Here is an 83012-nt window from a genome sequence, read left to right as displayed (position 1 = left end):
ATAGGCCACACTTGAGTCTTCAAATGAAAACGCCTAACTTTATTCATGAAAAAACCTGTGAAGAAAACTCCACAGGTCTATCTAAATTTTTTATTTAAAAACTGTCAACCTATTTTAGGACGACACACCTTTCTTAAGGGAAAGCTTTATTTTTACTTCAAATAAAACGAATATGACTAGCATTGATTGGAAAACAGCTAAAGAATATCAGGATATCACTTATAAAAAATTCAACGGAGTAGCGAGGATCGCTTTTAACAGGCCCGAGGTGCGAAACGCGTTCAGGCCTAGAACAACTTCAGAATTGTATGATGCTTTTTATGACGCGAATGAAGATACCACCATTGGCGTAGTTTTACTTTCTGCAGAAGGACCTTCTCCTAAAGATGGGGTTTACAGTTTTTGCAGTGGAGGAGATCAAAAGGCTCGAGGGCACCAGGGATATGTGGGTGAAGATGGCATGCATCGACTAAATATTCTGGAAGTCCAGCGATTGATAAGATTTATGCCGAAAGCAGTCATTGCTGTTGTTCCCGGTTGGGCAGTAGGTGGCGGTCACAGCCTTCATGTAGTTTGTGATCTTACTTTGGCCAGTAAAGAGCACGCTATTTTTAAACAGACCGATGCCGATGTTACCAGTTTTGACGGAGGATATGGATCTGCGTACCTGGCGAAAATGGTAGGACAAAAAAGAGCACGCGAAATCTTCTTTTTAGGCAGGAATTATTCGGCCCAGGAAGCTTTTGAAATGGGAATGGTCAATGCTGTTATTCCCCATGAAGAATTGGAAGATACAGCTTACGAATGGGCGCAGGAAATCCTCGCTAAATCTCCAACTTCTATCAAAATGCTCAAATTTGCCATGAACCTTACTGATGACGGAATGGTTGGACAACAAGTGTTTGCAGGTGAAGCGACCCGACTGGCTTATATGACTGATGAAGCAAAAGAAGGACGCAATGCCTTTTTGGAGAAAAGAAAACCAAATTTTGAGAAGAAATGGATCCCATAGCAGCCGAGAATTTTAAAAATTTCCAATTAGACGTAGCTGCTCTCCCCAATTACGAAGCTGTTCAGTTAGAGCCTATCTCAAGGAAGTACCTCATAAAATTACAGGTTGGAACAGGTGTCTCGCTGCTTTTTCTCGTTGTGGGTTTCGCAGTAGGATATTATTTCGTGCCAGAGGAGTTCAAGAATTATCTGATAGGTGCCATTGTTCTAATGCTCGCTCTTTTTCTGTGGACCTTTTTCAATAATATCATGTATGTGAAAAGGAGTGGCTATGCTTTAAGAGAACAGGATATAATTTTCAAAAGAGGTTTTTTATTTGAAAAGACCACTGTTGTTCCTTTTAATCGAATACAGCATGTTTCCGTGGAAAGATCTTTTTTAGATAAGGTCCTCAATATTGCCACGCTCAAAATATTTACAGCTGGTGGTTCAGGCAGTGATATCAATATTCCAGGTATAAAACCAGGTATTGCTGGTACCCTGAAGGAAGAAATATCAGAAAGGATTTTCAGACATGCCTAATTATGATTTCTCTCAACCTCAAAGGCAGTCTGGTGTTGGGCTTATTCTCATTTTTGCCACTTCTCTTTACCACATCGCCCGAAACCTGTGGGTGCTGATATTCTATTTTTTCGTTGGAAAATTCAGTACAGAAACTGTGATGTGGGCAGCGGCAGGATTACTACTGGTCATTATGCTGAGTCTTGGATATAGTATTCTGTATTTTCTGAAATTCAAATTTCATATTGATCAGAAGAACGAAGAGTTTGTGCTTCAAAAAGGTGTTTTTTCAACCGATGTTATTAATATTCCCTTTAAAAAGATTCAGCAGGTAAATTTTAAACGGAACATTCTTCAAAGGGTAATAGGCGTTTACAGCGTGGTCGTAGAAACGGCGGGCAGCCAGGATAAGGAGGTGGAAATTAAAGCGCTTTCCAGGGACAAGGCTAATGAACTTGCAGGCAAGCTCATGGCTCATGCAGAGTATCAAAATTCCGAATTAGAAGACGAAGAACCGGTTACAGATGCCACGGCAAATGATTCAGTTAAAAAGGAACTGCCGGACTGGGAACACAAGGTGAGTCTGCTCACCTTAATTAAATTAGGTTCAACCTCAAATTATCTGCGTGGCGTTGGGATCATTATTGCTTTCTACTTTACATTAAAAGAGCAGTTCATGTTCAACGAAGAACTTTCTGCTCAACTCCAGGAACCACAGGCTTATTTCGCACAAGGAAAATTTGTGCTAATTATGCTCCTGTTAGTCGTAGGAATGTTGTTAACAGTAGGTGAGACGGTAATGAAATATTTCGGGTTGCACCTGCAGAAGTACAGAGATAACCTCCAGGTGGAAATGGGGCTTCGCAATAATACCAGGGTAAACCTGAGGGCAAGTAGAATTCAATTGTTACAGGTGCTTTCTAATCCTATTCAGAAAAGATTGAATTTATTCCAGGTTAAGATCTCGCTGGCCAGCAGTGAAGACGATCTTGAAAAAAATCAGATCAAGATCGTGGGATTACCAGAGGCTGTTGTGGGCCAGGTCAAGGAATACTTTTACCGGGAGCCCATTGTAGAAGAATTAAGTTTTGTTCCCAGCAAATACCTGCTTTTTAGGAAAGTATTTCGGTCAATGATGCCGTTGTTGATCATAGCTGCGCTGCTACCTTTCTTTCCAGCTCTTTTATTCTTAAACTGGATGCTTTTGCTTGCAGGTGCATATGTACTTCTTGTGAACATTTACAATTACCTGGATTATAAAAATCTTAAGCTTGGAGTGTCTAAAAACTTCCTGGTCCGATATTCTGGAGTCTGGATTCATAAAGAAGAGTATCTTGAAATGTTTCGACTGCAGGCGATTTCTGTCTCACAGCCTCTATGGTATAAAAGGCGCGGACTTTTGAACATTACTTTTCATTCTGCAGGAGGCGATATTTCCTTTAAATTGATAAAAAAATCCGAAGCAACTCCATTATTGAACTTTTTGACCTATAAAATTGAAAGTTCAGAAAAAGCCTGGATGTAAAATTTTTAGAAAATATTTCTGAAGTCTGAAAGAACACCTTTCTAAGAGGTGCCAAAAATGACAAAATCGCATCATTTTATCTTTATAACATGTTGAAAATTAATAATTTAAAACTCTGTTCTTTTCCAAAGGTTTAGAGTAAATTAGAGTAAACCTTATGCTTATGGAAAAGTTTTACTCAATTTTATTGCTGCCTCTTTCGTTCCTGTTGCTGTCATCATGCAGTGTAGATGCTATGCAGGATAAATTAATGTTGGAAGGAGAGCATGGCTTTGACTTCAGGGAAAGCAGGGCTGCCTGGAAGGAACTGAAAAGACAGAATGGAGATTCTTACCTGTACTCCATTTTAGAACAATCGTGGACTGGTGTAGGCAGTGAAACTACGATCGAGGTAGAGAAGGGGAAAGTAAAGCGCCGGTATTTCATCGCCTTCGTAATTTCAGAGGTAGATGGATCAAAGGAAATTACAGATCGCTATGAAGAAACTACTAAAAAGGAGATTGGAAAACATAGTCTTGGGGCTCCTCCTTACACCATAGATGACCTGTACCATACCTGTATTTCAAAATATCTTACAGTTGATCACGACGCAAATGAGGTATTTTTCGAAACTACAGAGGAAGGCCTTATGATCTTGTGTGGATTTGTACCAATTGGATGCCAGGATGACTGCTACAGAGGGATAAGGATCTCTCATTTTGAATGGAAATAGAAAAAGCCACGGCTTTCACATTGTCTGCCGTGGCTTTTATTATTAATACATTTTAAAATTTTACCTGAGATTTGGATATTGAGCAGGATTTGCTTCATTCATGATCTCATATACCTTTTCAAAAATGTCTTCTACAGAAGGTTTTGAGAAGTAATCTCCGTCTGTTCCATATGCAGGACGGTGATCCTTAGCTGTCAAGGTTTGTGGCTTACTATCAAGATATTTCCAGGCGTCCTGTTCCTCCATGACCTTCTGCATGATATAAGCAGAAGCGCCTCCTGGTACATCTTCATCAATTACCAGCAGCCTGTTTGTTTTTTCAACGCTCTTAACAATGTCCTGGTTCAAATCAAACGGTAAAAGAGACTGCACATCAATAACTTCAGCGCTAATTCCTACTTCTTCAAGTTCACGGGCCGCTTGTTCTACCAGGCGCAGGGTGGAACCGTAAGATACCAGGGTAATATCATTTCCCTCTTTCATCATTTCAACAACGCCAAGAGCAGTTTTAAAATCTCCCAGGTTGTTAGGCATTTTTTCTTTTAATCGATAGCCATTAAGAGATTCAATGACCAATGCGGGTTCATCACTTTCAAGAAGTGTATTGTAAAAACCTGCAGCTTTTGTCATATTTCTCGGAACCAGCACATGGATACCGCGAATTAAATTAAGGATACCTCCCATAGGAGAACCACTGTGCCAAATACCTTCGAGTCTATGACCGCGGGTTCTAATGATGAGCGGAGCCTTTTGCTTTCCACGGGTTCTGTACTGCAGCGTGGCAAGGTCATCACTCATAATTTGTAAAGCATAAAGCAAATAATCGAGATACTGAATTTCGGCAATAGGCTTTAGACCTCTCATGGCCATTCCAATACCTTGGCCCAGAATTGTAGCCTCCCGTATGCCGGTATCGGCAATTCTAAGTTCGCCATATTTTTCCTGAAGGCCTTCCAATCCTTGATTCACATCACCAATCTCTCCTGTATCCTCTCCAAAAATGAGAGTTTCAGGATACTTTTCGAAGATCTTATCAAAGTTGTCCCTTAAGATCAACCTTGCATCTACTTCCTCAGCGTTATCATCAAATGATGGAGCAACAGCTTCGATCTTTAAAGCATTGTATTCAGAAGAACTGTATAAATGACTACTGTATTGTGGTCTAACTTCTTCTGTATATTTTTCAATAAAAGCAATAAGTTCCTTTTTTGCAGGAGAATCTTCACCAATCATGAATCTTAATGCTTTTCTTGAAGCCACAAGAATATCGCGCTTAAGAGGTTCTTTATTTTCTTCCAGGTCCTTTTTTAGCTGAAGGATAAAACTCTTGTTCTGGCTGCTATCTGCTGCCTTCTGAAGTAATGGCAATACATCTTTCGTTTTATCTTTTACAGGGGCTACATGTGCTTCCCATGCAGCTTTTTTCCCGTTTCTAACCTGCTTCTTTATTTCTTTTTCTATCTCCTGAAGTTCCTCATCTGTAGCGATATTGGTAGCGATCATCCACTCCCTAAGCTTTACATTACAGTCGTGTTCTCTTTCCCACTGTAATCTTTCTTCGCTCTTATAGCGCTCATGAGAACCTGAGGTGGAATGGCCTTGCGGCTGCGTTAACTGCTGCACATGGATCAAGACAGGAACGTGTTCTTCCCTCGCTATCCTGCTGGCATTTTCATAAGTTTCAATAAGAGCTGGATAATCCCATCCATTTACAGTAAAGATCTCATATCCGTTCTTTTCTCCTTCATCTCTTCTGAAACCCTTTAATACTTCAGAAATATTTTCTTTTGTTGTTTGATGTCTTGCATGTACCGAAATTCCGTATTCATCATCCCACACATTCATGACCATTGGCACCTGAAGCACTCCGGCTGCATTTATGGTTTCCCAGAATAATCCTTCACTGGTACTGGCATTTCCAATAGTTCCCCAGGCAATTTCATTTCCATTTTGAGAAAATTTTTCGGCATCTATTCCTTCAACATTCCTATAGATCTTGGACGCCTGGGCAAGTCCTAAAAGTCTTGGCATTTGTCCTGCAGTTGGAGAAATATCTGCACTGGAATTCTTTTGCTGAGTAAGGTTTTTCCACGTGCCGTCCTCGTTCAAGCTGTGCGTGGCAAAATGCCCCCCCATTTGCCGGCCGGCAGAACTTGGTTCCTGTTCAATGTCTGTAGTTGCGTAGAGACCAGCAAAGAACTGCTGAATATTCAAGGCTCCTATAGCCATCATAAAAGTCTGATCTCTGTAATAACCGGACCTGAAATCACCATTCTCAAAGACCTTAGCCCAGGCCAGCTGCGGCACTTCCTTACCATCTCCAAATATTCCAAACTTGGCTTTCCCGGTAAGGACTTCTCTTCTACCTAAAAGACTGCATTCCCGGCTTGTTACGGCCAGCTTGTAATCGCTTAGGACCTGTGCCTTAAAATCTTCAAAGGAAATTGCACTTTTTGAGGAAGTTTCACTCTGCATAATATGGATTTAAGTTTACCACAAATGTAAAGAAAACTAAGGTTAATTACAATTCAAAAAATATCCGAAAAACTTAATTTTTAACAATACATGTTGCTTCTAATTGTGAAATCATCAAGCAAAAGCTGATAAAGAGAGATTCCGTAAAAAATTCCTAATTTCTTAAAACCAGTTTCTTGTAAAAAGACCCGCTAGTGTTTGAAGATCAAGGGTTGCAATAAAGCGAATTTTCTGGTCGTAGTTACCTCCTTCGAATTCCCAGCCATCGCTGGAATGTACAGGGAGAAATATTTCGAAATAATTCTGAACCAGACTAAGCCGAATTCCTGAGTCATATAGAAATTCTGCAGGTTCGAACCTGTTCTTTACCAGCCCAACATCGCTATAGGCATAGATCCATTTCCACAAGGTTACACTTCCGTTTACTGTAGTGATCCATTGATTGGCGAATTCGGGCTCTAGCATAGATTTGAATCCGCCCTCAGCCAGGATGATCTGTTGGCTGAAGACACCGCTGGTCTCACTTCTTCCGTAGTAATTATAGTCAAAAAGATAATCGGTCGGTCTATCAAGTGCAAAGCTGAAATAATCAGAATTAGGCATGTCATTATAAAGAAAAGCCCCTCCAAAAAAGCGAAAGCTGAGCTGCCTGTCATTCTTCAAAAGTCTTCTGTAATCTATGGTCAAGGATGATTTACTGAACTTTTCTGCAACCTGAAAATCCAGTCCGCCAGAGAGATGTGTGACAAGACCCGGGTTACTGTATGCATAATTCACATTGAATACGCTGTAATTCGGAACCTCGAGCGGCTGTTCAGGGTGCTGATCCCTGAAGACATTCACATTTCTTATAAGAATTCGTTCTTTCCGAGCATTACGCATATAAGAATTACGAAAATTCATGGACAGATAGGGTGTTAGCCTTTGATACATAAGATCAAAGCCGTAGGAAAATCTACTTCCGCTAATTCCGTAATTAAGTGCATACAAGTTGTCATCGTCAAAGAAAATTTGATGTGAAACTCCCGCACTTCCAACAAGGGTTTTACTTTTTGATGCGTAAAATGGAGAAATATTGTACTGGAAATTTCGATCCAAAACAGTTTTATTATACAGCTTTAAACCCAGAGCCAGACCGTCATACAGGTTGTATTGAAACTCGGGCATAAAAAATACCTGGTTATACCTGGGATCTTCAATATCCTTGAACAACCTGAATTGTAAAGGTTTATCAATGATCCCATTTACGGTTTTGTAGTTATTTCGCCTATTGATCTCGGGCACGAGTCCTTCGTGATTAAGCGCTATTTTATTTACTCCTGCAGCCGGGATATTTACGGTCTTGAGATTTTCTATGTGCTCCACCCAGGTGCTGAAAATCACTTCATTATCGTTGAGACCATAAACCTGAATAGGAACAGCTACTCCAGTTTTATTTCTAATGGTTACACTTATAGAATCTCCTTCTTTTGAAAGCGATTTGACCTTGAAATCGATCTTCTCATTGGTATCAACAAAGTCATCAAAGAACCAGGATATGTCCTTTCCTGCATTGGTTATAAGTAAATCCTTAAAATCTCCACCATCCACTGGCTTAAGCTGATACTTGTTATAAAATTCCTTGATGCTGTAGGACACTGTATTATCCTGAAGAAAATTGTCAAGATATTTTAGACCTACGCCAGCTTTAAAGGGATTGGAAATATTTTTGTTGAATTTAATGAGGGAATCCTGTGGCGTGTTTAGTGGCTGGTCAAGGTGTTTTCTTGCTGTAAACAGGTACATTAAACCATACTGGTCATTAAACTTGAGATTGGAAGCGTGGAACCATCTTACTCCAATAACATCACTAAGGCTTCCTAAAAGCTTGAGATCGGGATAGAATTCATCAATGTATTCCATCATCATATAATGTTGAATGGCATCGAGAATCCACTTGTCCTCCCGGGGATTGAGCATGAGCGTGTTTTCCAGGTAATTCTCTGAGAGGGTCTTTAATTGTTTAAGATCATAAGAAAATCCTTCGGGGAAAGGCCTTAAGAATTTTGGGAGCTGGTTTAGGCCATATACAGGATTTGAGGCATAGTCCTGCTGCGTGGAAAGCAGCTTATTATGTGGATAGTTGCCAAGATTGCTATTGAGAAAGGAAATGATCCTGTCAATGAAAAAGGATTTCATGACAGGATTGATACCATCATCAGAGATATTAGTGAGAACATGAAGGCTATCCACCTCCATCTCATCAAAAATTATTTCCCGTGTGAGGTGAATTTCTGTATTTATTTGATCATTACCAGTAAGAAAGACAGTTTTCTTTATTCCCTCTGGTTCGATTCTTTCAGTTTCATAGGCAGAAATAGCCGCCAAATTTACCGGAATTGTTAGCGCAATATCCAGGTTCATTTTAGGCAGATACAGGTCATTCATATTTTTATGACTATACACCTTCCAGCCATCCTGGTAGACGCCCGGGGCAATGAACCAGTACCTTAACTGGTAACTTCCTTTATTTTGAAAACCATAGCGGGTAAATTCATCACTTGGAACTTTGACGCTGTAGTTAAGGCGAAGTAAATACTTTTCCCTGGGAGCAATGGGTGCTGCAGGAGTAATTTTTAAAAGGTCTGGATTTCCTTCCGGGCGTTCCCATGAAACATCCTCAAAAGATGCACCTGTAATTGAATTGATCGTAGTACCTCCCCGTTTCTCCTGGCGAGCAAAATGGAACCTCCTGTCGTAATCTTCAAAAAATCTTCGTGCCAACGGAGTCCTGGTATCAGAAAAGGCGTTCATCCAGTCGCTCAGGTAGATCTCTTTAAGAGTATCCGGGCTCAAGTTTCTGTACTCTATGGTTTGCTGAATGTATAAGGATTTGATGGAATCATTCAATTCTGCTTTGACAAATACATTATGCTGCCCAAAAACAGTGGAGCAAAGTAGTGTCAAAAAGGGGAAAATAAAGAGGTTCTTATTCAAATGTATTGGAGGAAATAAAAAGATTATGATTTGAAATTCTCTGCAAGATATTATTTCAGCTTATAATATGCCCTTTCTTAATATTTATTTAGTAAGTAATAACGCTTTTGCCGTTTAGGAACTACGATATAAAAGAACAACAGCCCTTAGAAAAGAGCTGTTGAAAAATAAATGGCGACTCCTAATTAGAAATTCGGACTTAAATTGTACTCCTCATAAAACTTATCCAGAATTTCAATAACCTCATCTGCAGTATCAACCACTTGTAAAATATCGATATCTCCAACACTAATATTTTGAAAACTGTCTAAAAGGGTGGTTCTTACCCAATCAATTAATCCACTCCAGAAGTCTCTTCCAACCAGAATAATAGGGAACTTATCAATTTTGTTCGTCTGAATCAAGGTGATAGCTTCGAAAAGTTCGTCCAGTGTACCAAAGCCACCAGGCATTACAACAAATCCCTGTGAATATTTCACGAACATTACCTTTCGAACAAAGAAATAATCAAAGTTGATGTTTTTGTCATTGTCAATATATGGATTGTCATGTTGTTCGAAAGGCAGGTGAATATTTAATCCAACCGAAGTCCCACCTGCAAGATGAGCTCCTTTGTTACCGGCCTCCATAACTCCTGGGCCACCTCCTGTAATGATCCCGTAACCATGATCTACTATTTTTTTAGCAACCTCTTCGGTAAGCTTGTAATACTTGTGATCGGGTTTTGTACGTGCCGATCCGAATATCGAAACGCAAGGCCCTATTTGACTTAGTTTTTCATATCCATTGACAAATTCTCCCATAATCTTAAAAATAGCCCACGAATCATTTGTCTTAATTTCATTCCAACTTTTATTTCTCGTCTCTGTTCTCATAAATTGTAATACTGTGGTTAATTTAGTTCTTTTTGTAAAAAATGAGCGGTATAGCTCTTTTTGTCTTTGGCAACTTCTTCGGGAGTGCCGGTCGCTACTACCTCACCGCCATTCTGTCCGCCTTCGTAACCAATGTCAATAATATAATCGGCCATTTTGATGACGTCCAGGTTATGTTCTATAATAAGTACTGTGTTCCCTTTATTAGCCAGCTTGTTCAAAACTTCCATCAATACCCTAATATCTTCAAAGTGAAGGCCTGTAGTTGGTTCATCAAGAATATAAAAAGTATTTCCTGTATCTCTTTTTGAAAGCTCTGTTGCCAGTTTGATCCTCTGGGCTTCCCCTCCAGATAAAGTCGTGCTCTGTTGCCCCAAAGTAATGTAACCTAAGCCAACATCCTGAATTGTCTTTAACTTTCGATAAATCTTCGGTATGTTTTCAAAGAAGACAACCGATTCATTAATCGTCATTTCCAAGACATCTGAAATCGATTTTCCCTTATATCTTATCTCCAGGGTTTCTCTGTTGAATCTTTTTCCCTGGCAGGTCTCACATTCTACATAAACATCGGGAAGAAAGCTCATCTCGATCACTCTTAGTCCCCCACCTTTACAGGTTTCACATCTTCCTCCTTTTACATTAAAACTAAATCTGCCGGGTTTGTACCCGCGAATCATGGCTTCGGGTGTTTTTGCAAAAAGGTTCCTTACTTCAGAAAAGACTCCTGTATATGTTGCTGGGTTTGACCTTGGAGTTCTTCCAATTGGGGTTTGATTGATATCAATGACTTTATCGATATGTTTTAGGCCTTTTATGCTCTTATAGGGTTTGGGTGTTTTTACCCCATTAAAATAATGAGCGTTCATAATAGGGTAGAGGGTCTCATTAATGAGTGTAGATTTTCCACTCCCAGAGACACCTGTTACCGCAATCATTTTTCCGAGAGGAAAGCTCACAGTGACATTTTTGAGGTTATTCCCGGTAGCACCGGTAAGGGTGATCTTTTTTCCATTTCCCTTGCGACGCTTCTCCGGTACCTCGATCTTCATACTGCCATTAAGATAATTGGCTGTAATGGTATTGTGTTTTTTTATTTCGGCAGGTGATCCCTGGCTAATTATTTCTCCTCCATGTCTTCCTGCTTCGGGACCTATGTCAATTACATGATCGGCCCTTTCAATCATATCTTTATCGTGTTCGACAACAATTACCGAATTTCCCAGATCTCTTAAAGCCACCAAAGAATTGATCAATTTTTCGTTGTCTCGCTGATGAAGACCAATGCTGGGTTCATCTAGGATATACAACACACCCACGAGTTGGGACCCTATTTGAGTAGCTAGTCGAATACGCTGCGCCTCTCCTCCCGAAAGGGTTTTAGATCCTCGGTTAAGGGATAAATAATTTAATCCCACATCTACAAGAAACTGCAGGCGCACCTTTATCTCTTTAATGACTTCGGAAGCTATTTTTTGTTGTTTTTCTGAAAGCTGACTTTCAAGGGCCTCGAACCAGTTAGAGAGATCAACAATATCTTTTTGAGCCAGTTGAGCTATGTTCTTACCTTGTACCTTAAAATAAAGTGACTCCTTTCTTAGGCGACTGCCCTCACATTCGGGACAGGTAATTTTGTCCATATATTCTTTAGCCCATCGTCGCAGAGCAGTAGATTCATTTTTATTATAGGTTTCCTCGATAAAGGTTGCGACCCCTTCAAAATCGATCTTGTACTCTCTGTTAATTCCTAAGGTCTTGGATTCTTTACTGAATTTTTCCTTACCTCCGTAAAATATCATTTTGAGAGCCTCTTCGGAAATTTTTTCAACAGGATCTGACAAGCTGAAATCGTAGCGTTGAGCGATCAACTCCAGCTGACCGAAGATCCAGTTCTTCTTTTGCGGGCCATGAGGAGCAAGGGCACCGTTTTTAATACTTTTTGAAGGGTCTGGTATGATCTTCTTCTCATTTACTTTATGGAGGGTTCCAATTCCGTTACACACTGGGCAGGCGCCCTTAGGTGAATTAAAGGAGAAATTATTGGGCTCCGGGTTGGGATAGGAAATCCCGGTGGAAGGGCACATTAAGTTTCTGCTGAAATATTTCAGATCTCCGGAATCCTGATCAAGGATCAACAATACATTGTCTCCATGATACATTGCGGTTTTAATACTTTCAGAAAGCCTTTTTTCAATAGTCTCTTCAGAAGAGATCTTTAACCTGTCAACTACAATTTCAATGTCATGGACCTTATACCTGTCGAGTTTCATGCCCTTAACGATGTCTCGTACTTCTCCATCTACCCGCACCTTTACAAAACCCTGCTTCGCAATTTGTTCGAACAGCTCTCTGTAATGCCCTTTTCGGGACCTTATTACGGGAGCTAAAATATTCACCTTTTTATTTTCAAAATTTTCGAGGATCAAATCCTTTATTTGTTCGTCCCCATAGCTTACCATTTTTTCTCCTGTGTTAAAGCTGTAGGCATCACTGGCCCTTGCAAATAACAACCTAAGGAAATCATAGATCTCTGTAATTGTCCCTACAGTACTACGAGGGCTTTTGCTAGTGGTCTTTTGTTCAATGGCAATAACAGGGGAGAGGCCATCTATTTTATCAACATCGGGTCGTTCCAGGCCTCCCAGAAACTGCCTGGCATAGGCAGAAAAAGTCTCAATATATCGTCGCTGGCCTTCAGCATAAATTGTATCAAAGGCCAACGAGGATTTGCCGGAACCGGATAATCCCGTAATGACAACCAGTTTCTCTCTGGGAATTTTGACATCAATGTTCTTGAGGTTATGAACTCTAGCTCCTAATATGTCGATATGTTCTTCTATAGCTGCCATAAAAATTTTGCAAGGGGGCAAAGGTACTGAATGAACCTCAATTACGAAAGAAGGAGCTGTTTCACACAGAAGTTCAGATTCACCCTACAAGTGCTAAAATTTTTCTGTCAAAAGTTTTCATAATTGTCCCATTGAAGGATTAAAATTTGGTTAATTCTACTCAATTATGTAGGAATTTATGCTTTTTAACTTATTAAAAGTCAGAAGAGTAGCACAAAAGATTAGCAATACTTTTAAAGTAGGTTATATATCTTTACTCGTGAAATCAAGGAGTTCCAGTCCATTCCGACAGAAAGGAAATGAGGAATTTTATTCGATGAAATTGTAAGAATATGGAAAAGAAACTACTACTGCTAATTTCAAAAAATCAGGATTTCGCCTCGGGCATTGAAACTGCCGGAAGAAGAGAATTTCAAACTACTACGGTTAAAAACATCCACGCCGGCTATCCTTTGGCTCTAAACATTTTACCAGACGTCATACTTATTGATTATGCTTCTCTGGGCCTGGAGAGCCTTAAAAATCTTCAGATATTTAAATCTACACATTTTTTAAATAAAAGTCTGCTCTTTTTATTCGGAGATCAGGAGAACAGGAAAACCCTGGACAAGAATTTTCGTGATCAGGTAGATGGGATTATCTATGATAAAGGTTCCTTTGGCTGTATTGTTTCAGAAATAGAAGATAAAATAAAGAGGAACAATTGTCTGACCAATTATTGGAAGGACTCCTTTATGGGCTTATTCAACCTACTGAATCACCCTGTTATTCTTCTTCAGGATGAGAAGATAGTTGCCATGAATGATTCTTTTAAAAATGATTTTTTCATTACTGGCAGACAGAAAATAAAGCTTACCGATTTTGTGGTGGAGAAAAACAAGATGAAGGTAAAGGAAACCCTTAAGAAATTTGTGAAAGGTAAACACATGAAGGCTACCACCAAGACTTCATTAATAATGAATGAAAAAATTCGCGAAGCGCGTATCACTTTTTCCAAGTTAGATAAAGCACTTTGTGGTCAATTGATCATGATGATAAATTTTACAGGGAATGACTTTCCTCTTAATAATGAGATCGGATCAAATTCAAAGGAAATAGAAAATTATTTCTCAAATAATCATATTTCAGAAGTTGCAACCTTTACCAAGAGAGAAAAGGAGATCATTTCGCTTTTGTGTAAAGGCTATAAAACCAAAGAGATTTCAGAAGCTCTGTGTATTTCATCTAAAACGATTGAAAAACACAGAGCTAATATTATAAAGAGGACTCATTCGGGAACTATTTTAGAAAGTATCGTTTATGCAATGAACCATAATCTCATAGATATATAAAACTAAAAGTAGGGATTCCCCCCATTGCGGGAGGTTAGGATTAATCCTACATTAGAATGCCCTCCTTAAAGTATAATCACAAGTCATTAAAAACCAGTAAAGTGGATGCGAAAAATTATTAACCATTCTATATAATATTTATTAACCATTCTAAATTTTATTAATCAAAAACCTTTAACTATGAAAAACTTCAAAAACTATTTAGCGTGCCTGTCGATGTTCGCGCTAATTTTTACATCCTGTAGTAAGGATGAATCTGGGGTGGATCCCACCACAGAGAAAGCTACCCTTTCTTTTGGGGCTATTGTTGCCGACCTGGCAAATAATTCGAACAAGCAATCTGATGTAGGGGATCTTCCAGCTTGTTCTGAGGCAGCACCTTCTTATGTTGAGATCGTCTTAATGCAAGGTGACGAGTATGTTGTAGGAGAAGTAGAGCCATATCGTGTAGATTTAGTAGCAGGACAGGTTTTCACTGAAGAAGATGCAGCATTGGAGCTCGAACCAGGACAATACACTCTGGAGCATTTCGCCGTATATGACGCAGCAGGAAATCTTACCTGGATTGCACCTAAAGGTGGTGTTTTAGCCGAGTTTGTTGATTCTCCACTGCCTTTAACAATTGATTTAGGAGCCGGAGTTAAAAAATATGTTGACGTTTCGGTACTGTGCTATGATGACAGAGATGTTAACCAGTACGGTTACCTCTTCTTCGAATTTGATACCACGAGAGCTTTTGAGTTCTGTTTCTTCGCGAATTATTGCCCACCAAGCGGCAGACACTTTCCTGCAAGATTCTCTGTTGAATTCTCTATTGATGGTACAGTTATTTACGAAGCGGAGGAAAACATCAATAACGTAGGAGTCAACAATTTTGGTGATAATTTCGCAGATCCTATATGTTTCGCCTTACCAGATCTTGCACAATACGGTGATGATGAGGAGTATCTGGATTACACCATCACCTTACTTGATTGGGAAGGTGTATATGATGGCCCTGGAACAGTGATCACAGGAAGTTTGAGCAGAAACGAAGTTGAAGCCAACTTTGATGGTCCTAATAATGTAAATTACGAGCACATAAGATTTGGATGTACAACAACACCTCCTCCTAGTGGAGATTGCCCAGCTGGACAGGATCCTGATGGTGATGGTATTTGTAATCCTAATGATGATTGTCCTACAGTTCATACTGATGATGATGATGATGGAGATTGTATCCCAAACAACGATGATCCATGTCCTTATGATCCTGCAAATGAGTGTGATGATAATGGAGTAGGAGAAGGATGTGAAACAGCCTATATGTTTGGAGATGTAGAATTAAATTCTCTTGACTATCCAGGAAATAACTGGGGATGGGGTCTTGTAATTGACGCAGACGATATTGCAGCTGATGAAGACGGAGTTTGGAGAATTCCTTTCTACGCAGGCGCTGGTAAAAATGACATCTCAAAAGGTTGGGAAGCAGGTCATGTTATTATCACCCTTGATGGAAATTCTCTTGATGTCGATTTCGATCTTAACGATGGAGTGACCATGAATGACACCCATATCTGGGTTGGTTCAGACTGGCCAGAAAGTCGTGCACCAGGACAATTTGATCTTGGAGAAGATTCCTTCACTGTAGGATCTGCACCTCACTATATCATTGTACATGCAGAAGTGTGTGGTGATGAGGAAGACTAACAAATAATTCTAAAACCGTCCCGGGAAACCGGGGCGGTATAATACAACGCCCTCTACTGCGGCTTACAGAATTGTATTTATTAACCATTCTAAATATTAATTAAAACCAAAACGTTATGAAAAAAATTTCAAACTACTTATGTTTCATTGCGCTTTTCGCAATGGTCTTTACTTCGTGTAGTAAGGAAGAAGAGAATGTTACAGCAAATGATCCCGACAAGGCTACCTTATCTTTTGGAGCTATATTAAAGGATCTCGCTAACCAATCTAACAAACAATCTTCAACAGATGATCTACCAGCCTGTACAGAAGGTGCAGTTGCAGCTTATGTAGAAATCGCTTTGTATGAAGACGGCCAACCAGTAGTTGGTAGTACCAGTACTCCATTTAGAGTAGATCTAGTAGGAGGACAAGTATTTACTGAAGAAGTTCCGGAGTTAGAGCTAGAACCAGGAACTTATTCCCTAGAACATTTTATGGTTTATGATACCAATGGCAATTTACTTTGGGTTGCTCCACGAGGCGGTGTATTAGCCGAATTTGTTGCAAATCCACTTCCATTGAACATTGACCTTGGAGCGGGTGTCAAGAAATATGTAGACGTATCAGTGATCTGTTATGATGACAGAGATGTGAGAGAATATGGATATCTATTCTTCGATATCGACACCAATGAGGCAATTGAATTCTGTATTTTCGGAAACTATTGTCCTCCTTCAGGAAGACACTATCCAGCAGAGTATAGTGTAAGTGTTTGGTCTGGTACCAGTGCTTCTGGAACAGCACTTTACACCAACGTTTCTAATGAAACCGGTTACTATGACAATGGAGACTTCTATGCAGAACCATTGTGTTTCGCACTTCCTGATACAGATGGACTTGATGAGTACTATTTTGAGATTACTCTTAGATCTTCTGATGAATACGGTACAGTTACCGAAAGAGTAGTGAGAAGAGGAACAATTAACGATGACATTGTAAGAGCATTTTTTGATGGAGATGATAACCTAGATTACTATCACTTTAGAGAAGGTGAAGGTTGTGGCGATGATTCAACACCGATTTTTGAAGATCCAGAGTCTGACTCTGTTTTTTACAAAACTTGTGCTTATCCAATGAATGGAAGTAATTCTGTAGCCTTGACTTACCTGGAAGTTAATGGTGATGTACTAAAAGCTACAGTACTTGCGGCTGGTGTAACGCCAAACAGAACTCATCCTCAGCACTTGCATGGATTTGATGATGGTACTAATTCCCAGTGTCCTCCAATGAGTGCAGATACTAATTCTGATGGTTTTATAAGTCTGGAAGAGGGAGCTCCTTACTATGGCGGTGTTCAACTTTCACTTAACTATGAAGATGAGACATTCCCTGTTGCAGATGCCAATGGAATTTACACTTATCAAAGAACTTTTGACTTAAGTGAGATGGATCTACCTTCTTGGGAAGATATGGCTGTAGTAGTTCATGGACGTATGGTGAATGGAACCTATCAGGCTACACTTCCTGTGGCTTGTGGACAGGTTTCTAACCTACCGTAAATAATTAATAAGTAAAAAAGAGGCCGGGTCAAACCGGTCTCTTTAAAATAAATTTAACCATTCTATTTATTAACCAAACCCTGATTTATTATGAAACGAACTAAATTTTACCTGAGCTTTTTGGCGATGTTCGCCCTGCTTTTTACCTCATGTAGTAAAGACGACAATTCGTCTTTAGCATCAGATTCAGATCTGGCTACACTTTCTTTTGGTGCCATTGTTGAAGACCTGGCGAGTAAATCTACAGCTAAACAATCAGATGTTGGTGATATGCCTGTTTGTACAGATGATGTCGCTGCATATGTAGAAATTGTACTAATGGAAGGTACCAATGCTGTAGTAGGAACTACAGCAGATCCTTATAGAGTTGATCTAGTAGCGGGACAAGTTTTTACGCAGGAGGATGCTGCACTTGAACTTGAACCTGGTACTTATTCACTGGATCATTTCTCAGTTTATAACGCCGAGGGAGATCTTCTTTGGCTTGCTCCTAAAGGTGGGGTGTTAGCAGAATTTGTAGATAACCCACTACCCTTAACCATAAACCTAGGTGCAGGAGTTAAAAAGTACGTAGATGTTTCGGTAATTTGTTATGATGATCGTAATGTGAATCAATACGGTTACCAATTCTTTGAGTTAGACATCAATGAGGCTTTTGAATTCTGCTTCTTTGCGAACTACTGTTCACCAGATGGGCGTCACTATCCAGCAAGATATTCTGTAGATATTTCTATAGACGGTACTTCCCTTTATAGTGGAGTCATGAATAATGTAGGAAGAGATGAAAACGGGGATCTTTTTGCTGATCCATTATGTTTTGCACTTCCTAATCTTTCTGAATATGGTGATAATGAAGAGTACATTGATTATACAGTGACTTTACTTGACTGGACTGGAGAAGCAGATGCTTATGGCGATGTTGATCCAATAGTTATCTCTGGAAGTTTAAGTAGAGCAGAAGTTATGGCCAACTTTGATGGAGCCGACAATGTAGAATATGAACATTTGAGATTCGGATGTGAATAAAAAAATAGAGGAAGCTGTGAAAGCAGCTTCCTCTTTATATTTCTAATTAACCATTCTAAATTATTAATCAAAACTGTTAACTATGAAAAAAATTAAAATTTACTTGAGTTTTATAGCAGTGTTTGCACTGCTCTTTACCTCTTGTAGTAAAGAAGAAAATTCAGCAATGAATGATTCTGAAAAAGCGACCTTATCATTTGGGGCCATTGTTCAGGATCTTGCGGGGAAATCTACCGACAAGCAATCGGATGTAGGAGATTTACCTGCCTGTACTGATGACACACCGGCATATGTCGAAATAGTTCTTAACCAGGGAGGAAATGCAGTCGTTGGATCTTTAGCAGATCCATATCGTGTTGACCTTGTAGCAGGACAGATCTTCACAGAAGAAGATGCCGCACTAGAACTTGAGCCAGGAAATTATAGTCTGGAGCATTTTTCTGTATACAATGCAGAAGGAGATTTGATCTGGCTTGCGCCTAAAGGAGGAGTTTTAGCACAATTTGTTGATAGTCCGCTTCCTTTAAGCATAGACCTTGGAGCTGGAGTAAAGAAATATGTGGACGTTTCCGTTATCTGTTATGATGACCGTGACGTGAACCAATATGGTTATCTATTCTTTGAACTTGATACCAATGAAGCATTCGAGTTCTGTTTCTTTGCGAATTATTGTACTCCAGAAGGAAGACACTATCCAGCAAGATATTCTGTAGACATTTCTATTGATGGCACCTCTCTTTATAGTGGTGTAATAAATAACACAGGAAGAAATGATGACGGAGATTTATTTGCAGATGCAGTATGTTTCGCACTTCCTAATTTGGACGCATATGACGATGATGAGGAGTATATTGACTATACACTTACCCTACTTGACTGGACAACAGAAGATGATGCTTATGGCGATGTAGAACCTATGGTGATCTCTGGAAGTTTAAGTAGAGCAGAAATTATGGCCAACTTTGCTGGTGCCGATGAGGTGGAGTACGAACACGTGAGATTTGGATGTGGAGATGACGGAGGTGAGACTCCTGTAGACTCAGATAATGATGGTGTCATTGACGAAAATGATAAATGTCCTAATACACCAGCTGGTACAGAAGTTTATACTACTGGAGAACAGGCTGGATGTGAAAAGCAAGTAACTGAAACAGATTCTGATGGTGATGGTGTAATAGACAGTGAAGATAATTGTCCTAATACTCCTAATGGTGCCACAGTAGATATTAATGGTTGTCCTATGGACTCAGATGGTGATGGAGTATGGAATGGTATCGACCAATGTTCAGGTACAGAGAGTGGTGTTGAAGTAGATGCAGTAGGATGTCCTGTAGTTGTTGATGAATGTGCAATTGAAGATGCAGACTCAGCATGTACAACTGGATATTTGGAAGGAGAAAGTGGATGGGTTTTAATTGAAGAACCAGAGGATTTTGCAGGAGCATATTTCTTACTAGAAAGCACAAGCTCTACAGATCCGCTATCGACTATCACCGTAAGTTTGTCTGCTGGAATACCACACTTTATCATTAATTCTACTACAGAATTTGCAATTCAGGATTATATCATTGAGGTATCTCAAAGTGGAGATGGTTCCACTTCTGTAGTGTGTGTAGCTGAAAACAACATCACTGCGAGCACAGGGGATACACCAGATGTAGAGCTAGATTTAGCTTCTGGAATTACTTATCCTTTCTATGCTCGAGTTCAGGCGAATGTTTGTCCTGAAGAATAGAAATATCATTTAGAGGTGTATTAGCACCTAATCTTTTCTTAAAACCGTTCAAATCAAATTTGAACGGTTTTTTTAATTTCCTATTCTACCATGCTGTTGGTGGTAAATTCGAACTGGTTACTTAGTAAAAAGATTTTAAAATGTGGAAGGCGCCGTAGCAATTCAAGTCTGTACCTTTCATCTATTAGACTTCAGCTTTAAAAAGGGTTCTCTCTTACTCTTATTCTATCCCTTTTCCACCTTCAATCTCTTCTGACACCTCAAGATCTTTTAAGAAAAAGACGAAATCTTTCCTACAGGGAAGTTGAGATACTGCTACTGATCATAAAAATAGAATATCGATGAATGGCATAAAAAAAGGATGAAAGACTGCCATTTTTTAAAAGTTTTTAAATTTTTTATTCTTCGATTTCAGGCGCTGTTCCTTTAATAAAATAAGGAGGTCGAGTTACTAATCGTAAGAATTTTCTTCCATAAATTATTAATAACCAGTATGTTAAAGTTTTCAAAATGACTACTAAAATAATATTAATTTATATTTTTACAGCACACAATTATTTCTAAAGAAAAAATGTTTCACTTAAAATACTTTAAATACGAACCAGATAGTGCCCTAAATGAAATCCGTATAAACTTCCACCATGTTAATCTTTTATTAAAATCTACTTTGGCACAGTTATTACAAAGAAATGAGCAGCAAAGAGGAATTAAGATTTCCTTTTGTTTTTAAAAGCTTTTATTTAACGAAAAACTGATAGTCATCGAAACTTTAAGAAATACAAATAGTACAGTAAATCCCAAGTTTACAATGTTCGAAAAAACAAAAAGCCTACTTATGAGAAACTTTAAATTCACTTATTTACTACCAGCGCTAGCGTTTCTGGCCTCTTGTAGTAAAGATAACCCCAACGAATTAGAAGAAATTAATACTGATTCTGCCATTGAAGCGGTTGCAAATGAAGAAATGGTTGAATTAGCCAGACCTGAATCTGGTCCTGTAACCACTGTTTATTATGCTGGACAGGAATTTCCAGTAGAGGAATTTAATGGAGATTACGTGTACCAAGGAGATATTTTATTTCCTCGAGACCTGGTTAGTCAAAGTGAGGTCCAGTTGGTCTATGAAAAAAATGAAGTTCCACAAAACAAAAGTGTTGGAAGAACCTCTGGACTGTGGCCTAACAACACTGTCTATTACTCAATTGAAAGTGGTTTAGACAATAAAGCCAGAGTTTATGACGCTATTAAGCACTGGGAATCAAATACCAACATCAAATTTGTAGAGAGAACCAGTCAATCGAATTATGTTTATTTTGTGAGCGGTTCTGGCTGTTCTTCTTATGTTGGAATGATTGGAGGAAGACAGAATATTACTCTTTCTAGTAGCTGTTCTACAGGGAATACTATTCATGAAATAGGGCACGCTGTAGGCCTTTGGCACGAACAGAGTAGGGTAGATCGTGAAAACTTTCTTACTATAAACTATTCTAATATACAGAGTGGAAGAGAGCATAATTTTCACACCTATGCTCAACAAGGAATGGATGGTAAAGAATATACGTCTTCTTTAGATTTTGGATCTATCATGATGTACGGTTCCTATTCATTTTCCAGCAATGGGAAACCAACTTTGGTAAAAAAAGATGGAAGCACGTTTAACGTACAGCGATCTTCTCTTTCTACTGGAGATAAAACTGGAATAAATAATATGTATCCTTATTCTTCTGGAGGTGAGAGCACGACTACAACTCCTGTATATACTAATGGCGAAACTTACACTGTGAGCGGCTTAATTGTCTTAAGAAGATTTGACCGCTGGTACTATTACCATTCACGTTATGGATGGAAAGAAGTACGGTTATCTTCTTCAGGTCACTGGTACTATGCGTAATAATGAAAATCTAATTATAAAAAAAAACCGGCTTTCGTGCCGGTTTTTTTATGCTTAATAACCAACAGCGGTGTCGTCTCCTCTTGGATCTGCACCTCCTTCCAACCAGCCATTTTCCATCTTCAGGATCGCATCTACTTTTCCAAGAATGCGTGAGTTCCTTTCATTCACCTCATATCCTTTGATTCTTAGCTCCTTTATAATGAGCGGATCAAAAGCATTAGGTTCAAACACGATTTCATCTGGCAGCCACTGGTGGTGAAAACGAGGGGCTTCAACGGCCTCCTGCATGGTCATATCAAATTCGGCCACATTTATAATTGTTTGCAAAACCGACGTAATAATAGTTGATCCCCCGGGTGAGCCCAGGGCCATATATAATTCACCGTCTCTTTCCACAATGGTTGGTGTCATAGAGCTTAGCATCCTTTTCTCAGGTGCTATGGCATTTGCTTCAGCCCCAATCAACCCAAACATATTAGGAGTACCGGGTTTTGCGCTAAAATCATCCATTTCATTATTTAAAAAGAATCCTAGTTCCTCTATGTAAAGCTTTGAACCATAAGCACCATTAAGAGTAGTGGTTACGGCCACTGCATTTCCAAAACGATCTACAATAGAATAATGCGTGGTTTCATCGTGCTCAAATCCTTCGATTTTACCTGGTGAAATCTCCTTTGATGGTGTAGCCTTTCCAAAATCAAAATCCTTCATACGAGTGTGTAAATATTCCACACTTGTGAGTTGGGATGTGGGGATTTCCACAAAATCTGGATCACCGAGAAATTTACTCCTGTCTGCATATGCTCTTTTCTCTGCTTCGGTCACAACCTGAATTGTAGGAACTGAATTATGTCCTAATTCCTTTAACGCAAAAGGCTCTATCATCTTCATTATTTGTGCTAATACAATTCCCCCGCTAGAAGGCGGTCCCATAGAGATTATTTCTAAATCTCTATACTTGAAAATTATGGGAGATCTCCATCTAGCTTCATAAGCAGAAAGATCATCTTTGTTGATCAATCCTCCTTTTTTTAGTACAAAATCAGATAAAACATCTGAAGTTTTGCCAAAATAAAACTCTTTTATTCCATTTTTGGCAAGCCTTCTCAAAGTTCTGGCAAGTGGCGGATTTTTAATGGTATCACCTGCTGAATATTCTTTAGAAAATAAGATCTCCTTTCCATTGACCTCTATCATTTCAGAGCGATGGGTACGTAAAGCATTTGCTTGCTTTTCCGTAACTACAAATCCATTTTCGGCTAATGATATAACCGGTGCTAAGATCACTTCCACAGGTAATTTCCCGAATTTGTCATGGGCTTTAAAAATCCCGGCAACAGTCCCCGGAACTCCAACTGCCAAACTACCTTTTTGACTTCTTTCAGGAACTGCCTTTCCCTGCTCATCCAAAAACATGTTCTTAGATGCCCCCATTGGCGCCTTTTCTCTGTAATCTAGTGTGCCTGTTTCACCATTTTCCAGGCGATAGACCATAAATCCTCCGCCTCCTAAATTACCTGCGTAAGGATAACAAACAGCTAATGCCATTTCTGTCGCCATCATAGCGTCAAAAGCATTACCGCCTTTCTTGAGAATCTCAATACCAATTATAGAAGCTTCCTGCCTGGCAGAAACAACCATCGCATTTTCAGAAATCACTCCTCTTGAAGAGCTCCTGGAAACTTCTGGTGCTGTTTTACAAGAAGATATAATGAGTAATAGAAATAAATAGTAAACGGTTTTCATTCTTTTATTTGTAAGATTTGGTTGGCTGAAAATTTTTGGAGCTGTGGGAAGAAAATATCGAAATCATTTTTAAAGTCATCATATTGATGTTCTAAGTCATAAATCGCTCGATCCATTTGAACCACATTTTTGGTTCTTTGATTCATTTGATAAAGTATTCTATGAATGCCTTCCATGGAAGCATAACTTAACAACCAGTTATCTGCAATCATGTATGGAAGAAACTGCTGAATGCTATCTGGGAGCAGATCGAAATTTCTTTGAAGGAGCTTATAAAAATCGGCTACGAATTTTTCTAAGGGCACCTGTGAGAATTTTGCCCATTGAGAAGCTAAAAAATGATCATAGTAAATATCGACAATCACTCCGCTGTAATGATGGTAGTTTTTATGAAGCTTCGCCGTACTCTTCTTCACTATGGGATGAGTGTCTGTAAAATGGTCTATTCTTCTATGCAGAAGAATTCCATGTTGAACCCCAGGTGGATATTTGAGGTATTTTTTTCCCTTAATGGAATCTGCTATAAAATTTCCGAGGATGAGCTCCTCATTCTTTCCGGAAAGATATATATGCGCAAGAAAATTCATTCAGGCTAATATAATCATTAGGAGTGTTTAATTTTTGTTAAGGTTTGTTCCTGCTTCAGAAGGGCTGTATCTTTGTCTCCGTTCATTTTCCCAGCTCAAAAAAAATCTTAAATTTTTATGGGGTTCGAAAAATGACATTTTAGACTAACATTTTTAAATCACTTATGACACTAATAAAATCAATATCCGGGATCCGGGGAACAATAGGAGGGAAGCCTTTAGATAATCTCACTCCTATAGATGCAGTAAAATTTGCCGCTTCTTATGGCACCTGGCTTAAGAATAGTAAAAAAGGTAAGAAACTCAAAGTTGTAGTGGGACGAGATGCAAGAATCTCTGGCCCTATGATTCAACAGCTTGTAATGAACACCTTAATAGGTCTTGGGATTGATGTTATCGATCTTGATCTTTCTACAACTCCAACAGTAGAAGTGGCAGTACCAATGGAAGAGGCCGACGGCGGAATAATTCTTACAGCCAGCCACAATCCTAAACAATGGAATGCTCTAAAATTATTAAATGAAAAGGGAGAATTCTTAAGTGGCGAAGATGGTTCAGAAATATTAGAGATTGCCGAAAATGCAGACTTTACTTTTGCCGATGTAGATGACCTGGGAACTGTGCAAAGCGTTGATCATTATATTGATACACATATAGAAGAAGTGTTGCGGCTATCTTTGGTAGATGCCCGCAAGATCGCTGAGGCAAAATTTACTGTTGCTGTAGATGGAGTCAATTCTACCGGTGGTATTGCAGTGCCAAAGCTTTTGCGTAGACTTGGAGTTGAAGTGGTAGAATTATACTGTGAACCCACGGGACATTTTCCTCATAATCCAGAACCTTTAAAGGAACATCTTCATGAAATATGTGAATTGGTAAAGAATGAAGGAGCCGATCTTGGAATAGTAGTAGATCCAGATGTGGACCGACTTGCTTTTATTAGTGAAGATGGAGAGATGTTTGGGGAAGAATATACGCTCGTCGCATGTGCAGATTATGTCTTAAGCAAAACATCGGGCAACACGGTTAGTAATCTTTCTTCCTCCCGGGCCTTAAAAGATATTACGGAGAAGCATGGTGGCAAATATGAAGCAAGTGCTGTAGGAGAAGTGAATGTCGTAGAATTGATGAAAAGAAATTCGGCAGTTATTGGAGGAGAAGGGAATGGAGGGATCATTTATCCTGAGCTTCACTACGGAAGAGACAGCCTGGTAGGAATTGCTCTGTTTTTGACATTTTTGGCAGAGAAACAAATGAAGATGTCAGAATTAAGAAAGACCTATCCTTCCTATTTTATGAGTAAAAATAAAATTGAACTTACTCCTGAACTTGACGTGGATGAAATTTTAAGAAGTGTGAAGGAGAAGTTTTCAAAAGAAGAAGTTTCTACAATAGACGGAGTTAAAATTGATTTTCCAGAATACTGGGTACATTTGAGAAAATCAAATACAGAACCGATCATTAGGATCTATACCGAAGCAAAAAGCCAGGAGAAAGCTGATAAGGTTGCCGAAGAAATGATAACGGAAATCAAAGAAATTGCTAATCTCTCCTAATCACAACGGCATTTTCCGGAATTGAAATATCTTTATGTTTCCAACGCTTGTGAGTCCATAGGTAATATTGGGGTGCTTTGATGATCTGTTGCTCTAATTCCTCAAAGTACTCACGAATGATCCTATAAGGAGGTTCATTGGCAGGATCATAAGATAATGTTTTAAAAGAGGCTTGGTAGTAGCCTCTTTTTGTTTTCTCTACGTGCAGATAGACCACGGCCATATCTAAAGTTCTGGATAAATTCTCAATTCCCGTAAATACCGGCACGGTAATGCCCATAAAGTCGATCCATGCTTTAGTACGATTAAGCTTGGGAGATTGGTCGGCGATCATCGCGTAGACTCCTTTTATACCTGCCCTTTCATTTGCTGAAATAGTTTTTGTTGCTTCGGTTGTAGGAATTAGGACTCCGTCGTAACGTCCCCTGATGTCTTTTGCTAACTTGTCAAAAAAGGGATTTTTGATCTTCTTGTAAATTCCGAAGCCTCTGTAATCCAGGTTATAAAGCTGAAGTGCATTCATCCATTCATAACTTGCATAATGCCCACAGGAGAGGAGGATGCTCTTATCCATATCTCGTATCTTCTGTATCTCCTCAATATTTGTAAAGGTGAATCTTTTCTTCAGCTCTTCATTGGAGATAGAGATGCTTTTGATCATTTCCAGAAACATATCTACCATATGCTGGTAAAATGCTTTTCTAATTATCGCGATTTCCGCATCAGATTTTTCCGGAAATACCAGCTTTAAATTTTCCCAGACTATTTTTTTGCGGTATCCCGAAATGTGATAAACAACAAAAAACACTACATCTGAAAACAGATAGAATAACCTGAAGGGTAATAAGGAAATGAGCCGTAAAATTGGGTAAACCAGCAAGAATGCTAAACGCTGCATGTAAAAGTGATTTCGGCAAATATATGGTATATTTGGCACTAAATTTTTAGCGTCTATGGGAGATTTGAACCTCGTTACAATGATCATAATTGCTGCAAATGTTATTTTTTCCTTGAAAGGATTTAATGACCGAGGCTTTTTTGAAAGGTATAAATTCAATACTGCAGCAGTTAGAAGAGGAGAGAAGGTCAGAATATTTTCTTCGGGATTTCTGCACGTTGACATGGGGCACCTTTTTCTTAATATGCTTACTCTTTATTTCTTTGCAGATGTTGTTATTGCTTCCTTAGGCAGTATTGCATTTCTTCTAATCTATGTAGTAAGTCTTTTGTTAGGAAACCTTCTTTCCTATTATTTTCATAAAGAGGAATTTGAATACAGTGCCGTAGGAGCAAGTGGTGCCGTTTCGGGAATAATATATTCTGCTATCCTGCTTTATCCCGATATGAGTTTGTATTTATTTTTCATTCCCATTCCTATTCCTGCTTATATTTTCGGAATTGGATATCTCCTTTACTCTATATACGGAATGAAAAACAGAATTGGAAACATTGGGCATGATGCTCACTTTGGAGGAGCTGTTGGTGGATATATCATTACTTTACTTCTTGTGCCCCAAATTTTCGTGACGAGTCTTTTCATGGTGATCCTGTTAGCTATTCCCATAGTTCTACTTTTTTTCCTACAAAAAACGGGAAGAATCTGACACTGGCACTGAAATTGAAAAGCCATTATACAAACAAACTCAATATGAAAAATATCATCTTACTTTTTTGTTTTCTAACTGGTAGCATTTTATATGGTCAAAATGATCCAAAGCCAACAATAGCTGTAATGGGTACTGGAACAGTGAATGTTGTTCCAGACAGAGTCGTGATCAATTCGCGGATAGAACATACTGGAAATTCTGCAGCAGAGGTAAAAAAACAAAATGACCAGGTTGTCAATGATGTAATTAAATATTTGAAATCACAAGGTGTGGAAGCAAAAGATATTCAAACAGAATACATCCGTCTCAATAAGGAAGTAGATTACAATACTAAAGAGATTTATTACTCGGCAAACCAGGCAATATCAATTCAATTAAAGGACCTTAGGAAGTATGAGACCGTCATGAGTGGTTTACTTAAAACCGGGCTTAATAGAATTGACGGGGTGGAATTTAAAACCTCTCAAAAAGAACAGCTCCAGGCAGAAGCAAGGCAAAAGGCTGTTTTAAATGCAAAAGCTAAAGCCGAGGAATATGCAGAAGCATTAGGTCAGGAGTTAGGAAAGGCCATTAGCATGGAAGAAGTGCAGACAGATCATTTTCAACCTGTATACAGAATGGAAATGAAAGCCGACAGCAGTTCAGGCCAGCAGACAATTGCTCCCGGTGAAATGGAAGTGACAGTGAAAGTGAATATCTCTTTCCTGCTTTTATAAGGAACTATATAATATGCTGAAAAAATAAATGGGAGCTCTACGAGCTCCCATTTTGCTTTTTTTTGGTACTCGATCGTCTTATTTCAAAAGCTCGCCCACCTTTTCTCCCAGCGCTGGACCTCTAAGATCTTTGGCTACAATAGTTCCATTTTCATCGAGCAGAAAGGCAGCAGGGATAGCACGAACTCCATATTCCGTCGCAATAGGATCCTGCCAGAACATGAGGTTTGAAACGTGATTCCATTGTTCGAGATTGTCATCTTGTATGGCCTGTAGCCAGCGATCTTTCTGGTCTGGCCTATCGAGCGAAACCTGAATAATGTTGAACCCCTGGTCATGATATTTCTTATACACCTCCACGATGTTTGGGTTCTCGACACGGCAAGGGCGACACCATGAAGCCCAGAAATCAACAAGAGTAACCTTTCCCAAAGCATCTTTTAGAGCAAGTTGCTCGCCGGTTGGAGTAGGTGCGGTAAATTCAGGTGCTTTACTACCAACTGCAGTTTTACTCATTCTATCCAAATTTGCTTTTAGATCCTGGGCAAGAGATGATTGTTTCACGCTCTCATCCAGGGATTCAAAAAGGGCATTAAGTTCAGAGGCTGAGAAAGCCTGGCTATTCATCATATCCTGTATGATCATAATAGAAACAATAGATCCAGGATTATCCCTCACAATTTGAGATTTAGTGGCTTTGTCTTCATTGGCCAATTGTTGCTGAGTTTCCTGAAGTGTCTTAAGACTTACAGTATCTTGAGAATTGTATGCTGTTCTCATAGCGTTATTTGCGGCCGTCATTCGTTCGTTTGTATGACGAATCTCTTTGAGATAAGAACTCAGAACAGCATTATCTTTCCCACCCGAAATTTTTGATACATAAATGCTGTCAGGATAGATCTCAAAAGAAATGGGAACATTATCTGCGATATATATGAGGTTTCCTCTGGTTCCTTCTACATTAAGGAAACTGATTGTAGGTTGGTCTTTTTTAGGTAAATCCAGGCTAAATTTTCCTTCAGACACTATTGCAGTATCAATAGGCACCGCCTGGGTGTTAGTGTCATTAAATTCAGAAATAAATATTTTAGTTCCATCCTCTACATTTTGAATGGTTCCACTGATAGAATATCCTTGCTCCTTGTCTTCTCCGCAGGAAATAAGGGTAAGGACTAAAAAAAGTATAAATAAATTACGCATAGTTTTTTCATTTTGAACAAAAATAAACAACGGCTCCAATCTTTGAGGGTTTAATAGATAAAATATTGTTAATATCAGGTAGCGGATTTATCAGGGGGTTAAATTGATTATTTTTAAAGTATGAAGGAACAAAAGGATTTCCCCCTCGATATTAGAATAAGCTTTCACAAGATTATAGAGCAGTATCGAAAACAATTAGAAACGGAGAACAGTGAGATTTCCAGAAACTATATTGAAAGAATGCTGGACTACATTTCTAGATTTCCGGCGTTAACTAATGGTATTGAGAATATCGAAGATCTTGTAAAGCTGAAAGATCCTATTCGGATCCTTATGAAGGACCTCTTTCCTGAAATTCTTTCGGATACACAGATCAAAGCCATCTCTGTACCGTTTCATAATATAGTATTCAATTCTACTAAGAAATTCCGTGAGATCCTGAAGTGTGCAGGGGAAGATTTTTCTCTATCCATGAGAAACCTGAATGAAGATCTTGATTACATATATGGCTGCATTCTCATTCTTAACTCTTACTACCATTATGAAATTGATTTCTCAAGGCCCCTTTATTATGACATACCCGACGACAAGGGTATCCTAAGACATTATCGTATTGATCTTAATTCCGATTTTCTTGAAGTTGAACCGGGAGTTGGCCACAAAGCAATTACAGATGAAGATGTTGATCAACTAATTCAAAACATTGAAGATGTTGACTTATGGAAGAAAAAATTCCCTCCAAAAAGTTGGGTTTTCAGAGGGTTCACTATAATTTCTCTTACCGATGTTACTGTAGATGACGCAATATCAGATCTCAAAACAACTTTACTTCAAAGAAATGCTTCAGGAAAGGAAGAAATTGAAAGATTTGAGGAGATCTTTAAATCAATTTATAAAGTTCCAGATGTAAAGGTTGGTTTTTCAATGTACAACGAGCAGGAATCAACTTTTGAGAGAATGCTTAGTAACCGTGCACCAAGTTATTTACTTCGGAATAATAAGGAACTTGACTGCCGAGCTGCACTCGATGAAACGGCCTTTCAAAAGCTCGTAAATGATCACCACTACTTTAGTATTCCTGATGTGGAGCGCTTCGCTGAGCAATCTGCCACTAATCACCTGGCAGCATCATTAAAAGCTGCTAATGCTAAAAGTGCAATTATTGCACCTATAGCCAAGAATGGAAATTTGCTTGGCCTTCTGGAACTGGTTGCATTTAATAAAAATGAATTGAATAGTGTAAATGCCACGAAACTTGAAGATATTCTTCCATATATAGTAACAGCTGTAGAGAGAAGTAAATCTGAATTTGAGAACAGAGTCAAGGCTGTAATCCAGGGAGAATGTACCTCCATTCATCCAAGTGTGCTATGGATCTTTGAGAAGGAAGCCAGAAGATTTATAAGAGACCTGGATGAAGATGGTCTGGCTTCTTTCAAGGACATTACTTTTGAAGATGTTTATCCTCTTTTTGGAGAAATAGATATAGTAGCATCTTCTGAAGCCAGAAATGAAGCAATTCAAAAGGACCTTCTTGATCAACTGGATTTTATTGAGAAAATAGTCTGCGAAGCAGAGGAGATCGAGCACCTGGATATTTATGAACAGGTGAAATTCAGGATCAAAGAATTTCAGGAAGAGTTTTCGGAGAGTTTAAATGCTTCCAGTGAACAGAAGATTTACAATCTCCTCCAGAGGGAAATAGCACCGGTAATGGCTCATATTGAAAAACAGACGCCCTCACTGAAAAATAAGCTGAAGGAGTATCAGAAACAGATCAACTCAGAAACCGGAATTATCTACAATCATCGTAAAAACTACGATGAAGCTGTCCAGCAGATCAACCGGACCATGGCTCGCTATATTGACAGGAAGCAGGTTGAAGCACAAAAGATCTATCCTCATTATTTTGAAAGGTATAAAACCGATGGCGTAGAACATAACATTTATATTGGTGCCTCCCTTACTAATAATAAGGTGAAACCTTTTGATGAAGTTTACCTTTTTAATTTGAGGTTATGGCAGCTTAGTACCATGTGTGAAATGGAGAATCGCTTTTACCAGATCCAGGAAAATATGCCTTTAAAGCTGGAAGCAGCTTCTTTGATATTGGTGTACAATACCACCCTTTCTATAAGATACAGAATGGATGAAAAGAAATTTGATGTTGATGGAACTTATAATGCCAGGTACGAGATCATTAAGAAAAGAATAGACAAGGCGAGTGTAAAAGGATCTGAAGAAAGAATTACCCAAAAAGGTAAAATAGCCATTGTTTATTCCAACCGGAGCGATGAGCGAGAGTACCTCAGATATATTAAATACTTGCAGTCTAAAAATTACCTGGGTACTAAAGTCGAAATGCTGGAGCTCGAGGACGTGCAGGGTGTGATTGGTTTAAAAGCTATACGCGTTGATGTGTTGTACCACCTGGAAGGAGAAAACAACAACGATCAGGTTTTTACTTATGATGATCTAGAAAATGTACTAAACAAGGTAGTAAGTGACAATAAAGCTCAGGACAGTGAGGATGATGCCCACCATAAAGATCGTATAAGTAATTCGGAGTAAATAATATTTTCGATTCAGAACCACGCCCAGCATGTAAAGATCTTTCATTAAGGATTCATAAACATCTGTTTGATTGTTCAGGATCTCGTGCATTGCCCATTCAAACTGTTCATAGGGCATACGATGAAAATTTCCAAAGAATAGTACGTTCACGTCACCATTTTTCACTTGCTCCCTTGTAAATTCTCCCGAAGTTACATTAGGTCTGGTAGACATAATTGCACCAATAATTGATGCTACGCTAAAGAGCATAAGTATAAAAGTAGGAATCATAACCGTAGTTCCGGCGTTTGAAGGTGCTGTGAGATCTGGAATGAGATTGGCAATTGCAAGGGAAATAATAATAGCGTTGACAGAAAGGAGGATGTTAGCTTTTGTGTCGGCTATATCGCTTAATTTCAAATGATTTCTCATGGTAACCCGGAACAGAGTTTGGATGCCACGATCTGGGCTCTTGTCCTTATACTTCACCTTTAGGCGAGCCTTTTCTTCCTCTTTGGCTAATTTCTTTTTGGCTTTTCTTTCTTTTTCCAGTAGCTCAAAAAGATTTTTATCCTTTTGCTCCTTCCAGTTCTTTCTTGCATAAGGAGTATAATACTGATGAACTTCTGTAAAGAGTTCAATATTTTGCTCTATCCACTCGCGATGACTAAAGTTCTTGATCTTTTGTAGTTTCAGTTCCTGACGCAAAAATTCGCTTGTCTCTTCAAAATAATCTTTCGCCAAATGAGAGGTGTCAGCATCTTTAAGGATCATCTCAAGTTCATCCTGAGGATTTGCCTCCATCTTGGAAGCCTTGATGATACGCGTTACATTTTCTATGAGTTCCTTGTCGGCTTTATTTTCTGTAAGCCACTTTTCAGCTATTTGAACGCTTTTCTCCTCATGCCCCGTGTAAGCCTCCGTATAACCTGTATCATGAAGCCAGGCAGCGAGCAGGAGTGCCTCCTCCTGTTTAACAGGAATTTCAGACTTTTCAATTAATTCTTTACTACTTTTAACTACTCTCTGAGTATGCTTAAAATTATGGTAAATGAAGGTATTTGGAAGTTTTTCGCTGAATAAATCCTGTACAAATTTTTCGGCTTTCTCAATAAGAGGTGTCATTCAATTGGAGTTAGGTTCAAACCAAATTACAAAAAAATCCCCCCAATAATTTTGTATGAAAAAAAATAACATATTTCTAACACTACTAGTGTTTATAGTCATTGCGGGATGTTCCCCTCATCTAAATAAACTTTACTACGCAAAAGACGAACCTACTAAGGATTTTGGCTACCCTGAGGATAAGCCTGTTGAGAAATCCTTTTATCTTTTAGGCGATGGCGGCTATTCCCCACCAGGAGGTTCTTCTGAGGCGCTACTTGCTTTTAAGACCTATATAGATTCTGTAAAACAGATTGGAAATTATACTATCTTTTTGGGAGACAACGTCTATCCAGCTGGCCTTGTTGCCGAAGATCATCCAGAAAGAGAATTAATGGAGTACCGCCTGGATGCACAAATCGATGCAGTAGAGAATTATGACGGAAATTTGTTTTTTATTCCCGGGAATCACGATTGGTACAATCAGGGATTAACTGGTTTAAAGAGACAGGTGGATTATTTACAAGAAAAATTGGAAAGAGACGACGTTTACTATCCAGAACCTGGATGTGGATTTGCCTCTATTGAGATAACTGATAATATTCAGGTCATCGTCGCAGAATCCCAATGGTTTCTGGAAGACTGGAATAAACACCCAAAAATTAATGATGACTGCCCCGATATCAAGACTAGAGAAGCATTTTTTCAGGAGATAGACAGTGAATTAAAAAAGAATCAGACAAAGACAGTAGTGTTTGTTATACATCATCCCCTTTATACCAATGGTTTGCACGGAGGGAAGTTTAGTATCAACAATCATCTTTATCCTACTCAAAGAAAGCTTCCCCTTCCTATTTTAGGCACCCTTGTTAATTTCATGAGAACTACGGGTGGCGTCACTAGTACTGATATTCAGAATGAACGGTACAAAGGGATGAGAAAACGAATTGAAACTATTGCCAAAAGATGGGGGAATGTAGTTTTTGTATCTGGTCACGATCATTCCCTTCAGTATATTGAACATGATGAGATCAAACAAGTAGTATCTGGCTCTGCTTCAAAAGCTTCTTATGTCGGGCTAAGAAATGACGGGCTGTTTGCATATTCTGGCCAAGGGTTTGCTGCACTTGATGTGTTTGAGGATGGTTCTTCCTGGATAAGCTTTTACGGGAGTCAGGAAAATAAACCAACTTTGCTTTACCAAAAGGAAGTTATTCCTGCGCCTACTCCTTTTAACACAGATACCTTAGCAACTAACTTTCCCAATACTATTCTCGCCTCGGTTTACGAACCTCGAGATACTACGGTTTCAGAAGTATATGAAAGTATTTGGGGTGACAGGTATAGAGATCTATATGGAACTAGAGTTGAAGCACCTGTTGCTGTCCTAGATACTTTATATGGCGGACTTCAAGTAGAAAGAGCTGGAGGCGGACATCAAACCCGCTCCTTAAGGTTGAAGGACAAAGAAGGACGAGACTATAACATGAGAGCCTTGGAAAAAAGTGCTGTGCAGTTCCTTCAAACAGTTGCATATAAAGACACTCCGGTCGAAACGAAATTTGAAAATACATTGGCCGAAGATGTTATTAAAGATTTTTATACCTCGGCCCATCCATACGCATTTCTGGCAATTCCGACTTTGTCGAAGGCGGCCGGACTGTATCATACGAATCCGCAGTTGTTTTACGTTCCGAAACAAAAGGCACTAGGTGACTATAATAGTGAATACGGGGACGAACTTTATATGATCGTAGAACGGCCGGAAGAAGGCTGGAAAGGCTACGAACCTTTTGGCGGTCCAGATCACGATATACAAAGTACCTCAGGAGTGTTCGAACGCCTGCGACGTGATGAAAAATATAATGTGGATGAGTCGCTATATATCCGTGCCAGGATCTTTGACATGCTGGTAGGAGATTGGGATCGCCACGAAGATCAATGGCGCTGGGCAGAATTTGAGGATGTAGAAGGGAATCATTTGTTCAGGCCCATTCCAAGAGACCGGGACCAGGTATTTTCAAATTTTGACGGAGCATTTTTTAATACCCTTCGTGGTTTGACAGGTTTTGCCAATCAATTTGCTGTTTATGATGAGAATATAAAGGATATAGAATGGTTCAATTCGGCTGCTGTTGGTTTGGACCGAAGCCTTATTCAGAATGTGGACAGAGATGAATGGCTGAAGCAGGCAAATATTCTTCAGAATGAAATAACAGATGAAGTAATTGAAGCGGCCTTTGAAAAACTTCCGAAGGAAACACGAGGCGAATCAACTGAAAATATAATAAAGAACCTTAAAGCGCGTCGTAATAATCTTATTGACATTACTGAAAGGTACTATAACTATTTCGCGAAGATCGCCATTATTTCAGCAACAGATAAGGACGATCATATAGAAATCGAACGTCTTCCTGCAGGTGAGACCAGAGTAAGTATTTTTAGAATTAAGGATGGAGAGAAAGCTGAAGTGGTGAGCGATAGAACCTATAAACCGCAATACACTCAGGAATTATGGGTTTACGGATTAGATGATGATGATATTTTTGAGGTCTTCGGAACAAATACAGCTCCCATTAAGGTGCGCATTATTGGGGGACAAAACAACGACATCTACAGGATCAAAAAGGGCAAAAACGTAAAGGTTTATGACCACGAGACTTTGCCGAATACGGTAGTGGAAAGGGGAGGAGCAGATTTCAATTTCACGGATAATTATGAGGTAAATGTTTTTGACAAGGATCGCAGAATCTACACTACGAGCTCGGTACTACCTGCAATAGGATATAATCCCGACGATGGTTTTCAAATTGGGATAAGTGCTAATTACACAAAATTTGGCTTCCGCAGGAATCCTTTTACAGCACAACACAGATTTAGAGGGGGCTATTATTTTGCAACACAAAGTTTTGATTTAAGATATCAAGGAGAATTTGCTCATTTCTTTGGAGAATATAATTTTTTACTGGGAGCTCATTTTACGAACCCCAGTTATACCAGGAATTTCTTCGGAATGGGTAACGATACACCAGATTTTGAAGAAGAGTTTGGAAAGGATTATAATCGGGTACGAATAAGTCGAATTGGAGCTGAAGCCGGAATTGCAAAGCAAACCCCATTTGGCAGGTACTACCAGCTGAAAACTACTTTTGAAGGAGTTCAGATTGAGCAAAATCCTGAACGATTTATTTCAGAATACTTTCCTGAAAGTGCCGATTTCTATGAGAGGCAATATTTTGCCGGCATTGAAGGACTTTTCAGATATGAAAGTTATGACAATGTCTTAAACCCTACCAATGGAATGAGATTTGAACTTAATGTAGGAGGTAAATTAAACACTTCAGAAACTGAAAATATTTATGGATACCTCAATCCATACCTTGGTTTTTATAGAGCGGTAAGCCGAAACAGAAAAATCGTGGTGCATTCCAGAGTAAATGGGCAAATGAATTTTGGAGATGATTTCGAATTTTATCAGGCTGCAACACTTGGAGGTGCAGAGCATCTTAGAGGATATAGAGAAGAAAGATTTTCTGGAGAAAGTGCCTTTGTTTGGGGAACCGATCTAAGGTATAGTTTTAATGAATTTAAGACCTCCTTTGTGCCTTTACAGATAGGGGTTTTTGGCGGCTATGACGTTGGAAGGGTTTGGCTGGATGGAGAGGACAGCAATGTGTGGCATGACAGTTATGGACTGGGCTTTTGGATCACAGGAGCAGATGCCATTTCAGGGAGATTCAATCTCTTTACAGGAGGAGAAAAACCGAGGTTTAGCTTTAGTATAGGAATGAACTTTTAAAAGAAAAATTATTATTGGTAGAGCGAATGCTTACGACCTGGAGAGATTTTCGCAACACCGACTTTTTTGGCTTTTAGAACACCATGCTGTTCAATTTTTTAGCAAGCATGAGACGTATCTTAAAGCAAGGAACTGAATTGAATTTTAATTTATCTGCAAGCCTAACCTTCTTCCTAAATTCTATGTTCTGAAGTTCACTGTAGAAGGATAGATAAGAGAACAAGAGTGGAGACACTGCGGATAATTAAATGGTTTACCAATTTCATGGGAAGAACTCCATTCCGCTAAAAATTTCATTATAATTTAAGAGAGCGGTGGGCCACATAATTAGTATGAATTCGGAATGATCGATTTTTAGATTGTTTCAATCATAATTCATTTATCTCAACTTGTGTATCAATTACAGCGGAAGATAATATCATATTTCCTAAAATCAAATTGCAGCCGCAATTAAACATTCTGGACTTCAGTTCAGATCAGTTTTGGAAAAAAATAAAAAAGGCTGCCCTTTCAGACAGCCTTAGGTACTCCCATCATTCAGGATCTACTTTTTAACTAATCGTTTTATTACTTTTCCTTTAGGTGTCGTGATTTCCATTAGATACATGGCAGTATTTAAATCTGTGAGATCTAAATTTTTCCAATTTTCTAGTCTTGTAAATTTTCTTATTACATTTCCTTGAAGATCCAATACTCGCACAGATAAAATATCCTCAGTGCTTGAAAGATTTACCACTCCATTTCCTGGATTTGGGTACATGTTAACCTCATCTTGATTTGAATTAGGAGTGGTTACAGTAATGTAAATATAGGCAGAATCGTCCGGACAGGTCTGATTTGAACTTGTTACAGTATATTTATACTGACCTCCTGCATCTACAGCCGGATTGAAAATCGTATTGCCACTTTGCAATGGAGGATGGACGCTGCCACCACTATCTGGAGCTCCAAGTATTGAAGATTTCATGAAGTCAACAATATCAAACGCGTCATCAGAACTTTTAACCGAAATAAAAGTTGTGGCTCCAGCGTTTGGTGAAGTTAATAGATCTACTGTTACAGCCACTCTATTTGCACAGGTGTTTGCACCATCTCCGGCATAATAGGTTATTCCATCCACCAGAAACTCTTCCCAAGACAATGGTTGGTCAGCATCAGCTGTTGGATACCATGCCAGATCATTAGACTCTGCAGAAAGATGTTTTATCGCCGGCCTGTAATAATTATTCCCGGTGCCCTCGGACTCACAGAAGCTTTGTAAGGTCTCAGCTACTGTCGGACAGTTTTCAGGATCCTGTTGGTTCAGGACCACTGTTATTATCGCGGTATCCTCACAACTTCCTGAAGTCACGGTGTACTCATAATTGCCCAAAGTATCAACCTGTGGGTTAAACACATTTGTTCCGCTGGCAAAGGTTGGATTCCATTTTCCGTTAGTGGCTACGCCTTCTCCTAAATGTTCTCCCAGATCTGCAGGAGATTGGGAATTTAGAGCAATAGTCCTGTCTGCTCCCGCATTAGGAGTGGGATTTACAGTAATATAAACTACTGCTTCGTCATCGGGACAAGAATTGTTTAGACTATTTACATGATACCTGTAGGTGCCTGAAACGTCCAAAGAAGGATCAAATACAGAAGTGCCGCTGGTAAATTGAGGTACAAAATATCCTCCTTCATCGGGTGCGCCAAGAATGGAAGGTTTCATTAAAGTCAGGACATCAACCGGCTCATCAGCACGACAAAATTTAAGAAAGGTTGTAGCTCCAGCGTTCGGTGAGCTTAAAAGCTTGACTGTTACAGGCACTCTATTTGCACACGTGTTTGAAGCATCGCCTGCATAATAGGTCCTTCCGTCCACTAGGAACTCATCCCATGATAATGCTTCTTCAGAATCAGCTGTGGCATACCATGCAAGATCATCAGACTCTGCAACCAAATGTTTGATGGCTGGCCTGTAGTAATTATTACCAGTGCCCTGAGATTCACAGAAAGTCTGAATGCTTTGGAATACTGTCGGACAATTCTCAGGATCTTGCTGATTCAGCACCACAGTTATAATGGTGGTATCCTCGCAAGCTCCTGAATTAACAGTGTACTCATAAGCACCCAAGGCATCAACCTGCGGGTCAAAAACATTTGTTCCGCTGGCAAAGGATGGATTCCATTTTCCGTTAGTGGCTACGCCTTCTCCTAAATGTTCTCCCAGATCTGCAGGAGATTTGGAATTTAGAGCAATAGTTCTGTCTGCTCCCGCATTAGGAGTGGGATTCACGGTGATGTATATCACCGCTTTGTCATCAGGGCAAACATCATTATTGCTTTTCACATGATATTCATAACTACCAGATGCATCTACAGAAGGATCAAATTCAGTAGTACCGCTGACAAATTGAGGTATAAAGTATCCTCCTGCATCGGGTGCGCCAAGAATGGAAGGTCTAATTAATGTCAGCACATCTACCGGCTCATCAGTATTACAGAATATAATAAAAGTTGTTGCTCCTGCGTTTGGAGCGTCAAAAATTTTCACAACAACCTCAATGCGTTGATTACATTCGGCATTCCCTGCGAAGTAGCTCGCACCGTCGCTTAGCAGATGGTCTTCAGGGAGAGGATCATTCGATTCAGCTGTTTCATACCAATGGATTCCGCCCCCGGTATCCGTTGCCACTAAATCGAGAACCATAGGGAGGTGGTAATTATTCCCGGTTCCTTCAGAAGCACATAGCTCCTGAGTCTCATTTTCTACAATGGGACATTTGGAATTGTTTTCCTGACTGTAAAGCTGGAAAAAGCCCATTGTAAGTACAAATAGTAAAATTTTTTTCATAGTAGAATGGTTTTTAAATACTCATTAAAAATAAATATTCTACCCGTGGAAAATTCTTACTAATGTCTTAAAGGATAATATAATAGGGGAAAACCCTACCAAAAAAATAGTTAAATCAATGGCTGGAAATTTCGTCAATACCTTACTAACTTCTTTTAAGTTACTCTTTGAACCTTTTTCAAGGGCAAAAGGTCAACAGGATAAAAAACTATCCTCAACTACTGCATCTAAATTAGATCATTTATACATGAGAAGAATGAGAGGAATGAGAGGAGTCTTTATTAAAACTGTGGGATAAGTAGCTAATTCTGTTATGCTGAAAATGCTTCAGCATTAAATAAAAATAATTATAAGAATGGTCTCAGTATTCCTGTATATAGTGTAGATTGTTTCAGCATCTCTTAAAGGAAAGGGAGACGAATGGCTCACAAAAATCTATCACTCTTATAATTCGTTCTCTCCTGAAATAGGCTTCTGAATATTAAGACTATTATTGAATTCGAGCGTACGTATTGGGAATGGAATGTTGATGTTGTTTTGGTCATACACCTTTTTCATCGCGATAATCGCTGCACTCCGAGCAAGAAGAATATCTCTGTTTGAGGTAACTTCTGTCCAGAATCTTACTACGAAATTTATAGAGCTATCTCCAAATTCATTATACATAAATTCTACCTCTTCATTCCCTTTTTGGGGGTATAGTTCAGAAACGGTTTGAATTGTTATTCGTTTCACCATTTCAAGATCTGAATTATAAGCTACACCACAATTGACCATCACCCTGGATCTCGACGTCCGTGAAAAGTTTTTAAAGGGCGCATCAATAACCTGGGAATTCGGTATGACTACATAATTATTATCTGCTTCTCTTATGACAATACTTCGTAAATTGATCTCTATAACTCTGCCGGCATAGCCATTGTTTTCTATCCAATCTCCAATTTGGATCTCAGGGAGAAAACTTAGAAGAATACCTGAAAATGTATTATTTAGAGTACCCTGTAATGCTAATCCTATCGCAAGACCAACTACCCCTGCACCTGCCAGGACTGAGGTTAATACCTTGTCTAGATTAAGAAGGCCAAGGGCAACAAAAAAACCTATGGCCACTATGACCACTTTTATGATTTTAATGGTGATCTCCCGAATGGAATCCTGCCTTACTTTAAATCTTAATACTTTGTGTAGGATTTTTCCAAAGTACTTAGCCCCCAGTACAAAAAGAGAGAAAACCAGAATGGCCAAAAGAAAATTAGGCAAACTTAGGATCAAAGAATCCATCCATTCGCCTAATTTATCCCAGATCCCTTCAATGGAATCATCAAAATTAAATCCTTCGCCCATTTAAATTAAACCGGCTTATGTTGTTCAGAAGTTTTCATTTTCCAGGCATCAAGCATCCAGCTTGTTTTTTCGAGTTCTCTAATATATGCACCTATCAAATCTATTGTTCCTTCGTCTCCCCCTTTTTCTGCCACTTCAACTACTTTGCGCATTTGCTTAAGAATAGTACCGTGATCGTCTAAAAGATTGGCTATCATTTTAGAATCGGATAGGTCAGACTTCGATTCCTTCAAATTGGATTTTTCCAGATAATCACTCAGGTTACTAGTCGGCTGATAGCGTAGAGTCAAAATTCTTTCTGCAATTTCATCGATTTTTATCTTCGCATCATCATACAATTCTTCGAATTTTTCATGAAGATCAAAAAAGTTTTTTCCGATCACATTCCAGTGATAATTTCTTAATTTCTGATAGTAAAGGTGGTAATCTGCAAGGAGAATGTTTAACTCCTGAACTGTATTTGATGTTTTCTTTTCTTCAAGTCCTAAGTAGCTCATAATTTATTTTTCTGGGTTAATTTTTATTGGATTTTTTTAATCGGATATAGGACGATTCTTTTTAAGGTCGAGCTTTTTCATCAGTTCATCGGAAATCTGTCCTGAAGAATAATTGAAGCCATCGATCAAAACTCCTTTCTTGCCTCTGGAGGTTGTAACTGCATAAATCGTAGCTTCATCACCAGGGTTGGAAGGTCCTTCAAAGCGATATACTTCATCCACAATAAAATCCTGTGCAAGAAATTCTTCTCTTTCTGAAGGTGATTTTATTTTTTCATCCAGGAGATTGAAATCTTCTTCATAACCGTATTCGAGGCGAAGCATGTTCAATGTCTGGGAAACGGTACCTTTTGGTTTCATTTCTTCTAATTTATTATTTAGGCTTAATTTACGGCTGTACCCTGGCGTTTGCAAATAGCTGCTTATCTTTAGTAATACTTTAACTCTGTCTATTCTTGTCCTTATCATTATAAGAGAAGATTCCTAAAGGTAGGGCTAAAATAAAAAAGTAATACCAGCCTGTGACGAAACCTATGATGGTTACTATGGCAGCAAGAATATAGAACCATGTTTTCTTGTTGTTTCTCATTTTTTTCTTTTATAAAATGTGGAACTGCTCATTTAATATCGCTCAATTTAAGAGTGTCTTTCTTACATTTGTAGCTCACCCTTTATAAGTTGCGAATGAAAAGCAGAATTACCCTGAAGGAGTTGGCCAAATTATTAAACGTTTCTGTCTCTACAGTTTCAAAAGCTTTGAATGACAGTCCGGAAATTAGCCCTAAGACCATAGAACGAGTTAAGGAACTAGCTGCTCTTCACAAATACCGACCAAACCCTACTGCTGTTAATCTTAAAAGTAGTAAAAGTGGAACTATTGGAGTGATCATACCTAATATAGCAAATTCTTTCTTTGCTAAAGTTCTTTCGGGAATGGAGGAAAAAGCACAAAAAGAAGGTTTACAGGTCATTACTTATATTTCGAACGAATATATTGAAAAGGAGAGGCATATATCAGAGCTCCTTACCTCTGGATATGTGGATGGAGTGTTGATTGCTATAGCGGAAGAAACGCAACGAAAAAAAGAATTTGAACATATAGAGAATATTATTGATTTTGATATTCCAGTGGTATTGTATGACCGCATTGGTTTTGAAATGCCCGTCGATAAAGTGGGTATAGATGACCATAGAGTATTCTATGAAGCCACTAAAGATCTTCAGAATAAAGGAGTGAATAAAATAGGAATAGCGACCTCCATTCATCACATGGGAGTAGGCAAATCGCGTATTAATGGATATAAGGAAGCATTAAGAAAGAATGATACTTTTTACATAGCCAATTCAGCCAAGATGGAAAGCCTGACAGAAAAGACGTTGAAGATGTTGTTGGAGGATAAAGTTGAAGCTGTTCTTTGTAGTGATTTTGATAGTACAATGTTGACCTATCGCCTGGCTTATGAGCATGGATTACGAATCCCTGAAGATCTAAAGATCATAGGTTTTATTCGAGGAGGTCTGGCAAAATATCTTACCCCTTCTGTGAGTTATGTGGATCAATCACCTCACAAGATTGGTGAAAAGGCAATGGAGGTGCTCATTAATAGAATAAACAAAAAGGACGCTACGCCAAAAACAAAGTATATTATTGAGACGAACGTAGTACATCTTGAATCCACCAGGTTTGATTAACTTCGGGTTCTTTAAGAGGAAATTAGGAATTACCATTCTTGAAAATTTTATCTTTGGCGGGTATTTTAAAATTCAACCCAAATTATAATTAATGAACAGCAAACAATTTGAATTGCTGGGTTCTTCAACAGTATTAGTAACCGGGGGTGCCGGGTTTATTGGATCCAATCTTTGTGAGACACTTCTCGAGCTTAATACTGAAGTCATATGCCTTGATAATTTCGCGACAGGAAAAAGAGAAAATCTATCTGCAATCTACGATCATCCAAAGTTTACTTTAATAGAAGGAGACATTAGAGATCTTGATGATTGTAAAAAAGCAGTTGCCGGGGTGGACTATGTTTTGCACCAGGCAGCTTTAGGATCGGTTCCACGATCTATTAATGATCCTATTACCAGTAATGATGTCAATATTTCTGGATTCCTGAACATGTTGGTTGCTTCAAGGGATGCTGGTGTAAAAAGATTTGTTTATGCGGCAAGTTCCTCCACTTATGGAGATTCTGAAGCCTTGCCAAAAGTGGAAGATAAGATTGGCAAACCTTTATCTCCTTATGCCATTACGAAATATGTAAATGAGCTCTACGCCGATATTTTCCATACTACTTACGGTTTAGATACGATTGGCCTTCGGTATTTTAATGTCTTCGGAAGAAAACAGGATCCGCATGGAGCATATGCTGCCGTAATTCCAAAGTTCGTGATTCAATTCATGAAACATGAAAGCCCTGTAATCAATGGGGACGGTACCTATTCCAGGGATTTTACTTATATAGATAATGTGATCCAGATGAACCTTTTGGCATTAACAACCGGGAATCAGGAAGCGCTGAATCAAGTATATAATACTGCAGTTGGGGATAGGACAAATCTTAGAGAACTAACGCAACTTCTGAAGAAATATCTTTCAGAATATGACCCTGAAATAGCTAAAGTAGAAGTAAAGCACGGACCCAATAGAGCAGGTGACATTCCTCACTCGTTGGCATCTGTAGATAAAGCCAAAGAATTATTAGGTTATGAGCCTCAATACAAGATCGAAGCAGGACTAAAAGAAGCTGTGGAGTGGTATTGGGAAAACTTAGGACGAGAAGACTAGGGGGAAGAGGAGATTTGGAGACTGGGAGAGTTGGAGAAAGTCGGTTTGGAGAAGGAAAGACAAGGAGATAGTGAGTTGTGGAAAAATGGAGAAAATAAAAACACATAAAGATCTTAGAGTTTACCAGCTTTCGTTTGAAGCAGGAATGGAAGTATTTGTGATGTCGAAAAAATTTCCGAAAGAAGAAAAATATTCTCTCATCGATCAGATAAGAAGGTCCTCAAGATCTGTATCTGGAAACCTCGGAGAAGCATGGCGGAAACGCAGGTATGAAAGAGCTTTTGTAGCAAAATTATCAGATTGTGAAGGTGAAGCCGCAGAAACTCAGGTATGGCTTGATTATGCTTTGGCCTGTAATTATATTAATGAAGAAGAACATGCTGCTATTTTCGCAAAATATAACAGCATCATTGGCATGATAGTCACAATGATTATTAATCCGGATAAATGGACACTTTGATAGGTGGGGACTAGTTTTTAGGAGATTGAGCGACTGGGAAAAAAGAAGAGCCAATTTCCGAGTCCCCAAATCCCCATTAGAACAATTAATAATAGCAGAACAAAAAATCTAAATATCATAGAATGAATCTTTCAAATACAAATAAAAACTCCCCAAGTCCCCAGGTCCCCACGTCCTTCGCTCCTAAAATAGCAGTTGTAGGCTTGGGCTATGTTGGGCTGCCTCTAGCAAGATTATTTGCAACTAAATATCCTGTAGTAGGATTTGATATCAATAAGAGGAGAGTTGAAGAATTAAGACAGGGCAAGGACACTACTCTGGAGGTGGAAAATAATGTTCTGCAAGAGGTTCTTGTGAATTCACCTTCCAATGATAATGGATTATATTGTACAGCCGAGCTTCAAGACATCCAAGAGAGCAATTACTACGTAATTACAGTACCTACTCCGGTAGATAAAAATAATCGTCCAGACCTTACACCCCTTTACAAGAGTAGCGAATCTGTCGGGAAGGTGCTGAAGAAAGGAGATATAGTGATCTATGAATCCACTGTGTTCCCCGGGGCAACAGAAGATGAATGTGTGCCGGTACTGGAGAAAACGAGCGGGTTAAAATTCAATGAAGATTTCTTTGTAGGCTATTCTCCGGAAAGAATAAATCCGGGGGACAAGGAGCATACGGTTGAAAAGATCTTAAAGGTCACTGCAGGCTCTACTCCCGAAGTAGGAAAGAAAGTAGACGAGCTGTATGCATCAGTAATTACTGCAGGAACGCACCTGGCGCCCACGATTAAAGTTGCAGAAGCAGCAAAAGTAATTGAGAATTCTCAGCGTGATATTAACATTGCATTTGTCAATGAACTGGCAAAAATCTTCAATATGATGGACATCGATACACAGGATGTATTGGAAGCCGCCGGTACCAAATGGAATTTCCTTCCATTCAAGCCGGGACTCGTGGGTGGGCATTGCATTGGAGTAGATCCTTATTATCTCGCTCAGAAGGCACAGGAAATCGGCTATCATCCTGAGATCATTCTCGCCGGGAGAAGAATGAATGATTCTATGGGACAATATGTGGCTTCAGAAGTAGTGAAGTTGATGCTCCAGAATGACCATAAGGTCAAAGGAGCCAATATTCTTGTACTGGGAATTACCTTCAAGGAAAATTGTCCTGATGTTAGAAACACTAAGGTTGTTGATGTCATTAAGAACCTGAAGGAATATGGAACTAATGTTACCATTTATGATCCATTAGCCGATCCTGAAGAAGTTAAGCATGAATACGGACTAACCACCACCCGGGAATTGCCTGAAGGAAAATTTGAGGCTGTAGTTTTGACTGTTGCACATAAAGAATTCCTGGACCTTGATCTGGATCAGTTGAAAAATGGCAAAACGGTTGTTTATGATGTTAAAGGAGTGCTGGGGGAAAGGTGTGATAAAAAACTTTAATTAGTTATAAGTGATTAGTGATTAGTTAATTGGTAATGAAAATATTCGAAATAAGCTTTTGACCAAAATTATATTTGAATAGCAAATCAAAAATCCGCGGAATCTGCTAAAATCCGTGTAATTAAAATAAAAATGGAAATAAGAAACATCTGCTGCATCGGCGCAGGCTATGTAGGAGGACCTACCATGGCGGTTATAGCACAGAAATGTCCGAAAGTAAAAGTTACGGTTGTAGATATTAATGAAAAGAGGATTAAGCAATGGAACAATCCCGATGTGGAGAAGATCCCGATATATGAACCCGGACTGTCAGAAATAGTGAAGGAGGCCAGAGGCCGAAATCTCTTTTTTTCAACTGATGTTGACAAGGCTATTGATGAGGCAGATATGATCTTCATTTCGGTAAATACTCCTACGAAAACCTACGGAATTGGAAAGGGAATGGCAGCCGATCTTAAATGGATAGAGTTATGTGCCCGTCAAATTGCTGAAGTCTCTAAAACAGACAAGATCGTAATAGAAAAATCTACTTTGCCAGTACGTACAGCTGCAGCTTTAAGGGATATTCTGGATAGTACCGGGAATGGTGTGAAATACCAGATCCTATCTAATCCCGAGTTTTTAGCAGAGGGTACGGCAGTAGAAGATCTGAGGAATCCAGATCGTGTCCTCATTGGTGGTAACATCGACACAGAAGAAGGCAGAGAAGCTATGGAAGCCCTTGTTAACATTTATGCTTCATGGGTGCCAAGAGAGAAGATCTTAACGACCAATGTGTGGTCATCAGAGCTTTCAAAATTAACAGCTAATGCTTTTCTTGCTCAAAGAGTATCCTCAATTAACGCAATGTCTGAGCTCTGTGAAAAGACCGGAGCAGATATCAATGAAGTTTCTAAAGCCATAGGAATGGATAGCAGGATAGGTCCGAAATTCCTGAAGGCATCTGTCGGTTTTGGAGGCTCCTGTTTCCAAAAAGATATTTTGAACCTGGTATATATTGCTCGTACTTTTAATTTAAAAGAGGTGGCTGATTACTGGGAGCAGGTGATTCTGATGAATGATCATCAGAAAAGGCGTTTTGCAGCCAACATGGTCCAAACCATGTATAACACAGTGGCCGGAAAAAAAATTGCCATTTTAGGATGGGCGTTTAAAAAGGACACAAACGACACCCGGGAGTCTGCAGCAATTTATGTGGCAGATTACCTTCTCAATGAACAGGCTGAGATCGTTGTATATGATCCAAAAGTGACTGAAGAACAGGTTTATTCAGATCTTGATTACCTTGGAAGCAGGAGCGGGGATGCAAACAGACAGGCAGTCACAGTAGTAGACTCTCCATATGAAGCATGTGAAGATGCACATGCCATCGCAGTCCTTACAGAATGGGATGAATTTAAAGAGCTGGACTGGCAAAAGCTATATGATCAGATGTTGAAGCCGGCATTCCTTTTTGACGGCAGAAGGCTTTTGGAGCCAAAGACCAAAAAAGATATTGGTTTTGAATTCTATGCGATAGGGAATTAAATTTTGGATTTCACGGAATTATTGGGATTGCGCAGATTATTGTGTATTTCACTGAATTTAGAAAAGGAATAATTGTACTTGCATTTGGAGGGATAATTTTTTTTAGCTTTGGAGAATGAAAAATCATTTTTTTTTGCATTATAGAATGTTTTTTTAATGCTAATCCTTTTTAACCCAATTCATAACTATCCGTGTAATTTGCTTTCATTCGTGTAATTCGCAATTATCCATAATATTGGCTGAACTACAATTTATACCGGGATTTGATTAGGAATTCAAAAAAAAAGACAGCAATTTTCATTATGCCACGCTCCAGCAGTGCATGGGAGGGTGCTGAGGCCCTATGGATCACCGCGGCTGGATGGGCTGTGGCTGCAGAGCAAATTCTGGGAAAAGCAGTTGTGGTCACATCAGATAAAATTTCGAAGCCCAAAGAAGTTTATAATTTTCCTTTAATCAGGGAGAAAAACAGGAGAAAGGCGAGGGTGTGGGAGCAGTTTATCCCTGTTTTTTTCAAGATTTTTTACCATGATCTCTTAACTTGGAAAAAGAATAGGAACTGGGGGATTATCGAAAAATTAGAAGTCGAAAGGGAAGATGTGAAACTTGTCTGGGAAAAGCATGATCTATACAAAGGCCCGGGCAGGAAATTAGCCGATGAGTTAGGTGTTCCCCTGATAAGTTATGTTCATGCTCCCGTAGTATGGGAAGCTTCCCGGTGGGGGGTTAAAAGATTTTTTTGGGGAAGATTTCTGGAGAACCTCGAAGCTAAAAATTTACGAAAAGCAGATATTGTTGCAGTAGTTTCAGAAGAGGTCAGAAATAAGGTTTTAAAAATGGGAGTTCCGGCAAATAAAATTATAATTTCTCCCATGGCAGTAGATATCAGTCTTTTTTCTAAAGGTTATTCGGAGCATATACTGGATGAATTAAAACTTGAAGATAAATTTGTAATTGGGTGGACAGGTAGTTTTAGAAATTTTCACGGCCTTGATCATGTCATTAAAGCATTTAAAAAAGTTGTTACAGAGCATTCCCATGCCAGGCTTATGCTAATAGGAGATGGTGCTGAAAGACTAAGGTCCGAAGATCTTGTTGATGCTTTAAACATCAGAGACAAGGTGATCTTCACCGGGAGAAAGAAATTCAGGGACATTCCATGTCTTATTTCGCTGTTCGATATGGCAATTGTAAGTGCCCGGAGTGCAGAGGAATTCCATTACTCACCGTTAAAATTACGGGAATACATGGCTGCAGGAAAACCCGTCCTTGCTCCCAAAGCCGGGGAAATAACATCTACTTTTAAGGAGGGAGAAAGCATTAAATTATTTGATGCCGGTGATATAAATAGTATTAGACAGGGAATTACTTTTTTTCTTGAAGATCCTGAATCGCGCAAAAGAATTGCCTGCAATGGATATAATTTTATTAAGATTGCCGGTACCTGGGAAATAGAAGTTAAAAAAGCACTTAAAAAAATAGGAGAATTAAATTCGTCTGTTTCTTGAATTAGCTGTAGAACTATTAGTCAGCCGAATCAAAATTTAATAACTGAATTTATTGATAGGAACGGATTAGGTAACTAGAAGGTTTTTTTCTTGCAATAAAAAAACAAAAACATCTTTTTTTGTAATTCCAATTTTCCCCCTTTTAAATCTCGGTGTATATTTGGCCCCTGATGAAGGAACATTTAAGAACAGCAATAGAGGCTGCACTTGCAGCCGGGAAAGAGATAATGAAGGTTTATCTGGAAGAGGATTTTCAGGTGGAAATGAAGTCTGATGCATCTCCTTTGACCGTAGCTGACAAAAGAGCGAATGACCTCATCAATTTCTATTTACAACCTACAGATATCCCGATGATAAGTGAAGAAAATGAAGAGCTTTCCTATGAGGTAAGAAAGCAGTGGAAGGATTGCTGGATTGTGGATCCTCTTGATGGTACGAAGGAATTTATTAATCGCAATGGAGAATTTACAGTCAATATCGCTTTAGTTTCTGAAGGAATCCCACAATTAGGAGTAATTTTCGCCCCGGCCCTCGATTTGCTTTACTTTACCTTGGTTGTAGAAAAAAAAGCTTATAAAATTAGTATCCCTTCCGGCGTAGTAGATATTGATCATATTTTGATGTCTTCAAAAGAAATCCGGCCGGTAAGAAGTCCAGAGCTAATAAAGGTGGTCGGTAGCCGTTCTCATATGAATGAGGAAACCCAACGATTTATAGATGAACTGAAAAAGACAAAGCAGGAAGTTCAGGTAGTTTCGAAAGGAAGCTCACTAAAATTTTGTTTGTTGGCAGAGGGGGAAGCCCATTATTATCCCAGGTTCGGTCCCACTATGGAGTGGGATACTGCGGCGGGACAGGCCATTTGTGAGGCGGTAGGTTATTCCTGCAAGTTTAGCCATACCGGTAAGAGCATAAATTACAACAGGGAAAACCTAAGAAACGATAACTTTGTAGTTTCTTATGAAAGATAGCTCCTATAAAAGACATATTGCCAAGACCGTTACCTGGAGGATGGTAGGGACTTTGGATACAATTCTTCTGACCTGGCTGATTTCCGGTAATCCCGTTACGGGATTAAAAATAGGGTTTGCAGAGTTCATTACAAAAATGATCCTTTATTATTTTCATGAGAGATTATGGTTTAAGGGGGAACTTAAGATTACGGCCGGCAAGTGGTCCAGTAGAAAAAGGCATATTGCTAAAACAATTTCCTGGAGAGTAGTAGGTACCGTCGATACAATGCTGCTGGCATGGATCATTACAGGAAGTCCTTTAACCGGAGTAAAAATTGGATTGGCAGAGGTTATTACCAAAATGATTCTGTACTACCTACACGAACGTACCTGGTATAGAGTTGACTACGGTCTGCCGGGAAGGAGACGCAAAGCCGAAGAAGTGGTGGAAGTGAAGGAACAGGTGAAAGGGTGACAAGGAGACTGGGAGACTGGGGGACTTGGAGACGGGGAGACTGGGGGACTGGGAGACTGGGGGACGTGGAGAAAAGTATTCAGTGGTCAACACAAAAACTCAAAGCACCAAATTCCAAATCCCAAAAAGAGACATGAAAATTTTAATAATTAAAACTGAACAAATATCAATTTTTCGATTTTTCCTATCTCGAATTAACGATTCTCGATTCTCGATTCTCGATTCTCGATTCCCGATTCCCGAATTAACGATTTAACGCATTAACCAGTTAACCAATTAACCAATCCCCAATTGACGAATTAACGAATCCCGAATTAACGAAAAACAATGGCCAACATCATAAAACACAAATACCACATAACTCGTCAAGACCGAAACCGGCAGAACAAACATGGTTCGTTGGTTCTCTGGTTTACCGGCCTCTCAGGATCAGGGAAGTCTACTATTGCAAGTAAGCTGGAAGAATGGCTGTTTAAGCAGGGAATACGGGTTTATGCTCTGGATGGAGATAATATTCGCAGCGGACTTAATAAAGGACTAAGCTTTACCAGGGAAGATCGCTTAGAGAATAACCGCAGGATTGCTGAAGTCGCAAAATTATTCATGGACGCAGGAATGGTAACTATCACGGCCTTTATTTCCCCTTTAAAAGAAGACCGGGAGCAGGCAAGGGAAATTATTGGGAAGAACAATTTTCTGGAAATTTATGTGAACACTCCTCTTGAGATCTGTGAAGAAAGAGATGTAAAGGGTTTTTATGAAAAAGCACGGGCAGGTGAGATTGAAAACTTCACAGGAATAAGTGCTCCCTATGAAGCTCCGGAATCTCCCGATTTTGAGATCAGGACGGAAGAAGAATCTGTAGAGGAATCCGTGGAGAGGCTGGTAAAATTTCTCGAACAAAAAATGAAATTATAATGAGTAAATATTTCCTGAATTACCTTGATGAACTGGAATCGGAAGCCATATTTATCCTGAGAGAAGTCTGGGCTCAGTTTGAAAACCCCGTGATCCTGTTTTCAGGCGGGAAGGATTCAATTCTCGTGACGCACCTCGCCAAAAAAGCCTTTTATCCCGCTAAAATTCCCTTTGCTTTACTACACGTAGACACCGGTCATAATTTTCCTGAAACCATTCAGTTCAGAGATGATCTTGTAAAGGAGCTGGGGGTGAATCTTATAGTTGGTTCTGTCCAGGAGTCGATCAATAATGGGCGAGTAGCTGAAGAAAAAGGAAAAAATGCCACCCGGAATGCCTTACAGATTACCACACTTTTGGATACTATTGAGGAACACAGGATAGACTGCGCTATTGGTGGGGGTAGAAGAGACGAAGAAAAAGCAAGAGCAAAAGAACGTTTCTTTTCTCACCGTAATGATTTCGGAGAATGGGATCCAAAAAATCAGCGACCGGAGTTATGGAACCTGCTAAACGGAAAACATTTTGAAGGAGAACATTTTCGTGCTTTTCCTATAAGCAACTGGACGGAAATGGATGTATGGAATTATATTAGGAGAGAAAACATTGAGATACCTTCTCTGTACATTGCACATGAAAGAGAGGTAGTTTGGAGAAACAATTCCTGGATTCCTGTTTCTGAATTCCTGAAGCTAGAGGAAGGAGAAAGAACTCAAAATAAGAAGATACGCTTCCGCACCCTGGGAGACATCACTATCACCGGGGGAATAGAATCTGAAGCAGACACCCTTGAGAAGATAGTGCAGGAGGTCTCTGCTATGAGAAAAACAGAGAGAGGGGATAGATCAGATGATAAAAGGAGTGAGACAGCGATGGAGGATCGTAAAAAACAAGGCTACTTTTAAACGCGAAGTGTCGCGAATTAATACGAATTAAAGCGAATTGGTACGAATTGGATGGAGGAAAAAATCTTATATAAAGAAGAAAGCTATAAGATCATAGGTGTATGTATGAAAGTGCACCGTGGACTCGGACCCGGATTCCTTGAATCGGTTTATGAAGAAGCTCTTGAGCAAGAATTTAAAAGTGCAGAAATTCCTTTTGAACGGCAGGTTAAGTTGAACATTTTTTATGAAGAAAAGAAGTTGAAAAAATATTTCATTGCTGATTTTGTTTGCTATAATAAAATTGTTGTCGAAATAAAGTCAGTTAAACATGTGCCTGTTGCCTTCTATTCTCAATTAAATAATTATTTGGCAGCTACCAGGAAAGAGCTGGGTATTCTTGTGAATTTCGGTACTACCTCCTTAACTTATAAAAGAATTATCAATACAACCCATTCGCGATAATTCGTTTAGAAATTCGCTATAATTAATGACATAATGCAAATAGAAAACAATCAGTTACTTAGATTTACTACTGCAGGTTCGGTGGATGATGGGAAAAGCACGTTAATCGGTCGCCTGCTATACGACTCCAAATCCATCTTTGAAGACCAGCTGGAATCTGTGAGTGCTACGAGTGCGAAAAAGGGGCATAAGGGAGTGGATCTGGCGCTGTTCACTGATGGTTTAAGAGATGAAAGGGAGCAGGGGATTACTATAGATGTAGCTTACAGGTATTTTACGACTCCAAAAAGGAAATTCATTATTGCCGACACACCCGGACATATTCAATATACCCGGAATATGATCACAGGTGCATCCACGGCTAATGCTGCAGTGATATTGATTGATGCCCGACACGGAGTGATCGAGCAGACGAAAAGACATTCTTTTATAGCTTCTTTACTGAACATCCCACATCTTATTGTTTGTATTAATAAAATGGACCTTGTTGAATATTCCGAAGAAAGGTTTAATCAGATCATTGGACAATTTGAAGAATTTTCTTCAAAACTGCTAATGAAGGATGTACGTTTCATCCCGATCAGCGCTTTGGATGGAGATAATGTGGTGAACAGATCAGAGAATATGGTCTGGTATCAGGGAGGAACTTTATTGAACATCCTGGAAACCCTGCACATTAGCAGTGATATCAATAAAATAGACGCCCGCTTCCCGGTCCAGACTGTTCTGAGACCTCAAAGTGAAGAACATCGGGATTACAGGGGATATGCAGGTAGAGTAGCGAGCGGAATTTACAGAGTAGGAGATGAAGTGGCAGTATTGCCTTCTGGTTTTACATCAAAGATTAGATCCATAAATTCAGGTGAAACAGAAGTTGAGGAAGCCTACGCTCCTATGTCAATCGCTATGACGCTGGAAGATGATATTGATGTGAGCAGGGGTGACATGATTGTAAGATTAAATAATCAACCTGAGGCCTCTCAGGAATTCGATGTTATGCTTTGCTGGTTAGGTGACGCCGCCGCCAGGCCACGGGTAAAATATACTCTCAAGCATACAAGTAATGAACAAAGGGCAATGATCAAAGAAGTAATCTATAAGGTGGATATAAATTCTTATGACCGCTTAACCGAAGACAAAGAACTGAACATGAATGATATAGCAAGAGTGAAAATAAGATGTACGAGACCTCTAATGCTCGATTCTTATAGAGATAACCGTAATACAGGTAGCATCATTTTAATAGAAGAAAATACCAACGCAACCGTTGCGGCCGGGATGGTTGTTTAATTACATAATTAAAAGAATATGTTTTTTAATAGAAGTAATAAAAAAATTAAATCCAATTACTTATTTGTTATTGGATCTGGTAGGTCTGGAACTCATTTCATAGGTAGAGCTATTGGGAAGCACCCTCAGGTAGAGCTTTTTCTTGAAGAAACAGAAAATTTTAGACTAGTAAAAGAAGTGGCTATTCTAGAAAAAGGTGAAAAGTACCAATCTAGATTAGTAAAAAGATATAAGAAACTTCAAAAAATTTCTAAACAACCTTGGATTTTAGAAAAATCACATCCCAATATATGGCTGACGGAAGGCCTGCTGTCAAATTTCCCTGATTCTTATTTTATTGGCATGCAAAGAGATTTATATCAGATCGTTAGTAGTATGTTAAATCATGACAGAAAAAAAAATGTCAGAACTTGGTTTGATATACTTCCCACCAATAAATGTTCGAGATTCCTCGGGATAAATGACTATAATATTTCATATTATAAGGATTTACCGATTGAAGCTAAGTGTGTAATCAGGTGGCTTTCACATACTTTTGAACTAGAGCGTTTAAAAAAAGAATATCCAGATAAAGTCTTTATTTTTGATTATTCTATCTTCTGTGAAAATTTTGAAAGTGAATTATTTAAAATTGAACAGTTAACTGCATTAAACTTAAAAGAATACGCAGAGCGACCGAAATCGGAAAGTTTGCAGAAATTTAAGAACTTAACAAATGAGCAAATAAAAATAATTGATGAAACTTTTCAGAAGGAAAAAATTTTTTTTGAAAAAATCTATAAAGAAAAGAACAATTAATGGAGGAACATATGTTCTTATTTAATAGTTAAAAGATGATTATTGACTGAGTTATAGAAACCTTCAAAAAATAGAAGAGAAGAATTCTGTAACTTTTTTTTTTGCTTTAAGAGATTTTCCAGAATTTTAAATTTTTCATCAGAGGTTGTTGAGGCCTTGAAAATCGATTCTTTATCATTTATCGAATTATATTAAACGCAATTAAATTTATTTTTCATTTGTAAAGAAATTTATCTCTTCCTTTTATTCAACATATTTTATATAGTCATGTCTATTATCAGGATTATACTATGTAATTAATTACACAGTTCTTTATGATAAATTAACTGGTACTTCAATAAGAAAGTTTAATTTTGCATCTGTTAAGGTCACTATCGAAAGCAGTTTTGCTATAAAATAGTGACGAGCAGACCCTGAATCAATAATGTATGAAATTACTTTCCGAAACAATAAAGAATCACCTGTGCTGAAAAGGAACTTTGGTAGAGGCAGCCAGAAAACAGAACGTTACTCTGGAACATAGTTGTTTGCGTGGTCGGTGCTCAACTTGTAAGGTCCATGTTATAGCCGGGGAATCTTCTCCCCGTGTGGTCGAAGTGGCAGTTAATCTTCTTGATCTCGACAAAGATTATATCCTTTCTTGTGTAAGAGTTCCTGAATCTGACATGGTTTTGGATGCGGAGGATCTTGGTGCCTGTCCCATTCCTTTAAAGAGAACTTTTTCTGCGGAAATTAATTCCGTAATAAATTATAATGAAGATCTTGTGAAGATTGAACTTCGCCTGCCGCCAACTCAGAAATTCATATACTTAAGTGGACAATAACTGGATGTAATAAGAGGAGGTATTCAAAGAAGTTATTCAATCCCTGACATAGAGAATGCAATCTTTTTTAACAACCTATAGTGCAGGATTCTGGAAGGATAAGAAAGTTTTTATTACGGGTCATACTGGGATCAAAGGAAGTTGATTAAGCCTTTGGTTGCAGTTAATGGAGAGTTTCGTAAAATGTTATGCTTTAGAAACTCCTACCACTCCGTCCTTGTTTGAAGTGGCAATTGTCGGCGCAGGAATGGAGAGTGAAATAGGAGATATAAAAAACTTGGATGCCATTAAAAAAGTATGAATGCATTTATTCCGGATATTCTTATTCATATGGCTGTCCAGCCCCTTGTACGATTCTCCTATAGTAACCATGGCGAAACCTATTCCACGAATGTTATGGGTACTGTACACGTGCTTGAGTCCGCAAGAAATTGTAAAAACCTAAAGGCAGTTGTGTCTGTTACAAATAAGTGTTACGAAAATAAAGAATGGCTTTGGGGATATCGTTAAATTGAAGCTATGGGAGGTCATGATCCTTATAGCAATAGCAAGGATGTGCAGAACTGGTAAGTTCTGCTTACCGAAACTCCTTTTTTTTGAGGAAAATGCAGCCAATTTGGCTACTGCACGGTCCGAAACGTAATAGCCGGGGGAGAGATCATGAAGGTTCATCTGGAAGAGGTTTTTCAGGTAGAAGTAAAGTCGGATGCATCTCCTTTGACTATAGTGGATCCTAGGGTAGATGAGGTTACCCTCCTGCCCTGAATTTTCCCCTCCAGGATAAAATCTTTTAATTCAGGTGAAACTGAAGTTGAAGAAGCCTACACTCCCATGTCTGTTGCAATGAGTTTGGAAGATGATATGGACGTTAGTATGGGAGATATGATAGTAAAAGTGAACAATCAGCCGGAGGCCACACAGGAATTTGATGTAATGTTATGTTGGTTAAATGACGATCCTGCAAAACCCAGAGCTAAATACACTCTTATGCATACCACCAATGAACAAAGAGCTTTAATAAAAGAAGTGGTATATAAAATAGATATCAATAGTTATGACAGGATAACCAATGACAAAACATTGTCTCGAAATGATATTGCACGGGTGAAATTGAGGTGTACAAGACCAATATTGTCAGATTCCTATAGAGAGAACAGAAATACTGGTAGTATTATTTTGATTGACGAATCCACTAATGAAACTGTTGCAGCAGGGATGATTGTCTAAAATATAATCCGCGGAATTCGTTTCAATCCGCGCAATCCGTTTTTTAATTTTCACAGTTCTTTAAGGAAAACCTCAAAGGGAATAAAAAGGTAAGCCTTATATTTGCACGCTGCAGGTTATGTACACAAGCCGAAATATTATCTAAGGGAACTATTAAAATTTTATGAAAGGAATAATTTTAGCAGGGGGTGCAGGAACTCGTCTTTACCCGATAACAATTGCAGTTAGTAAGCAACTTTTACCGGTGTATGACAAGCCAATGATTTATTATCCTTTATCTGTTTTAATGTTGGCAGGAATTAAGGAAATTCTTTTTATTACTACTCCCGAGGACCAATTTTCTTTTCAAAAACTATTGGGGGATGGATCATCATTGGGATGTAAATTTGAATACGCTGTACAGGAAGAGCCGAATGGACTGGCTGAAGCCTTCATAATTGGGGAAGATTTTATTGGAGGAAGTAAAGTTGCTCTGATCCTGGGAGATAATATTTTCTACGGTAATGGCTTGGGTGCTTTATTAAGAAGTAAAATAAATGTTGAAGGAGCATCAATCTTTGCTTATCCGGTGAAAGATCCCAATCGATACGGAGTTGTTGAATTTAATGATAATCAAAAAGTCATCAGTCTGGAGGAAAAACCGGAAGTTCCAAAATCCCAGTTTGCTGTACCTGGATTATATTTTTATGACAACGATGTGGTTAATTTTGCCAAACAGGTAAAACCTTCCAGCCGTGGAGAAAAAGAAATTACAAGTATTAATGAAATGTATTTGAAGGAGGGAAAACTGGAAGTGGGAGTTATGACCAGAGGGATGAGTTGGTTTGATACAGGTACAGTTGAATCTCTTGACGATGCCACTGAATTCATTAGGGTACTCCAGAACAGACAAAGTACTATGATAGGTTGTATTGAGGAGGTGGCGTATCAAAGAGGATTTATTGAAAAAATCACATTAAAAGAACTTTCTGAACGTTATGGAAAATCGAAGTACGGAAAGTATCTCACTGAACTTGCTAGCTCCTTGTAATGTCTTTAAGAAAACTAGCCACTAAGGGATTAGTTTGGACCTTTGCGCAACAGTTCGGAAATCAATTCATTGCTTTCATTGTTTCCCTGGTACTGGCAAGAATACTTTTGCCGGCGGAATTTGGACTTATTGGTATGATATCAATTTTCATTGCTATTGGAAACACATTATTAAATGCGGGAATGACCCAGTCTCTCATCCGAACTGAAAAACCCGATCAGGAGGATTTCTCAACAGTATTTTATTTTAATTTGGGTGCAAGTATTATACTTTACTTTCTTCTTTATTTATCAGCACCTTTAATTTCAAATTTTTACGATCGGGAGGTGCTTACCTCTATCATTCGGGTTTACAGTCTTACTTTTATAATAAGTGCATTTTCAGCAGTGCAATTGGCGCGTTTAACGAAAATAATGGATTTTAAGACCCAAACTCTTATAGCTATTCCTTCCACTATTATTGGTGGAATATTAGGAGTAAGCCTGGCGTATTCCGGGTTTGGTGTATGGAGTCTGGTTTGGAGCAGTCTTGCAACAGCTACAATAAGTTCGGTACAGATATGGATATATTCTAAGTGGTTACCAGACCTATCTTTTAATATTCAAAAATTTAAAGAACATTTCCATTTTGGTTATAAACTAACTTTATCGGGTTTACTTAATAAAATATTTGATAATAGTTATCTGTTAATTATTGGTAAGTTTTTCTCCCCAGCGCAGGTCGGGTATTATACCAGGGCTGAAACTATGAAACAACTTCCCGTTACTAATATTTCAAATACTTTGAATAAAGTGACTTATCCTTTATTTGCTTCTATTCAGGGTGATGATATGCGACTGAAAAGAGTGTATAGCCAATTGATGCAAATGGTTGTTTTTGTAATTGCTCCCATTCTAATATTCATTGCTGTTTTAGCTGAACCGGTCTTCAGGTTTTTATTTACTGAAAAATGGTTGCCAGCTGTGCCGTATTTTCAGATATTATGCTTTACCGGAATTTTGTATCCCGTGCACGCTTATAACCTGAATATCCTTAAAGTGAAGGGGAGAAGTGATCTCTTTCTCCAGCTTGAGGTTATAAAAAAAATAATTATAGCTATTACAATAGCAATAGCGCTCCAGTTCGGTATATTAGTTTTATTATATGGTCAGGTTTTGACATCTGTTCTGGCCTTTTTTATAAACACCCATTATACCGGAAAATTTCTGAATTATTCAGGTTGGGAGCAAACAAAAGACATTTTGCCAATATTACTACTTACAGCAGTAACAGCAACAATTATACTTGTGTTGGATTATTATTTTTTAGAAAAATATCTGGATATAATCAGGATTTTGGCTGGTGGAACCACGGGTGTTCTTCTGTACTTAATGGCTTCTTATTTTTTAAAATTTGAAAGCTTAAATGAAATCACAAAACTTCTAAAAAAATGATTCCAGTAACAAAAGCTTTTTTTCCACCTATTGATAACTATCATCATCAAACACGGCGTATTTGGAAAAACCAATGGCTTACCAACCGGGGAGAACTTGTAAAGGAGCTTGAAAAAAATCTCGAGCAATACCTGGATCTGGAAAGTATTGTTCTGACCACTAATGGTACGCTGCCAATCCAAATAGCTCTAAAGGTTTTAGCTCAGGGAGGAGAGGTAATTACGACACCTTTCAGTTATGTGGCAACAACTTCTGCTATTGTATGGGAGAATTGTAAGCCTGTTTTTGTAGATATCCACCCTAAGTATCTAACAATTGATGAAAATAGAATAGAAGAGGCAATAACGGAAAAAACTACTGCTATTCTTGCGACTCATGTGTTTGGTAATCCCTGTAATGTGGAAGCAATTGAGCGTATTGCTCAAAAACATGGCTTAAAGGTAATATATGATGGAGCTCACGCATTTGGTGTCTTTTATAACGGTAAAAGTCTTTTAGGTTATGGAGATGTCTCTACATGTAGTTTTCACGCGACCAAACTCTTTCATACCGGTGAAGGGGGAGCCATTATTAGCAAAAACAAAGAATTAGCCCATAAGTTATTTTACAGCCATAACTTTGGTCACAATGGTCCAACAGATTTTTATGGGGTTGGCATTAATGCTAAAATGAGTGAACTTCAAGCTGCTATGGGTCTATGTGTCTTACCTTTTATGGAGAAGATACTGGAATCGAGAAAAAAGACTGTAGGAGTGTATAACAATAATTTGGACTTTAATCAATTAAGCAAGCTGGAAATTAGACCCGGAACAAAATGGAACTTTAGTTATTATCCAATAATATTCAGAAATGAAGAAGTACTTGAAGCTACTCTTGAAGCTTTAAATCTAAAGGATATTTTTCCCAGAAGGTATTTTTTTCCATCTCTGGATACATTGAATTATGTTGAAAGTGATCCAATGAGTGTTTCCCGGGAAATAGCAAAAAATGTTTTGTGTCTGCCTCTTTTCTACAATATTGAAGAAAATAAAGTAAAAGAAATTTGTGAGATAATTAATTACACAAATTTAAATTTTAAATAAATGAATGATGTATGGCCTTTTTATCCAAAAAAGAAATTGAAAAACTTGGTTTTAAATCAATCGGAGAAAATGTTCTTGTTTCCGATAAATGCTCTGTTTACAATGCAAGTGAAATAAGTTTAGGATCAAATGTCCGAATCGATGATTTCTGTATTTTATCTGCAGGAACGGGAGGGATTTATATTGGAAATAATGTTCATATAGCATGTTATGTCTCTTTGATAGGAAAGGAGCGAATTGAAATATGCGATTTCGCAGGCATTAGCTCCAAATGTGCAATTTATTCCAGCTCTGATGATTATTCAGGAAATTATTTAACGGGTCCTTCGGTACCTGATAAATTTAGGAATGTAGACAGTCGTGAGGTGGTTTTAAAAGAGCATTCACTGCTCGGGGCAATGTGTGTAGTCCTTCCAGGGGTTATAATAGGTAAGGGGACGGCGGTTGGAGCTTTTTCATTAGTAAATAGAAGTCTTCCCACTCATTCCATAGCTTCAGGGATACCGGCCAAAGTGGTTAAAAAAAGGGAGTCAAAATTATATGATTTAGAAATCGAATACAAAAAAACAGTATAATACCCCTATATGGCTGAAGAACCTGAAAATCAACCTAAAGTTAGTGTTGTAATGATTACCTACGGGCATGAACTTTTTATAAGGGATGCCGTTAATGGTGTATTAGAGCAGCAATGTGAGTTTGAATTAGAATTCATTATTGCAAACGATTGTTCCCCAGACGCAACCGATTCCATAATAAAAACGATCATTCAAGAGAACAGAAATCATCCAATCCAATTTAAATATATCCGGCATTCGGAGAATATAGGGGCCATGCAGAATTTCGTCCATGCTTTAAGGATGGCCAGGGGTGAATATGTTGCCTTGTGTGAAGGTGATGATTTTTGGGCAGATCCACATAAACTTCAAAGGCAAGTTAATTTTTTAGATGAGAATCAGAAATATGTAGTTACATATCACGATGCCACTATAGTAGATGAATTAGGGGTGGTTATTCAACAAAAGAAAATGCCCGAGCTCTACAGAAGAGATATGTCTCAAACTGAATTAAAGCAAGGTGCACCTCTTTTAACCTTGACATTGTGCTTTCGTAATTGCATTCAGGACGAGCTTCCTTATGTACCTATGGTAACAAATGGTGATAAATTACTCATAAGTCTTTTAGGACATTTTGGCCAGGGAAAATTTTTAGAAAATATAGGTGATGCAGTATATCGGGTTCATTCAGGGGGAATTTGGAGTAAAACTGTTCGTCAGAAAAAACTGGAAGAAAAATCCAGGACATTAGAGAAGATGAGCAAGTTTTATGACTTAAAAGGTGATTCGACCTTGGCCGAATTCTATAGAAGAGATTTTCAAAATCATTTAAAAATGTTGGGAGTATTATATTTTAAAAAAGGCAGTGTTTCAAAGGCTACGAATATTTTATTGAAGTACTCAAGTAGTTTGATAAAAGCTTAAATCTCCTATTTATATGAAAATCATAAAAATACTTATTAAAAAACACTTTGAAAGTTTTGCATATTTCTATTCTTACTTAGAGTATAGAATATTCGTTGTGGTGGTATTTAGTCTATTAATTGGAATTTTGGACGGGTTAGGTCTTACCATGTTTTTACCACTGTTACAGATGATAAATGATTCAACGGAGATTGATCCTGAAAGTTTAGGGAGGCTAGGTTTTTTGGTAGATTTTATTGAAGGAATAGGTCTTAATTTGACCATTTTTTCAGTTTTACTATTTATGGCATTTTTCTTTTTAGTTAAAGGAGTTATTCAATATATCGGAGGAGTTTATAAAGTAAATGTACAACAGGGATTCATTAAAAAATTAAGAATTAAGAATATACGGGGATTAAATCGATTAGCATACAAATATTTTGTAACCTCCGATATTGGAAGAATTCAAAATACTTTAACAGGTGAAGTCAATAAAGTTTCTCTGGCCTTTATAAATTATTTTACGGCTTTTCAATATGGCATTCTTGTTTTTGTTTATATGGCATTTGCGTTCACTATTGATTCCCAATTTGCAATATTAGTGTCAATAGGAGGAGTATTAACAAATTTTCTTTACAAATCCTTATATAAAAATACGAAATCATTTTCTCGTACCCTCACTGGTGAAAATAGTATATTCCAAAGTTTAATAATACAAAACGTTTCAAATTATAAATATCTTAAAGCTACAGGATATTTAAATAAATATGAAAAAAAACTTAACAAATCAGCTGAAAAAATTGAAATAAGTAATAAAAAGATAGGTAAACTGGAAGCTTTACTTGAAGCAGGAAGAGAACCAATACTTATAATTGTAGTAATTACTGTTATTTTTATTCAAACCATCTACTTTAATTCAGATTTAGGACCCATCTTAATAAGTTTAATTTTCTTTTATAGGGCCTTGGGTTATTTAATGCAGATGCAAGTTAGGTGGAATAAATTTTTAGCTGTTTCCGGTTCTTTGGAGAATATGGCTCTGTTTGGAGAGGAATTAGAATCCAATAAGGAGGTTAAAGGTCCTAAAATTTTCGATGAATCCATAAAAAGAATGGAATTATCAAAAGTTAACTTTTTTTATAATAATACCCACATTTTGAAAAATATTTCTCTGGATATTGTTAGAAATGAAACTGTTGCTTTTGTGGGAGAAAGCGGGAGTGGAAAAACGACAATTGTGAATATATTATCAGGCTTACTCCCTATAGACAGCGGTAATTATAAATTAAATGGTAAAAATATTGAAACACTTAATCTTAATAATTTACAGACTAAGTTTGGTTATATCACTCAGGATGCCGTAATCTTTAATGATACCATCTACAATAATGTTAGTTTTTGGAGTGAAAATACTCCTAATAATAGGGAAAAATTTTGGAAGGCTTTAAAACAAGCCTCAATTTATGATTTTGTTAATGAACTGCCTGAAAAAGAAAATACTATATTAGGAAATAATGGTGTGAATTTAAGTGGGGGGCAAAAACAACGTATTTCAATTGCTAGGGAATTATATAAAGACATTGAAGTTTTAATTTTAGATGAGGCTACATCCGCACTTGATTCCGAAACAGAAAGAAACATTAAAGACAACATCGATAATTTAAAAGGCAAATACACAATGTTGATAGTCGCTCATCGAATTTCGACTATTAAGAATGCCGATAAGATAATAATTATGGATAATGGACAGATAAGTAATATCAATAGTTTCAATGAATTGATTAATGATTCCTCTTATTTTAGAAACCTAGTTAAACTGCAAGATATTTAATATGTTTTAATTGTTTTAATGCAAAGTTTTAATGTTAAACCCCCCAATATTTTAAAAGTAAAATTTTAAAAATATTAAATATAATAAAAGTAACGTAAATCTCTTATTGAATATGATACAAAACCGGATTAAAAACAAAATTAAGTCATTGATCCCATATGACGAGAGGATTAAATTTCGAGATCTTTCTAAAAAAAGAGTCAATACTAGATTTGCAAAGAGTAAAATTTTAAATTTTTATAGCTCAAATAATAATATTGGAAACTATACACCTGTTCTGGGAATCCAAAAACTCCTTAATCAAGAATATGATGTTTGGTGTGCTCACCAACAGGTTGATTGGGATTTTGTTAATACAAATTATGAAAAAGTAATTATTGGCGGGGCAGGATTATTTCATTTAAGTTTTGAAAATTTTTGGAAAGATTTTACACGAGAATGTAAGATTCCTGCAATTGTGTGGGGTGTGGGAGGAATTTTTCCTAAGGATCGGAGCCTAAAAGCAAGTGTAAATAATAAAGTATTAAAGACTGCACTGAGAAAATGTGATTTAATTAATTTAAGAGATGACTTATCTGCAGATTATGTCGACTTACCCAATATTCATATTTCCCAATGTCCTACAATTAGTTATGTAGATGGTGTACAAAATAATCGCCAAAAACCTAAAGGTGTTCTTTATAGCTCGCATGAAGAATTGTTAAATCAAAAAGAAAAAAATATAGTTAATAAATTTTTGGTGGATAATGTAGATTTTATGTTTACGGATAATATTCAGTATCAATTTTGTGGAATGAATCGGATATTAGATAAATACTTAAAATCAAAACTAATTGTAACTACTAGATTACATGGGGCTATTATTGCTTATGGATTAGGTATTCCTTATTTGGCAATAAGTTTTGATGAAAAGGTAGATGAATTTTATCGTTTGTATGGAAATGGGTTTTTGGTAAAAAGTCTTGAGGATCTTAATAATGCAGATGTAGAATATATCTTAAATAATGCTCAGGATCAAATTCCTGACTTGACATTAGTTCATGAGTTCAGTAACGAAGTTTTAATATGGACGCGAGATAACTAATTCAATACGTGGAGTAAAATCGGAATTTTTTTGAATGATAATTAAACCATACTGCTTCCCTTTCCCAAATTGTCAAGAATTGACCTACGATAAATTCAAAATGTTTTAAATGTTATGAATCATAAATTAAATATTTTATTTATTGTTTCAAGCTTTCCAACGATTTCTGAAACCTTTATAATAAATCAAATAATTTTCTTAATTGATTCTGGTCATACAATTAGGATTTTATCTTTGAAAAAAAATAATATAGATTCACATCCTAAAATTTTAGAATATAAGCTAATGGAAAAAACGGAATTTATTAATGTTTTTCCGTTTAAGAAAAGACTAATGCACTTTTTATGTCTTTTTTTTAAAGCTAATCTCAAAACCAAATTATTATATCTTCAAACATTAAAAATTAACAGATATAAAAAGCAGGCATTAAATTTAAGGATTTTTCACAAAATGTTAGCAGTATCAAAATTTAAGCTGGAATTTGATATTATTCACGCACATTATGGTTTTAATTCTGAAATTTATTTTGAATTAAAAGATTTTCCTTGGTTACGAAACTCTAAACTTTTAACAACTTTCCATGGTCATGATATGAAAACTTCTTTTTTAAAAAAGAACAAAATTCGTTATAAGCGGTTGTTTGATGAAAACATAATGATTACTACCAATAATGAATATGGAATTTCTCTTTTACAAAAAATACGAAGAGATTATAAAAATATACAGCTTCTTCCGGTTTCTCTAGATACCAATTATTTCCATCCTTCTTCAGGAGCCAAATTAAATCAACAGAATACTGTGATTCTGTTTTGTGGCAGATTCATACCAGTTAAAGCTCCTACGGCAGTTATCGAAATCGCTAATATTCTGGTTAATTATGAGAAAATTCTGAATATAACCTTTGTTTTAATCGGCAGTGGTCCAGAAGAACCAAAAGTTCGAGAACTGATTAAAGCCTATCAATTGGAATCTTATATAAAATTAAAAGGATCATTAAATCAAGATGATGTAATTTCGGAAATGCGTAATGCAAAAATTTTTGTTTTACCCGGAATTACTGATGAGAAAGGGAGAGCAGAAACTCAGGGATTAGTCATTCAGGAAGCCCAAGCTATAGGATTACCAGTGATTGTAAGTAATGCCGGTGGGATGAGATATGGACTCATTGATTTAGAAACCGGCTTCATTCTGCCCGAAGGTGATATTGATGCTTTTGCTCGAATAATAAAAAAATTAATTGATGATCCAGCACTTGCTTTGCAACTCGGAAAAAAAGGAAGAAACTATGTAGTGAAAAATTTTGATTCAAAAGTTTTAGGCTTTCGATTATTAAAAATTTACAATGAATTATTATCTAAATGATTTCCATTATAACACCAACACATAACCGAGCTGCTCTTCTCTCAAGAATGATTAACAGCGTTCTAAAACAAAGTTTCAGAAATTGGGAACTGGTTATAATGGACGACGGCTCCACAGATGACACACAAGCTGTTGTAAATGATTTTAAAGACTCCAGGATAAAGTATTATTTCACCAAGAACTCTGGTGCTGCCGATAAACGAAATAGAGGAAGTGAAGTCGCTGCCGGAGATTATGTTATTTTTTTAGACAGTGATGATGAAGTAAAGGAGCAATGGCTGGAAAAATTGAGTGAAGAGGTACAGGGAAAAGGTAGTGATCTGGTATGTTGCGGATATGAAAAATTTGATCATAACGGGAAAAGTATAGGAGTGGATCTTCCCAAGGATCTGGGAGCAATGTTCGATAATGTCACAGCAAGCTTCCTGGCGGGTTCGATCTTAATTAAAAAAGAAATTTTCGAAAAGTGTGGGGGGTATGATCAGGAATTAGCCTCCGGTCATCATACAGACCTGCTTCTACGCCTACTGCAAAATCCAGAGAAACCAAAAATTTCTAATATATTTTTGCCTTTGGTTAAAATTCATTTGCATGATGGAGCGCGTATTCGTCATAACCAGGAGGCAATTTATCAGGGTAGTAAGAGGTTCTTTCTAAAGCATACAGAGCTTTTAAAGGGGAATAGTAAAAATCATTTCGATTATCTGTCAGTAGCAGGAGTTTCTGCAGTGCGCACAAAAAGATATAAAAAAGCATCTTCACTTTTTTTTAAAGCACTACAAATAAGACCTAATAGTCTTAAGGCTTATATGAGGTTAATTATATCACTAATGCCCAAATTGAGAGACAAATTTTGGAAAAAATAATTAGAAAAAAAGGCTATGTTAAAGATTTGACAAACCGGATCTATTTTTAATAAAATGAATAAAAAAATGACAGTTTTGTTTCTTATTGATGGATTAGGATTGGGTGGTGCTGAAACCAGTATAACTGAAATTACGAGTCGGTTTTCTAAAGTAAAACCTGTAATAATTCATCTTCATGATATTATTGATCATAAACCCTATTTAGTACAAAATGGTATTCAGGTTTATTCTTTAAATATTAGAGACAAGAAAGATATAAAGGGGACGTTGGATAAGATTAGGCCAATCGTTGTGGAAGTTCAGCCCAGCATTATCCACTCTACTCTTCACTGGTCTGACCATCTTGCACGGTTATTAAAAAAAGAGTTTAATAATATCAAATTGATAAACAGTTTTGTTAGTAATACTTATGGAAAAGACAGGTATAGAAGGATGTCTTTTTTAAGGCGGCTAAAGCTAAAGTGGGTAGAATTAAAAGATAAAAATTCTGCTCCCATTGTGGATCTCTTCATATCAAATTCGAAGAGTATAAAAAAGGACAATATTAAGGCACTCGGAATTCCTGAAGAGAAAGTAGTTGTTATTCCTAGAGGACGAAACACTGTTCTTTATGATATTCCGGAAAAAGAATCGGAGGATTTTAAACGGGAAATGGGCGTGCAAGGAAAAGATATTATCCTTAATGTCGGCCGCCTGATAAAAACAAAAGCACAGCTGGATCTCATTAGAGGTTTTTCAAAGGTGGCTCCTCAATATCCAGATACAGTTTTGTGGTTAGTAGGAGAGGGGGATTGCCAGGAACTCCTTGAGGAGGAGATTAAAAATTTGAAAATCACAGATAGAGTCTTACTTTTGGGACAACGGACTGATATACCATTATTACTTTCAGTTGCAAAAATATTTGTTTTCCCTTCTCATCTTGAAGGCATGCCTGGGGCATTAATAGAGGCAATGATGGCGGGAAAATTAATAATTTCTTCAGATATTCCTGAAAACAGGGAATGTTTGCCTTCAGACTGTGGACTATTTTATAAAACCGGAAATACCGGTGGGTTGGCGAATCAAATGGTTTCTGCTCTGGATAATTTTGAGAGATTACAGGATAAAGCTGAAAGAGCCCGTGATTTTGCGACCCAGAATTACGATCTTTCGAAAATATCATCTTTACACGAAAGCGTTTATTTTGATTTAATAAAAGACAATAATTCAATAATTAAAGAATTAATATAATTAATTCATAAACATAGGTTGCTAATGAAACAGATTGTAAGAAATGTAAAGATAATTGGGACAGGATCGTATGTTCCTGAAAAAATTTACACAAATGAATACCTTGAAACTCTTGTGCCTACTTCTTCCAAATGGATTGAAGAAACCCTGGGAATAAAAGAAAGAAGAATAGCTCATAATAAAGAAGTTACCAGCGATTTGGCATATGAAGCAGGAAAAAGAGCTATAGAAAATGCCGGTCTCGACAAGGATCATATCGATCTTATTATAGTAGCCACATCAACACCGGATAGACTAGCCCCTTCTACGGCCTGTATTGTTCAAGATAAACTTCAAGCCTATAATGCCGTGGCGTTTGATCTTGCTGCTGTTTGCAGCGGATTTTTGTTTGGAATGTCTGTCGCATCTCAATATGTCGCCAGTGGTGTTTATGATAATGTGCTGGTAATAGGTGCAGATACATTCTCTAAAATTGTGGATTGGAAACGCAGGGATGCTGTCTTTTTTGGGGACGGCGCCGGGGCAGCTGTTATCTCTCATTCCAATGTGAATGGAGGTTTTCTGGCCAGCCGTTTGTATTCAGATGGAAGAGGGAAAGAACACTTTACTATACCCGGAGGAGGATCTGAATTTCCTGCGAGTAATGAGACAATTAAAGAAGGACTTCATTACTTTAGAATGAATGGAAAAGAAGTTTATAATACAGGAACTGTGGTTTTACCTAAGGCTATAAATCAGGTCTTAGAGGATACAGGCCTGAGTATTGAAGATATTGATCTTATGATCCCACACCAACCGAGCATAAAGATCCTGGAAAAGACAGCAGAAGTAATAGGCCTACCCTTTGAAAAAGTGATGACCAATATGGATAGATATGCGAACACATCAGGCGGGACCATACCTATTCTTCTTGATGAAGTAAATCGCGCAGGTAAAATAAAAGAAGGAGATTTAATCTTATTTGCAGCCGTAGGAAGTGGTTGGACATATGGAGCATCTCTTATAAAATGGGCATAATTCACTAACTGATAAAAACTTTTTATGATTATTATTACTGGAGCCTCACGAGGCATTGGAAAATTTCTTTTTGATTCTTATCACACAGAGGAAAAAGTGATTGGTACATATCTAAATTCTGAACCATCTGAGAATGCAGAAAAATACATTAAATTGGATGTAGGGGATTTTGAACAAATAGAAAAATTTATGGATGAAAACTCCGGAGATCTCAATGATATAACTCTTATAAATTGTGCGGGTATTTCTTACAATTCCTTTGCTCATAAAAGCGATCCTGCGAAATGGCAAAAGGTAATTGAAACGAATCTTTTTGGGACTTATAATTTCATTAGAGCATTACTGCCTGTTATGAGGCAACAAAAATTTGGCCGAATTATTAATTTTTCTTCTGTTGTTGCAGTAAAACCTACTCCCGGGGTGAGTGCATATTCAGCATCTAAGTCTGCTCTTTGGGGGCTTTCAAAATCGATTGCTATAGAAAATGCAGCCTTAAATGTGACTATAAATAATGTGAATCTGGGATATTCAGAATTGGGTATGATCAAAACGGTGCCCGAAGAATTTAAAAATCAAATACTTGCGCAAATTCCTGCAGGCAAACTTTGTGAGCCAGTAGATATTTTGAACACTGTTCAATTCTTAAGGTCAACGAGTTACTTGACAGGATCTTCTATTGATTTAAGTGGGGGATTAGTTTAGACGAAACCCATTAAAATCCCCTCAAACATGATATCTATTGTTATTCCAACATATAATCGGGCAAATTTTATAGCCCGTTGTATTAATAGTGTATTAAAACAAACTTTTGAAAAGTGGGAGCTATTAATAATAGATGATGGTTCCACTGATAACACTCAGGATATTGTAACTGAATATTTAGGAGATATTAGAATAAGATATTTTAAAAAACAAAAAAGGGGAGCTACTCATTCGCGGAATGTAGGAGTAGAAAAATCGACGGGAGAGTATATTACATTTTTAGACAGCGATGATGAAGCAGAACCGGAGTGGCTTGAATCGTTTATTGGGTTAATTACTCAGGGAGCTGAAGTTATGTGTTGTGGATTCCAGTATTATAATTACAAGGGTGAGCCGCAGAAGGAGCATCTACCTTACGAAATGGGAGAATTGTATTATAACAGGACCGGGAGATTTACTAATGGTGGTGTTTTCCTCATGAAAAAATACCTATTTGAACAAATTGGAGGGTATGACGAAGAGGTACGGGCGGGTCAACATTCGGAAATGGCGATTAGGCTCTTGGAATTACTGGAAAATAAGAAAATTAAGATCTATAATTTAAGTGTTCCTTTGATAAAAGTCCATGTTCATCAAGATGCTAAAATCAGGACTGATGATGAAGCTTTACTTAGCGGAGCTGTATATGTTTTAAATAAACACAAAACTGTTTTTAAGAAGCATAAGACGGTTTATGCCAACTATTTGGGAGTGGCAGCTGTTAGTGCAGCCAGACTTGGAAAAACAGCAAAAGCCAAAAGATTGTTTTTTAAAGCCTGGTTATTAAACCCTGGAAATGTCAAAATGTTAGGCCGTTACTTCATTTCTTTATCTCCTATGAAAAATAAATTATGGAGAAAAAATAGTGTTCAAGATTAAATCTTTATGACTGTTGTATGCGCAGTGTTTATTACAAAATACTAAGTTTTTTTGTTTTTATTCCGAATTTTTTCTTCCGGAGAAAATTAAGGGTTCTGGCTTATCATGATGTGGTAGATCCTGTCCGGTTTGAAGCACAACTTCGTTATTTAAAGAAAAAATATAATATTATTTCCATACATCAGGTAATCGACCATCTCACCACAAAAGTTCCTTTACCCAATTCTTCCTTATTACTCACTTTTGATGACGGAGATATTAGTGTGCTTGAAAATGGATTTCCCTTGTTAAAAAAACATGATTGTCCTGCCGTACTTTTTGTTATAACCGGCCTTATTAATACCAATGAGAATTTTTGGTGGAACCTGGTTATACATCAGAGATCTCAGGAAGGAAAGTCCCTTTCTGAAGTTAAAGATGAGCTTAATTACCTTAAAATAATAGAGAACAAGGATAGACTAAAAGCTCTAGAGGATTTTACAAGAGTTTCCCGTCTTCAGTTAACTACTTTTGATCTTCAAAATTTGAGAGATAATGGAATTTTTATTGGCAATCACTCCCATAGTCATCCTATGTTTGACAGGTGTACAGCTGATGAATTAAGACACGAATTGGAAAAGACAAAAAGTTTTTTTGAGGGGGAGGGATTTACAGGTTATGAAATTTTTGCATATCCCAATGGAAACTATGATAAGACTGCCGAAAAGATCCTGATTGAAAAAGGAATAAAACTCGCCTTTTTATTTGATCATAAACTGAATTCTAAAGATATGGATCCTCTTCGAATTTCGAGAATAAGAACAAATGCAGACATGGAGGTGGATGAATTAAAAGCGAAGGCCTCCGGGCTTCATTCTTTTCTATACAGAAAGAAAAAGGCTAATGACAAACATTGGTAACAAAACTTCAGAGGAAATAAAATAAAATTTCATGGAAAAAAAAGCAGAAGTAGAGTTCAGAGAAATTAATTACGAACGTGATAGGGAACAGGTTGTAAAATTGATTCAGGAGAATTTGCGTCCTGAATTTACTCTGGACACACTTAAATGGAAGCATGAACAAAACTACTTTGGCACCTCCGTTTCAACGGTCGCTGTTGATGGAGATAAAGTTGTTGCCGTAGTTTTCGCCACGCGATATGATTTTGTAAATTCAAAAGGAGAAAGAATAAAGGGGATGAGAACCTTTGATGGTTGTACAGATAACGCGTACAGAGGAAAAGGAATTTTTAAAAAGCTAATGCAGTTTTGCATTGGAAAATATGAAGGGGGCTATGACTTTTTTCTTGCCAATCCTAATGAAGCCAGTTTTAAGGAGCATCTGAAGATAGGATATGTTGAACCAAAAAATTCAAATTATTACTATTGGGGTATTCTTATGCCTTCAGGAGGGGACAAAAATGTTCTTTCTGATGTAAAGGAAAAAAACTCTGTCGATGAAGAAGTGCCACTCTCACAGGGTGAATATTACCATGTTGGCAATACCCTCTCTTTTGTAAAATGGAGATATCAGGATAAGAGATATAGAATAAAACAATATGACAAAAATGGCTCCTCTAATATAATTGTGTACCGACATGAAAAATTAAAAGGAGTAAATTCTCTAGTGTTGTGTGACTTCCTGGGAGATCCTTTTTTAATTCAGGAGGTAATGTCTTCGGTATGCAAGGCGGAAAAAAACTTTTTCGTCTACTTCCTGGAAAACCTTGTAACACAGAACCTGAAGTTTTTATTAAAACTGAAACACCGAAAAGCTCTTATCGTATTAAAAGAGAATAATTTTTCAGCACCCGATAATCTCGTGATTTCATTAGGGGACTTAGAAGGAATATTGTAAGATGAAAATTCTCCAGGTAATCCAGAGAGTTCAAAACCGTGGGGCAGAAACTTTTGCTTCTCAACTTTCTAATCATTTGATAGAATATGGGCATGAGGTAAGGATGTTGGCTCTTTTTCCCGGTGATGCAATTCTTTCTTTTAAAGGAGAAATTAAGGTTTTAGGTGCCTCTTCACGAATAAGGTTTATAGACATCCAGGCCTGGAAAGAAATAAGTGAAATCGTCAATTCCTTTAATCCGGATATTATTCAGGCTAACGCAGGAGATACCTTAAAATATCTCATTCTTTCTAAAAAGATCTTTGGTTGGAAAGGAATAATAGTTTCTAGAAATGCGAGCCAGATTGGGAAATATTTAAAAGGTATGTTTCAGAAGAAATTCAATGGATTTCTTTATAGAAACGTAGATGCTGTGGCTTCGGTTTCCCGGGCTTCCCAACAAGACATACTTTATAATTTTCCGTTTCTTGAAAGAACAGAGCTGGAAGTGATCCCTATTGGTCTCGAGAAAAAGGAGTTATCTGATGTTAGCTTAGAGTCCGGGAAAACAAAAAATATTATACATGTAGGAGGTTTCACTTTTGAAAAAAATCACCAGGGAGTTCTAAATATCTTCTGTAGGCTACTGGAAAAAAATTCTAATGTTCATCTTCATCTAATAGGAGATGGACCTTTAAAAAATACGATTATTCAAAAAGTGCATGAGAATGGCTTGACCTCTAAAATCACTTTTTATGGGTTTATTTCAAATCCTCTACCATTGATAAAGGCAGCTGATGTTCTCATTTTACCAAGTATAATAGAAGGACTTCCGGGTGTTATTTTAGAGGCAATGTTTATGGAAACCCCCGTAGTTGCTTATGATGTAGGAGGAATATCCGAAATTCTCAACGACGGGAACGGATATTTAATTGATCCAGGAAATGAAAAGGAATTCGTTAAGGCAGTTGATCAAAGCTTAAGATCACCTGATCACCTAATGATAAAAAATGCAAAAGAAATGGTCAATAGAGACTATATGAATAAAAAAATTGCCCGGGATTTTCTCAGTTTTTATGAAAAAATCTTGGGAGCAAAGAATTGTGACAAATGAAGAAAATAAAGGTTCTTAATATAATCAAATCTTTAGGAAGAGGCGGGGCAGAAATGTTGCTTCCGGAGACATTGAAGCTTCATGATCAAAATAAGTTAGAATTCCACTATATCTACTTTCTTCCCTGGAAAGACCAAATGGTGAGTGCAATATTAGAAAGTGGAGGTAGAGTCAGTTGTTTCGGGTCTAATAATAATATTAAGATCATTTCCAGGTATAATGCAGTAATTCATTACTGCAAGGAAAAGGAAATAGATGTAATTCATTGTCACCTTCCCTGGGCGGGATTTCTTGGCAGAGTGATTTTTCGCCTTACAAAGATCCCTGTGGTCTATTCCGAACATAATTTACAGGAAAGATATCATCCCATTACGAAAATTATAAACAAGCTCACCTTCAATTCTCAAAGTCTTGGTCTGGGTGTGTCCGGGGACGTGACAACCTCTATAAAAAACAATATTCGACCCAGTATTCCTGTTGAAACCCTTTTGAATGGTGTTAATACCTCTTCATTTCAAAGAGCGGAAGATTCAAATATCCGACGCGAACTTGGTATTCCTGATAATGCAACAGTCATTGGAAATGTTGCTGTCTTCAGATTTCAGAAACGACTGGTTGAATGGGTGAAGGTCTTTAAGGAAATTGAAAGTCAAAAGGAAAATGTTTATGGAATAATTGTAGGCGCGGGACCGTTAGAAGGAGAAATAAAAACAGAACTGAAGAAATTAGGTTTAAGTAAGAGAGTCTTCTTTCCGGGACTCAAAACCGATGTGAAACCATACTTTTCGGCCATGGATATCTTCATGATGAGTTCTTCTTTTGAGGGTCTCCCCATTGCTCTTTTGGAAGCTATGAGCATGGAATGTGCTGTAGTCTCTACAGATGCAGGAGGAATAAAGGAGGTGATAAGAAATGAAATAGATGGTTTGACCTGTAAAGTAGAAGAATGGGAAAAACTTTCAGACCTTTGTCAAACCTTAATAGATGATCCTGAAAAGCTGGGCAAATACCAAAAAGCCGCCAGGGAGAGGGTAGTCAACAATTTTAGCCTTAAGAGAATGGTTGACGAGTTGGAAGGTATATATAGGGATCTTGTGACAACATAATCAAGAAAAGAAGATTTTGGAAAACAAGAATTGAGGACCGGGGGACAAGAAGACTTGAAGAGGTGGGGACTGTGAAAATTGTAATCAGTGTTCAGGAAGTTGGAAGAGACTTATAAATTATGAATTATATTTTGGTGTAGCTTCACAAAATCCGTGAAATCCGCCAAAATCAGTAAAATCCGGATAAATAAATGAAGATAAGAGAAGCCACTCATCATGATATTCCTCAAATCCTGAAGGTTTTAAAAGCCAGCTTGGGTGAAATTTCTTCTAAAAAAACTGAAGAGGTTTGGCGTTATAAACATATTGATAATCCTTTTGGAGAATCATTGGTGCTGGTAGCTGAAGAGGAAGGAGAAATCGCAGGAGTAAGGGCTTTTATGCGATGGAAATGGCAAAAAGGAAATGAGATCTATTCCGCTTTCCGGGCGGTAGATACAGCTACCCATCCTAAACATCAAGGTAAAGGAATATTTAAGAAACTAACTTTAAAGGCTTTGGAGCTCGGGAAAGAACGGGGTGATCATTTCGTTTTTAATACCCCTAATTCACAAAGCCTACCGGGATATCTTAAAATGGGCTGGCAAAAGGTTGGAAAAATCCAGGTACAGCTTATTCCTACCGGTTTTATTCACTGGAAATTTAAACATGATTCTTTTGTATATTCCACTGAAGATCGTGCCGATGCTAAGGAGCTGAAGACCTTCATGGAAAAAATACAGAATAAATACATAGAAGACGGTCGGCTGTTTACTCCGAAGACCGCTGAGTTTTTATCCTGGAGATATGAAAATAATCCTATGCAGAGATACGAGGTGTACAAAGATTCTCAGGTATATATGGCGGGTTATAAAAAAAAACATAAGTATTTCTATGAATTAAGAATTGTGGAGTGCCTTTCAGCCTCTCCTACTGGTCTGAGGATGATGCAATTACAATTGAAGGCCTGGATAAAAAAATTCGGTGTTCAATTTGTGTCTTTTGGAAAAGAGAGGTGTGGGAACCGCAACTTAAAATTGTCAGGAAATTTTGGTCCTGTTTTGACCATTAGAGATATTGAATTGAGAGACAAACCTTTCAGTTATCTATTGGACCTTGATAAATGGAACTATTCGTTAGGTGATCTTGAATTGTTTTAACTATGATAGGGGCAATTCTTCTAATTATTTTTTTAGCCTTAGTTAACCAGGGTTTATTTAATTTCTTTGAAAAAAAACATCCTTTTTTTTCCCGGAAGTTAATGAATCGACTCTATTTGTATCATCTTCTTATTGGGGTAGTGTATTATACTTACGCCCAATTTAATCCTTCTGATTCTATAGCCTATTTTAACCGACCTCAAGCAGAGTCTCTTAGCTGGGGAGATTTTTTCGGTACCAGTACAACATTTATTGATTTTATTTCCTATCCTTTTATCAACGGACTTGGATTTACCTATGAAATGATGATGGCTCTTTATATGTGGATTGGATTCTTAGGATTTCTATTTGCCTATTTATTTTTTAGAGAGAATATTCCTGTCAAAATCAAGGTATTTAAAAAGATAGATTTTTTGATCTTGATCTTGTTTCTTCCAAACATGCATTACTGGACATCATCTTTGGGGAAAGGGGCACCTATTTTCCTTGGATTGATGATGTTCGCTTATGCTCTAAAAGACCCTAAAAATCGTTTCATTTTAATGGTTTTAAGCTCTTCACTTATATATTTTATTCGGCCTCACATGTTCCTTTTTGTTGCAGTAGGAACAGTTCTTGGTTATATGAGTGGTCAGGAAAAAGTTTCCCTGGGCAAAAAAATTCTGATTTATGTCGGTTTAGTTGGTGGATTAGTTGTAATTCAGGATCAAATATTAGCTGTGGCAGGATTAGAAGATTCTGAAAATCTGGCAGCAGATTTCCAGGATTTTTCAGAAAACCGGGCGGCAGAACTTGGCAAATCAGGATCTGGTGTGGATATGTCCTCATACAGCTTACCATTCAAGCTTTTTACCTTCTGGTTCCGTCCCTTATTTATTGATGCTCCAGGAATTATGGGATTAATAGTATCAATTGAAAATCTCATATATCTATTACTTTTTGGGAAAATTCTTCAGAAAAGCTTTTTGAAATTTATTAGAAGGGCACCTATTGCCGTAAAGATGAGTCTTGTTGTGTTCTTAAGTGCTTCTTTTGCCATGACTTTTGTAATGTCTAACTTGGGTATTATTATCAGGCAAAAATCAATGGTAATGTATTTTATTTTCTTTGTGATCTATTATTTTTTAGCCCAGAAGAAGTATAATAAAATATTAAAGCTTCGAAAATTAAGATCCAGGAGAATTAAGCAGATGGAAGTTGTTTAGGACTTGGGGACTAGGAGACTGTGAAACTGGGAGACGAGGAGACTTCAATATTGGGGGAAGAGGAGAAGAATGTCAGAATCCGACATTCAAATAAACGGTTTAACGAATTAACGAATCTCGAATTAACGAATCTCGAATTAACGATAACATGAATAATAACGGAGCTTTAGTAATATCTCTTGATTTTGAATTATTGTGGGGAATCTTTGATAAGGTTAAACCGGAAGAGAAAATGCGTTATTTTAAGAGTACCAGACTAGTCATTCCGCAGATTCTGGAGATCTTTAAAAATTATGAAATCTCCTGTACCTGGGCAGTAGTTGGTATGTTATTTAATAAGGACTGGGCTGAGTGGGAAAATAATAAACCTAAAATTCTACCTGACTATACTGACCGGAAACTATCAGCCTATGATTTCGGAGAGAGCTTCAGGAAATCAGACAATTCAGAGATGATGTGTTTTGCACCTGAACTGATAAGGAAAATTGCAGCAACACCTTTTCAGGAGATTGGAACACACACCTACAGTCATTACTATTGCTTAGAAAAAGGTCAAACACTTGGAGCTTTTAGAGATGACCTGGAAACATCTGTTTCCCTGGCTAAACATTTTAATATTGATTTGAAGTCACTCGTCTTTCCCCGAAATCAGTTCAATGAAGAATATTTACAGGTCTGCCGGGAGTTAGGAATCCTTAACGTACGGTCCAATCCGAAGAACTGGTACTGGAAAGATACTACCAATAACTCGCTAAAAAATAAAATATTCAGGACTGGTGACGCTTATATCGGACCCAAGAATAAAGCATATAAACATTCAGATTTAGTTAAAGACAAAAATGAACTAATGGCACAGAAAGCCAGTAGGTTGTTCCGGCCTTATTCCCCACATAGAGTATTGAATAATTTAAAGGTGATTAGAATAAAAGATGAGATGTCAGAAGCTGCGAAGAACAACAAAATTTACCATTTATGGTGGCATCCACATAATTTCGGTAATTTTCCTGAGGAAAGTTTGAGTGATTTAATAGAAATTATGGAGCATTTTAAATTCTGTCAGAAAAAATATGACTTTAGATCCGAACATATGATGAACGTATATTCCTCTTATACATGATCAAACCTCCAGCATCAACATATATAATTGGGGAAATCGGTCAGAATCATAATGGCTCTGTGGAGATTGCTAAACAGATCATTGATTTGGCTGCAAGTCCCGTGCGAGAACAATTATTTGAGTTGTCACTAAAAGGTATGGACGCCGTAAAACTGACAAAAAGGGATCTAAAGCATGAACTTTCTGCGGCCGAAATGCGGCGTTCGTATAATTCTGAAAATTCCTTCGGCAAAACTTACGGAGAACATCGCAAAGCTCTTGAATTAGATGAAGAGCAGCATTTCGAGCTATATAAATATGCCAAAGAAAAAGAACTTGATTTTGTTGAAACCCTTTGCGCTCCCTCCTGTCTCTCGCTGCTAAAATATTTCGAACCGGACCGGCTAAAGGTGGCTTCCAGAGACTTGACGAATTTACCCTTGTTAGAAGCGATGGCAGAGACTAAAATCCCAATGATCATCTCAACGGGTATGTCGGGAAAAAAGGAACTGGAAAGAGCACTGGAGGTAATATCCGGGAAGCATTCCAAAATTTCTATTCTTCACTGCGTCTCTGAATATCCTACACATCCCCGGCATGTAAATCTAAACACACTTGATTATTTGCTAAAAAACTATAAAGAATATATTATTGGTTACTCTGATCACACAATAGGGATCTCTGTTCCGGTTGCCGCAGTGGCTAAAGGAGCTCAGATCATAGAAAAACATATTACCATAGATAGATGCCTCAAAGGAACCGATCAGAAAGGTTCTTTGGGTAAAGATGGCGTGCGGAGAATGGTAAGGGATATTCGACTTATGGAGATGTCTTTAGGTACAGAAGATATCTTTGTTCAACCGGCAGTAAAGGATGTAAAGCAGAAATTGGAGCGCTCTCTGGCCAGTAAAAAACATCTTGCCTCCGGTCACAAAATCTCTGAATCTGATCTTCATTTGCTTTCTCCTGGTATAGGATTTCGTTGGACGGAAAGAGAAAAAATAGTGGGAAAGATTTTAAAGAAGGATATCGGGAAGGATGAAATTATTACTGAGGATTACTTAATTTAGTTCTCGGTTGTCGGTTGTCGGTTGTCGGTTGTCGGTTGTCGGTTGTCAGTTGTCAGTTGTCGGTTGTCAGTTGTCGGTTGTCGGTTGTCAGTTGTCGGTTGTTGCTCCCCGAATTAACGAATCAGCGAATCTTTACCCGCCGAAGCTTTACTCGTCGACCGAAGCCAGCAGCGAAGGTAGAGCGAAGGAGGACCAAATTAACCAATCCCCAATTAACCATTTAACCAATTAACCAACAATGAAATACAAACTTATAGTTTCCGACATTGACGGCGTCTGGACAGATGGTTCCTTCTACTATTCTGCTGAAGGGGATGTGATGAGAAGATTCACCACCAAAGACAGCTATGGCGTAAGTTTAGCTAGGTTGGCGGGAATTCCACTTATGATCCTGTCTTCTGAAGAAAATGAGATGGTGAGAAAGAGGTTGAATAAATTAGGAGTGGAGCATGTTAGCCTCGGAGTGCGGAATAAATTAGAAGCTATTAGGTCTATGTGCAAAGAATGGAAAATTTCCTTGTCAGAAGTAGTCTTTCTGGGAGATGACATGAATGATTTCCACTTGTTAGGAAAAGTCGGTTTGTTTGCCTGTCCGGCTGATGCCTATCCGAGAATAAAGGAAAATGCAGGATTAGTGCTGGAAAAGAAAGGGGGAGAGGGAGCTTTTCGGGAATTTGTTGAAAAGCTTCTTGATCAGGAGAATAAGCTGCAGGAAACCTATGAGAAATATGTCAGGGAATGTCTGGAAAAACAGGAATAATTATCCAGGCCCGGATGTCCAGTTCCCGGTTACCGGGTAAATCCCTCATGAAGATCGGGGGACATCCTCTTATTTGGTATGTGGTAAGGAGAGCCGAATTATTAGATTTACCGGTGGTCGTTTGCACCAGCACAGATCCTACAGATGATCCACTTTGTAATTTTTTAGAGCAGGAAGAGATAGATTTCTTCAGGGGAGATCTTCATAATGTTCTGGAAAGATATATAAATACTGCTGAGAAATTTGGGTTTGAAAATATTATTCGTGTAACGGGAGATAATCCTCTGTTTGATTATGAATTTTTACAGGGAAATCTGGATCTTTTTGATCGCTACTCCTATGTGGATGGAATTTATGAGAATGGACTAATAAAGGGCGCTGGTTTCGAATTTGTAAAACTGGAGGAGTTGAAAAAAATCCAGTGCCCTGATAAAGAACAGGCAGAACATGTTACTCTTTCCTTACGGCAATCTCACCATGAAAATTCCTTATTCACCCGGCTACAACCCCGGCTGCATGATAAATTCAGAGACAAAATAGTTCTGACCTGTGATTATCCTCAAGATCTTATGCTGCTGAAGGAGATATTTTCTTTTTTCCATTACCGGACGAACATTCGAATGCAGGAAGTAATCAGGTTTTTTTGTAAAGACCCTGAATCTTTTAAAAAAAATACAGAATTTCTGCAATAGCGGATGTCCTGCAATATAATTGAAATAATCCATATATTTATTAGACCCGCTAAATCATAAGTCTGAATTTTCTATATCATGGTTAATTAAGAATTCTCTTGACCGCTTTTAAATATTTAACTAAGGTGGATATTGCTATATTTGTTCCTGAGCAAAAAATAGAACTAATTTGCATTTAAAAACCCCTTTTAGATTTTTTAATTACTTCTATAAATATCTGGGATATAGGATACCGGTTTTTTTTAGTTTGAGTTTTTTAGTAGGTCTTTTAGACGGAATAGGTCTTGCTCTTTTTATCCCATTGTTAAAGTTGGTTTCTGAAGAAAATAACACCGCATCTAAAGGGGGATTTATTACAGATGTCGTAGTAGATTTTTTAAATGTTAATCCCACCCTGCTAAATATTCTGATTCTAATCTTATTTTTTTTCAGCTTAAAAGGCCTGGTCAAATTTTTTGAAGGCTACTTAAGGGTGGTGTATCAGCAATATTTCATGCGCCAGATAAGAATGTCTAATATTGATCTTTTAAACGAACTGGATTTTAAGGAATTTGCTAAAACAGATGCGGGGAAGATCCAAAATACCTTTTCTGGGGAGGTCAATAGAGTAAATACTGCTTTTAGATTTTATTTTAAATCCTTTCAATATGGAACTTTGGTACTGGTCTATGTGATCATTGCATTTTTGGCCGATCCGGTTTTTTCTCTTATTGTGATTCTCGGGGGATTATCTACAATTCTTCTGTTCAAAAGTCTTTATATAAGAACTAAATATTTTTCGAAAAAATTCACCGGGCGTTCCCATCTTTATGAGGGCTTGCTTATGCAAAAGATATATTTTTTTAAATATCTCAAAACGACAGGTCTGAATATCTTTTTTGGTAAAAAACTAAAAAAGAATATCATGGAGATGGAAAAAGATCAACTGCGGATAGGTATTGTAGATTCTCTTTTAAATGCCTTGAGAGAACCTCTGGTTATTGTGGTTGTTTTATTCGCGATTTACCTGCAGGTGAACTTTTTTGGACAAGATCTTACTCTAATTCTGTTGAGTCTGGTTTTATTGTATAGAGCTCTAAGCTTCTTTATGGGAATGCAGGAACAATGGAATATGTTTTTGGGTTATTCCGGTTCGCTTTACAATATGGAGGAGTTTACCGAAGAATTGCAGAGGGCAAAGGAGCAGTTTGAAGGAAAACCGTTTTTGGGTTTTAAGAACGCTCTGGAATTGAAGAGAGTAAATTTCAGTTATGGAAAGACAGAGGTCCTGAGAAATATAAATTTGAAAATTCAGAGGAATGAAACCGTAGCTTTTATTGGAGAGAGTGGGTCCGGTAAAACTACCTTAATGAATATTATTTCAGGATTATTAATTCCTTCCGGAGGAATTTATACAATTGACGGTACTGCCATTACAACATTAGATTTATATTCTTTCAGAAAAAAAATCGGATATATTCCGCAGGATCCTCCTGTCTTCAGTGACAGCATTTTCAATAACGTTACCTTCTGGAAAGACAAAACTGAAGAAAATATCGAAAGATTTCAAACAGCACTCAAACAGGCAGCCTTAAAAGAATTTGTTGATGGTTTGCCTGAAAAGGAGGAGACTTATCTGGGTAATACCGGTATCTCACTGAGTGGGGGCCAAAAACAAAGGATAAGTATTGCGAGGGAACTATTTAAGGAAATAGATATATTATTAATGGATGAGGCAACTTCAGCATTGGACAGTGAAACGGAAAATATT

General features: G+C 37.8%; 70 protein-coding genes and 1 pseudogene (1 of these 71 only partly in view). 56 read left to right on the top strand and 15 right to left on the bottom strand.

Translation table 11 applies throughout. From position 1 onward, the window contains the following. The first annotated feature begins 172 nt into the window (after positions 1 to 172). The 4 genes from HC175_RS11260 (at position 173) to HC175_RS11245 (ending at position 3749) form a co-directional block, all read left to right on the top strand. Positions 173 to 1012, top strand: coding sequence for a 1,4-dihydroxy-2-naphthoyl-CoA synthase (locus HC175_RS11260; protein WP_168138587.1), 840 nt, complete (start codon positions 173 to 175; stop codon positions 1010 to 1012). Continuing rightward, positions 1000 to 1533, top strand: coding sequence for a PH domain-containing protein (locus HC175_RS11255; RefSeq protein WP_168138586.1), 534 nt, complete (start codon positions 1000 to 1002; stop codon positions 1531 to 1533). The genes HC175_RS11260 and HC175_RS11255 overlap by 13 nt, the downstream gene beginning before the upstream one ends. Beyond that, the gene (locus HC175_RS11250; RefSeq protein ID WP_168138585.1) at positions 1526 to 3037 is read left to right on the top strand and encodes a PH domain-containing protein; all 1512 of its coding nucleotides are present in this window, start codon (positions 1526 to 1528) and stop codon (positions 3035 to 3037) included. Before HC175_RS11255 ends, HC175_RS11250 begins: the two co-directional genes overlap by 8 nt. A 163-nt stretch (positions 3038 to 3200) precedes the next feature. After that, complete coding sequence (locus HC175_RS11245; protein WP_168138584.1) at positions 3201 to 3749, top strand: hypothetical protein; 549 nt, start codon at positions 3201 to 3203, stop codon at positions 3747 to 3749. A gap of 60 nt (positions 3750 to 3809) precedes the next feature. Here the strand turns inward: HC175_RS11245 and HC175_RS11240 are convergent, their stop codons facing one another. From HC175_RS11240 to uvrA, 4 genes are all read right to left on the bottom strand, one after another. After that, positions 3810 to 6224, bottom strand: a complete 2415-nt coding sequence (locus tag HC175_RS11240; protein ID WP_168138583.1) for an alpha-ketoacid dehydrogenase subunit alpha/beta — start codon at positions 6222 to 6224, stop codon at positions 3810 to 3812. Between the two features lie 162 nt (positions 6225 to 6386). After that, positions 6387 to 9113, bottom strand: coding sequence for a gluzincin family metallopeptidase (locus HC175_RS11235; RefSeq protein ID WP_235942597.1), 2727 nt, complete (start codon positions 9111 to 9113; stop codon positions 6387 to 6389). A gap of 272 nt (positions 9114 to 9385) precedes the next feature. Further along, on the bottom strand, positions 9386 to 10075 hold the full coding sequence (locus HC175_RS11230; RefSeq protein WP_168138581.1) for an LOG family protein: 690 nt from the start codon (positions 10073 to 10075) through the stop codon (positions 9386 to 9388). Between the two features lie 17 nt (positions 10076 to 10092). Beyond that, positions 10093 to 12924, bottom strand: coding sequence for an excinuclease ABC subunit UvrA (uvrA, locus tag HC175_RS11225; RefSeq protein ID WP_168138580.1), 2832 nt, complete (start codon positions 12922 to 12924; stop codon positions 10093 to 10095). Between the two features lie 332 nt (positions 12925 to 13256). On the opposite strand from uvrA, the gene HC175_RS11220 reads away from it, so the two are divergent. From HC175_RS11220 to HC175_RS11195, 6 genes are all read left to right on the top strand, one after another. Then, the gene (locus HC175_RS11220; RefSeq protein ID WP_168138579.1) at positions 13257 to 14255 is read left to right on the top strand and encodes a response regulator transcription factor; all 999 of its coding nucleotides are present in this window, start codon (positions 13257 to 13259) and stop codon (positions 14253 to 14255) included. Between the two features lie 180 nt (positions 14256 to 14435). After that, positions 14436 to 15944: a hypothetical protein gene (locus HC175_RS11215; protein ID WP_168138578.1), complete on the top strand. Its 1509-nt coding sequence runs from the start codon at positions 14436 to 14438 to the stop codon at positions 15942 to 15944. 116 nt (positions 15945 to 16060) lie between these two features. Then, positions 16061 to 17485 (top strand): hypothetical protein, encoded by a 1425-nt coding sequence (locus HC175_RS11210; protein ID WP_168138577.1) that lies wholly within the window; start codon positions 16061 to 16063, stop codon positions 17483 to 17485. Positions 17486 to 17575: 90 nt separating this feature from the next. Beyond that, positions 17576 to 18511 (top strand): hypothetical protein, encoded by a 936-nt coding sequence (locus HC175_RS11205; RefSeq protein ID WP_168138576.1) that lies wholly within the window; start codon positions 17576 to 17578, stop codon positions 18509 to 18511. 82 nt (positions 18512 to 18593) lie between these two features. Beyond that, the gene (locus HC175_RS24220; RefSeq protein ID WP_235942596.1) at positions 18594 to 20246 is read left to right on the top strand and encodes a thrombospondin type 3 repeat-containing protein; all 1653 of its coding nucleotides are present in this window, start codon (positions 18594 to 18596) and stop codon (positions 20244 to 20246) included. A gap of 835 nt (positions 20247 to 21081) precedes the next feature. Further along, on the top strand, positions 21082 to 22137 hold the full coding sequence (locus HC175_RS11195) for a M12 family metallopeptidase (RefSeq protein WP_168138575.1): 1056 nt from the start codon (positions 21082 to 21084) through the stop codon (positions 22135 to 22137). A gap of 54 nt (positions 22138 to 22191) precedes the next feature. Here HC175_RS11195 and ggt read toward each other — a convergent pair whose 3' ends face one another. Together ggt and HC175_RS11185 are read right to left on the bottom strand one after the other, a co-directional pair. Continuing rightward, on the bottom strand, positions 22192 to 23886 hold the full coding sequence (gene ggt / locus HC175_RS11190; RefSeq protein ID WP_168138574.1) for a gamma-glutamyltransferase: 1695 nt from the start codon (positions 23884 to 23886) through the stop codon (positions 22192 to 22194). Then, positions 23883 to 24473 (bottom strand): acyl carrier protein phosphodiesterase, encoded by a 591-nt coding sequence (locus tag HC175_RS11185; RefSeq protein WP_168138573.1) that lies wholly within the window; start codon positions 24471 to 24473, stop codon positions 23883 to 23885. The genes ggt and HC175_RS11185 overlap by 4 nt, the downstream gene beginning before the upstream one ends. Before the next feature lie 164 nt (positions 24474 to 24637). On the opposite strand from HC175_RS11185, the gene glmM reads away from it, so the two are divergent. Further along, positions 24638 to 26029: a phosphoglucosamine mutase gene (gene glmM / locus HC175_RS11180; RefSeq protein ID WP_168138572.1), complete on the top strand. Its 1392-nt coding sequence runs from the start codon at positions 24638 to 24640 to the stop codon at positions 26027 to 26029. Here the strand turns inward: glmM and HC175_RS11175 are convergent. Continuing rightward, the gene (locus tag HC175_RS11175; protein ID WP_168138571.1) at positions 26016 to 26927 is read right to left on the bottom strand and encodes a lysophospholipid acyltransferase family protein; all 912 of its coding nucleotides are present in this window, start codon (positions 26925 to 26927) and stop codon (positions 26016 to 26018) included. The two genes, glmM and HC175_RS11175, sit on opposite strands and share 14 nt — an antisense overlap. 55 nt (positions 26928 to 26982) lie before the next feature. Here HC175_RS11175 and HC175_RS11170 point away from each other — a divergent pair, with 55 nt between their 5' ends. Then, positions 26983 to 27633, top strand: coding sequence for a rhomboid family intramembrane serine protease (locus HC175_RS11170; RefSeq protein WP_168138570.1), 651 nt, complete (start codon positions 26983 to 26985; stop codon positions 27631 to 27633). A 44-nt stretch (positions 27634 to 27677) separates the two neighbouring features. Next, entirely contained in the window at positions 27678 to 28352 is a 675-nt protein-coding gene (locus HC175_RS11165) for an SIMPL domain-containing protein (protein ID WP_168138569.1), read from the top strand. Between the two features lie 78 nt (positions 28353 to 28430). On the opposite strand, the gene HC175_RS11160 is transcribed toward HC175_RS11165, so the two are convergent. Continuing rightward, on the bottom strand, positions 28431 to 29552 hold the full coding sequence (locus HC175_RS11160) for a TlpA disulfide reductase family protein (protein WP_168138568.1): 1122 nt from the start codon (positions 29550 to 29552) through the stop codon (positions 28431 to 28433). 120 nt (positions 29553 to 29672) lie between these two features. On the opposite strand from HC175_RS11160, the gene HC175_RS11155 reads away from it, so the two are divergent. Beyond that, positions 29673 to 32123, top strand: coding sequence for a GAF domain-containing protein (locus HC175_RS11155; RefSeq protein WP_235942595.1), 2451 nt, complete (start codon positions 29673 to 29675; stop codon positions 32121 to 32123). Here HC175_RS11155 and HC175_RS11150 read toward each other — a convergent pair. Further along, on the bottom strand, positions 32040 to 33230 hold the full coding sequence (locus HC175_RS11150; protein ID WP_168138567.1) for a Pycsar system effector family protein: 1191 nt from the start codon (positions 33228 to 33230) through the stop codon (positions 32040 to 32042). The genes HC175_RS11155 and HC175_RS11150 overlap by 84 nt on opposite strands. Before the next feature lie 55 nt (positions 33231 to 33285). Between HC175_RS11150 and HC175_RS11145 the strand changes: the two genes are divergently transcribed. Beyond that, complete coding sequence (locus HC175_RS11145; protein ID WP_168138566.1) at positions 33286 to 37008, top strand: metallophosphoesterase; 3723 nt, start codon at positions 33286 to 33288, stop codon at positions 37006 to 37008. Positions 37009 to 37552: 544 nt separating this feature from the next. On the opposite strand, the gene HC175_RS11140 is transcribed toward HC175_RS11145, so the two are convergent. Continuing rightward, positions 37553 to 39838: a T9SS type A sorting domain-containing protein gene (locus HC175_RS11140; RefSeq protein WP_168138565.1), complete on the bottom strand. Its 2286-nt coding sequence runs from the start codon at positions 39836 to 39838 to the stop codon at positions 37553 to 37555. A gap of 118 nt (positions 39839 to 39956) precedes the next feature. On the opposite strand from HC175_RS11140, the gene HC175_RS11135 reads away from it, so the two are divergent. Beyond that, positions 39957 to 40136, top strand: a complete 180-nt coding sequence (locus tag HC175_RS11135; protein ID WP_168138564.1) for a hypothetical protein — start codon at positions 39957 to 39959, stop codon at positions 40134 to 40136. A gap of 146 nt (positions 40137 to 40282) precedes the next feature. Here the strand turns inward: HC175_RS11135 and HC175_RS11130 are convergent, their stop codons facing one another. From HC175_RS11130 to HC175_RS11115, 4 genes are all read right to left on the bottom strand, one after another. Continuing rightward, the gene (locus HC175_RS11130) at positions 40283 to 41182 is read right to left on the bottom strand and encodes a mechanosensitive ion channel family protein (RefSeq protein WP_168138563.1); all 900 of its coding nucleotides are present in this window, start codon (positions 41180 to 41182) and stop codon (positions 40283 to 40285) included. 5 nt (positions 41183 to 41187) lie between these two features. After that, the gene (locus tag HC175_RS11125) at positions 41188 to 41679 is read right to left on the bottom strand and encodes a Dps family protein (protein WP_168138562.1); all 492 of its coding nucleotides are present in this window, start codon (positions 41677 to 41679) and stop codon (positions 41188 to 41190) included. A gap of 36 nt (positions 41680 to 41715) precedes the next feature. After that, positions 41716 to 42039 carry a phosphoribosylpyrophosphate synthetase gene (locus tag HC175_RS11120; protein WP_168138561.1) on the bottom strand — a complete coding sequence of 108 codons (324 nt, stop codon included), beginning with the start codon at positions 42037 to 42039 and terminating at the stop codon, positions 41716 to 41718. 79 nt (positions 42040 to 42118) lie between these two features. Continuing rightward, positions 42119 to 42268 (bottom strand): hypothetical protein, encoded by a 150-nt coding sequence (locus tag HC175_RS11115; protein ID WP_168138560.1) that lies wholly within the window; start codon positions 42266 to 42268, stop codon positions 42119 to 42121. A gap of 89 nt (positions 42269 to 42357) precedes the next feature. On the opposite strand from HC175_RS11115, the gene HC175_RS11110 reads away from it, so the two are divergent. From HC175_RS11110 to HC175_RS11045, 14 genes are all read left to right on the top strand, one after another. Beyond that, positions 42358 to 43371, top strand: a complete 1014-nt coding sequence (locus tag HC175_RS11110; RefSeq protein WP_262887228.1) for a LacI family DNA-binding transcriptional regulator — start codon at positions 42358 to 42360, stop codon at positions 43369 to 43371. 91 nt (positions 43372 to 43462) lie between these two features. Further along, entirely contained in the window at positions 43463 to 44470 is a 1008-nt protein-coding gene (locus tag HC175_RS11105; RefSeq protein WP_168138558.1) for an SDR family oxidoreductase, read from the top strand. 85 nt (positions 44471 to 44555) lie between these two features. Beyond that, positions 44556 to 44930 carry a four helix bundle protein gene (locus HC175_RS11100; RefSeq protein ID WP_168138557.1) on the top strand — a complete coding sequence of 125 codons (375 nt, stop codon included), beginning with the start codon at positions 44556 to 44558 and terminating at the stop codon, positions 44928 to 44930. A 122-nt stretch (positions 44931 to 45052) separates the two neighbouring features. After that, positions 45053 to 46384, top strand: coding sequence for a nucleotide sugar dehydrogenase (locus HC175_RS11095; protein WP_168138556.1), 1332 nt, complete (start codon positions 45053 to 45055; stop codon positions 46382 to 46384). A 132-nt stretch (positions 46385 to 46516) separates the two neighbouring features. After that, positions 46517 to 47911, top strand: coding sequence for a UDP-glucose 6-dehydrogenase (locus HC175_RS11090; RefSeq protein WP_168138555.1), 1395 nt, complete (start codon positions 46517 to 46519; stop codon positions 47909 to 47911). A gap of 302 nt (positions 47912 to 48213) precedes the next feature. Next, on the top strand, positions 48214 to 49419 hold the full coding sequence (locus HC175_RS11085; RefSeq protein ID WP_168138554.1) for a glycosyltransferase: 1206 nt from the start codon (positions 48214 to 48216) through the stop codon (positions 49417 to 49419). A 170-nt stretch (positions 49420 to 49589) separates the two neighbouring features. Next, a complete protein-coding gene (gene cysQ / locus HC175_RS11080; protein WP_168138553.1) occupies positions 49590 to 50390 on the top strand; it encodes a 3'(2'),5'-bisphosphate nucleotidase CysQ in 801 nt (266 codons plus the stop codon). Beyond that, positions 50380 to 50847 (top strand): DUF2061 domain-containing protein, encoded by a 468-nt coding sequence (locus tag HC175_RS11075; protein WP_168138552.1) that lies wholly within the window; start codon positions 50380 to 50382, stop codon positions 50845 to 50847. Before cysQ ends, HC175_RS11075 begins: the two co-directional genes overlap by 11 nt. Before the next feature lie 327 nt (positions 50848 to 51174). After that, entirely contained in the window at positions 51175 to 51765 is a 591-nt protein-coding gene (gene cysC / locus HC175_RS11070) for an adenylyl-sulfate kinase (protein WP_168138551.1), read from the top strand. Then, positions 51765 to 52670, top strand: a complete 906-nt coding sequence (cysD, locus tag HC175_RS11065; protein ID WP_168138550.1) for a sulfate adenylyltransferase subunit CysD — start codon at positions 51765 to 51767, stop codon at positions 52668 to 52670. The genes cysC and cysD overlap by 1 nt, the downstream gene beginning before the upstream one ends. 51 nt (positions 52671 to 52721) lie before the next feature. Next, entirely contained in the window at positions 52722 to 53114 is a 393-nt protein-coding gene (locus HC175_RS11060) for a GxxExxY protein (RefSeq protein ID WP_168138549.1), read from the top strand. Positions 53115 to 53147: 33 nt separating this feature from the next. Continuing rightward, positions 53148 to 54404: a sulfate adenylyltransferase subunit 1 gene (locus HC175_RS11055; protein ID WP_168138548.1), complete on the top strand. Its 1257-nt coding sequence runs from the start codon at positions 53148 to 53150 to the stop codon at positions 54402 to 54404. 18 nt (positions 54405 to 54422) lie between these two features. Next, positions 54423 to 55202 (top strand): sulfotransferase, encoded by a 780-nt coding sequence (locus HC175_RS11050; RefSeq protein WP_168138547.1) that lies wholly within the window; start codon positions 54423 to 54425, stop codon positions 55200 to 55202. 479 nt (positions 55203 to 55681) lie between these two features. Then, positions 55682 to 56026, top strand: coding sequence for a 2Fe-2S iron-sulfur cluster-binding protein (locus HC175_RS11045; RefSeq protein ID WP_168138546.1), 345 nt, complete (start codon positions 55682 to 55684; stop codon positions 56024 to 56026). A 186-nt stretch (positions 56027 to 56212) separates the two neighbouring features. Here the strand turns inward: HC175_RS11045 and HC175_RS24215 are convergent, their stop codons facing one another. Next, on the bottom strand, positions 56213 to 56437 hold the full coding sequence (locus tag HC175_RS24215; RefSeq protein ID WP_235942601.1) for a hypothetical protein: 225 nt from the start codon (positions 56435 to 56437) through the stop codon (positions 56213 to 56215). On the opposite strand from HC175_RS24215, the gene HC175_RS24210 reads away from it, so the two are divergent. From HC175_RS24210 to HC175_RS10915, 26 genes and pseudogenes are all read left to right on the top strand, one after another. Beyond that, complete coding sequence (locus tag HC175_RS24210) at positions 56357 to 56536, top strand: hypothetical protein (protein WP_235942594.1); 180 nt, start codon at positions 56357 to 56359, stop codon at positions 56534 to 56536. The genes HC175_RS24215 and HC175_RS24210 overlap by 81 nt on opposite strands. 231 nt (positions 56537 to 56767) lie before the next feature. Continuing rightward, positions 56768 to 57253, top strand: a pseudogene (locus HC175_RS11035) (elongation factor 1-alpha C-terminal domain-related protein); the annotation flags it as partial. Positions 57254 to 57416: 163 nt separating this feature from the next. Then, on the top strand, positions 57417 to 58283 hold the full coding sequence (gene rfbA / locus HC175_RS11030; protein ID WP_168138545.1) for a glucose-1-phosphate thymidylyltransferase RfbA: 867 nt from the start codon (positions 57417 to 57419) through the stop codon (positions 58281 to 58283). Beyond that, complete coding sequence (locus HC175_RS11025) at positions 58283 to 59716, top strand: lipopolysaccharide biosynthesis protein (protein ID WP_168138544.1); 1434 nt, start codon at positions 58283 to 58285, stop codon at positions 59714 to 59716. The genes rfbA and HC175_RS11025 overlap by 1 nt, the downstream gene beginning before the upstream one ends. Further along, positions 59713 to 60798 (top strand): DegT/DnrJ/EryC1/StrS family aminotransferase, encoded by a 1086-nt coding sequence (locus tag HC175_RS11020; RefSeq protein ID WP_168138543.1) that lies wholly within the window; start codon positions 59713 to 59715, stop codon positions 60796 to 60798. Before HC175_RS11025 ends, HC175_RS11020 begins: the two co-directional genes overlap by 4 nt. Before the next feature lie 11 nt (positions 60799 to 60809). Beyond that, positions 60810 to 61373 (top strand): acyltransferase, encoded by a 564-nt coding sequence (locus HC175_RS11015; RefSeq protein WP_168138542.1) that lies wholly within the window; start codon positions 60810 to 60812, stop codon positions 61371 to 61373. A gap of 9 nt (positions 61374 to 61382) precedes the next feature. Further along, positions 61383 to 62276, top strand: coding sequence for a glycosyltransferase (locus HC175_RS11010; protein WP_168138541.1), 894 nt, complete (start codon positions 61383 to 61385; stop codon positions 62274 to 62276). Between the two features lie 13 nt (positions 62277 to 62289). Then, complete coding sequence (locus tag HC175_RS11005) at positions 62290 to 64086, top strand: ABC transporter ATP-binding protein (protein WP_168138540.1); 1797 nt, start codon at positions 62290 to 62292, stop codon at positions 64084 to 64086. A gap of 148 nt (positions 64087 to 64234) precedes the next feature. After that, entirely contained in the window at positions 64235 to 65170 is a 936-nt protein-coding gene (locus tag HC175_RS11000) for a polysaccharide pyruvyl transferase family protein (protein ID WP_168138539.1), read from the top strand. Positions 65171 to 65284: 114 nt separating this feature from the next. After that, complete coding sequence (locus HC175_RS10995; protein WP_168138538.1) at positions 65285 to 66532, top strand: glycosyltransferase; 1248 nt, start codon at positions 65285 to 65287, stop codon at positions 66530 to 66532. Further along, positions 66529 to 67398, top strand: a complete 870-nt coding sequence (locus HC175_RS10990; protein WP_168138537.1) for a glycosyltransferase family 2 protein — start codon at positions 66529 to 66531, stop codon at positions 67396 to 67398. Before HC175_RS10995 ends, HC175_RS10990 begins: the two co-directional genes overlap by 4 nt. A gap of 54 nt (positions 67399 to 67452) precedes the next feature. Next, positions 67453 to 68628, top strand: a complete 1176-nt coding sequence (locus HC175_RS10985) for a glycosyltransferase (protein ID WP_168138536.1) — start codon at positions 67453 to 67455, stop codon at positions 68626 to 68628. A 24-nt stretch (positions 68629 to 68652) separates the two neighbouring features. Further along, the gene (locus tag HC175_RS10980) at positions 68653 to 69645 is read left to right on the top strand and encodes a 3-oxoacyl-ACP synthase III family protein (RefSeq protein ID WP_168138535.1); all 993 of its coding nucleotides are present in this window, start codon (positions 68653 to 68655) and stop codon (positions 69643 to 69645) included. 24 nt (positions 69646 to 69669) lie between these two features. Further along, complete coding sequence (locus tag HC175_RS10975) at positions 69670 to 70347, top strand: SDR family NAD(P)-dependent oxidoreductase (RefSeq protein ID WP_168138534.1); 678 nt, start codon at positions 69670 to 69672, stop codon at positions 70345 to 70347. A gap of 27 nt (positions 70348 to 70374) precedes the next feature. Next, positions 70375 to 71265 carry a glycosyltransferase family 2 protein gene (locus HC175_RS10970; protein WP_168138533.1) on the top strand — a complete coding sequence of 297 codons (891 nt, stop codon included), beginning with the start codon at positions 70375 to 70377 and terminating at the stop codon, positions 71263 to 71265. Positions 71266 to 71375: 110 nt separating this feature from the next. Beyond that, positions 71376 to 72164 (top strand): polysaccharide deacetylase family protein, encoded by a 789-nt coding sequence (locus HC175_RS10965; protein ID WP_168138532.1) that lies wholly within the window; start codon positions 71376 to 71378, stop codon positions 72162 to 72164. Between the two features lie 31 nt (positions 72165 to 72195). Further along, entirely contained in the window at positions 72196 to 73101 is a 906-nt protein-coding gene (locus tag HC175_RS10960; protein ID WP_168138531.1) for a GNAT family N-acetyltransferase, read from the top strand. Position 73102: 1 nt separating this feature from the next. Then, positions 73103 to 74194: a glycosyltransferase gene (locus tag HC175_RS10955; RefSeq protein ID WP_168138530.1), complete on the top strand. Its 1092-nt coding sequence runs from the start codon at positions 73103 to 73105 to the stop codon at positions 74192 to 74194. After that, complete coding sequence (locus HC175_RS10950; protein WP_168138529.1) at positions 74191 to 75300, top strand: glycosyltransferase; 1110 nt, start codon at positions 74191 to 74193, stop codon at positions 75298 to 75300. Before HC175_RS10955 ends, HC175_RS10950 begins: the two co-directional genes overlap by 4 nt. Before the next feature lie 191 nt (positions 75301 to 75491). Next, a complete protein-coding gene (locus tag HC175_RS10945; protein ID WP_168138528.1) occupies positions 75492 to 76439 on the top strand; it encodes a GNAT family N-acetyltransferase in 948 nt (315 codons plus the stop codon). A 2-nt stretch (positions 76440 to 76441) separates the two neighbouring features. Then, entirely contained in the window at positions 76442 to 77644 is a 1203-nt protein-coding gene (locus HC175_RS10940; RefSeq protein ID WP_168138527.1) for a hypothetical protein, read from the top strand. A gap of 148 nt (positions 77645 to 77792) precedes the next feature. Continuing rightward, positions 77793 to 78761, top strand: a complete 969-nt coding sequence (locus HC175_RS10935) for a polysaccharide deacetylase family protein (protein WP_168138526.1) — start codon at positions 77793 to 77795, stop codon at positions 78759 to 78761. Further along, positions 78758 to 79810 carry an N-acetylneuraminate synthase family protein gene (locus tag HC175_RS10930; RefSeq protein WP_168138525.1) on the top strand — a complete coding sequence of 351 codons (1053 nt, stop codon included), beginning with the start codon at positions 78758 to 78760 and terminating at the stop codon, positions 79808 to 79810. The genes HC175_RS10935 and HC175_RS10930 overlap by 4 nt, the downstream gene beginning before the upstream one ends. A gap of 238 nt (positions 79811 to 80048) precedes the next feature. After that, entirely contained in the window at positions 80049 to 80570 is a 522-nt protein-coding gene (locus tag HC175_RS10925; protein ID WP_209309969.1) for a KdsC family phosphatase, read from the top strand. Further along, the gene (locus tag HC175_RS10920; RefSeq protein WP_168138524.1) at positions 80549 to 81262 is read left to right on the top strand and encodes a cytidylyltransferase domain-containing protein; all 714 of its coding nucleotides are present in this window, start codon (positions 80549 to 80551) and stop codon (positions 81260 to 81262) included. Before HC175_RS10925 ends, HC175_RS10920 begins: the two co-directional genes overlap by 22 nt. 247 nt (positions 81263 to 81509) lie before the next feature. Beyond that, positions 81510 to 83012: the 5' portion of an ABC transporter ATP-binding protein gene (locus HC175_RS10915; protein ID WP_235942591.1), read on the top strand. Its footprint extends 192 nt past the window's final position; 1503 of the gene's 1695 nt are visible here — the first part of the coding sequence; the start codon lies at positions 81510 to 81512; the stop codon falls past the right edge of the window.

This window comes from Salinimicrobium oceani, assembly GCF_012037645.1.
This window is presented reverse-complemented; position numbering and strand designations above follow the sequence as displayed.

What these genes read in the sequence shown, in the direction of transcription:
- HC175_RS11260 (WP_168138587.1), top strand. Translation starts at nt 173, where the DNA reads ATGACTAGCATTGATTGGAAAACAGCTAAAGAATATCAGGATATCACT.
- HC175_RS11255 (WP_168138586.1), top strand. Translation starts at nt 1,000, where the DNA reads ATGGATCCCATAGCAGCCGAGAATTTTAAAAATTTCCAATTAGACGTA.
- HC175_RS11250 (WP_168138585.1), top strand. Translation starts at nt 1,526, where the DNA reads ATGCCTAATTATGATTTCTCTCAACCTCAAAGGCAGTCTGGTGTTGGG.
- HC175_RS11245 (WP_168138584.1), top strand. Translation starts at nt 3,201, where the DNA reads ATGGAAAAGTTTTACTCAATTTTATTGCTGCCTCTTTCGTTCCTGTTG.
- HC175_RS11240 (WP_168138583.1), bottom strand. Translation starts at nt 6,224, where the DNA reads ATGCAGAGTGAAACTTCCTCAAAAAGTGCAATTTCCTTTGAAGATTTT.
- HC175_RS11230 (WP_168138581.1), bottom strand. Translation starts at nt 10,075, where the DNA reads ATGAGAACAGAGACGAGAAATAAAAGTTGGAATGAAATTAAGACAAAT.
- uvrA (WP_168138580.1), bottom strand. Translation starts at nt 12,924, where the DNA reads ATGGCAGCTATAGAAGAACATATCGACATATTAGGAGCTAGAGTTCAT.
- HC175_RS11220 (WP_168138579.1), top strand. Translation starts at nt 13,257, where the DNA reads ATGGAAAAGAAACTACTACTGCTAATTTCAAAAAATCAGGATTTCGCC.
- HC175_RS11215 (WP_168138578.1), top strand. Translation starts at nt 14,436, where the DNA reads ATGAAAAACTTCAAAAACTATTTAGCGTGCCTGTCGATGTTCGCGCTA.
- HC175_RS11210 (WP_168138577.1), top strand. Translation starts at nt 16,061, where the DNA reads ATGAAAAAAATTTCAAACTACTTATGTTTCATTGCGCTTTTCGCAATG.
- HC175_RS11205 (WP_168138576.1), top strand. Translation starts at nt 17,576, where the DNA reads ATGAAACGAACTAAATTTTACCTGAGCTTTTTGGCGATGTTCGCCCTG.
- HC175_RS24220 (WP_235942596.1), top strand. Translation starts at nt 18,594, where the DNA reads ATGAAAAAAATTAAAATTTACTTGAGTTTTATAGCAGTGTTTGCACTG.
- HC175_RS11195 (WP_168138575.1), top strand. Translation starts at nt 21,082, where the DNA reads ATGAGAAACTTTAAATTCACTTATTTACTACCAGCGCTAGCGTTTCTG.
- ggt (WP_168138574.1), bottom strand. Translation starts at nt 23,886, where the DNA reads ATGAAAACCGTTTACTATTTATTTCTATTACTCATTATATCTTCTTGT.
- HC175_RS11185 (WP_168138573.1), bottom strand. Translation starts at nt 24,473, where the DNA reads ATGAATTTTCTTGCGCATATATATCTTTCCGGAAAGAATGAGGAGCTC.
- glmM (WP_168138572.1), top strand. Translation starts at nt 24,638, where the DNA reads ATGACACTAATAAAATCAATATCCGGGATCCGGGGAACAATAGGAGGG.
- HC175_RS11175 (WP_168138571.1), bottom strand. Translation starts at nt 26,927, where the DNA reads ATGCAGCGTTTAGCATTCTTGCTGGTTTACCCAATTTTACGGCTCATT.
- HC175_RS11170 (WP_168138570.1), top strand. Translation starts at nt 26,983, where the DNA reads ATGGGAGATTTGAACCTCGTTACAATGATCATAATTGCTGCAAATGTT.
- HC175_RS11165 (WP_168138569.1), top strand. Translation starts at nt 27,678, where the DNA reads ATGAAAAATATCATCTTACTTTTTTGTTTTCTAACTGGTAGCATTTTA.
- HC175_RS11160 (WP_168138568.1), bottom strand. Translation starts at nt 29,552, where the DNA reads ATGCGTAATTTATTTATACTTTTTTTAGTCCTTACCCTTATTTCCTGC.
- HC175_RS11155 (WP_235942595.1), top strand. Translation starts at nt 29,673, where the DNA reads ATGAAGGAACAAAAGGATTTCCCCCTCGATATTAGAATAAGCTTTCAC.
- HC175_RS11150 (WP_168138567.1), bottom strand. Translation starts at nt 33,230, where the DNA reads ATGACACCTCTTATTGAGAAAGCCGAAAAATTTGTACAGGATTTATTC.
- HC175_RS11145 (WP_168138566.1), top strand. Translation starts at nt 33,286, where the DNA reads ATGAAAAAAAATAACATATTTCTAACACTACTAGTGTTTATAGTCATT.
- HC175_RS11140 (WP_168138565.1), bottom strand. Translation starts at nt 39,838, where the DNA reads ATGAAAAAAATTTTACTATTTGTACTTACAATGGGCTTTTTCCAGCTT.
- HC175_RS11135 (WP_168138564.1), top strand. Translation starts at nt 39,957, where the DNA reads ATGGCTGGAAATTTCGTCAATACCTTACTAACTTCTTTTAAGTTACTC.
- HC175_RS11130 (WP_168138563.1), bottom strand. Translation starts at nt 41,182, where the DNA reads ATGGGCGAAGGATTTAATTTTGATGATTCCATTGAAGGGATCTGGGAT.
- HC175_RS11125 (WP_168138562.1), bottom strand. Translation starts at nt 41,679, where the DNA reads ATGAGCTACTTAGGACTTGAAGAAAAGAAAACATCAAATACAGTTCAG.
- HC175_RS11120 (WP_168138561.1), bottom strand. Translation starts at nt 42,039, where the DNA reads ATGAAACCAAAAGGTACCGTTTCCCAGACATTGAACATGCTTCGCCTC.
- HC175_RS11115 (WP_168138560.1), bottom strand. Translation starts at nt 42,268, where the DNA reads ATGAGAAACAACAAGAAAACATGGTTCTATATTCTTGCTGCCATAGTA.
- HC175_RS11105 (WP_168138558.1), top strand. Translation starts at nt 43,463, where the DNA reads ATGAACAGCAAACAATTTGAATTGCTGGGTTCTTCAACAGTATTAGTA.
- HC175_RS11100 (WP_168138557.1), top strand. Translation starts at nt 44,556, where the DNA reads ATGGAGAAAATAAAAACACATAAAGATCTTAGAGTTTACCAGCTTTCG.
- HC175_RS11095 (WP_168138556.1), top strand. Translation starts at nt 45,053, where the DNA reads ATGAATCTTTCAAATACAAATAAAAACTCCCCAAGTCCCCAGGTCCCC.
- HC175_RS11090 (WP_168138555.1), top strand. Translation starts at nt 46,517, where the DNA reads ATGGAAATAAGAAACATCTGCTGCATCGGCGCAGGCTATGTAGGAGGA.
- HC175_RS11085 (WP_168138554.1), top strand. Translation starts at nt 48,214, where the DNA reads ATGCCACGCTCCAGCAGTGCATGGGAGGGTGCTGAGGCCCTATGGATC.
- cysQ (WP_168138553.1), top strand. Translation starts at nt 49,590, where the DNA reads ATGAAGGAACATTTAAGAACAGCAATAGAGGCTGCACTTGCAGCCGGG.
- HC175_RS11075 (WP_168138552.1), top strand. Translation starts at nt 50,380, where the DNA reads ATGAAAGATAGCTCCTATAAAAGACATATTGCCAAGACCGTTACCTGG.
- cysC (WP_168138551.1), top strand. Translation starts at nt 51,175, where the DNA reads ATGGCCAACATCATAAAACACAAATACCACATAACTCGTCAAGACCGA.
- cysD (WP_168138550.1), top strand. Translation starts at nt 51,765, where the DNA reads ATGAGTAAATATTTCCTGAATTACCTTGATGAACTGGAATCGGAAGCC.
- HC175_RS11060 (WP_168138549.1), top strand. Translation starts at nt 52,722, where the DNA reads ATGGAGGAAAAAATCTTATATAAAGAAGAAAGCTATAAGATCATAGGT.
- HC175_RS11055 (WP_168138548.1), top strand. Translation starts at nt 53,148, where the DNA reads ATGCAAATAGAAAACAATCAGTTACTTAGATTTACTACTGCAGGTTCG.
- HC175_RS11050 (WP_168138547.1), top strand. Translation starts at nt 54,423, where the DNA reads ATGTTTTTTAATAGAAGTAATAAAAAAATTAAATCCAATTACTTATTT.
- HC175_RS24210 (WP_235942594.1), top strand. Translation starts at nt 56,357, where the DNA reads ATGGCTGTCCAGCCCCTTGTACGATTCTCCTATAGTAACCATGGCGAA.
- rfbA (WP_168138545.1), top strand. Translation starts at nt 57,417, where the DNA reads ATGAAAGGAATAATTTTAGCAGGGGGTGCAGGAACTCGTCTTTACCCG.
- HC175_RS11025 (WP_168138544.1), top strand. Translation starts at nt 58,283, where the DNA reads ATGTCTTTAAGAAAACTAGCCACTAAGGGATTAGTTTGGACCTTTGCG.
- HC175_RS11020 (WP_168138543.1), top strand. Translation starts at nt 59,713, where the DNA reads ATGATTCCAGTAACAAAAGCTTTTTTTCCACCTATTGATAACTATCAT.
- HC175_RS11015 (WP_168138542.1), top strand. Translation starts at nt 60,810, where the DNA reads ATGGCCTTTTTATCCAAAAAAGAAATTGAAAAACTTGGTTTTAAATCA.
- HC175_RS11010 (WP_168138541.1), top strand. Translation starts at nt 61,383, where the DNA reads ATGGCTGAAGAACCTGAAAATCAACCTAAAGTTAGTGTTGTAATGATT.
- HC175_RS11005 (WP_168138540.1), top strand. Translation starts at nt 62,290, where the DNA reads ATGAAAATCATAAAAATACTTATTAAAAAACACTTTGAAAGTTTTGCA.
- HC175_RS10995 (WP_168138538.1), top strand. Translation starts at nt 65,285, where the DNA reads ATGAATCATAAATTAAATATTTTATTTATTGTTTCAAGCTTTCCAACG.
- HC175_RS10990 (WP_168138537.1), top strand. Translation starts at nt 66,529, where the DNA reads ATGATTTCCATTATAACACCAACACATAACCGAGCTGCTCTTCTCTCA.
- HC175_RS10985 (WP_168138536.1), top strand. Translation starts at nt 67,453, where the DNA reads ATGAATAAAAAAATGACAGTTTTGTTTCTTATTGATGGATTAGGATTG.
- HC175_RS10980 (WP_168138535.1), top strand. Translation starts at nt 68,653, where the DNA reads ATGAAACAGATTGTAAGAAATGTAAAGATAATTGGGACAGGATCGTAT.
- HC175_RS10975 (WP_168138534.1), top strand. Translation starts at nt 69,670, where the DNA reads ATGATTATTATTACTGGAGCCTCACGAGGCATTGGAAAATTTCTTTTT.
- HC175_RS10970 (WP_168138533.1), top strand. Translation starts at nt 70,375, where the DNA reads ATGATATCTATTGTTATTCCAACATATAATCGGGCAAATTTTATAGCC.
- HC175_RS10960 (WP_168138531.1), top strand. Translation starts at nt 72,196, where the DNA reads ATGGAAAAAAAAGCAGAAGTAGAGTTCAGAGAAATTAATTACGAACGT.
- HC175_RS10955 (WP_168138530.1), top strand. Translation starts at nt 73,103, where the DNA reads ATGAAAATTCTCCAGGTAATCCAGAGAGTTCAAAACCGTGGGGCAGAA.
- HC175_RS10950 (WP_168138529.1), top strand. Translation starts at nt 74,191, where the DNA reads ATGAAGAAAATAAAGGTTCTTAATATAATCAAATCTTTAGGAAGAGGC.
- HC175_RS10945 (WP_168138528.1), top strand. Translation starts at nt 75,492, where the DNA reads ATGAAGATAAGAGAAGCCACTCATCATGATATTCCTCAAATCCTGAAG.
- HC175_RS10940 (WP_168138527.1), top strand. Translation starts at nt 76,442, where the DNA reads ATGATAGGGGCAATTCTTCTAATTATTTTTTTAGCCTTAGTTAACCAG.
- HC175_RS10935 (WP_168138526.1), top strand. Translation starts at nt 77,793, where the DNA reads ATGAATAATAACGGAGCTTTAGTAATATCTCTTGATTTTGAATTATTG.
- HC175_RS10930 (WP_168138525.1), top strand. Translation starts at nt 78,758, where the DNA reads ATGATCAAACCTCCAGCATCAACATATATAATTGGGGAAATCGGTCAG.
- HC175_RS10925 (WP_209309969.1), top strand. Translation starts at nt 80,049, where the DNA reads ATGAAATACAAACTTATAGTTTCCGACATTGACGGCGTCTGGACAGAT.
- HC175_RS10920 (WP_168138524.1), top strand. Translation starts at nt 80,549, where the DNA reads ATGTCTGGAAAAACAGGAATAATTATCCAGGCCCGGATGTCCAGTTCC.